Below are 113838 nucleotides of genomic sequence, written 5' to 3' on the forward strand. Positions count from 1 at the left end.
CGCCCGCAAGGGCAAACCTGGGCTGTGCCCACGCAAGTAAATAAAGGCAGCACAAGCTGCGCTGGGACATTGAGCAACACAGAGCCCGGACAGCGAACCCCCGGTCGGAGGCTGGGGCCACACTGAACGTGTGGGTGTACTGCCTACGACCTCCGGTTTATTCAAGGAGTACCGCCACTATGGCTCGTCTCGCTGGCGTAGACATTCCCCGCGAAAAGCGGTTGGAAATTGCGCTTACTTACATCTACGGCGTGGGCAAGACCCGTGCAAAGGAAACCCTGGCTGCCACCGGCATCAGCGCTGACGTTCGCGTCAAGGACCTGACTGACGCCGAGCTGGTTCAGCTGCGTGACTACATCGAGGGCAACTACAAGGTTGAGGGTGACCTTCGCCGCGAGGTAGCCGCCGACATCCGCCGCAAGGTCGAGATCGGCAGCTACGAAGGCCTGCGCCACCGCAAGGGCCTGCCCGTACGCGGTCAGCGTACGAAGACCAACGCTCGTACCCGCAAGGGCCCGAAGCGCACCGTCGCCGGCAAGAAGAAGGCCGGCCGCTAAATAGCGGTTGTCTTCCCCGATAACTTTCTGTAGGAGAAAACATGCCCCCCAAGACTCGTGGAGCGGTACGTAAGCCGCGTCGCAAGGATAAGAAGAATATTGCGCTCGGCCAGGCGCACATCAAGAGCACCTTCAACAACACCATCGTGTCCATCACGGACCCGACCGGTGCTGTGATCTCCTGGGCTTCCGCCGGTGAGGTTGGCTTCAAGGGCTCCCGTAAGTCCACCCCGTTCGCTGCCCAGATGGCTGCCGAAGCCGCTGCAAAGCGCGCCCAGGAGCACGGCCTGCGCAAGGTCGACGTTTTCGTCAAGGGCCCGGGTTCCGGACGCGAGACCGCAATCCGTTCGCTGCAGGCCGCTGGCCTCGAGGTCGGCTCCATCCAGGACGTCACCCCCAGCGCCCACAACGGTTGCCGCCCGCCGAAGCGCCGCCGCGTCTAATTGACTCCGCCGCGGCCGGCCGTGCCGCCGTCGGACAGTGTTCCTGTCCGACGGGCACGGCCGGCAGCTTCGGAAACAAGCCGATTTCCACCACCTGTGTTGCGTCATATAGCGGATGCTCGCCGAAAGGAAACCTAAGTGCTTATTGCACAGCGCCCCACTCTGTCTGAAGAAGTAGTCTCCGAGAACCGCTCGCGTTTCATCATTGAACCGCTGGAACCGGGCTTCGGCTACACCCTCGGCAACTCCCTCCGCCGTACCTTGCTCTCCTCCATCCCCGGTGCCGCTGTTACCAGCATCCGGATCGATGGCGTGCTGCACGAGTTCACGACGGTTCCGGGTGTCAAGGAAGATGTCACCGAGATCATCCTGAACATCAAGAACCTCTCCGTGTCCTCCGAACACGATGAGCCGGTTGTCGCGTACCTGCGCAAGCAGGGTCCCGGAGTCGTCACGGCAGCGGACATCGCTCCGCCGGCCGGCGTCGAATTCCACAACCCGGATCTGCACATCGCCACGCTGAACTCGAAGGGCAAGTTCGAACTCGAACTGACCATCGAACGCGGACGCGGCTACGTTTCGGCAGCTCAGAACAAGTCCGGCGACTCCGAGATCGGCCGCATCCCGGTCGACTCGATCTACTCGCCGGTCCTGAAGGTGACCTTCCGCGTGGAAGCCACCCGTGTTGAGCAGCGCACCGACTTCGACAAGCTGATTGTCGACGTCGAGACCAAGCAGGCCATCGCCCCGCGCGATGCCGTCGCTTCCGCAGGCACCACCCTGGTGGAACTGTTCGGTCTGGCCCGCGAGCTGAACACCGCAGCTGAAGGTATCGAGATCGGCCCGTCGCCCACCGACGCAGCCCTGGCTGCCGACATGGCACTGCCGATCGAGGATCTGGACCTCACGGTCCGTTCCTACAACTGCCTCAAGCGTGAGGGCATCCACACCGTGGGTGAACTCGTTGCCCGCTCCGAGGCTGACCTGATGGACATCCGCAACTTCGGTGCGAAGTCCATCGACGAGGTCAAGGCAAAGCTGGTGGAACTGGGCCTGTCCCTGAAGGACTCGCCTCCCGGTTTCGACCTCGCAGCCCGCGCCGCAGCCATCGAAGAGGACGACGCCGCGTTCAGCGACGACGAGCTCTAACACAGATCTTGGCCATCGGGTCCCGGACGGACCAGTACGGCCTTCATTACAGGAGAAATTACTATGCCTACCCCCACTAAGGGTCCGCGCCTCGGAGGCGGTCCGGCTCACGAGCGCCTGATGCTCGCGAACCTGGCAGCTTCGCTGTTCGAACACAAGCGCATCACCACCACGGTCACCAAGGCCAAGCGCCTGAAGCCGTACGCAGAGCGCCTGGTCACCTTCGCCAAGCGTGGCGACCTCGCTTCCCGCCGTCGCGTTCTCGGCCTGATCAGCAACAAGGGCATTGTCCACGAGCTGTTCACCGACATCGCACAGGCAGTGGAGAACCGCGACGGTGGCTACACCCGCATCACCAAGATCGGCAACCGCAAGGGCGACAACGCTCCCATGGCTGTCATCGAGCTGGTTCTCGAGCCGCTCTCCCCGAAGCAGGCTGTTGTAGCCGAAGCCACCCAGGCCGCTGAAAAGGCTGCTCCGGTTGCTGAGGAAGCTGAGGCTGTTGAGGTCGTCGAGACTGAAGAGGCTCCTGAGGCTGCTGCCGAAGAGGCTCCGGCCGAAGAGGCTGCTGCCGTAGAGGCTCCGGCCGAAGAGGCCGCCAAGGACGAGAAGTAATTCGCTGAATTCTTCCCGATAGACTTGGGTCCATGAACGAACAGGAACCCGCTGCCCCCGTTTCCGGAGGCGGCGGGTTCTTGCGTATCCGGATGGATTTGTCGTACGACGGCGGGCCGTTCAGCGGGTGGGCCGTGCAGCCCGGATTGCGTACCGTCCAGGGCTGCCTGGAGTCCGCGCTGGAGCTGGTGATCCGCCGTGCGGTCCGGGTCACCGTGGCCGGACGCACCGACGCCGGCGTGCACGCCCGGGGCCAGGTGGTCCATGTGGATCTTTCGGAAGAGGAATGGTCCCGGCTCTCGCGCGGGGGACTGTACGAGCCGGCGGCCGCTCTGCAGCGCAAGTTGCGGGGGGCGCTCAGCAGGGTCCTGGAGGGGCACCACGGTGCCATTGAGATCCACGACGCCGGCCTGGCGCCGTCGGGCTTCGACGCCCGGTTTTCGGCGCTCTGGCGCCGTTACAGCTATCGGATTGCCGACGGCCCTTCGCATTGGGACCCGCTTCTGCGGGGACTGACCCTGTGGCACAAGGCGCCGCTCGACGAGGCACTGATGAACCGTGCCGCGGCCGAGCTCCTCGGCTTGCAGGATTTCCGCGCCTACTGCCGGCCCCGGGAGGGAGCGACCACCATCCGGGAACTCCAGGCATTCGAGTTCGAACGCGGTGAGGACGGCGTCATTGTCGCCACTGTCCAAGCCGACGCCTTCTGCCACAACATGGTCCGTGCCCTCGTGGGCGGCGCGCTGCGTGTGGGGGAAGGGCTGGAAACCCCGCAGTGGATGCACGACCGCATGCTTGCCGGGGTCCGCGATGCCAAGTCAGTGCTTGCCGCGCCGCATCCCCTGGTCCTTGAACAGGTGGCCTACCCCGCCGAAGGTGAGTTGCTGGCCCGGGCCGAGCTGACCCGGGCGAAGCGGGAGTAACCCCAAGTAGAGACCCCCTCCCGGCTCTGGGTACCGGAAGGGGGTCGGGGTGACCACTGCGGCTCTGGGTACCGGGTGGTCGGTATGGCGGCACCCCTTCGCAAAGGGTGCCAAATCGGGTACCTCCCTCCAGCAGGCCCAGCCGCTGCCGGAGGTGGCGTCGAGGTACTCCAGTGCCTGCCCAGACAGGCCGGTTGAGGTGGTTGGTGGGTTACGGGAGGCCGAGGGCGGCTTTCAGTCCGTTGGTGAGGTCACCGAAGTAGCCGTTCAGGGCGGTCCCGAACAGCCCGACTCCGAAGACGATGATGAGTGCAACGAAGCCCGTCATCACTGAGTACTCCGTGGCTGTCGCGCCGCCCTCGCTCCCCAGGAACGAGATCAGGCGGTTGAGTCTGCTTTTCATGATGGGTGCCTTTCACTCGGTTCTTCTAGGAAAACGCAGCCATGATGTTCATGGCGGCAGGACCGATCAGGATGATGAACAGCGTCGGGAAGATGCAGAAGATGAGCGGGAAAAGGATCTTCACCGGGATCTTCATGGCGTGTTCTTCCGCTCGTTGCCGGCGTTTCGTGCGCATCTCAAGGGCTTGGGCCTTGAGGACTTTGGCGATCGCGATGCCGTAGGTGTCCGCCTGGACAACAGCCCGGATGAAACTGCGGACATCCGGAACATCGACCCGTTCCGACATTGCCACGTAGGCTTCCTTGCGGCTGCGCCCCACTTGGATGTCCTGCAGGGTCCGGATGAACTCGTCTGCCAGCGGACCCTTGCCGTTCGCTGCCACACGCGCCACCGCGGCCTCGAAGCCGAGTCCGGCCTGAACCGAGATCAACATCTGGTCGAGGGAATTCGGCAGGTCGCGTCTGATGGCATCCCTGCGCTTCTGCGCGTTGGAACGGATCAACAGGTCCGGCACGAAATAGGCGAGCAATACGATCGCGACCGCAAGGACAACACGACCGGCGGAGCGGTCAACCATGAACAGCAGGACCCCCATGACGCCGCCCGCGAGTGCGAGCAATGGCTTGACCATGAGCACGCGTGACAGCGGCCATTCTTTTGGACGACCCGCACCTGCGAGCTGCTTGTCTAGCCACGCGACATAGCCGACCGGGGCAATCCGCCGTGACCATTCGGAAAGCCGCTCACCGGGGTGGGCTTGCTGGGCGGTGCTCGTCGCCCGTACCCCCAAGTTCATCCTGATATTTCTCAGCCCAGCACGGTCTCCGGTAAAGGCGAGCCACACCATCCAGGAGACGGGCGCCACGATGGCCAGCATCGCTGCATATGCGAAAGGTTGCATGACGATCCTCCTCAGTACTTCGGCTTGATGAGGCGGCTGAGCCAGAAAGCACCGAGACTCAGCATCACGGCCGCGGCTGCGATCATCAGGTATCCGGGCACCGTGGACGTAAAGGTGTGCGCGTACCGTGGATTGATGAAAAGCAGGGCAACGAACATCACGATCGGAAGGGAGATGAGGACGATCGCCGACACCCGGCCTTCTGCGCTCAGGGCCCGCACCTGACGACGGATCCGGTTGCGGTCCCGGATGGTTTCGCCGACGTGGTCCAGCACCTCGGCCAGGTCCCCGCCCACCTCTCGGTGGATCTCAATGGCCTGGGAAATCCAGCCGAAGTCCTCGTTGCGGGTCCGGACGACTACTTCGTTCATTGAGTCGCGGAGATCCCTGCCGATCCGGGTCTCATTGACGATCCGGCTTAGTTCCTCGGACATGGGTTGCTCGCTTTCCTTGGCCGCCGCATCGATGGCGCGGAGCAGGCTGTGCCCGGCGCGCATGCCGCCCGTCAGCATCTGGAGGGTGTCGGGAACCTGCTCGTCAAACTTCGCTTCCCGCCTGGACCTGAGCACGTTGAGCAGGGCAATCAAGCCCACCACCGCGAGGACAGCCAGCAGGAGCGCAAAGAACGGACCTGCGAGCGCAAAGCCGGCGACGGCGGCGAGCGCTACAATCACGCCTGCCAGGAGCACATAGTCGGCAGGCTGCTTCTTAAGCCCGGCTGCGTCGAGCCTCTCCCGTGAAAGGTAGCCTCCCGAGCGCGGCTGGATCCGACTCTCGATCGCTCCCAGTGCCGAGTTGGTCACCGTCGTCAAGATGGAATCCCTGTGGGGCATGTCCGGACGGCGGCGTTGGACGTCGATGGTCCGCCGGGACTTCAGGACGACCCAAAAGACCAAGAACAGAGCAAGGTACATCAGGGCCAGCCCTGCCGGCAGGAGGAACGCGGGAACTGATGAGGCGTTCATCGCCGCATTCCTTGTCCGAGGGCCCCGAACACCGCCGGCGAGATCGGGATGCCGAGTTCCGCAAAGCGGTCGGTGAAGCGGGGACGCACACCGGTCGGCATCGGCCTGCCGAGGAACCTGCCGTTGGCATCGACACCTGCAGAGTAGTCGAACACGAAGGCGTCCTGGAGGGTAACGATGTCCCCTTCCATGCCTTGGACTTCCGTCAGGTGCGTGATGCGTCGGGTGCCGTCACGGAGGCGGGTGATGTGCACGATCAGGTTCACCGCGGAAGCGACCTGCTCCCGGATGGCCCGCAGTGGCAGGTCCATGCCGGCCATCAAGACCAAGGTCTCCAAACGTGCGATGGCATCGCGCGGCGAGTTGGCGTGGACAGTGGAAATCGATCCGTCATGGCCGGTGTTCATGGCCTGCAGCATGTCCAGGGACTCCCCGCCACGGACTTCGCCGACCACAATGCGGTCGGGCCGCATTCGCAGGGAGTTCCGTACGAGATCGCGGATGGTAACTTCGCCGCGCCCCTCGATGTTCGCAGGCCGGCTCTCCAGCCGGACCACATGTTCCTGCTGGAGTTGGAGTTCCACCGCGTCCTCGATGGTGACGATCCTGTCCTCGGCCGGGATGAACGAAGAGAGCACGTTCAGCAAGGTGGTCTTGCCGGTACCCGTACCGCCGGAAACGATGATGTTCAACCGGGCCAGCACGCATGCCCGGAGGAGTTCTGCCATTTCCGGGGTCAGGCTGCCGAACTCGATCAGCTTGTGGACCGTCAGAGCCTCCCTGCCGAACTTACGGATGGTGAGTGAAGGGCCGTTCACCGCCAACGGTGGAATGATGGCGTTCACACGGGAACCATCCGCGAGGCGGGCATCCACCAAGGGCGAGGACTCGTCGATGCGGCGACCGACCCTGGAGACGATCCGTTCGATGACCTTGCGGAGGGCCTCGTCCGAGGTGAACCTTGCCTCCGTCTTGAAGATCCGGCCGTACCGTTCGACGTAGATGCTGTCGAAGCGGTTGACCATCACTTCGGTGATTTCGGGATCGTCGAGGAAACGTTGGATCGGCCCATGGCCCAGGACGTCATCGATGATTTCGGAAATCAGGCGATGACGTTCGGCGGACGTGAGGGGTACCTGCTCGGCGTCGACGACGATTTTCAACTCATCGCGGACGTATTGGTGCAGTTCCCCCTCGTCCAGGCTGGAGTCTGTCAGCCGCGAGCCCATGCGTTCGTACAGGGCGGCACTGGCGCGTTCCTTAAGGCTTCCCAATGCCCCGCTGGCGAGGACTGTTGATTGCATACCCTCGTCGCCCTGTGAGCTCGCCAGGCTTTCCGAGGCACGGACTTCCTGGATGCGGCTCAGCGTGGGTGCTTCGGCATCCGGTTCCGGAGATGTCGGAACCGGAGCTGCGCCGCCTGAGGGTTCTTCTCCATAAAGGCTTTCGAGCCTGCGTGAGAGGTTCACCGGACTACCGCCCTTCTGTGAAGTTGCTTGTGGGTTCGTTCGTCCCAATTGGGCTTGAAGCGCTCCACGAGGGAACGCAATCCTTTGGTTGCGGGATCCCGCCTGTTGTCCTGCAGCAGGGGAACGCCCTTGTTCGTGGAGAATGGCAAGGTCTTCGAGCGCGGAATGGCGACATCCACCGGAACTCCGATGGTCGCCTCCACGTCCGTCAGGCCCAGGCCGCTCCGCGGATCTGCCATGTTCAGGACCACGTGCCGGTGTTGCGGCAGGAGGCGCAGCTCGTCCAGGATGTGCAATCCGGTCCGCAAACCGCGGATGCTCGGAATGTCCATGCCGCAGACCCATACTGCGTCCGTTGCATTCTCCAAGGCTGCCAGGACGTGTTCGCCAAGCCCCGGAGCCGTGTCGATCACGACGTACTGGAACTCGTGCCGCAGCTGCCCCAAGAGGTGGCTGACATGCTCGGCCTTGATGCGGTCCATCTCCACCGGGTTGCGGGGAGCACAGAGCGCATAGATGCTCGCCGGATGGACGCTCAGGTAGGTCTTGAGCACCATCGAGTCTTGGCTCGCCGGCCCGAGGACGGCGTCCGTGATGGTGTGGTCCGGCTCCAGGAGCAGGCCGCTTGCGACGTCGCCGAACTGCAGGTCCAAGTCGACAATGACAACGCCCATGGGGGCGAGGGCACCGAGTCCTACTGCAAGGTTCGTGGCCACCGTGGTCTTGCCGACGCCGCCCTTGGGCGACATGACAGCGATGATCCGCCCGCCGGATGCTTGGTCCGGGGACTCGACGGCACTCGGCGCAAGCCCGCGACGGCGTCCCGCCGCAGCGAGGCTGGCTCGTTCGACCATGACGCGGATTCCGTCGGCCTCGGCCGAAGGAGACAGGATGTCCCTCACACCGGCCCGCATGGCAGCCAGGACCAGTTCAGGGGTCTGCTCCGCCGCGAGCACCACGCTGATCTCCGGGAACTGCAAGTCGAGGAGGGAAGCGTGCTTGAGGGAATCGGTGACGTCCAAGCCGGGGCCCAGGATCAGTACTTCGGGAGGTTCACCCAGGAGCTGGTTGAGGATGTCCTGCGGCCCCTCGGGAAGGTAGTCCGCTTGGAACCACTGCAGGCTGCCGCTCATACCCGCCGTGGCGGAGCGGACCCTGCGTTCGAAGTCGGTGTCCGGTGTGATCAGAATGAAGCGGCTCATCGGAATACCTTGCCGAGAGTCATCACTCCGGAGTTGCCTTGGGTGGCGTCGCCCGGTTCTTTGGTGAGGTAAACGGCCCCGAACTCCACCGCGAAGACGATCTTCTCGACGTCGCTCGCAGGGCGGGCGAGGGTCACCAAATAGGTGCCCTGCGTTGAGGAGTTCTTGTTGGCGTTGAGGGCGCCCCCGCCGGTCGTCTGCTCCGTCTGGTTGGCCGGATCTGCGATGCTACCGGAGCCATCCTGGACGGCCGTGACGAGTACCTTGTGGAGCGACAGTTGGGTCATGTACGGGAGCGACTCGTCTTTTGGCTTGAAAGACAGCAGCACGCCCACCGTGTCACCGGCCTGGAGATTACCGCCGACAACGCGCTCGATGTCGAGTTTGACGGTGACTTCCTGGAGGCCGGTGGGGACTTCCACCCGGCCGCGGCCGACTTGTGATCCGGGGTCCACCATGCGGGAGGCGAGCACTTGTTCGCCCGGCATGAATTCGATGGATGAGACTTTGTTTCCCAGATCGCTAAGGCTCTTGACACTGTCCGCCGCAATGGCTGACCGCGGAATGGCCTTCTTGACGACACTGTCGCCGAACTTGTCGACGCCGGTGCCGGCGGGTATCTCCTTCTGCACAATGTAGACGTCTTCGGTCTCCGTGTTGGCCAGGGCGCGCTTGTCCGCACCTTGGACGTAGAACACGAGCATCACTGTCCCAATGATGGCTACGACAAGCGCAGCGATGCCTCCCAGTAGGCGTGTTTTCACTTTCTTTCTCCTGTCGATGCGCGGAGGGGTGGTACCGGTCCGCTATTTGATGAGTTTCACGATGACGGTGCCGAGGTTTTGCCCAGACCCGGCGCCACCGCCTGTGGCGGCATCGATGGTGGTGTACTTGACGAACTGGCCGATGATGCAGCGATCGTTGCCTCCGGAACAGGCCAGGTTGGAGTTGCCGGTGGCTGCTGTGGTGTTGCGGTACTCGTAGGGACTGCCGTTGCCGAACTTCCACCCGAGGATCTCGAAGGTGGCGTAGCCGATGATGTGGTAGAGGGCTCCATTGCCGGTGCCCGTTGTGGTGTCGTAGACCGGAAAGGTCACATCGACCTTCTTGCCTGCAGAGAGGTCGTTGAGCCAGCCCTGCAGGATGGTGGCGCACTGTGTCGGCTTGTTGTTGCCGGGGTCCGAGCCGACCACGTCGCCCGTTGTAGTGACGGCGTAGCAGTCGGCATCGGGGTCATCCAGCCAGCCCCAGCCACCCGGAACAACGTGTCCGGAGGGATTGGTGCAGGTGACGCCAGGCTTCCAGGAGATCTTCTGCTTGGTGCCGGTAGCCACGCCTCCGCTCAGGTCCCAGCACTTGTTGGAGAACGCGAGCGGGAACGCTCCGCCTCCACCGGGGAAGGTCAGGCCTGCGACGGCCGTGGCACCCACGGTTGCGGGAGCGACATTCAGGGCGCTGGCAAACATTTTGTGCAGGAAGCCGGCCCCGCTCGTGCCGTCAAGAGTTGAAGTCTTGACCGTGACCTGGTTGGCCACACTAAGGTCCACTGATTTGACGGTGGAGGCGTTGTCCCGTGCATTCGAGTTGGCCAAGGAAGCGGCCGCGGCGTTGGCCTGCGCCTGCGTACACCCGCCAGCGGAGGCGCAAAGCTGCGCGACGGCGATCGCCCCCGCGTCTGCGCCGTTCTGCAGTTCGGCCCGTTCGGCGTAAATTTCGCCGACATCCACGGCCATCGCACCCGCGCCGACAAGGACCAGCACCATGACGGCGACCATGACCCCGGCGGCACCGCGTTCATTGCTTGTCTTCCTGGTTCCATGCCTTAGCCACCGCATCGCATGGCCCCCTTTCCGGACACGTTCAGCGATGGGACGAAGAAACCCGTCAGCGTCGGCGTGCTGTACGTGACCGTCGCTGTGACTGTGGCTCCTGCACTGCAGGCACCCGAGAGGCTGACGTTCCCGGGGGCCAGGTTGATGCTCGGAGCTCCCGCGACGCCGGCCGCTTGTGCTTTGCCGGAGTCGTTGGTCACGGCCATGGTCCGCGCAGCTTCGCGTGCAGCCTGGGTCACGGAAATTTGGAGATTGAAGAAATAGGCGAATTCCACGATGGCGACAATAAGGAGCAGAAGAATTGGGGCGACAAGCGCTAATTCAACTGCAACGGCCCCACGTTCTCCATTTTGCCTGGTTTTGCTGCGAGTCATTTTATCCCCCAGTGGATTAGGCAGCTTCAAGGGTAAATGCGCACTTGTTTGAGAAATGGCTGTGCCGCGTCCGCGTAGGCGGACGCGGCACTTGCCTTGGCGCTTTGGATTGCTTGGGTGCTTACCAGCCCTGAACGACGCCGGCCAGGTTCTGGAAGAACTGGTCGAGAGCCGTACCGAACATGCCGACGCCGAACACGATGACCAGTGCGATCAGGCCGACCAGCAGGCCGTATTCAGTCGCTGTCGCGCCCTTTTCGGAGGTGAGGCGGTCCTTGAGGCCGGCGATGTAGGAGACAACGGAGAGCATGAGAGATGACATTGGAAAATCCTTCCCAGATAAGTGATTTGGTTTGAAACGAATTCCAAGCCGCCCCCATATCCAGCGGTTCGGATTTCGATAGCAAAAGAATTCACCCGGGGGTGGGAAGGTGGCAAGACGTGGCTGTACTCGACTTTTTCCGGGTCACATTGACGGTTTTTGCGTGAGTACTCAGTTTCTATTCCGGGTACTACTTGGAAGCGGCGCGGGGCCGTTCGTCAAGTACGCGGGCCTGCCGGCGGGGAACTAGGGCAGGAGCAGCAGCACGCCGATGGCCGCAGCGAACATCGGGGGGCCGTGAGGCGTCTCTTTCGGCGTATTTCCGCGCCCCAGCCGCAACATCAGCACCGTGAACACGCCGCCTACCACGAAGCCCAGCAGTCCCCCATAGAACACCTGTTGCCAACCTAAGTAGCCCAAGTACACGCCAAGGGGTGCGGCGAGCTTCACATCGCCCATTCCGAGGCTCCGCGGAGAAATTAATCCCAGAATCAGGTACCCGGCGAAGAGGACGGCGCCGCCGGCAGCTGCCCGAAGCAGTCCTGCCCAGTCCGAAGCGAGTGCCGCGGAGGCCGCGAAGAGGGCCAATCCTGCCACGAGGAGGCCCAGAACCAGGGGATTTGGAAGCAAATGCAGGGCGATATCAATGCGTGAGAGCTGGACGGCAAGCAGCGCCAGGACAAGAAAAGCCGGCAATTCGGGGGAAACTCCGAAACGCCACGCAAACAGCACAAACAAAAGTCCGGTGATTGCCGCCGTCGTAAGCCTGGCCCAAAGGGGCGGCACGCCACCAAGCCGCGGCAGCCAGAGCTTGATCGCAAGGTCCGCCAGGAGGCTCACGCCGGCGCCGGCGACTCCCGCGAGGACAAGCACGGCAGGGGCGGCGGTCATCGGCACCTCCTCGGACGGCGGCTGGGCAGTTTCCCTCATTCTGCCGCCCGAAGTCCCTCGAAGCCGTCATTTTGACCCTGCAAGTCCCTTGGGGCTATTCTTGATAGTCGTTGTGCGTGTCCTTTCTCGATGACACATGCCCGCTTGGGGATCCAGTTGCAGGATCACATACCCGGGAGGCATTTCGAGGCTTTGGGATGACTGGTTACATAGAGCCCTCACCTCTGTTCCGGTAGCGCATACCTAGTAGGTCCGCGCATGCGCGTGTGGCCTAAAACATGAACGCCAGAACAAGAACGAGGCAAAACCGTGCGTACGTACACCCCGAAGCCCGGCGATATCAACCGCCAGTGGCACGTCATTGACGCCACCGATGTTGTCCTTGGTCGTCTTGCCAGCCAGACCGCAACACTGCTGCGCGGAAAGCACAAGCCGACCTTTGCGTCCCACATGGACATGGGCGACTTCGTCATCATCATCAACGCCGAGAAGGTCGCACTGACCGGCGCCAAGCTGGAGCAGAAGCGCGCTTACCGCCACTCCGGCTACCCGGGCGGCCTGACCTCCGTCAACTACGCGGAACTGCTCGAGTCCAACCCGGTCCGCGCCGTGGAAAAGGCTGTCAAGGGCATGCTCCCCAAGAACTCGCTCGCCGCTCAGCAGCTGAGCAAGCTCAAGGTCTACCGTGGCGCTGAGCACCCGCACGCTGCCCAGCAGCCGAAGACTTTCGAAATCACCCAGGTCGCCCAGTAGTCCTGGCCACCAACCAACTTTTTATACAAGGAGAATCGTGGCTCAGAACGAAGAACTGACCAACGAAGCCGTTGAGGCTGAGGAACTGACCAGCTACACCTCTGAAAGCGCACCGGCTGACGCTGCGCCGAAGAAGGAGCGCCCCGCGCTGACCGTTTCCGGTGCAGCAGTTGGCCGCCGCAAGGAAGCCGTTGCACGCGTTCGCGTTGTGCCGGGCTCCGGCAAGTGGACCATCAACGGCCGCGAGCTGGCCAACTACTTCCCGAACAAGCTGCACCAGCAGGAAGTCAACGAGCCCTTCAAGATCCTCGAACTTGAAGGCGCCTACGACGTCATCGCCCGCATCCACGGCGGTGGCCCCTCCGGCCAGGCCGGTGCCCTGCGCCTCGGTGTTGCCCGTTCGCTGAACGAAATCGACGTCGAGAACAACCGCCCGACCCTGAAGAAGGCCGGCTTCCTGACTCGTGACGCCCGCGTCATCGAGCGTAAGAAGGCCGGTCTCAAAAAGGCACGCCGCGCCCCGCAGTACTCCAAGCGCTAAATTGCGCCTTCCAAAAGAGCGGCTCGCGAAGCGAGTCGCTCTTTTGGTTCCTCCGCGCAATTCAGCGCTCGGCTCCACAAGCGCTCGTCCGCTTGTCCGGCCTTGGCCGGAAGCCTGGAAGCCCGTTCCGCCGTTTTGGCGGGGCGGGCTTCCGTCGTTAACGCCCATGACGGCGGCAGCGGACCATGAGCGGGTCGGGGAGGGGAGGGAGCCGCCCTTCGATTAGACTGGGCAGCGATGTCTAGATTATTTGGAACAGATGGCGTGCGCGGTCTCGCGAACGGAACCCTCACCGCAGAGCTGGCTTTGCAGCTGGCCCAGGCCGCCGCCGTCGTACTTGGCCATGACCGCACCCCCGACGGAAAGCGGCCGCGCGCCGTCGTCGCCCGTGACCCGCGGGCGAGCGGCGAGTTCATCGCAGCGTCCGTCGAAGCTGGCCTCGCCAGCTCCGGAATCGACGTGTTCGACGCCGGCGTGCTGCCCACCCCGGCAGCCGCCTACCTGGTGGCGGACCTCGACGCCGATTTCGGCGTCATGATTTCGGCCTCCCACAACCCGGCTCCGGACAACGGGATCAAGTTCTTTGCCCGCGGCGGGCAGAAGCTGCCCGACGACGTCGAGAACGCGATCGAGGCACAGCTCGGCAAGGAGCCCTCCCGCCCGCTGGGCGGCGACGTCGGACGCATCCAGCGCTTCTCCGACGCCGAGGACCGCTACATCGTCCACCTGCTCACCACCCTGCCGCACCGGCTCGACGGGCTCCGTGTGGTCCTCGACTGCGCCCACGGCGCCGCGAGCGGCTGCTCGCCGCAGGTGTTCAAGGACGCCGGCGCCGACGTGATTGTCATCGGCGCCGAACCGGACGGCCTGAACATCAACGACGGTGTCGGCTCCACACACCTCGGTCCGCTGAAGGAAGCCGTCCTGAAGTACGGCGCCGACCTCGGTATCGCCCACGACGGCGACGCCGACCGCTGCCTCGCCGTGGACCACGAGGGCAACGAGGTGGACGGCGACCAGATCATGGCCATCCTCGCGCTGGCCCTGAAGGAATCCGGAAGGCTCAAGGACGACGTCCTCGTGGCGACCGTCATGAGCAACCTTGGCCTCAAGATCGCCCTCCGCAAGGCGGGCATCTCCATCCGCGAAACCGCTGTCGGTGACCGCTACGTGCTCGAGGAAATGCGCGCGGGCGGCTACAGCCTGGGCGGCGAGCAGTCCGGCCACGTGATCTTCTCGGATTACGCCACCACCGGCGATGGCGTTCTCACCGGACTCCAACTGGCAGCCCAGGTGGCGCGCACCGGACGTTCCCTGAAGGAACTCGCCACGAGCATGACCAAGCTCCCGCAGCTGATGATCAACGTGAAGGGCGTGGACAAGTCCCGCGCCGCCACGGATGAGGGCGTGGCTGCCGCGGTTGCCGCGGCGGAACTGGAACTCGGCGAATCCGGCCGCGTCCTGTTGCGCCCCTCCGGCACCGAAGCGCTGGTCCGTGTCATGGTCGAGGCCGCCGACATGGAAACGGCCAAGCGGATCTGCACCGAGCTTGCCGGCGTCGTGGAAGACCGCCTCGGAATTCCCCGCGAGCTTCCGGTCTGAGCTTAAACAAGTACGGCTGTGGCCCGTCTCCCCAGGAGGCGGGCCACAGCCGTTTTTCGCTGCTTGCCGGGTTGGAGGGGCTACTTGCGGGCGGCCAGGCTGTCCCGGATTTCGGTGAGCAGCACGATGTGCGGATCGACTTCCGCTTCCGGTTCCTTGATGCCGAGTTTTGCGTTGCGACGCTCGATCAGGTGGTTCATGGGCACAACCACGACGAAGTAGATCGCGCCCGCTACGAGCACGAAATTGATGATGGCAGCAAGGACGCTGCCGTAGGCAAAACCTTCCCAGGTCATGCCGGCAAGGTCCTTGGCGTTGAAAATACGGGCAATCAGTGGGGCCAGGAGACCCTTGACGATCGAATCGACCACCGCGTTGAAGGCGGTACCGATGACGACAGCCACGGCAAGGTCGATGACGTTGCCCTGCATGAGAAACTTCTTGAATCCGCTCAACATGGCTCCAAAATAGCGCAGGACCTGCGAAGGATCCGGGAACTCAGCGATAGCCGGGTGCCGCTTCAAGCCCGAAGTACTCCTCCAGGGTGGTGATTCCGCGCTTGGCCATGTCCCCGGCCGCCTCGGGCCCGATGTACCGCAGGTGCCAGGGTTCGTAGTAGTAGCCGGTGGTTTCGTGGAGCATCCACGGGTAGCGGACCACGAAACCGTACGTGAACGCGTTGGCCTTCACCCACACCGCTGCCGGTTGTTCCGCGAAGCAAGGCTGGAAGCTGCAGGCCCCGCCGCCGTCGCCGATGTCGAAGGCCCAGCCGGTCTGGTGTTCCGAGAAGCCCGGGCGCGCCGAGGCGGTGTCCGCCGATGCCCGGCCGCGGGTGTTGACGTAGCCGTTGTACGTGGCCGTCTGGGTCTGGAAGGAACGGTAGCCGGACGCCAGGGTCAGGGTGACGCCCACAGCCGCGGCCGCCGCGAAGAGTTTCCCGGCCGCTGCCGCCGTCGTGCTGTTGAGCAGCGCCGACTCGCCGCTGGTGGCGAGTTGCACGGCCGGCTGCACCAGGTCCGGCGGGGCGAACTGCAGCGGCGTGAGCGGGCGGTGCTTGTTGACCACCACCCAGGGGCTGCGCGGATCAGTGAGCGAATGCTGTTTCGCGAGGGACGCCGACGGCGGCAGCGCGCCTTTCCCGGGCGCAGCAGCGGGCTGCCTGGCCGTCGCGGTCGGGCTGCTTGATACGGCCGGGCTGCTTGATACGGCCGGGCCGCCAGCCGCCGTCGGGCTGGCTGTTCCGCTGCCGCCTGCGGCGCCCGTTCCCTTGGAATCCTCCGGCGTGCAGGCCGTGAGCACGGTCAGGCCCAAGCCCGCGGCGAGCAGCGCCGTGACCGTCCTGCGGTCCGGCGCGGTGTTGTGGCACATGCGTGCTAGACCTTTCGGAGGAGCATCCTGCGGATGGTGTGGTCGGCGTCCTTGGTGAGCACCAGTTGCGCGCGGCCGCGGGTAGGCAGGACGTTCTCTTCCAGGTTTGGTTCGTTGATGCGCTTCCAGATGCCGCGCGCCGTCGCTTCGGCTTCGGCGTCGGACAGCGTGGCATAGCGGTGGAAGTAGGATTCCGGCTGCGCGAAGGCGGTGCCGCGGAGCTTCCGGAACCGGTCCACGTACCACTCTTCGATATAGGAGGTCTTGGCGTCCACGTAGATGGAGAAGTCGAAGAAGTCGCTCAGGGCCAGGCCTTGCCGGCCGTCCTGGCGCGGACGCGCAGGGGCCAGGACGTTCAGGCCTTCGACGATGAGCACGTCCGGGCGGCGGACCACCACTTCCTTGTCCGGCACGATGTCGTAGGTGACGTGCGAGTACCAGGGGGCCCGGACTTCCTCGGCGCCGCCTTTGATCTCGCTGACGAAGCGGAGGAGCGCCCGGCGGTCGTAGGACTCGGGGAAGCCCTTGCGTTCGAGCAGGTGCCGGCGCTTCAGCTCGGCGAGCGGGTAGAGGAAACCGTCGGTGGTGATGAGCTCGACGTTAGGGGTACCCGGCCAGCGGCGCAGCATTTCGCGCAGCACGCGGGCGATGGTGGACTTCCCGACGGCGACCGAGCCCGCCACGCCGATCACGAACGGCGTGCGCTGGGTCTGTTCGCCGAGGAAGGTGGTGGTGGCTGCGTGCAGCTGGTGCGATGCCTCCACGTAGAGGTGCAGGAGCCGCGACAACGGCAGATAGACCTCGCGCACTTCGTTCATATCAAGAGGATCGCCAAGACCGCGCAGCCTGATGATGTCCTCTTCATTGAGAGGCTGCTCCATCTGCGCTGCCAGTCGGGACCAGGTCTGCCTGTCCAGCTCCACGAAAGGCGAGGAAGTGTCGCCGTTCGCCTCGTTGCGTTGCAATGTCACCTAAGTGATTCTGCCCCTCCCGGACTCCAACGCGAAATGCGGGTAGTCCGATTCCGGGTCGGACCAGGCACGTTCGCGGCGCAAATGCCAGTGGCCCGCCCCTGTGCGGAGCGGGCCACCGGCAGCTGCACCCCTACTCGGCGTCGTGGTCGGTTTCGAGGACCTGGACCAGGCAGTCGAGGGCCTGCTCCGCGCCCTCACCCTCGGCCCTCAGCACCACCACGTCGCCCTGGGCGGCGCCGAGGGTCATGAGCGACAGGATGCTGGCGGCATCGAGCGCGTCATCGGCAGGATCGCCCTGCATGGCGATGGTGACCTCCACTGACTGCTCGCCCGCGGCCTCGGCGAACAGGGCGGCGGGGCGGGCGTGCAGGCCGGAGCGGCTGGCGATGGTGGCGGTGCGTTCGGGCATGGGTTCTCCTTGGGGGTAGCTGGTTGAAGGACTTAGAGCCCGAGCTCTTCGAGCACGGGAAGTTTGGCGCGGACCCACTCGCGGGCTTCGGCGGCACCGGGTGCCGAAAGCGCGAGCCTGGCCAGTTCCTGTGCCTGCTCCAGGGTGACGGTCTTCAGGACCGTGCCCACGGCGGCCAGTGAGCGGGCGGTCATGGACAGCGTGGACACCCCCAGGCCGGCGAGGACGACGGCGAGGGCCGGGTCCGCGGCCGCCTCGCCGCACACGCCGATCGGCTTGTTGTTGCCCTCCAGTGCCGAGCCTTCAACAGTGAGCTGGACCAGCCGGAGCACGGCGGGCTGCCACGGTGTGTTGAGCTCGGCAAGGGGCCCGAGCTGCCGGTCCGCCGCCATGGCGTATTGGGTGAGGTCGTTAGTGCCAAGGGAGGCGAAACCCACCTCGCGCAGCACCGCGGCTGCCGTCAGCGCCGCGGAGGGGACCTCCACCATGACGCCCGGAGTCTTCAACCCCGCCGCCGCACACAGGGAAGCGAAGCGTGCGGCTTCGGCGGCCGTGGAAATCATGGGCGCCATGACCCACACATCGGCTTCGGATTCGGACGCGGCCCGCGCGATCGCCGACAGTTGGCGTTCCAGGACACCCGGAGTGGTGAAGTCCGTGCGGTAGCCGCGGACGCCGAGGGCGGGGTTGGGCTCGGTGGCGTCCGTAAGGAATGGCAGGGGCTTGTCCGCGCCGGCGTCGAGGGTGCGCAGGACTACTTTCTTGCCGGGGAAGGCATCGAACACGGCCTTGTACGCGGCCGCCTGCTCGTCCACGGACGGTTCGGTGTCGCGTTCCAGGAAGCAGAACTCGGTGCGGAAAAGGCCCACGCCCTGGGCGCCGAGCCCGGCGGCTGCCACGGCGTCCTTGGCTCCGCCCACGTTGGCCAGGAGCGGCACCAGATGGCCGTCCGCCGTCGTGCCGTTACCGTCGAAGCCGGCCAGCGTGGCCGAGGTTTCAGCCCAGGCTGCGGCCGCCGCGCGCTGCTCCTCGGAGGGAGCGACCGCCACGAAACCCGCCGCGCCGTCGACGTACACCTCGGAGCCGTCCGGCACTTCGTCCACGCCGTGCGCGGCAACCACAGCGGGCAGCCCAAGGGAGCGGGCAATGATGGCGGTGTGCGACTGCGGCCCGCCGCCGGAGGTCACCAGCGCCAGGACCTTGGCTGGGTCCAGGGTGGCGGTGTCGGCCGGGGCGAGGTCCTCGGCCACGAGGATGAAGGGGGACTCCGAGGAGGGGATACCTGGAGCGGGGACGCCGCGCAGTTCTGCGACGATACGGGAACGGACATCCAAGACGTCGGTGGCGCGTTCGGCCATGTACCCGCCGAGATTGTGCAGCATCTCGGCCACGGACGCGCCGGCTTCCCAGATGGCACGTTCGGCCGAGGTGCCGGCGTTGATGAGCTTGGCGGCCTGCTTCAGCAGCATGGTGTCCCTGGCCATGAGCGCGGTGGCCTCCAGGACGGCTTTTCCGTCGCCGGCGGCGGTGTCTGCGCGGGCCTTGAGGCCGTCGTGCACAGACTGCGCTGCGGACTTCAGGCCTGCGACGGCGGCCTCCGCGCTGATGCCCGGATCCAGGCGTTCGCCCGATGGCGGTTCGGTCACCGCCTTCGGCATCCGGCGGACTGGGCCGACGATGCGGCCCGGGCTGACTCCTACCCCGTGGAAATTCTGCACTGAATCCTCTGCTTCTCTTCGTTGCCGGTCCCGGCGGCGACGGCGCCGCGGATCTGCGAAAAATTGTTTGTGAGCCACTTCATATAGCGGCGCTATAGATGCTAGGGTAGCGGCTATGAGTTTCGATGACCAGCTTCCGCCCAAAGTCCGGCTGCTCCGCGCGGCGGCCGAACTGCTGGCGAATTCGGAAGGGTCAGCGGTCTCAACGCGCCAGATCACCAAGCTGGCGGGGGTCACGGCACCGACGCTCTACCACCACTTCGGCGACAAAGAAGGCTTGTTCGATGCTGTTGTGTCGGCCGGCTTTGAAGAGTACGTGGCGGGGGAGCGGGACTTCGCCCCCTCCGGGGAGCCCCTGGAGGACATCCGGCGGATGTGGGACAACCACGTGGCGTTCGGACTGGCCCAACCCCACCTGTACCTGGTGATGTTCGGCAACATCAGGCCCGAAAGCCGCCCGGCAGTCGTCGCTGACGCCGAGGGGCTCCTCGAAGAAATGCTGAACAAGGCCGCGATCGCCGGCCAGATCAACGTGCCGCCCCGCGAAGCGGCACGAAGCATCCTCGCAGCCAACGTGGGTGTCACTCTCATGCTCATCTCCGAACCGGCCGAAGACCGGAACCTCGAGCTCTCAACGATGACCCGGGATTCCATGATCTTCGCCGTCTCCACGGAAACCGCCCGTGGCGCCGCAACGGAGGACTCCGGTAAATCCTCCGTGGTTGTTGCGGCAATCGCCCTGAATGCGGCACTGCAGGCCTCGCATTCGGATCAACTGTCCAGTTCTGAACTGAAGCTCTTCCTTGAATGGCTTCACCGCATTTCGAGCAGCTCCTAAGGGCTGCCCCTGCCTCGACTAGCCCGCGCCGTCGCGGGATACCGTTAGGAATTCACATGGCAACAGAGACCGTTGCAAAGCCCCGGACCAGCCTGCGCGTTGGCGTCCAAAAGTTCGGAACATTCCTGTCCGGCATGATCATGCCCAATATCGGTGCCTTTATCGCCTGGGGCATCATCACCGCCCTGTTCATCGAAAAAGGCTGGATTCCCGTGCCCGCGCTCGGCGGCTTCGGCACCAACGCCGCGGGAGTCGCCAACGTGGGCCTGGTCGGCCCCATGATCACCTACCTGCTTCCCCTGCTGATCGGCTACACCGGCGGCAAGATCGTCTACGATGTCCGCGGTGGCGTCGTGGGCGCCATCGGTACCATGGGCGTCATCGTCGGCGCCGGCATCCCGATGTTCATCGGCGCCATGATCATGGGCCCGCTCGGTGGCTGGACCATCAAGCAGCTCGACCGCCTCTGGGACGGCAAGATCCGTCCCGGCTTCGAAATGCTGGTGAACAACTTCTCCGCAGGCATCTGGGGAGCGATCCTGGCCGGCCTTGGCTTCTACGGCATTTCGCCGCTGGTCACGTGGTTCAGCCAGGGCGCCGGAAACGTGGTCCAATTCCTGGTCCACAACAACGTGCTGCCGTTGACCAGCATCTTCATCGAGCCGGCCAAGGTCCTCTTCCTGAACAACGCCATCAACCACGGCGTGCTCACCCCGCTGGGCATCCAGCAGTCCCTGGAGCAGGGCAAGTCCATCCTGTTCCTGCTCGAAGCAAACCCCGGCCCGGGCCTGGGCGTGCTGCTGGCCTACATGTTCTTCGGCCGCGGCGCTGCCCGCGCGTCGGCTCCGGGTGCTGCGATCATCCACTTCCTCGGCGGTATCCACGAGATCTACTTCCCGTACGTGCTGATGAAGCCGATCCTGATCCTCGCCACCATCGGCGGCGGCATGACCGGCATCGCAACGCTTGCCATCACGAACTCCGGCCTGGTGGCACCGTCCGCCCCGGGCTCGATCTTCGCGGTCCTCTTCCAGACCTCCCGCGACAGCTACGTCGGCGTGATCCTCGCCGTGGTGCTCGCCGCAACGGTGTCGTTCCTGATCGCCTCCCTGATCCTGAGGACGTCGAAGGACAAGGGCGAGGACGACCTCGCCGCAGCCACGTCCCGCATGGAAGCCATGAAGGGCAAGAAGAGCTCCGTGTCCTCCGCGCTGATGGGCGGCCGAAGCGACGTCGCGGTCCTGGCCCGCCCCGTGCAGAGCATTGTGTTCGCCTGCGACGCCGGCATGGGCTCCAGTGCGATGGGTGCTACGGTCCTGCGCAACAAGATCAAGGCGGCCGGCTTCCCGGATGTCAAGGTCACCAACTCGGCCATCGCCAACCTGAGTGACACCTACGACGTGGTGGTCACACACCAGGACCTGACGGAGCGGGCCCAGCCGAAGACCTCGAGCGCCGTGCACTATTCGGTGGACAACTTCATGAACAGCCCCAAGTACGACGAAATCGTGGAGCTCGTGAAGACCAGCAACACCGAAGGTCCTGCTGCCGCCCACCCGGACAGCGCGATCGAAGCCGAAGCAGCCCCCGCCCAGGGTGCGCATGTCGCGGAGCCGGTTGCCGCCGTCGGGAGCAAGGACGTGCTGCTTCCCGAAAGCGTGATCCTGGACGGCACCGCGCGTGACCGCGACACTGCGATCGACGAGGCCGGGAAGCTCCTGCTGGACCGCGGGGCCGTGGACACCACCTACGTCCAGGCCATGCACGAACGCGAGGAGTCCGTGTCCACCTACATGGGCAGCTTCCTGGCGATCCCGCACGGAACCAATGACGCCAAGGAGCACATCAAGCACTCGGCAGTGTCAATCGTCCGCTACCCCGAGGGCATCGACTGGGGCGGCAAGCAAGTGAAGTTCGTCGTCGGCGTGGCCGGCCTCAACAATGAACACCTCCACATCCTCGCCTCCATCGCGAAGATCTTCACCAACAAGGCACAGGTAGCCCAGTTGGAGGAAGCAAGCACCGTTGAGCAAATCCTGGAGCTGTTCGGAAAGGTCAACGCATAGTGAAGGCAGTCCATTTCGGGGCAGGCAACATCGGGCGCGGATTCGTGGGGCTGCTGCTGCACGAGGCCGGTTATGAGGTGGTGTTCGCGGACGTCGCGGACGCGCTGATCAGCCAGCTCGCAGCCGCGGACAGCTACGCGGTGCACGAGGTCGGCGAGAACCCGGCGGCCAAGACCGTCGAGGGGTTCCGGGCACTGAACTCGGGTACCCAGGAAGCCGCCGTCGTCGAGGAAATCTCGACGGCGGACGTGGTCACCACAGCGGTCGGGCCGCACATCCTGAAGTTCGTGGCTCCGGTAATCGCACGGGGGCTTGCCGCCCGGAACGCGTCGCTGCCGCCGTTGCAGGTGATGGCCTGCGAGAACGCCATCAACGCCACGGACCTCCTCCGCGAGGAGGTCCGGGCGGCCTGGGACGATTCCGCAGGCGATCTGGACGCCGTCGCGGTTTTCGCCAATACCGCAGTGGACCGCATCGTTCCCAACCAGGCGCCGGGCCAGGGCCTGGACGTCACGGTGGAGACGTTCCATGAGTGGGTCATCGACCGCACGCCGTTCGGCGGCAACGCGCCGGTGATCCCGGGAGCGACGTTCGTGGACGAGCTGGGACCGTACATCGAGCGCAAGCTGTTCACGGTGAACACCGGGCACGCCTCGGCCGCCTACTTCGGTTACCAGGCAGGGCTGGAGAAGATCTCCGATGCCATGGCGGATCCGGCCGTGGCGGCGAAGGTCCGGGCCGTGCTCGACGAAACCAAGGAACTGCTGGTGGCCAAGCACGGGTTCGCCGAGGCCGAGCAGGAAGCCTATGTGCAGAAGATCCTGTCACGCTTCACCAACCCGCACTTGCCGGACACGGTGGTCCGCGTGGGCCGCGCACCCCTGCGTAAGCTCAGCCGGCACGAGCGGTTCGTCGGACCCGCTGCGGAACTCGCCGAGCGCGGGGTGACGCCGGCAGCCCTGCTGGACGCCATCTCCGCAGCCCTTCGTTTTGACGACGGCTCGGACGCCGAGGCCAAGGAACTGGCTGAGACCTTGGCCACGCTGGACGCCGCCGAGGCCACCCGGAAGATCACCGGCATCGGCGCCGGGCACCCGCTGTTCGGCGAGCTGCTTCGCCTTGTCAGCGAACGCAAGGCAGAGCTCTAGGCGGGCATATTTCCCTTGCCGGCGACGACGCGGCCTTCCCCGGAAACGGACGGGGAGGGCCGCATGGTTGCGCGACCATTATGGGGCGGATGCGTCACATTCGCCTGACATCCCACCTCCGTTGTCGCCGAGAACAGTTAGGCTTGTGTCCATGTGTGGAATCGTTGGTTATGTTGGTAATTCGTCCCGTCCGGCAGGCGCCGGGCACGGAGCCCTGGACGTCGTCCTCGAAGGCCTGCGCCGCCTGGAGTACCGGGGCTACGACTCGGCAGGCGTGGCGGTCGTCGCCGACGGCGCCATTTCTTCCCGTAAGAAGGCGGGAAAGCTCGGCAACCTCCTTGGCGAACTCGAAGCCAAGCCGCTCCCTGAATCCCTGACCGGCATCGGACACACGCGCTGGGCAACCCACGGCGGTCCGACCGATGGAAACGCCCACCCGCACCTGGCCGACGGCGGACGCCTGGCTGTGATCCACAACGGCATCATCGAAAACTTTGCGGAACTGAAGCAGGGGCTCCTGGCCAAGGGCGTCGAGTTCAGCTCCGAAACCGACACCGAGGTCGCCGCAGCCCTGCTGGGCGACATCTTCCGCAACCAGCTCGGCGGCGACTCCTCCAAGGGATCCCTGACCGAAGCCATGCAGCTTGCCTGCCAGCGCCTCGAGGGCGCCTTCACCCTGCTGGCCGTGCACGCCGACCAGCCCGGCGTCGTCGTCGCAGCCCGCCGCAACTCCCCGCTCGTGGTGGGCCTCGGCGAGGGTGAAAACTTCCTCGGCTCCGACGTCTCCGGCTTCATCGACTACACCCGCCGCGCCGTCGAACTGGGCCAGGACCAGATCGTCACCATCACCGCCGACTCCGTGGAGATCACCGACTTCTTCGGTGCCCCGGCCGAAGGCAAGGAATACAACGTCGACTGGGACCCGGCCTCTGCCGAAAAGGGCGGCTTCAACTCCTTCATGGAGAAGGAAATCCACGACCAGCCCGACGCCGTCGCGCAGACCCTGCTGGGCCGCTCGGACCTCAACGGCAAGCTGACCCTGGACGAGCTCCGCATCGACCCCGAGCTCCTCAAGCAGGTCGACAAGATCATCGTCCTCGCCTGCGGCACGGCCGCCTACGCCGGCCTCGTGGCCAAGTACGCCATCGAGAACTGGTGCCGCATTCCCACCGAGGTGGAACTGGCCCACGAGTTCCGCTACCGTGACCCGATCGTGGACGCCAACACCCTGGTGGTCTCCATCAGCCAGTCCGGCGAAACGATGGACACCCTGATGGCCGTCCGCTACGCCCGGGAACAAGGCGCCAAGACCATCTCCATCTGCAACACCAACGGCTCCACGATTCCGCGTGAATCCGATGCCGTCCTCTACACCCACGCCGGCCCGGAAATCGCCGTGGCTTCCACGAAGGCCTTCCTGGCGCAGATCACCGCGGCCTACCTGCTCGGCCTGTACCTCGCCCAGCTGCGCGGCAACATCTTCACCGGCCAGATCAAGGACGTCCTCGCGGACCTGTCCAAGATCCCGGCCAAGATCCAGAAGATCCTGGACGCCTCGGGCCCGCTGCGCGAACTTGCCCGCAGCATGAAGGACGAGAAGTCCGTGCTGTTCCTGGGCCGCCACGTCGGCTTCCCGGTGGCCCTCGAGGGCGCGCTGAAGCTCAAGGAAATCGCCTACATCCACGCTGAAGGTTTCGCCGCGGGCGAGCTCAAGCACGGCCCGATCGCCCTGATCGACGAAGGCCAGCCGGTCTTCGTGGTGGTTCCGTCCCCCCGCGGCCGCGACTCCCTGCACTCCAAGGTGGTCAGCAACATCCAGGAAGTCCGCGCCCGTGGCGCCCGGACCCTGGTGATTGCCGAAGAGGGCGACGAAGCTGTGCGCGACTACGCCGAGCACGTCTTCTACGTTCCGGAGACTCCCACGCTGCTCATGCCGCTGCTGACCACGGTCCCGCTGCAGATCTTCGCAGCGGAACTCGCAGGAGCCAAGGGCTACGACGTGGACCAGCCCCGCAATCTCGCCAAGAGCGTGACCGTAGAATAACGCCATGATTGTTGGCATCGGAGTAGACGTCGTAGACATCGAACGGTTCGAACGGCAGCTCGAACGGACCCCCGGACTGCGGGACCGGCTGTTCGTGCCCGCCGAGCGGGAACTCCACGTGCGCTCCCTGGCCGCGCGGTTTGCGGCCAAGGAAGCCGTGGCGAAGGTCCTCGGGGCCCCGGCCGGCATGAACTGGCAGGACTGCTGGATCGGCCTGGACGAGAACGGGCCCACCATCAAGGTCCAGGGAACGGTCCTTGCCGTGGCGAATGCGAAGGGCGTCAAAACGTGGCACCTGTCCATGAGCCACGACGGCGGGATCGCCACGGCCATGGTCGTCGCCGAACGCTGACAACAAACATTCGATGATCAGCGCCTTCACCGGGACACAAGTCAGGGAAGCGGAACAACCGCTCCTGGACTCCGGTGAGGGCGCTGTTCTCATGCAGCGGGCAGCGTACGGCTTGGCGGCCGCCGTCGTGCGTGAACTGCACAGCCGCGGCCGCCGGATCTACGGCTCGCGGGTGACCGTCCTCGCGGGCAAGGGCAACAACGGCGGGGACGGACTGTTCGCCGCGGCCAGGCTCGCCGCCCGCGGAATGCGCACGACGGCGGTGCTCACCGCCGATTCCGCCCACCCTGAGGCGCTGGCCGCGTTCCTCGCCGGCGGCGGCCGGGCATACCGGCTCGCGGCGGACAACGTGGAGGATCTGGCCGTGCTGGCGGCGGGCGACGACGTCATCATAGATGCCGTGCTCGGCACCGGCGCCCGCGGCGGCCTGCGTGGAACCGCCGCCGAACTCGTATCCCTGCTCGAAGAACTCAAGCCGGCGCTGGTAGTGGCCTGCGACATCCCGAGCGGCGTGGACGCCGACAGCGGCGAAGTGCACTGGCCCGTGCTGCGCGCGCACGTGACGGTCAGCTTCGGCGGGATCAAGGCGGGACTGCTGGCCGAACCTGGCGAGGGCCGGGCCGGGCGGGCCGAACTGGTGCGGATCGGGATCGAGGACCGGCTGCCGGACGCTTCGCTCCGCCGCCTGGGTGCCGCCGATCTCGCCGCGGTCCTGCCGGCGCCCGGCCGCCGTGACCACAAGTACAGCAGGGGAGTGCTCGGCGTGGTGGCCGGCTCGGAACGCTACCCCGGGGCTGCGATGCTGGCCGTGGAAAGCGCGGCCGTGTCCGGGGCCGGCATGGTCCGGTACCTCGGCCCTGATAACGTGGCCAGGCAGGTGCTGGCGCGCACGCCCGAAGCGATCGTGGAGCCGGGCAGCCCGGGCCGCGTCCAGGCCTGGCTGCTGGGTCCCGGACTCGCCGAAGATTCGGCGTCGGACGCCGACGGCCGCCAGCTCCAGCGGGCCCGCGACACGCTCAAGGCCGCCTTCACCGCGGGCCAGCCTGCCGTCGTCGACGCCGGAGCGCTCGGCCTGCTGCCGGACCGCTGCCCGGCCCACTGGATCCTCACCCCGCACGCGGGCGAACTGGCCGCCTTCCTGTCCCGGAACGAATCCGCCCGCGGGGAAACCGCCGTGACAAGGGACGACGTCGAATCCCGGCCTCTGCACTTTGCCCGCCTTGCCGCCGCGGACAGTGGCGCCACGGTGCTCCTCAAGGGCGCCACGACACTGGTGGCATCGCCGTCGGGCACGGTGTTCAGCCAATCGGAAGGCACGCCGTGGCTGGCCACGGCCGGCAGCGGCGACGTGCTGGCCGGGCTGCTCGGTTCGCTGGCAGCGCAATACGCGCAGAGCGCCATGGACGACGACGGGCCCTTCGCTGCCCTCGGCATCCCCCCGGAGGACCGCTGGGCTGCTGCTGCGGCCGTCGCCGCGAGCCTGCACGGGCGCGCGGGAAGCGGGGCATCGGACGGCGGGCCCTTGACGGCCCGGGCCGTCCTGCGGGAGTTGCCAAGGGTGCTGGGCAGCCTGCGAAACGGAAGCCCAGGATGAGGCGCTTGGGTTACGCAGGGCGTGCATGACCGTAATCTGGGCGTGGTAGCTTGGCACATCGCCGCAGCGGCCCGTCCGCGGGAGGCGGAGGCTTTGTCCCCTAGGCAAGGAGAACCTGTGGAAGTATGGCCCGGAACGGCTTATCCCTTGGGCGCGAGCTTTGACGGGAGCGGCACCAACTTTGCTCTCTTCAGCGAAAACGCGGAGAAGGTGGAGCTGTGCCTGATCGGTGACGACGGCACGGAAGAGCGCGTCGAACTGAGGGAAGTGGACGGCTACGTCTGGCATTGCTACCTGCCGGCGGTGCAGCCGGGCCAGAAATACGGGTACCGCGTCCACGGGCCTTACGACCCTCCGGCCGGGCACCGCTTCAATCCCAACAAGCTCCTCCTGGACCCCTACGCCAAGGCGGTCCATCGGCAGATCGACTGGGACCCGGCACTGTTCTCCTACAACATGGGCGATCCCGACTCCCGGAACGACGCCGATTCGGCGCCGCACATGATGCTGGGCGTCGTCATCAACCCCTTCTTCGACTGGGCCGGCGACCAACTGCTGCGGATCCCGTATCACAAGTCCGTCATCTACGAAGCACACGTCAAAGGGCTGACCCAGCTCCACCCGGAGGTTCCCGAGGAGCAGCGCGGCACCTATGCCGGCGTCGCGCATCCGGCAGTGATCTCCCACCTGAAGAAACTCGGCGTCACCGCGATCGAACTCATGCCCGTCCACCAGTTCACCAACGACGGCATCCTGCAGGACCGGGGACTGAACAACTACTGGGGCTACAACACCATCGGCTTCTTCGCCCCGCACAACGGCTACAGCTCCAAGGGTGACACCGGCCAGCAGGTCCAGGACTTCAAAGCCATGGTGCGTTCCCTGCACGACGCCGGCATCGAAGTGATCCTGGACGTGGTCTACAACCACACCGCGGAGGGCAACCACCTCGGCCCCACCCTTTCCTTCAAGGGCATCGACAACTCCGCCTACTACCGCTTGGTTGAAGGCGACTTGAAGCACTACATGGACTACACCGGCACGGGGAACTCCCTGAACGTGCGCAGCCCGCATTCGCTGCAGCTGCTGATGGACTCGCTGCGCTACTGGGTGACTGAAATGCATGTGGACGGGTTCCGCTTCGACCTCGCCTCGACCCTGGCGCGCGAGTTCTACGACGTGGACAAGCTGTCCTCCTTCTTCGAACTCATCCAGCAGGACCCCGTGGTGTCGCAGGTCAAGCTGATCGCCGAGCCCTGGGATGTGGGGCCCGGCGGCTACCAGGTGGGCAATTTCCCGCCGCAGTGGACCGAATGGAATGGCAAGTACCGCGACACCGTGCGGGACTTCTGGCGCGGCGAACCTTCAACCCTTGGTGAGTTCGCGTCGCGGCTCACGGGTTCGGCCGACCTCTACGAGCACTCCGGCCGCCGGCCGGTCGCTTCCATCAACTTCGTGACCGCCCACGACGGCTTCACCCTGGCTGACCTGGTCTCGTACAACGAGAAGCACAACGAGGCCAACGGGGAAAACAACAACGACGGCGAATCCCACAACCGCTCCTGGAACTGCGGCGCGGAAGGCCCCACGGAGGACCCGAAGGTGCTGGCGCTCCGGGCCCGGCAGCAGCGCAACTTCATCGCCTCCCTGCTGCTGTCCCAGGGCGTGCCCATGCTGGCGCACGGCGACGAGCTCGGCCGCACCCAGCAGGGCAACAACAACGCCTACTGCCAGGACTCCGAACTGACCTGGATCAACTGGGACAGCGTGGACCAACCGCTTGTGGAGTTCACCGCCGCGGTCAGCGCCTTGCGCGCCAAGCACCCCACCTTCCGCCGCAGCCGTTTCTTCGACGGCCGCCCGGCGCTGCGCGGGGAGGGCGAACGCCTGCCGGACATCGTCTGGCTCGACGTCGACGGAAGCACCATGACGCCGTCGGACTGGGACAGCGGCTTCGGCCGTTCGGTGGGCGTGTTTCTCAACGGGGACGGCATCCGGGGCCGGGACAACCAAGGCCGCCGGATCACCGACGTGAACTTCCTCCTGTACTTCAACGCCCACGACGACGAGGTGGGTTTCCGGGTCCCCTCTGACGAGTACGCGCCCAAGTGGGACGTGATCATCGATACGGCCGGCGGCCACGCCGACGAACCCGTCGAAGCGGAATCGCTGCTCCCTGTGGGCGCAAAGGCCCTGGTGGTCCTGCGGGCCCACACCACACCGGAAAGCGAGCCCGACCATTCCGTGGCCGCGTCCCTTGCAGCCCTCTCGCAGACGGCCACTCCGGAGACGGCCGCCCTGACGGCGCCGGCAACGCCGCCACCGTCCGTCGCGGAAGAAAGCGCAGGAAAAGCACCCGCGCCGGAACGCAAGCCCGCACCGGAACGCAAGCCCGCACCGATTGTCTCCGCACCGGAAAGCAAGCCCCCGAGGAAGAACTCCACGAAAGGGTAACCATGAAGACACCCGTTTCCACGTACAGGCTCCAGATCCGCCCCGGCTTCACGCTCGGGGACGCAGCGGAGCTTACCGGCTATCTCAGATCGCTCGGCGTGGACTGGGTGTATTTGTCGCCCATCCTGACGGCGGAGGAAGGGTCCCAGCACGGCTACGACGTCACGGATCCTTCCTCTGTTGACCTTGCCCGCGGGGGAGCGGAGGGGCTGGCGGTGCTGGCTGCCGCGGCCCGGGAGTCCGGCCTGGGCGTGCTCGTGGACATCGTTCCCAACCACATGGGCGTGGCCTCGCCGCCGCAGAACGCCTGGTGGTGGTCGCTGCTGAAGGAGGGCCGCTCCTCGCGGTACGCGGAAGCCTTCGATGTCGATTGGGAGGCTGCGGGCGGCAAGCTGCGGATTCCGGTCCTGGGCAGCGACGACGACGTGGACGCGCTGGAAATCACCGGCGGGGAACTGCGCTACTATGAGCACCGCTTCCCGCTTGCCGAGGGCAGCCATACACGGGGGGACAGCCCGCGGGAGGTCCACGCGCGCCAGCACTATGAGCTGGTCGGCTGGCGCCGGGCCGACGCCGAGCTGAACTACCGCCGCTTCTTCGCCGTCAGCACCCTCGCCGGCGTCCGGGTTGAGGTCCCCTGGGTTTTCGAGGAGTCGCACGCCGAGATCACCCGCTGGTTCCGCGACGGCCTCGCAGACGGGCTGCGGGTGGACCACCCGGATGGTCTTGCCGACCCCGCCGGCTACCTGGCCCGGCTCAAGCAGGCGACCGGCGGCGCCTACGTGCTGGTGGAGAAGATCCTGGAGCCAGGGGAGGAACTGCCGGAAACCTTCGACTGCGAGGGGACCACCGGGTACGACGCGCTCGCCGACGTCGACCGGCTTTTCGTCGATCCCGACGCCGGCCCGCGCCTCGATGCCTTGGACGCCCGCCTGCGTGGCGCCACGACCCCGCCCGACTACCAGGAGATGATCCACGGCACCAAGCGGCGCATCACCGACGGCATCCTCCGTTCGGAGATCCTGCGGCTGGCCCGGCTTGTCCCGGAAACCCGGGAATTCCCGCGGCCGGTTGTCGCGGATGCCCTGGCCGAAACCATCGCCGCGTTCCCCGTGTACCGGACCTACCTTCCGCATGGCAAGGACATCCTGGTGGATGCGGTGGAGCACGCCGGGCGGGCCAGGCCCGAGCTGGGGCCCGCCTTGCAGCGCTTGCTTCCCCTGCTCCTGGACACGGACGGGGAGCTTGGCCGCCGCTTCCAGCAGACCTCCGGAATGGTCATGGCCAAGGGCGTGGAGGACACGGCCTTCTTCCGGTACACGAGGCTCGGCACCCTCACCGAAGTGGGCGGCGATCCCACGGAGCTGGCCGTCGCGCCCGAGGAATTCCACCGGCGCATGGCCGGCCGGCAGTCCAAGCTGCCGCTGTCCATGACAAACCTGACCACGCATGACACCAAGCGCAGCGAGGATACCCGGGCGCGGATCTCCGTCATCTCCGAGGCCGTTTCCGAATGGGAAGCCTTCCTGGACCGGGTGCAGGAGCTGGCGCCGATTCCGGACGGCCCCCTCGCGGCGCTCGTCTGGCAGGCCGTTGCGGGGGCCTGGCCGGCCAGCCGCGAACGGCTCCAGGCCTTTGCGCTCAAGGCCGCCCGGGAAGCCGGCAACTCGACCAACTGGACAGACCCGGATGCCGCCTTTGAAACGGCCCTTGCCGCCACCGTCGACGCCGTATTCGATGTGCCGGAGGTGGCTGCCGCCCTGGCTGGCTTCGTCGCGGACCTGGAACCGTACGGCTGGTCCAACTCCCTCTCGGCCAAGCTCGTGCAGCTGACCATGCCCGGCGTGCCGGACGTCTACCAGGGCACGGAGTTCCGGGACGGATCGCTCACCGATCCGGACAACCGCCGCCCGGTCGACTTCCCGGCCCGGATCGCCGCCCTGGAACGGCTCGACGGCGGGGCGCGCCCGGCGTTCACTGACGAGGACGCGAAGCTGCTGGTCGTCTCCCGGGCCCTGCGGCTGCGGCGCGGCCGGCCCGGGCTGTTCGGCGGCTACCGCCCGCTGGCTGTGTCCGGCGTGGCGGCAAGCCATGTCATAGCCTTCGACCGCGGCGCCGACGGCGGCGGTGCCGTGACGATCGCGACCCGCCTGCCGAAGCGCTTGGAGCGCGACGGGGGCTGGCGGGACACCGCCGTCGGACTGCCGGCCGACTGCACCGACGAACTTACCGGGCGGACCTTCGCTGCCGGGCCCGCCGCCGTCGCGCAGCTGCTCGCGGACTATCCGGTGGCCCTGCTGGTGCCCGCAGTCTGAGCTTTCCAACCAAACCCACTACAGGACATTCATCACAGGGGGAGAACCATGCCGCACCACGCCACCACGCCCGGCCCCTACGACGTCTGGGCGCCCGCCGCGGGCTCCGTGGGCCTCGTGTCCGGGGGCCGGGAGTACAGCATGGAGAGACTTTCGGGTCCCTCCGCCGGCTGGTGGCACGCGCCGGAGTTCACCGGCGGGGACGGCGTGGGCTACGCCTACTTGGTGGATGGGGAAGGACCGTTCCCGGATCCACGCTCGCGCCGGCAACCGGAGGGCGTCCACGGACCCTCCGCAGGGTTCGACGCAGGTGCGCACGAGTGGCGGGACGCCGGCTGGACCGGCCGCGGACTGCGCGGCTCTCTCATCTACGAACTGCACCTCGGCACCTTCACCCCCGAGGGCACGCTCGACGCGGCCGCCGGGAAGCTGGACTACCTGGTGGAACTCGGCGTCGACTTCGTGGAGCTGCTGCCCGTCAACGCCTTCAACGGCACCCACAACTGGGGCTACGACGGCGTGCTCTGGTACGCCGTCCACGAGCAGTACGGCGGGCCAGCCGCGTACCAGCGCTTCGTGGACGCCGCCCACGCGGCGGGGCTGGGCGTCATCCAGGACGTGGTCTACAACCACCTGGGCCCCAGCGGGAACTACCTGCCCAAGTTCGGGCCCTACCTGAAGTCCGGGCCCGGCAACACCTGGGGGGACTCGGTCAATCTGGACGGGCCGGACTCCGACGAGGTGCGCCGCTACATCCTTGACAACGCCGCCATGTGGCTGCGTGAGTACCACGTGGACGGTCTTCGGCTCGACGCCGTGCACGCCCTGCGCGACGAACGGGCCGTGCATATCCTCGAAGACCTGGCCATCGTGGCGGACGGCATCGAAGCCGACACCGGGGTGCCCCGGACGCTGATCGCCGAGTCCGACCTGAACAACCCGCGCCTCATCTACCCGCGGCAGGACAACGGCTACGGGCTGGCGGGACAGTGGAGCGACGACTTCCACCACGTAGTCCACGTGAACCTCACAGGCGAGACGGTGGGCTACTACGCCGATTTCGAGTCCCTGGCCGCCCTGGCCAAAGTCCTGCGGCACGGTTTCTTCCACGACGGCAGCTATTCCAGCTTCCGCGCCCGGCACCATGGGCGGCCCATCCGCCAGGACCTGGCCCACCCGTCCGCTCTGGTGGTCTGCAACCAGAACCACGACCAGATCGGCAACCGGGCCGCGGGCGACCGGCTCAGCGCCAGCCTTTCCTACGGTCGCCTCGCCCTGGCTGCGGTGCTGACCATGACCTCCCCGTTCACGCCGATGCTGTTCATGGGCGAGGAGTTCGGTGCTTCGACCCCTTGGCAGTTCTTCACCTCCCACCCCGAGGAGTGGCTGGGCAAGGCCACGGCGGAGGGCCGGCTCAAGGAATTCGAGCGCATGGGCTGGGACCCGGCATTGGTGCCGAACCCGCAGGATCCGGAAACCTTCCTGCGTTCAAAGCTCAAGTGGGAGGAAGCGGGCGAGGGGGACCACGCGCGGCTGCTCGCCCTGTACCGCGCCCTGGCAGTACTGCGGCGCACGACGCCGGAACTCACCGACGGCGGTTTCGACGCCACCGAGGTGGACTTCAACGAGGACGAACGCTGGCTAGAACTGGTGCGCGGCGGCGTGCGTGTGGTGTGCAACTTCGGCTCCGATGAGCTGTCCACCGACGTCGACGGCGTGCTGCTGCTCGCCACTGACCCAGCGGTTTCGCTTCAGGACAGGACGTTGAACCTCCCTGGGGAAGCGGCCGCCGTCGTACGGACCGCCTGAGGCGGTTCTTTGGCGATGTTGGTGCGGGTGGCTTGCCCCCATTTATCCAAGCCACCCACACCGGTCTGTGTTGCCGCTACTGCGCTGCTGCTATTTCTTCAGCAGCGCTGCCGCCCGCGTCTCGGCCGCGGCCCGGATGTCGGCAACCTCATCCAGCTTGCGTTGCTGCTGCGCGACGACGGTGGTCAGGTACGGAGCGGCGACCTCCTGGAGCCGCTTCTCGAGCTGCGTTTGTTCCCGGCACGTTGCGTCCGCGACGGCCATCTTCCGGGCGGCCTGGCCACCCTGCTGTGCAGCCAAGAGCGAACCCTTTCCTGGATCCTTAAGGTCTTCGTACCCCGCCTCCGTCATGCACACGGACCAATCGCCCAGGGCCGTGCTGGCTGCCGGGGCGTGGCGTGCAGTTTCAACGGCGGGAAAAACGAGGGAATAGGCGTCCGCGGCCTGGGCGTAGTCCTGGCCTGTGCCGTACGTCGCTTCGATGCCTTCGAGCTTGCACCCTCCGACCACGAAGCCCTTGGCCCCCACTCTGACAACCTTCTGGCTTTCCGCGGACCCGTTGAAAGCTTCAATCATGGGCTCGGGCATGTAGATTTCCCTCCCCTTCAGGTGCGGATATCCGCTCTTACGCGCCGTTGCGACGTCCATCGGGGCGAAGCCGTAGATGAAACTGTTCAAGTTAGGCTCCCTGTGGCTGAGTTCCGTCTTCTTGAAGTCCGGGAAACCGGCCTTCGCCATGCATCCGGCCGTGACCACCATCCGGGCGGCGAACGCTGCCTCAGACTCGTCCACGTAACTCCGCGCCTTGTCCAGGATGCCGGGCTCCGGCTGCGCGGCCGGTTCGACTGCAGCGTAATCGGGTGCCATCGACGGCAAATCGGAAGGGTCCGGCGTCGCCGGCGGGATGGTTGCCGCTACGAGGGCGGCAACAGCTCCCGCACCGAGGATTCCGAATCCCCACATTCTTTTCCTCATGATGATGATCTCCTCAATTTCCTGTGTTTGCTTGCAGCAAGCCGTGCTCATAAGCGAAGGACACGAGCTGGATGCGGCTCTTCAGCGAGAGCTTCCCCAGGACGTTGGCCACATGCGTTTTCACCGTGGCCTCGCCGAGGAACAACTCCGCTGCGATCTCCCCGTTGGCACGCCCGGAGGCGGCCAGCAGGAAGACTTCTTTTTCCCGCGCGGTCAAACCCTCCAGCACGGACTCATTGCCGGCTCGGGGAGTGGTGTAGTCGCGCAGAAGTTCGTTGGCTGCGGAAGGAGCCATGACAGCATGCCCTGAATGGACGGTCCTGATCGTGGCGAGCAGGAACTCCGGTGTAGCGTCCTTTGTCAGGAATCCCGAGGCACCGGCCTGGATGGCACGGACCACCGCTTCATCATGCTGGATGGTGGTCAGCACGATGATCCGCACGCCTTGGGTTTCGCCGGCCAGGATTCTTCGGGTGGCCGTGATGCCGTCCATGCGGGGCATCCGGATATCCATCAGGATGACGTCCGGCGCCGTCTCCGTCGCCAGCAGGCATGCGTCTTCACCGTTCCCGGCTTCACCCACGAATTCCAGGTCCGGTTGGCTGCGAAGGATCATCTTGAGCCCTGCGCTGAAGAGCGGCTGGTCATCCACCAACATGACCCGGATGCGTTCGCCGCTCATGGCAGCACCGCCGTCACAGTGAAGTGGCCCGCCGCGGCAACGGCCGAAACAGAGCCACCCACCGCCGTCGCGCGTTCCTTCATGCCGCGGATGCCGCGGCCCTCACGGGAGGGCATTGCCGGTCTGTCCGCCAAGGCCGAGACAACCTGGAGCTCGACGCCGGCCTGACCAGAGGAAAGACTAATCTTCGCCCCGGACTCGCGGCGGCCGTGCTTGAACGCATTCGTCAGGCTTTCCTGCGCCAGCCGATAGAGCGTGAGCTGCTGGGACGGCGACAATGCGAGATCCTGCCCGCCCTCGACTGTAACGGGCATTCCACTTGCTCGGAACTGTCGTGCCAACTCTGGCAGGTCACCGAGGGTTGGCGCCGGGTTCTGCCCGCCGGGAGAGCGGCTCAGCATGTGCCGGGTATCGCGGAGCGCTGTCCGGGCTGCTGCGGCGATGACACCGGCGGCTTCCTCGACGGCGTCCGGCTCGCTGCGGTGGATGAACCGGATGCCCTCTGCCTGAGCGGCGATGACCGTCAATGAATGCGCCAGGACGTCGTGCAGTTCGCGGGCAATGCGGTTCCGTTCCTGTTCCACGGCCAGTTCAACGTGGGTCAGCTGCAGCGAAGCTTCGGCGCGCAATTGCGCTGCGCGGCTGTTCGCGGCACTGACAACAGCATGTGCTGCTGCCCAAGCGGAGATACACAAGGCCGTGCTCGCGCCAAGGACCAAGCCACCGTAGACCAGGCTGCGCATCAGTCCTTCGCCCAACGCGTTCCCGAAGACGAAGTTCAGCCACACACTGTCACCCAGCCAGTTGGCGGTGACGAGCAGCGAGAGCAGCACGCTCAGCACCGGAAGGAGCCATGGAAGCCCGCGGTGGCCGAGAGAGGCAAAGAACACCGCCACCGGGATGGCGACGTAGCAGAGCACCCCGGACATCATGACGCCGGGGAAGAGGCCGCCCAATTGGGCCAGGAGGACCATCCCGGCGAAGGCCAGGCTGCTTCGCGGCACCAGGCGTGCGGCCGCCGCGGCGGAACACAATCCGACGGCGGCAGCGGCGGAACGGTCGAATCCGCGTCCGTCCACGAGCAAGAATGCGCTAAGCAAAGCGGCGGCGGTTGCCGGTGCAGCGAAAGGGGTGCAGCGGCGGAGAGCGTTGAGCATGTCCTTCAGCGTAGGGGAGCCCGAAGCTGGTTTTTGCTGGAATTGAACAGCTTCCACCTAAAGGAGGAGAAGCTTCATCCTCGGAGCTCCGCCACCCCGTCTTTCTGACCACATGCCGGACAGCCCGGGGCGGCCCCAGACACCGGTGGCAGGATGGGACGTATGACTTATGTGGCCGCGGACACCCGCTACGACACCATGCCCTACCGCCGCGTCGGACGCAGCGGTCTGAAACTTCCCGCCATCTCCCTTGGCCTGTGGCACAACTTCGGCGACGACAAGCGCTTCGAGGAGCAGCGCGCCATCCTCCGCCGTGCCTTCGACCTGGGCGTGAACCACTTCGACCTCGCCAACAACTACGGTCCGCCGGACGGCTCCGCCGAGACCAACTTCGGCCGCCACCTGAAGGACGACTTCAAGCCGTACCGCGATGAACTGGTCATCTCCACGAAGGCCGGCTACTACATGTGGCCCGGCCCGTACGGCGAATGGGGCTCCCGCAAGTACCTGCTCTCCAGCCTCGACCAGTCACTGCAGCGCATGGGCCTGGACTACGTGGACATCTTCTACAGCCACCGGCCCGACCCCGAGACCCCGCTCGAGGAAACCATGGGTGCGCTGGACCACGCCGTGCGCTCGGGTAAGGCCCTCTACGCCGGCATCTCCTCCTACACCCCGGAACAGACCCTTGAGGCGGCCCGCATCCTGAAGGAGATGGGAACGCCACTGCTCATCCACCAGCCCAGCTACTCCATGCTGAACCGGTGGACCGAGAACGGCTCGCCGAACCTGTACGAGGCCCTGGACCAGGTGGGCGCCGGATCCATCGCGTTCTCGCCGCTGGCCCAAGGTCTGCTCACCAACCGCTACCTGCACGGAGTGCCTGCCGATTCCCGCGCCGCCAAGGAGCGCTTCCTGTCCGGGAAGTCCCTCACCGAGGAAAGGCTCAACCGGGTCCGCGGCCTCAACGCGATCGCCGAAGGCCGCGGCCAGACCCTGGCCCAGATGGCCATCGCCTGGATCCTGCGGGACCAGCCCAAGGGTTCGCCGGTGACCTCCGCACTGGTCGGGGCTTCCAGCGTCGCGCAACTGGAAGACACCCTCACGGCCATCGACAACCTCGCGTTCACGCAAGAGGAACTGACGGCCATCGACGAGTTCGCCGTCGAATCCGATATCAACCGCTGGGCACAGAAGTAGCGCTGCAACAAAAAAGGCAGGGCCGGCCGGAACAAAACCGGCCCTACCGGTGTTGCGTATAATGCAAATTGCGCCGAATGGCGCCGTGCCGAGGCCGCCGTCGCACTTCATGCCGGCCGGGCCTGGCACCTGAGCTTAGTTCTCGAAGGAGTTCCGTGTCTTCACATCCGATTCGCGTTGCCATCGTCGGTGTCGGCAACTGCGCCGCCTCCCTGGTCCAGGGTGTCCACTATTACCGCGACGCCGACCCGCAGGCCACGATCCCCGGCCTGATGCACGTTGAGTTCGGTCCGTACCACGTGGGCGACGTCCAGTTCGTCGCAGCCTTCGACGTCGATGGCAAGAAGGTCGGCCTTGACCTCGCCGATGCCATCGGTGCCAGCGAAAACAACACCATCAAGATCGCTGACGTGCCGGAAACCGGTGTGATCGTCCAGCGTGGCCACACCCTGGACGGCCTGGGCCGCTACTACCGCGAAACCATCGTCGAGTCCCCGGCCGAGCCCGTGGACATCGTGGCCGCCCTGCGCGAGGCCAAGGCCGACGTCATGGTCTGCTACCTGCCCGTGGGTTCCGAAGACGCTGCCATGTTCTACGCCCAGGCGGCGATCGACGCCGGCGTGGCCTTCGTCAACGCCCTGCCGGTCTTCATCGCCGGCACGAAGGAATGGGCCGACAAGTTCACCGCAGCCGGTGTTCCGATCGTGGGCGATGACATCAAGAGCCAGATCGGCGCCACCATCACGCACCGCGTCATGGCCAAGCTCTTCGAGGACCGCGGCGTCACGCTGGACCGCACGTACCAGCTGAACGTCGGCGGCAACATGGACTTCAAGAACATGCTCGAGCGCGACCGCCTGGAGTCCAAGAAGATCTCCAAGACCCAGGCCGTGACCTCCAATGTCCAGGCGGAGCTGCACGCCGACGACGTCCACATCGGACCGTCCGACTACGTGGCCTGGCTCGATGACCGCAAGTGGGCCTTCGTCCGCCTCGAGGGCCGCAACTTTGGCGACGCCCCGGTTTCCCTCGAGTACAAGCTCGAAGTCTGGGACTCCCCGAACTCCGCCGGCGTCATCATCGACGCCATCCGCGCCGCCAAGATCGGCCTGGACCGCGGCATCGGCGGCCCGCTGCTCTCCGCTTCCAGTTACTTCATGAAGTCTCCGCCGGAGCAGTTCAATGACGACCTCGCCCGCGAGAAGGTCGAAGCCTTCATCCGCGGCGATATCGAACGCTAAGGCTTCCGCGCAAGGCGCTCTCCCGTATACGGGGGAGCGCCTCTTGCGTTAAGCCCGCCCTTCGAAGCGCCAGATGGCATGGCTGGCCTGGGCGAGGGCCAGCAGCTTGAGCAGCAACTGGGAATGCATGTGCATCCCGACGGCGGCCGTCTGGATGGCCTGGTCAAGGCTGGCGGCCGCGGCGGTGAGCTGCAGGTCCAAGCCGGCGATGGTGTCCATGGCGCCGCTGTAGGCGTCCAGGATCTCCGTGGACAGCGGGATGCCAAGCCGTTCCATGAGCGCCAGCTGGGCGTCGAGGGCGTTCCTGGCATCGCTTTCCTCGTCCGGCCAGCCGCGCAGCTGCACGACGGCGTCGCCCGGCCGTGCGTGTCCGGCGCCGTGGGTATCGCGGCTGCCACCTCCATGGTTCGTTCCCTCGCCGTGCGGCCCGAGCCGCAGCACCACGCGCTGCACGGTCGCCAGTACCTCAAGCCGCGGCGCACCGCCGTCGGCCACTGACACGATGGCGCGGATCTGTTCGATGCCCAGCCCCACGATCTGCCGCAGTGACTGGATCAGTTCCAGGCGCCGCAGGTGGCCGGCGTCGTAGCGGGCCCGGGTGGCGGTGACCGCCTCGCCGGGCTGCAGGAGCCCTTCGCGCAGGTAGTACTTGATGCTCGCGGCGCTGACTCCGCTGCGGGCGCTCAGTTCGTTCAGCTGCATTGCTTTCCGCCTCCATGGAACGTCCCCCGCCAGGTCATTGGATAGCGGATCCGGCCCGGACTATCTTGATGTACAAGGATAGGATAGTGCTCCTATCCTAAAGGCATGGAGCACTGGAACGTCCTTCTTGTCAGTCATGTGGTGGCCGCGTTGTTCGTCCTGGTGATCGGCCCCGCGCAGATCCTGCGCCGCCGTCGGGACCGGATCCACCGGAGCATGGGCTATCTGTGGGTCGCGGCGATGTACTACGTCTGCCTGAGCAGCTTCTGGATTGTCTCCGGTGGCCATTTCTCGTGGCTGCACGGTCTGTCGGCCTTCACCCTGGTGACGGTCACGCTCGGCCTGGTCAGCGCGATCCGCCGCAACATTCCCGCGCATCGGGGCAACATGGTGGGCAGCTACATCGGAACCGCCGTCGCCTTCGGCTTCGCGGTTGCCGCGCCGGGACGGGCGATTCCCCGGCTGTTGGCCACGGACCCCGGAAGCGCCGTCTTCGTGGCCGTGCTGGTGGCGGGTACCGTCGCCGCGGTCTATGTGTCCCTGTTCCGGGGCCAGTCCAACAGAAACGGCCAGCCCAACGGAAACGGCCAGCCCAACGGAAACGGCCGACGGCGGCCCCTTGCCGCCGTCGACCGTTCACCTGCCGACCGATCGCCTGCCAGCCGGGTCTGACTCGTCCGAAGGGGCTTAGCGGCGTCCGGCCTGCAGGCCCGCGCGCGCCATGGCGTCCGCGTAGGAGCGGCCCATCTCGATCAGCCATTCGGTCTGGCGTTCCTTGGATCCGGCGAAGGCGCGGCCGTGCAGCGAACGGGCCTTGTAGACCTTCAGGCCGCGGCGCCAGATCAGCTGGTTGTCCGTCTTGAGGAGCATCTGCGCCAGGCGGTTCGCCTCGGTGCCGTGCGCGACGATCGCCGAGGCACGCGGAACGAGTTTCAGGAAGGTGATCAGCGGCTTCAGGCCGGCGCTGACCTGCTCCGGCGTGAGCTTGCCGTTGGCCTCGCCCGGGGTGAACCACGGGTGGGTGTTCCACGGCATCATCCATTCCGGACGCAGGCCGAGCTGGAACTGCAGGCCCAGGAGACGGGTGGCGGCGGTGTCGTCGCCGGCCCAGACCACGCCGCGCGGGGAGGCTTCGCTGGTGTTGGAGAACAGGGTGACGATGCGGCAGTCCTCGACCGAGTGCATCGGGTCCACGTAGGGCACCTCGAAGCCGGGACGGAGCTTGCGCAGGAATTCCACGTGCTCGTTGACCGGGGCGATGTGCGGGGCAAAGAACGGGCTGTCCGGGACTGCCGGGGCGTCTTCGACTTCGTCCGCGGTTTCGGGCTCGACGACGGCTTCCGGCTCGACTGCGGTTTCGGGCTCCACGACGGTCAGCGACGCGGTCTTCTCGGCGACGGGAGCCTCTACGACGGGCGCCTCGACGGCGACGGGAGCAAGCCCGACGGCGGGAGTCTCGGCTACGGGAGTCCCGACGACAACTGTCTCAGCCTCCACTGCCGGGGCGACGAGCGGGGCCACCCGGCGGGTGATCACGGGGCCGGCCTTGGGCATGGACTTGGAGGCGGCCTTCTGAGGAGCGCTTTCCTTCGTGGCTGCCGCAGTCTTCGGGGCGGCGGTTTTTGTGGCGGCCGTCTTTGTGGCGGCCGTCTTTGTGGCGGCCGTGGGCGCCGCCTGCTTCACGGGAGCCTTCTTGGCGGGGGCGTCCAAGTCGTCGTCATCGTCGTCGTCGAACAAGCCATCGAAGAGCTTGTCGAGCTCGTCGTAGCCGGAGTCGTAGTCGTCGTCGATATCGGGACCCTGCCCGAAACCCTCTTCATACCGCGAAGCGATGTCGCTGCGGTAGTCCTCGTCGTAGTCCTCGAAATAGTCCGGTTCAGCCAAGGCGGTCATGAGGGCAGGGGTCTCCTCGTGTCGGGCAGGGGCCGGTTCCGGGCGCGTGGGGGCACGTCCGTTCCGGGCCAGTTGATGGGGAGGCTCCCCGGAGTGCCGGTGGAGCTTTTAGATCTTAGCAAGACGAGGGTGGTCTGGTGTTCTTCCGGCGTTCATTTGACCGGGTGTCCGGCGTAGCCTCGGGTCATGGACGGTGAGGATGCGTCGAAAATCACCTTGCGCAGGCTCTCGGAGGGCGACGAGGAACGGCTTGTGGCCGCCTCGCCGTTGTTCGACCGGCCGGTCACCGCGGAACTCGCCCGGCTCTTCCTGAGCAGGCCCGGCCACCACCTGCTGCTGGCCGAAAACGCCGGCGGTGCCGCCGTCGGATTCGTCAGCGGCGTGGAAACAACCCACCCGGACAAGGGCACGGAGATGTTCCTTTATGAACTGGGTGTGGCTGAACCCTGGCGACGCCGGGGAGTGGCATCCCGGCTGATCGGCGCCTTGGCGGAGATTGCCCGGGATCGGGGCTGCTACGGCATGTGGACCGGGACGGAACACGACAACGAGGCCGCGCTGGCCACCTACCGGGCCACCGGGGCGGAGATCGAGCCTGGCACGACGATTGTGGTGTACACCTTCGCGCGCGGCGGGGAGCGGCGGGTACAGGAGCGTTAACGCGAAGGGCGGGTGGAACCGGCACGAACCAGCTCCACCCGCCCTTGCGAGGCGTCAATTGCCCGGCGTCACCTGCTCAGCGTCACCTGCCCGGCGTCAGCTGCTCAGACGTGGATGACGAACTGCGCCAGCGCCGCCGCGGCCACGAAGCTCGCCGAGAACGTCAGCATCGCCACGATCACGGTGCGCCAGTTCAGGGTCTTCAGGGCGTTGACGTCGCGCCCCAGGTTCATGCCGAGCAGGGCGATTGATCCGAGGCCCACATAGAGTGCATCGAGGTTGTGGGTCAGGGCGATGACCGCGTCGCTGAAGGGCATGAACGGCGCGGTGGCCAGGGTGCCCAGTCCGAGCACCCACACGCTGGAGGGCACCGCGGGCACATACTTGGCAAGCACGAACGCCAAGGCCGTCAAGCCGCCCAGCAGGACGACGCCGATCACGTCGTTGACGCTGATGGACCTGGTTCCCAGCGCGTTGAGGACGATGCCCGTGGCGATGCTGGCGCCGAAGGCGATGATCCAGGTCGAAGGCTTCGTGCGGACCTCGGGGTCCTGGATGACGGCGGCCACGTCGACCTTGCTGCGTTCGGGTTTCCGTGCACGGCTGGCGGTGATGACCTTACCGCTGCGGTCCAGGCGACGGCCCTCGTCGTCTCGGCGGAAGATCCGGGACCAGAACTTGTAGAGGCGCAGGGCCATAGGCAGCGAGAGGAATGCTCCGGCGTAGAAGCCGATGAGGTTGGTAACCAGGTTGGACAAGGCGGCAAGGGCCATGATCTCCGGTGCGGCTTGGGGGTAGATGATCGACAGCGCAGCCACGCCGCCGAGCATCATGGAGCCGGAACCGAGGCCGAGGCCAAGGGCGAGGGCACGCGGATCGAAGATGCCGACGCCGCCCAGCAGGCCGGCCAGCAGGGAAATGAAGACGGCGCCGAAGACGCTGCCCAGCAACCAGACGGAGAACACGCCGCGGTAGACGGGGGACTTCACGCCGAAGCGTTGCAGGGCATAGGCGAGGTAGGACTCGCGGTCGATGGCCCAAGTGGCGCCGATCGCCGTGCGTCCCATGCCCAGTGCCACACCCACCGGCAGAGCGAGAATGACGGTGCCGAAGATGTGGCCGACTTCCTGGAGCAGGATGGCCGGGCCGAGGGAGGTCAGCTTGGCCAGGGACGGGCCGACGTGGGTGCCGAGGGCTGCCAGGAACATCACGATGCTGACGTTCAGCAGCACTGAGGCCACCGCACGGCTCTGGCCGGACATGGGACGTACCTTCTGTACGCCGATGATGGCGCCGATCAGTACGGCCCACAACACCGGCATGAGAACGATCGCGGCGTTGCCGAGCGGGATCTTGTGCGTGCCGGCGAGGATCGCCACGGCGCAGACGGCCGTGGAGAGCAAGATCATCGCTGTCCATTGCCGGGCGCTCGGGGTGAAGAGGCTGCTCGCGCGCTCGTCGACCTTGACGATGCGCTCATCCACCTCCGGAGTGGTTGTGGACTGGGTCTTCATGGGGGTGCATCCTTCGTGTGCTGGGGCGATGCGGCGTCGTCGGCCGCTCATTTGGTATACCAAAAATGGTAAGGTGGATCACGAAGCAATGCAAGGCATCTCACAAAGTTCGCTCCCATAGGCGGCAAAAGCGCGCCTTTTGTAGCCTGACTGGCGAGATGCTGGCCCGGACAAGATTTCAATCTGGGATACCGAAGCCTGTTTTTCGACTTGGAGGAATTCATGATCACCCGACTTTCCGCCCGTTACGTCCTGGGATACGACGGCACACGGCACGTGATGTTCCAGGACGGGCACGTCGTGATGAAGGACGGCGAGGTGATCTACGTCGGCACCGGCTACGACGAACCAGTCGATGAGCATCGGGATTTCGGGCAGAGCCTGATCGCTCCTGGCCTGATCGACCTCGATGCCCTGACCGACATCGACCACATGATCTTCGACTCGTGGCCCAGCGCTGAGACCGGCCCGGGCATGCAGTGGTCAGAAGACTATTTCCACAACCGCCGACGCGACGTCTTCACCCCGGAGCAGCGCCAGAAGGTGCGTACGTTCGCGCTCGCCCAGCTGGCCCTGCACGGGGTCACCAGCTATATGCCCATCGCCTCGGAGATCCACAGTTCCTGGGCTGAGACCTTCGAAGAACTCCAGGGCATGGCACAGACCAGCATCGAATTGGGCCTGCGGGGCTTCCTGGGGCCGGCCTACCGTTCAGGCATCAACGTCACCGACGACGGCGGCGAACGCGTGATCCTCTTCGACGAGGAAGAAGGGCGCAAGGGCCTCGCCGACGCCGAACGTTTCCTTGACTACGCCGAGGAACTTAACCATCCGCTGATCACCGGCGTCCTGCTTCCGTGCCGTATCGAGACGCTGACGGATGAGCTGATGCGCAGCACGGCTGCCTTGGCGCGCGAGCGCAACGCCTTGGTCCGCCTGCATTGCCTCCAGCAGCCCACCGAGGACGGATTCCTGCTCAAGCTCACCGGACGGACGGTCCTGGAACAGTTGGTGGACACCGGGCTGCTGGAATCCCGGCTCCTCATTCCGCACGGTGTGGTCATCGACGGCACCGATCCCGCAGCGCACGCCGAAGGCGGCCCGCTGGACCTCCTGGCCCGCAACGACGTCAGCATCATCCACTGCCCGCTGACTTCCTTCCATTACTCGGGGATGCTCAAGTCCTTCGACGCCTTCGCAGCGGCCGGGGTCAACATGTGCCTGGGCACCGATTCCTTCCCGCCGGACCTGATCAAGGGCATCGACGTCGGAACCCACCTCGCGCGCATCGCCGAGGGCCGGCGCGATGCCGGCAAGGTGTCGGACTTCTTCGACGCCGCCACGCTTGGTGGGGCCAAGGCCCTTGGCCGCGAGGACCTCGGACGCCTCTGCCCCGGTGCGCAGGCGGACATCATGGTGGCGTCCCTCGGCGACTTCCGGGACGGCCCGGTAGAGGATCCGCTGCGCACACTCATCCTGAATGGCTCCGCGCGCAACGTCACCGACACTTATGTGGCAGGCCGTCCGGTGGTGGTCGACGGCGCACTCCCGGGCGTCGACCTGGCCGAACTGCGGGCGGAGGGCCAGCGGCTCTTCGACCAGATGGTGGAGGCCTACAGCGAACGCGACTACCGCCGTCGGGATGCCTCGGAGCTCTTCCCGCCGGTCTATGCAGGAGCCGATGCCCTGGCGGGCGCGGCCGGGTAGGGGACAAAGGAAAGCAAGCGGCTAAGGCACGCACGCGACCGAGGATGGAAGCGACGACGGCGCCGCCCCCTCATGCGCGGCCGTCGGCCTCGTGGAGGTTCCTTCGGCCGCGCCGATCGTTTCCCGGGACTCACCTCCCATGGGGCTCAGAACGGTGGCTGGTTGGAGGCAACGTCGGGGGCATCACGGCGTGCCGGTCCTGGGAGGCCGATGGCTGTCTCGATGTGGGTGGCGGGAAGCGGTGGACTGTCTTTGTAGGTCCTGCCGGTGGGGCTGGTCCATTCGAGGTTTCCGGCGCCGGTTTGCCGGATCTTCCATCGTGAGTGGTGTTTGAGCATGTGGTGGCGCCGGCAGAGTCCGGCGAGGTTGCCGGCGTCGGTGGTTCCGCCTTGGGCGGCGTCGTGGGTGTGGTCCAGGTCGAGATCGCGGGCCGGGATGCCGCAGCCGGGGAAGCGGCACCGGGTGTCGCGGGCGGTGAGGAGGCGTTTGAGGTCTTCGCCGGGCCGGTACCGGTCCGCGGCCAGCACGGCCCCGGTGATGGGGTCGGTCAGGACCCTGTTCCACGCGGTGGCCTGCCCGGCGAGGATCCTGGCGGTGCCGGGGTCGATGGGGTGGCGCCCGTCCAGCTCGGCCGGGACCTGGCCTGTAAGGCGTGTGGCTGCGGACCCTGGGGCCGGGTTGCCTGCGTCTCCGGTGGTGTCGCGGTCAATCAGGGTCAGCACCGGCACGGTGACATCCACCCGGGCGGTGATCGCGGCCAGGAGCCCGTCCTCGGTGTCGTGCCCGGCGGGAGCACCGCACAACAACAGTTCGGACAGGAAGTCGGCACGAAGCTGATCGGTGCTGCGTTGGTCAGTGGTGCAGGCAGGCCCGGTGGTGCGCTGGTCGGTGCTGCGTTGGTCGGTGGTGCAGGCGGGCCCGGTGGTCGGGCCCGGTTCCGTTGCGTGGTCCCGCGCCAGGCCGGCGTGTGCCCGGGCCATCCGGGTGAGGCGGTCGTGGATGCCGTAGGCCACGGCCGCGGGGAGGGTGGCGGCGAGTTCGGCCATCCCGTCGGGCAGGGGCGTGACGCGGACGCATCTCTGCGCGCCGGCCCGTTCGTGCCGGGCGGCCAGGGGCTCGGGCTGCGCCTTCTCGGCCTCCCGGACCGCCAGGCGCCGTACCCGCCCCGGTGCCTGGTGTTCGGCGCACGCCACCACCACGGCCTCATACCGGGCCAACGCCGCGGGGTCGTCCAGCACGGTTCCGGCGTCCTGGATCACCCGGGCGTGGGCCAGGCTGATCCGGCCCCGCGCCAGGGCCTGAAACGTCGCAGGGAAACGGTCCAGCAACTCCACGGCCTGGCCCATCTGCCGCTGCACGGTCCGGTCGTTCGCGCGGGTCGCAGTGGCGATCTCAGCGGCCACCGCACGCCGGGCCAGCTCCGCACCGTCCCACCGCAGGCCCCTGAACGCGCCCGGCCCCGCGCCGCCGTCGTTCTTGCCGCCGTCGTTCTTGCCGCCGTCCCGCGTGTCCTCCTCTGCCAGCACGTCCGCGACCCGGGACGCAATGGCGAGGGTGTATTCCCGCAAGGCCTGCAAGCCCGCGATCGCCGACTCCACAGACTGCAACGTCGAGACCAAACCGTCGAGCACCACCAGCGGATCAGACCCCGCGGACCGCGGCGCCATTACCTCCAAACTGCTGGTGATCTCCATCAACCCATCACATCACCGGGCACCGACATTAATGGGCGGTCCTTCAGGCCACCCGGTCCGGGCGGGGCGAGGGCCTTGGCGGCCATGCGCAGCAGTGCCCTTGGATCGCCTGCTGGGTGACCCCCGCCTTGGCAGCGCCGACCGTCCTTTGCAGCCCCACCGCAGCGCCCTACAAACGCCGCCCCGCAGCCTCGAAGCCAAGTGTCAGAACAGCCCGACAGCATTCCCGTCCGCGTCCACGTCCATCCGCATCGCCGCAGGCTCCTTCGGCAAGCCGGGCATCGTCATCACTGCGCCGGTCAGGGCCACGATGAAGCCGGCTCCGGTTTTCGGGATGAGGTCCCGGACCCGGATCGTGAACCCCTTGGGCGCACCGAGTACGCTGGCGTCGTCCGTGAAGGAGTACTGGGTCTTGGCCATGCACACGGGAAACCCCGCCCAGCCGTTCTTCCGGATGTCCGCCAGGCGCTTCTGTGCGGGGACGGAGAACTCGACCCCGTCGGCCCCGTAGATCTCCTGCGCGATCGTCCGGATCTTGTCCTCCACGGACAGCTCCAGCGCGTACAGGTGCCGGAAGGACGACGGCGCTGCGATCGCAGCGGCGACTTTGGCCGCGAGTTCATCACCGCCGTCGCCCCCGCCGCCACGGCCCCACACGTCTGCGACGGCGGCCTGGACGCCTTCGCGTGCACACCAGTCCAGGAGCCACTCAAGTTCCCCGGCGGTGTCGCTGCCGAAGCGGTTGATGGATACCACGGGCGTGATCCCGAACTTTTCCACGTTGTGCAGGTGCCTGCGAAGGTTCTCGACGCCGGCGGCAAGGGCTTCGGGGTTGGCCTCCGTGAGCCGTTCCTTGGGGACGCCGCCGTGCATCTTCAGCGCTCTGATGGTCGCGACCACCACGACGGCGGACGGCGCCACATCGCCGATCCGCGCTTTGATGTCCATGAACTTTTCGGCGCCGAGGTCTGCGCCGAAGCCGGCCTCCGTGACCACGATGTCAGCGAGCTCCCGCGCGGTTTCGGTGGCGATCAGGGAATTGCAGCCATGGGCGATGTTCGCGAACGGCCCGCCGTGCACCAGCGCCGGCGTCCCGGCGATGGTCTGCACCAAGTTCGGCTTGATGGCGTCCTTGAGCAGGAGGGTCAGGGCACCCTGGACGCCCAGGTCCGCCACGGTGACAGGCGTGCGGTCGAAGCGGTAGCCGAAAGTGATCCGGCCCAGCCGTTCGCGCAGGTCGGCCAGGTCCCTGGCGAGGCAGAACACGGCCATGATTTCCGAGGCCACGGTGATGTCGAAACCGTCCTGCCGTGGCACGCCCTGCACCGGGCCGCCAAGCCCGATCACCACCTCGCGCAGGGAACGGTCATTCATGTCCATGACCCGCTTGAAGGTCATCCGCCGCGGGTCGATGCCCAGTTCGTTCCCCTGGAAGATGTGGTTGTCGACCAGCGCCATGAGGGCATTGTTCGCCGAAGTGATGGCATGGAAGTCACCGGTGAAATGCAGGTTGATCTCGTCCATCGGCAGCACCTGCGAATAGCCGCCCCCGGTGGCGCCGCCCTTCATGCCGAGCACCGGGCCCAGGGACGGTTCGCGCAGGGCAATCATCACCTTGTGTCCGGCCCGGGCCAGCGAATCGGCCAGTCCCACGGTAGTGGTGGACTTTCCCTCGCCGGCCGGGGTGGGGGACATCGCCGAAACCAGCACCACTTTCCCCGGGGCCTTGCCAGGCTGCGGGGTGAGCTTCGCGGGATTGATCTTGGCCTTGAAGCGGCCGTAGACGTCCAGGGCTTCGGGCGGAATTCCGGCTTCTGCGGCTATCTCCCCGATCGGCCGGAGCGTCGCCTTGAGGGCAATCTCGAGATCGCTCATGGTTCCAGACATCATTGTCCTTCCAGTCCGCCGGACGGTCTGCCCGGCTTTCAGGTCTGCCCCACATCCGGGCATGCCTGGAATCTACCAGCCACCAGGATCGGGACGGCCCAGGCGCCACGGGACGGCCCAGGCACCAGGATCGGGACGGCCCAGGCGCCCCGGACCCGATTCCGGCAAGCCCGATCACGCCTTCGGCAACACCAGCCCGCCCACGGCTGCCTGGTAGCTGTCCAGGCTGCGCAGCGCCGTCCGCTGCCAGCCGAAGTCTTCGGCGTGGACAGTAGCGGCGCGGCCCATGTCCTGCCGGGTCTGGGGGTCGTCGTACAGGGCCTCGAGCGCGTCGGCCCAGTCGGCTGGATCATGCCCTGGGACCAGCAGGCCTGTCCGCCCGTGCTGCACGGCCCGGCTCAGCCCGCCCACCTGGGTCGCCACCACCGGGGTGCCGCACGCCTGTGCTTCCAAGGCCACCAGGCCGAAGGACTCGCTGTAGGACGGCATCACCACCACGTCCGCCGAACGGAACCAGCCCGCCAGCTCCGGTGCGTCCACCGGCGGGCGGTGCGTGACGACGTCGTCCAGTCCCGCCTCGCTGATGATGGACCGCAGGTTGAAATCCTTCGCCCCGCTCAGGGCGCCCAGGACGGTGAGTTCGAGGTCGATGTCCGGGCGGCGCGCCCGCAGCAGCGCGACGGCGGCCAGGAAGACCTGCGGGCCCTTCAGCCGTTGGATGCGGCCGGCGAACAGCAGGTGGAAGCTGCCCGGCCGCACTCCCAGGTCGCGCCGGGAGCGGCTCCGGAATGCCGGCGTGAAGACGGACAGGTCCACGCCCGGCGGGGCCACATCGATCCGGTCGAAGTCGGCGCCGTAGTGGGACACCAGTTCCTCGGCCTCGGCCGTGGTGTTGGCGACCAGCCGGGCAGCGCCGTCGACGATCCGCTGTTCGCCTTCCTCGCGGCGGCGGGGCTCGGGGCGCTCGCCGGAGTCCAGGACCAGGTTCTTTACCTTCGCCATGGTGTGCATCGTGTGGACCAGCGGAACGCCCCACATGCGGGAGAGCTCCAGCCCCGCCACGCCGGAGACCCAGTAGTGCGAGTGGACGAGGTCGTAGCGTCCGTGCGGTTGCTGCTGCCGGATCCGTTCGATCTGGGCCACCATGTCGTGCAGGAGTTCGGGCAGGTGCTCCTTGGGCAGTTTCCGGGCCGGGCCGGCGATCACGTTGTGCACGCACACGCCCGGCGCCGGGTGCTCGACGGCGGGCTGCCCCTCAATGGTCGACCGGGTGAAGATCTCCACCTCCACGCCTTCGTCCGCGAGGGCCGCGGCCAGGTTCCGGATGTAGACGTTCATGCCGCCGGCGTCGCCGCTTCCGGGCTGTTCCATAGGGGAGGTGTGAAGGGAAAGGAAGGCCACACGGCGGATCAGGGACACGCCACACCTCCTGCACCAACATGTTCTGCCACAGGCGGCGAACCGCGTTCGCCCGACTAAACACCTGCGGAGAAAACACTACTCCTGCCACCCGGGGCGGCGTAGTCTGCCGTGCATGGAGGCACCGGCAGGACACCAGGACCGGGAACACAACAGCCGGGAACGTTTTGATCCGCTCGCCGCCGTGCGGGCCACCAGTCCCGGCGCGCCGGGAGCAGTGGACGACGGCGGCTGCGACCTGCTGCTGAGCGGCACCGTCTTCCAGGACATCATTTTCACCGGGCTGGGACAGCGCCCAGAGCCGGGAACCGAGGTGTGGAGCCAGGGGATGGGCAGTTGCCCGGGCGGGATCGCGAACCAGGCGATCGCCGCGGCGAGGCTCGGGCTGCACACGAGCCTCGCGGCGGCGTTCGGCGACGACGGCTACGGCGAGCTGAACTGGAAGATCCTCGAAAACCAGGAAGAGGTGGACCTTTCGCTGTCCCGGCGCTTCCAGGGCTGGCCTTCGCCGGTCACGGTGTCCCTCTGCGTCGAGCAGGACCGCTCGATGGTCACCCATGGACTGCCGGCGCCGTTGAGCGGCTCCGAACTGATCGGCACCCCGCCCCCGGCGCTTGCCGCCGTCGCCGAGCTGGGAGAGGAAGCCGAACCGTGGGTGCTGGCCGCGCATCGCGCCGGGGTGAAGATCTTCGGCGACGCCGGCTGGGACCCCAGCGGCGCCTGGTCCAGGAGACGGCTGGAGCAGTTGGGCTACTTCCACGCCTTTATGCCCAACCAGCGTGAGGCCATGGCCTTCACCGGAGCTGACAATCCCTGGTCCGCACTGTACATCCTGGCCGAGCGGGTCCCGGTGGCGGTAGTGACCCTGGGCGCCCAGGGTGCCATGGCGGTGGATTCCGAAACCGGCGAGGAGGAGTGGGTGCCGGCGCTGCCGGTGACCGCCCACGATCCCACGGGGGCCGGGGACTGCTTCGGGGCTGCGTTCATCGTAGGCTGCCTGGCAGGCTGGCCGCTGGGGGACCGGCTGCGCTTCGCCAACCTCTGCGCTTCGCTCTCGGTACAGGAACTGGGCGGTTCCTTCTCAGCCCCGGGCTGGGGAGACATCTCCGACTGGTGGCACCGGGCCAACGCCCGGCCCGAGCGCCAGTCCAGCCAGTGGCTCAGGCGCTTCGCCTTCCTCGAAGACATTGTCAGCAGGGTTCCCGAGGGAGCGTTGCGACGGTCCGCGCTGCGCCCGCCGTCAAGTGTGCTCCCGGCCCAGCATTAGAATCGATGGGTGAGCTACGAAGCATTCGGACGCCCCGATTCTCCCACTCCCTCCGTTTCGGAACGATCGGCCGTCATCGATCTTGAGGCCATCAGGCACAACGTCCGGCAGTTCGTTGCCATCGCGTCCCCGGCCAATGTCATGGCCGTCGTCAAGGCCGACGCCTACGGCCACGGCGCGATCCAGGTGGCCCGTGCGGCCCTTGAGGCGGGTGCCCGCTGGCTTGGCGTAGCCCACATCTCCGAGGCCCTCGCGCTGCGTGCCGCCGGCATCGACGCGCCGCTGCTGGCCTGGCTGCACACCCGGGAAAGCAACTTCGCCGCGGCGGTGGCCGCCGGCGTCGACATCGGGGTGTCGGGCTGGGAACTGGACGCCGTAGTGGCCGCAGCCCGGGAGCAGGAGCGCCCGGCCCGGATCCACCTGAAGGTCGACACCGGCCTGGGCCGCAATGGCTGCACCATCGAGGACTGGGACAAGCTGCTCGGCACGGCCATGGAGCACCAGGACAATGGCCTGCTCCGCGTGGTGGGGATCTTCTCGCACCTGGCCGTGGCGGACGAACCGCACCGGCCCGAGACCGACGAGCAGCTTGCCGTGTTCCGCGAGGCGATCGCGATGGCCGAGGATTCCGGCGTGGACCCCGAGGTGCGGCACATCGCCAACACCCCGGCCGCGCTGTCCCGGCCGGACTCGCACTTCGACCTCGTCCGGGTGGGCCTGGGCCTGTACGGGCTCTCGCCGTTCGACGGCCAGCCCTCATCCGAGCTCGGCCTGCGCCCCGCCATGACCGTGCGCACCCTGCTCTCCAACTGCAAGCACGTCCCGGACGGCCAGGGCGTGTCCTACGGCCTGCACTACCGCACCACGGGAAAGAGCACCCTGGGCCTGGTTCCCCTTGGCTACGCCGACGGCGTTCCCCGGGTTGCCACCGGTGGCCCCGTGCGGATCGGCGGCAACAGCTACCCGGTGGTGGGCCGGATCGCGATGGACCAGATGGTGGTGGACTTCGGCGACGTCGACCCGGAGCAGGCCGCCGCGCTGCCCGGCACCGAGGTGGTCATGTTCGGCGACGGCGCCGACGGTGGCCCGACGGCGGACGACTGGGCCGCTGCGGCCGGCACCATCAACTACGAGATCGTCACCCGCATCAGCCCGCGCGTTCCGCGCAGCTATGTCAACGAACTCGCGCCCGTGGAGGAGGGTGCCCAGTGAGCCCCGAAAGCTCGGTCGACCTGGAAGGCGCGCTCTGGGAACGCTCCCTCGGGATCACGACGGCGGACGGCACCCACGCGCTCGGCGCCGCCCTGGGCCGGGTGCTGGAGGCGGGGGACCTGCTGGTTCTCACCGGCGAACTCGGCGCCGGAAAAACCACCTTCACCCAGGGCCTCGCCGAAGGCCTCGGAGTGCGGGCCGGGGTCATCTCGCCCACGTTCGTGCTGGTGCGGATCCATCCGAACCTGCCCGACGGTCCGCGCCCCGGCGGCCCCGACCTGGTGCACGTGGACGCGTACCGCTTGGAGTCGGCGGCCGAAATCGACGACATCGACCTCGAAAACACCATGGACTCGTCCGTGACGGTGGTGGAGTGGGGCCGCGGCCGGGTGGAACACCTCGCCGAGAGCCGTCTCGACGTCGAACTCCACCGCCCTGTCGGCGGGTCGCTCGCAGGCGGAGCCGCCGCTGTTGGCGGCGCTGCCCGTGATGCGGAGCCCGTCCTGGACTTCGACACCGACGAGGACGACGAACCCCGCACCATCGTGGTCCGCGGCTTCGGCCCCCGGTGGGCCGCCGTGCCCGACGTCCTTGCCCCCGCCCTTGGTGAGGTCCCCGCCCTTCCGGAGGAGAAGAACTGATGCTGATCCTGGCCATCGACACCTCGGCCGTGGCAAGCGCCGCCCTCATCTCCGACGACGCCATGGAGGGCGTGGTGGATTCCTTCGCCACGGAGGACACCCGCAGCCACGCCGAAGTCCTGGTTCCGGGCATCGAACAGTTGCTCGCCGGTGCCGGCGTCAGCGGCGCGGACATCGACCTGATCGTCACCGGCGTCGGCCCCGGCCCGTTCACCGGACTGCGCTCCGGCATCGCCACCGCGCGCACCCTCGCCTTCGCCTGGAACAAGCCGTTGCGCGGACTCATGAGCCTGGACGCGATCGCCCTCGAGGTGGCCGAGTCCACCGGCGCCCCCGCGGAATTCCTGGTGGCCACCGACGCCCGCCGCAAGGAGGTCTACTGGGCCCGGTACACCCTCCGCGACGGCCAGCTCCCGGAACTGGCGGACGGCCCGCACGTCGGATTCGCTTCCGAGCTGCCGGAGCTTCCGGTGTACGGAGCCGGCGCCGGAATCTACGCCGACGTGGTCAAGGCCGATGAGGACTTCAAGGACTCCCAGCCCAGCGCCGCGTCCCTCGGCCAGTTCGCCCTCGCCCTGCTGGCCGCGGGCCACGAGCTGCCCGACTCCACCCCGCTCTACCTGCGCGAGTCCGACGCCCAGGTGCCCGGCCCCAGGAAGCGTGCGCTGTGACGGTCCCCGAAGAATCCCTGCACACCGCTGCCATGCCGGACGGCGTGGTCCTGCGGGACATGAACGACGGCGACCTGGCCGCCGTCGAACAACTCGAACGGCGCCTGTTCCCGGTGGACGCCTGGCCCCTGCAGATGTTCATCGACGAGCTCTCCCAGCCGGAAACCCGCCGCTACGTGGTGGCCGAAGCCGAGGGCGGGATCGTGGCCTACGCAGGGCTGATGTGCGTCCAGCCGATCGCCGACATCCAGACCATCGCCGTGGTCCCCGAATTCGAAGGCCGCGGCATCGGTTCCGCCGTGCTCGCCGAACTGATCGCAGAGGCGCGCCGCCGCGGCGCGGACGACGTCCTGCTGGAAGTCCGGGCCGACAACCCCCGCGCCCAGCAGCTCTACCTGCGCTTCGGCTTCGAACAGATCCACGTCCGGGCCCGCTACTACCGCGACGGCACGGATGCCCTCATCATGAGGCTCCCCTTGGCAGAAGGACCCGCCACCGAAGGACCGAATACAGAAGGACCCACCGCGTGAACCCCGCACCCGCCAGCGAACCCCGTCCAGCCGGTCCGCTCGTCCTCGGCATCGAATCCTCCTGCGATGAGACCGGCGTAGGCATCGTCCGCGGCACCACCCTGCTGAGCAACACGGTGTCCTCCTCCATGGACGAGCACGTGCGCTTCGGCGGGGTGATCCCGGAAATCGCCTCCCGTGCCCACCTGGACGCCTTCGTGCCCACCCTGCAGGAATCGCTGCACACTGCCGGCGTCACCTTGGAGGACATCGACGCGATCGCCGTGACCTCCGGCCCCGGACTCGCCGGGGCCCTCATGGTAGGGGTCTGCGCCGCCAAGGCGCTCGCCCTCGCCAGCGGCAAACCGCTGTACGCGATCAACCACCTCGTGGCGCATGTCGGCGTCGGGCTGCTGGACATGTCCGAAAACCGCTTGCCTGAAAACCGTCTTCCTGAAAATCTCGGTGCCTTGCTGGTGTCCGGCGGACACACCGAGATCCTGCGGATCCGCAGCATCACCGACGACGTCGAACTGCTGGGCTCGACGATCGACGACGCCGCCGGGGAAGCCTACGACAAGGTCGCCCGGCTTCTCGGGCTCGGCTACCCGGGCGGCCCCGCCATCGACAAAATGGCCCGGACCGGAAACCCCAAGGCGATCCGCTTCCCGCGCGGGCTCAGCCAACCCAAGTACATGGGCACCGCCGAGGAACCCGGCCCGCACCGCTACGACTGGTCGTTCAGCGGACTCAAGACCGCCGTCGCGCGTTGTGTGGAACAGTTCGAAGCGCGTGGCGAGGAGGTCCCGGTGGCGGACATCGCCGCGGCCTTCCAGGAAGCGGTGGTGGACATCATCACCTCGAAGGCAGTTTTGGCCTGCCGGGAGAACGGCATCACCGAACTGCTGCTGGGCGGGGGAGTGGCGGCCAACTCGCGGCTGCGTGAACTGACAGGGCAGCGCTGCCGCTCCGCCGGCATCATGCTCCACGTCCCGCCGCTGCAGCTGTGCACCGACAACGGAGCGATGGTCGCCGCCCTCGGCGCCCAGCTGGTGATGGCCGGTATCGCACCGAGCGGTGTCGCGTTCGCCCCCGATTCCTCGCTGCCCGTCACCACGGTGTCGGTGTAGGCTCAGCTGATTTTGCGCCGGTACGCGGCCATCGCGAAGGCGTAGGCCACGACCAGGAGGCCCAGGCACCACGCGAGGGCGACCCAGAGCTCGTTGCCCACCGGTTGCTGAGCGAAGAGGGCCCGGATGGAGTTCACGATCGAGGTCACCGGCTGGTTCTCGGCGAACCATGCCACGGGGCCGGGCATCGTGCCGGTCGGTACGAACGCGGAGCTGATGAACGGCAGGAAGATCAGCGGGTAGCTGAACGCGCTCGCGCCGTCGACGGTTTTCGCGGAAAGCCCGGCGATCACAGCCAGCCAGGTCAGGGCGAGCGTGAACAGGACCAGGATGCCGGCGACCGCCAACCAGGCGCCCAGGGATGCCCCGGTGCGGAACCCCATGATGAGCGCGACGCCCACGACCACCGCCACCGAGGTGAGGTTGGCGAGCAGCGAGGTCAGCACGTGGGCCCACAGCACGCTCGAGCGGGCGATCGGCATGGACTGGAAGCGCTCGAAGATGCCGCCCTGCATGTCAAGGAACAGGCGGTACGCCGTGTAGGCGATGCCCGAAGCAATCGTGATCAGCAGGATGCCGGGGAGCATGTAGTTGATGTACGAGCTGTCGGAGCCGGTGTTGATCGCACCGCCCAGCACGTACACAAACAGCAGCATCAGCACCACCGGGGTGACCGCGGTGGTGATGATGGTGTCCGGGCTGCGGAGGATGTGGCGCAGCGAGCGGCCGGTGAGGACACCGGTGTCACCAAGGATGTGCGTGCTCATCGGGATGCCTCCTTCTCTTCCTGTTCTTGAGTTTCTTCAGCCGGTTCCCCGACGAGCGCCAGGAAGACGTCTTCGAGGGAAGGCTGCTTTTCGACATACTCGATTTCGGCAGGCGGCAGCAGCCGCTTGAGCTCCTCGAGAGTGCCGTTCTGGATGATCGTGCCCTTGTGCAGGATCGCGATCCGGTCGGCGAGGTGCTCGGCCTCGTCGAGGTACTGCGTGGTGAGGAGGACCGTTGTACCGTTCCTTGCGAGCTCCTTGACGGTCTGCCACACCTCGATGCGTGCCTGCGGGTCGAGCCCCGTCGTCGGCTCGTCGAGGAAGATGACCGGCGGGTTCCCGATCAGGCTCATTGCGATATCGAGCCGTCGGCGCATGCCGCCCGAGTACCCGGCCGTCTTGCGGCCGCCGGCTTCGGTGAGCGAGAAGCGTGCGAGCAGCCCGTCGGCGACCGCCCCCGGGTCTGCCAGGTGCCGAAGCCTTGCAAGCAGGATGAGGTTCTCGCGGCCCGTGAGCACTTCGTCGACGGCGGCGAACTGCCCGGTCAGGCTGATCGATTCGCGCACCCCGGCGGGATTCGCGGCGACGTCGAAGCCGAGTACCGTCGCGGTTCCCGCGTCGGCCTTCAGCAGCGTCGAGAGGATGCGGACGACCGTGGTCTTGCCTGCGCCGTTTGAGCCAAGCAGGGCGAAGATGCTGCCCCGCTCCACCTCGAAGTCGACGCCGCGCAACACGTGCAGTTCCTTGTACGACTTCTCCAGGCCACGGACCCGGATGGCGGCCTCAGTCATGGCCGGCCTCCTTCCTTCTTGCATCGTCGACCGCCTCGATGAGGCGGGCGCGTTCCTTGTCGATCCAGCGCTTGCCGCCGTACGCCTGGGCGAAGGCCTCGGCGAATTCCACGGGATCCTCGCCCACGATTTCCCCGATGGGCGTGCCGTCGACGGCGGCGCGCTCCCAGAGATCGGCGAAGTCGGCGAACATCTGGACGATGGTGTCGCCGTCGGTGACGCCGCCGTAGTACATGAGGTAGCGGTTGAAGGCGTTCGCGGCGCCGAGGTAGGGCTCCGGCAGCGCATCCAGGCGCGCCTTGGCCTGCTTGTACTGCTTCTTCTGTTCGAGCGGGCCGGTGAGGGCTTCGATCCATTTGGCAGCCATGGCTACTTTTCTCCTTCGATTCGGTCGGTGCTGTGGAGTTGGTCGATACGTTCTGCGAGGAAGCTCCACGTCCTCCAGAACTCTTCGAGTTCCTGCTTGCCTTGGGTGTTGAGCGAGTACACCTTCCGCGGCGGTCCTTTTTCGGACGGGCGCTTCTCGACGTCGACGAGCCCCTTTTGCTCGATCCGCACCAGCAGCGCATACACGGTGCCCTCGGCGATGTCGGTGAAGCCCTGGTCCCGCAGCAGGGTGGTGATCTCGTAGCCGTAGGCCGGTTTCCCGGTCAGCAGGGCGAGGACAATGCCCTCCAGCGTGCCCTTGAGCATCTCCGTCATTTGCTTGCCCATTCGGCCACCTCCTAACTACTCAGTGTTACTGACTACCAGTACATAGTATCGCTGAGTAGTGAAAGCGCAAGAGGGTTAAACGCCGGAGTCGCCGGAGGCCTGCGGGGTCGCCGGAAAATTCCAGCGACCGGGCAGCTCTCCGGCGACTCCGGCGCGAAAGGTGAAAGGGGTGCTAGCCAGCCCGCATCTGCTGCACCAGGTCCAGGACCACGGCCTGCAGGTCGCCGTCGTGCTCTGCCGCGACCCGGCGCTGCCGCTGGTAGCCGGCGCCGCGGGCGATGATCTTCGCGACGTCGGCCAGTTCCTCTTCGCAGCCGAGCTTCTCCGCCACCGGGGCCAGTCGGGCCAGGGTCTCCTTGAGGTGGTCTGTGACCAGTTGCTCGTTGCCTTCGGCGTCGAGGATGATGATGGCTTCCATGCCGTAGCGGGCGGCACGCCATTTGTTCTCCTGGACATGCCAGGGCGGCATGGTGGGGATGGTGCCCCCGTTGTCGAGGATCATGGAGAATTCATGCACCAGGCACTGGGTCAGCGCTGCGATCGCGCCCACTTCCTCCAGGCTGGCCAGGCCGTCGCAGATCCGCATTTCGATGGTGCCGAGGTTCGGCACGGGCCGGATGTCCCAGCGGATTTCAGACAGGGTGTCGATCACGCCGGTGGTGAACATGTCCTGGACGTAGGACTCGTATTCGGTCCAGGACGGGAACTGGAACGGCAGGCCTGCGGTAGGCAGTTGCTGGAACATGAGGGCGCGTTGGGAGGCGTAGCCGGTGTCCTCCCCGCCCCAGAACGGGCTGGAGGCGGACAGCGCCTGGAAATGCGGGAAGTAGTTGACCAGTCCGTCGAGGACCGGAAGGACCTTGTCCCGGCTGTCCAGGCCCACGTGGACGTGGACCCCGTAGATGACCATCTGCCGGCCCCACCACTGGGTACGGTCGATCAGCTTGGCGTAGCGTTCCTTGTCCGTGACGGGCTGGAGCTGCGGCGGGCTGAAGGGGTGGCTGCCTGCGCAGAAGAGTTCCACGCCCATGGGGTCGGTGACCTCCCGGACGGCCTTCAGCGAGCGGGCCAGGTCATCCTTGGCTTCCCGGACGGTGGTGCAGATCCCGGTGACTAGTTCCACGGTGTTCAGCAGCAGTTCGCGCTTGATGTGGGGGTGCTCGTCGTCCTCATTGAGCTCGGGATGCCGGGCGGTAACGCCCCGGAGGACCTCGTTGGCGACGGAGACCAGTTCACCGGTGCGGGCATTGACGAGCGCAAGCTCCCATTCCACTCCCAGGGTCGATTGCCTGGAGGAAGCGAAATCAATGTGCACGGAGGTCCCCTCTTTGTGTGTCCAAGTCCCTGGGCGACGCCCGCCGTGGGGCCCTCAGCGGATGCACCAAGTCTAGTGCAGGGCGGGGGTTCCTCCGCCGTGAGGAGTAATGCTGACACGGCGGCACGCATTGCTAATGAGAATGATTTTCATATAGACTGAGGCAATGCATCTTACCGTTGTCAGTTCCCTGGACAGCCGCTGCCGTGAAGCCGCCGCCGGCCGGCTTGACCAGGGGCATCCAGATTCCGTAACCGTCTTTCACGATCTCCTTGATGGCTCCGTGGTTTTGCGCAGGATCCTCCGTGGCGGCCGCCTGCTGGAGAAGGCGGAAACAGTCCTGGAGCACGGCTGCCTCAGCTGCACTGTCAGGCTGGACGTGGTTCCCACGGTCGAGCGGCTCGCCGGTCTTGGCTACGCGCACGCCGTGCTGGCGCTGCCGCCGGGGGTGTCCGTGGAGATGGCCGTTGCGGAACTCAAGCGCGGGCTCGGTCAGGCCGCCGTGATCGACAATGCCGTGCTGGCGATTGATCCCGCCGACCTTGAAGACCACATCTGGGACAAGCACACCCTCTACGAATCCGGGTTCACGGCCATGCCCGACGACGACCGGACCAGCGGCGAATTCCTGGTCGGGGAACTCGCCCATGCGGACACCGTCCTGGCCCATCCGGGACTTGGCGCGGCACTCGCCGGACAGGACCGGGAGCAGGGCGAGCCCTGGCGGCAGGGCACCGAACTGCTGGCACAACTGGCCCCTCACGCCGCCGTCGTCGGGCCTTCCGGGAGGTTCCGTCCTGGCTGCTACGACGGCAGCGAAGCGGCGGCGCGGACCCGGCGCGGCTCGGTGCGGGTACCGCTGGATAGCGATTCCGGCTGCTTCCTCACGGTCCTCCACAAGGTGGAACGGCCGCTGCATCCGGGCCGCTTCCGGGCAGCATTGCCGCAACTGGCCGCCGGCTCGCACTGGATGCGCGGCCGGCTGTGGATCGCGTCGGCGGCCCGGACCCGGATTGCGGTCCAGGGCGTCGGCCCGCGGGTCTGGCTGGAAAGCACCGGCCATTGGCAGGCGGACCAGGGCGGACAGTCCGCCGGGAACGGCACAGTGTCCGACGTCGACGCCGCCTTGGACTGGCATCCACGCTTCGGCGACCGCGGCACCGTGCTCGCGGTCACCGGACGCGGCGAGGACGTGGACCCCGCGGAAATCCGCGAATTGCTGGATGGCTGCGCCCTCAGCGACGAGGAGATGCAGCGGGATTTCAGGGAGCTCGATGACCCGTTCGAACTCGACGCCACCCTGTAACGGAAGCCACCCTGTAACAACCGCAACATAAGGAGAAACATGAAGGTCAGGAATTCGCTGCGCGCACTCAAGAAGATCCCGGGCGCCCAAGTGGTGCGGCGCCGCGGGAAAACCTTTGTCATCAACAAACTGAACCCGCGCTTCAAGGCCCGCCAGGGCTAGCGTCCGGCGGTATGGGGGCGGCCGGGGCTCCGTTCGCGGAGCGCCGGCCGTGGGGCGCGGCTTACCCTTGGTCTACAGCCCTGCGATCCGAAGGAAGCCCCATGCCGATCCTGAACAAGGACATGACCCTCTGCATCTCGCTCTCGGCCCGGCCGAGCAACAACGGGACGCGGTTCCATAACTTCCTGTACGAGGAACTCGGCCTGAACTGGATCTACAAGGCCTTCGCCCCCACGGACCTCGGCAACGCCATCGCAGGCGTGCGGGGCCTGGGCATCCGCGGCTGCGCAGTGTCCATGCCGTACAAGGAAGACGTCATCGCCCTCGTGGACAAGATGGATGCCTCGGCCTCGGCCATCGACTCCGTCAATACGATCGTGAACGATTCCGGTGTGCTGACCGCCTACAACACCGACTACACCGCCATCGCCCAACTGATCGAACGCAACGCCATCAGCCCGGACTCCTCCGTGCTCCTGCGCGGCGCGGGCGGCATGGCCAAGGCCACCGCGGCGGCCTTCCGCGACGCCGGATTCACCAAGGTCACCATCGTGGCCCGCAGGGAGGAAGCCGGCCGTGCGCTCGCAGAGCTCTACGGTTTTGACTGGCAGGCTGAACCGGGCAACGCGACGGCGGACGTCATCGTCAACATCACGCCGATAGGAATGGCCGGCGGTCCCGAGGCGGACGCTCTGTCCTTCCCGGAAGAAACCATTGCCGCAGCGCGGGTGGTGTTCGACGTCGTCGCGCTTCCCGCAGAAACGCCGCTCATCAAGGCCGGACGCGCGGCCGGCAAGACCGTCATCAGCGGCGCGGAAGTCGCCACCATCCAGGCCCTCGAGCAGTTCGTGCTGTACACCGGGATCACGCCGAGTGCCGAGCAGGTGGCCGCGGCAGAAGCGTTCGTCCGGGAGCAGTAGCGCGGGGACTGGCGCGTCAGACCGGTTCGACGACGACGGCGGTCCGTTCGTCCCCGATCCGCGTCAGGACCAGCGTGGCGGCTTTGCCCACCTTGCCTTTCGCTGCCGACTTGGACTTCGCGGAACCGCCGGGCAGCAGTTGCTTCCGAAGCTCTTCGGGTGTGACGGAGACGCCGCGCTTCTTGATGTCCAGGGTGGTAATGCCCTGCGCCTTGACCCAGGACTTGAGTGCCTTGACGTTCAGCGGCATGGTTTCCAGGACCTTGTACGCGCGGGCAAACGGCGTGTCCACCAGCTCCGGGGCGCAAATGTAGGCAATGTGCTCGTCCAGCAGGTGCCCGCCCAGGCGGAGCGCGACGTCGGCCACCAGCCCCGCGCGGATCACCGCACCGTCCGGTTCATAGAGATAGCCTTCCACGGGTCCGACGGCGGGGACCGGTCCGCCGTCGAAATCCTCGCCGCTGGTGATCTCCGCCGCACCGCGCGGGCCGAGCAGCAGGGCCGCGCGGCGGATACCGGGCCGTGCCACCTTGTTGAACCACAGCGCCACCTCGGTGACGTCGCCGCCCACCGAAACCCACTGCGCCTCGCAAGCTGCCGGGACGGACTCGTGCGGCATCCCGGGGCCCATCTTCACTCCGACGGATTTGCCGGACGCGGCCAGCGACTCCACGAAGGACAGCGGCGGGGAGAATTCCTCCGGGTCCCAGATCCGGGTGGTCCCCGACGTCGAGGTGGTGCGCCGGGCAGGATCCAGCCACACGCCGTCGATCCCGTCCAGCGGCACCGAGGTGGCGTCGGCATGGACAACCGAGGCGTGCGGGAACGGCATGAGGTTGATCGTGGCGCAGGCGGCCGTGGCTTCGTCAAGCTCGACGGCCGTGACCGGGATGTCCAGGGACGCCAGCGCCATGGAATCGGCACCGAGCCCGCAGCCGAGGTCCGCTACGTGGGAGGTTCCCGCTGCGGCGAAGCGCTCGGCGTGGCGGGCGGCCACCGTCAGGCGCGTCGCCTGCTCCAGGCCCGCCTGGGTGAAGAGCATCTGCCGGGCGAACTCCCCGAACTTCGCCTCCGCCCGGGTCCGCAGCCGCGACTGGGTCAGGACGGCGGAGACCAGCTCGGGGGAGTGCCCGGCCTTGCGGAGGCCGGTGTTCAGGGCGAGGGATTCGCTCTCGCGGTACGGGCCCAGCGAGGCCAGCAGCTCCCAGCCTTCCGTGGTCAGCAAGGGGGCAATCTGGTCCTGTGTCCGGTCTTGAGGGGCCGCGGCGTCCGGCGCCTGGGAGCTGTGGGGCATGCCCTCCAGCCTACTTGCCGTGCTGCCATGGAATCCCCTGGGCTTCCCGACGCGCGGGCGGCGGCACGGGTGGACGGCTAGGGTTGATTCCATGGAAGACAGCATCAGCCGCCAGTCCGAAGACCCCACACCGATCCCCAAACCGGGCAGCAGGATTCCCGCCCGGCTTGCCGTCTACGCCCGTCCCGCCCTGATCGCCGGCATCGCCGTGGCCGTTGTCTGCATCGTCCTGCTGATCATTGTCTTCTTCCTTGATTCCTTCAACGCCGCCGCCTATTCGATGACCGGCAAGAGCGTCCAGGACGCCACGCAGGAGGCCAAGGACATCCGCGAAAGCTACACCGGCGTCCGGGTCGGCTCGCTCGTGGTGCTGGTTGTTTCCGCCCTTGCCGCCCTGGCCGGGGGCGTGGTGCTGTACCTGAACCGTGGTGCCGTGCAGGGGGACGACGAGGACAACGGTGAGGATGTGGACTTCGAGGACCTCGCCGGCCAGTGAGCTGTTGCGATTGCCGGTGAACCCTTGCCGCGGCCGGCGCGCCGGGCGCGACACCCCGTTCACCATGGACGAAACGCTGGCACTCACCTTGACCGAGTGCTAACGCTTGCATAGAGTCTGAGTTAGCACTCTCCCATGGAGGGTGCTAATGCCGCAGGCACTTGCCGGCACCGCGACGACGGCAAGCCCGCCAAGGCACCCCTGGTTTGATAGTCCATGTACTACCTCACGTAAAGGAGAGATCCGAGTGTCGGTCTCCATTAAGCCTCTCGAGGATCGCATCGTTGTCCGCCCGCTCGAAGCCGAGCAGACCACCGCTTCCGGCCTGGTCATCCCGGACTCCGCCCAGGAAAAGCCGCAGGAAGGCGAAGTTGTCGCAGTAGGCCCCGGCCGCTTCGATGACAACGGCAACCGCGTGCCGGTCGACGTCGCAGTCGGCGACGTCGTCATCTACTCCAAGTACGGCGGAACCGAAGTCAAGACCGGTGGCTCCGAGTACCTCGTGCTGTCCGCCCGCGACGTCCTCGCGATCGTCGTCAAGTAATTCCCTGGACCCCGCACCGCAGGCCGGACCGGTTTTCCGGCCGCCCGCGGTGCGGGTTTTCCGTCTTGAAAGGACACAACCATGGCAAAGCAGCTTGCGTTCAATGACGCTGCCCGCCGCTCGCTCGAAGCCGGCATCGACAAGCTCGCCAACACTGTCAAGGTGACCCTTGGCCCGCGCGGCCGCAACGTCGTGCTGGACAAGAAGTGGGGCGCCCCCACCATCACCAACGACGGCGTCACGATCGCCCGCGAAGTCGAGCTGGACGACCCCTACGAAAACCTTGGCGCACAGCTGGCCAAGGAGGTCGCCACCAAGACCAACGACGTCGCCGGTGACGGCACCACCACCGCCACGGTGCTCGCACAGGCACTCGTCAAGGAAGGCCTGCGCAACGTTGCCGCCGGCGCCGCTCCGGGCGAGATCAAGCGCGGCATCGAGGTTGCGGTCGAGGCCGTGGCCGCCCGCCTGCTGGCGAACGCCCGCGAAGTCGAAGGCACCCAGGTCGCCAACGTCGCCGCCATCTCCGCCCAGAGCGATGAGGTCGGCGAGCTCCTGGCCGAGGCTTTCGGCAAGGTCGGCAAGGATGGCGTCATCACCATCGAGGAATCCTCCACCACGCAGACCGAACTGGTCCTCACCGAGGGCATGCAGTTCGACAAGGGCTACCTGTCCCCGTACTTCGTCACCGACGCAGAGCGCCAGGAAGCGGTCCTCGAGGACGCCCTCATCCTGATCAACCAGGGCAAGATCTCCTCGCTGCAGGAATTCCTGCCGCTGCTGGAGAAGGCCCTGCAGGCCGCCAAGCCGCTCTTCATCATTGCCGAAGACATCGACGGCGAGGCGCTTTCCACGCTGATCGTGAACCGCATCCGCGGCACCCTGAACGTCGTGGCCGTCAAGGCTCCCGGCTTCGGCGACCGCCGCAAGGCCATGCTGCAGGACATCGCCACCCTGACCGGCGCCCAGGTCGTCTCCCCGGAGCTTGGCCTGAGCCTGGACCAGGTGGGCCTCGAGGTCCTCGGCACCGCCCGCCGCATCACGGTCACCAAGGACAACACCACCATCGTCGACGGCGCCGGCTCTGCCGAAGACGTTGCCGGCCGTGTTGCCCAGCTGCGTGCCGAACTGGCCCGCACCGACTCGGACTGGGACCGCGAGAAGCTGCAGGAACGCCTGGCCAAGCTGGCCGGCGGCATCGGCGTCATCAAGGTCGGCGCAGCCACCGAGGTCGAGCTCAAGGAAAAGAAGCACCGCATCGAGGACGCCGTGTCCTCCACGCGTGCCGCCCTTGAAGAAGGCATCGTGTCCGGCGGCGGTTCGGCCCTCATCCACGCCCTGAAGGCACTGGATGACGACCGCCAGGTCAACAAGCTCGAGGGCGACGCAGCTGCCGCTGTCGGCATCGTCCGCCGCGCCCTGACCCAGCCGCTGCGCTGGATCGCCCAGAACGCCGGCTACGACGGCTATGTCGTCGTCGCCAAGGTGTCCGAGCAGGCCGAGAACCACGGCTTCAACGCGAAGTCCGGTGAGTACGAGGACCTGATCGCTGCCGGTGTGATCGACCCCGTCAAGGTCACCCGTTCCGCACTCCGCAACGCCGCTTCCATCGCCGCCCTGGTTCTCACCACCGAGACCCTGGTTGCCGAGAAGCCGGCCTCGGAAGAGGACGCCCACGCAGGCCACAGCCACTAGCGTTTCCGCGTGAAGGAAGGCCCGGTTCCCCTTGCGGGGAACCGGGCCTTTTGCTGTCCGTGGCGAAGTGCCGATTCTCAGCGGTGCGGCCGCGGGGCTCCGGGCTTCGCCCTGGTGGCCGGAATCTTGCTCAGTACGCGCTTTGCTTCGCCGCGCCCTTCCGCGAACTTGAAGAACAAAAGCACCGCCGCCGCGGCCAGCACAATGCCAAGCAGGTTCAGGACAAGCTGCACTGCCGAGCCGGCAGCCTTTCCTGCCTCGCCCAGGACAAGCGCGACGGCGATGTAGCCGGCGGCCGGGACGGTGGTCACCGAAATGAAGACTCCGATCAGGGCGGACGAGCGTCGGCTGGTCAACGAGAGCATGCCGGCGGCGCCTGCCAGGGCGGCGACGATCAGCGAGTACGGTCCGGGATGGTAGATGAATTCGACGGACTGGCCATGATCAAGGACATCGCGCGGGTAAAGGCCAATCGGGATCGAGATCCACGCCGCCGCAGCCGTGACGAGCATGGCAGCGGGGAAGCCCACGGCCAGCGCAACCGTTGCGGCGCGCACCATGGCCCACTTGCGTTCCACCAATCCGAAGGCGAGGGCTGCCAGCGGACCGAACTCCGGTCCCACCACCATGGCGCCGACTATCGCGATGGCGGAGTTGGTGACGATGCCGATGCCGGCCAACTGGGTTGCGATCACGAGGAAGGCCAGGTAGCTCCAGGTCAGCCTGGAGTCCTCGCCCGTCTGGCGCGAAACTTCATCCCAGATGACGGCGTCGGGACCTTCGCCCGGAACTTCCTGCGATGCCTTGTCCGCACGCTCCGACAGCACGAGTTCGGGTGTGCTGGCTGACACTGAGCCAAGCTCCGGGACCCCTAAGCCGTGGAGTTCCTCCATGAGGCCTTCCACGGACTCCCGGGCCAGCTGAACCGTGATGACGTCGCCGGCCGGGACCACCGAGGAACCCCTGAAGACCGCGATCTCGGCGCTGCCGGCATGCCCCATGCAGAGGTCCACGACGGTGCCGGACAACGTTGCCGGGACGCAAATGCGAAGCTGGACAATCATCCTGGCCCCCTGTCGGTAGGTGCGCGATCCCTGTTCCCAGCCTAGTTACGGATCGGCCCAGCCGGGCATTGCACGTTCCTCAGCTTGCTTGTGATTCGCCCCGGCAGGTAACGGATTGGTAACATGAAGGGTCAGGGTTACGAGCGTTGAGGAATCTGTACAGGTCATGACTATGGGAAACGCGGCGCCGCAGGCTGCCTCGAAACAGGGTGGCACGGGGGCGAAAGGCAACTTCCGCCCTGAGGTCCAAGGGCTGCGCGCCCTGGCGGTCCTCATGGTCGCCAGCTACCACATCTGGCTCGGCAGGGTCTCCGGCGGCGTCGACGTCTTCCTCCTGGTCTCTGCGTTCTTCCTTACCCTGTCCTTCACCAGGAAGGTGGAGGAGGGCCGGGAATTGCGCCTCCTGGGCCACTGGCTCCACGTCTTCAAACGCCTGTTGCCGGCGGTGGTGGTCGTGATCCTCGGCGTCCTTGCCGGAATGTGGGTGCTCGTCCCGCAGACACGATGGGGCGGGTTGCTCGACGAAGCCTGGGCCACGCTGTTCTACCGCCAGAACTGGCAGCTGGCCGATGCCGCCGTCGACTACTATGCACAGAACCATTCCGGGGCGAGCCCACTGCAGCACTTCTGGTCGCTTTCCATCCAGGGCCAGGTCTTCGTCCTGTGGCCCCTTGTTTTCGCCGCTGTGGGCATTGCCGTTCCCTTCCTGCGTAAGGTGCCGTTCCGCGGACCCCTTGCGCCCCTCGGCCTGCTGGGCCACCGCGGCCTGCTGGCCATCGTGTTCGCTGCGGTCTTCGCTGTGTCCCTGGCTTACTCGGTGCAGCAGACGGCCAGCAACCAGGCCTATGCCTACTTCGACACCCGGGCCCGGCTCTGGGAATTCGCCCTGGGTTCCCTGCTGGCCTTGGGGCTGCCCTACGTGAAACCGCGCCGCTGGCTGCGCGTAGTCCTGGGTTGGGCGGGCCTTGCCGCGATGCTGTCCTGCGGCCTGTTGCTCACGGTCGACCGCTCTTTCCCCGGCTTCGTCGCCCTGTGGCCCACGCTGGCCGCGGCCGCCATCATCGTCGCCGGGCAGAGCGGCAGCCGGGCCGGCGCGGACCGTTTCCTTGGTTCCAAGCCCCTGGTCTGGCTGGGCGGCCATTCCTACGCGCTCTACCTCTGGCACTGGCCCGTGCTGGTCTTCACCCTCCTGGCCACCGGCCTGGCCGCGCCGGACCTGTGGCTGGGCCTGGGCATCCTGGCTGCCTCCCTGCTCCTTGCCATCGGAACGAGCCGCTACGTCGAAGCTCCCCTGCGCGAGTGGAAGTGGCCGAAACTGCGCACCTGGCGCACCGCCGTCGTGATCGCCGCGTGCGGCACCATGCTCGCTGTGCCGCTGAGCGCCTGGCAGGGCATGATCGCCGCGGACAACGCGGCCATCGCCGCCCAGCCCAAGGAACTGACGCCCGGCGCAGCTGCCCTGATACCGGAGAACGTCGGCAAGCCCACCCCCGAAGCCCGGATCATCCCGGGACCCTCGGCGATGGACGACGAATGGGCCCATGTGGACGGGCTGTGCACCGGCGCCAACGTGCCCACCGATCCCTTGCTCCAGGGCTGCCTGCAGATCAGCCCCGCCGGCAAGCCGAGCAAGCTCATCGTGGCACTGGGCGATTCGCACGCGCAGCAATACATGGCGGCGCTCGGCCCGATCGCCAAGAAGCACGGCTGGGAAATCGTCACCCTGTTCAAGGGCAACTGCCGCTTCGGCGCCGAGTCCCCGGACCGCCCGCAGGACTGTAACGACTTCAACAGGGCCAGCGCGGCGTACGTGCTGGAGCACAAACCGGATGCCGTGTTCACGGTGGCGTCCCTGACCCATGTCGAAGCGCCCTTCGAGACCGAGGTCCCCGGCTACCTGGAAGGCATCAAGCCCTTCGCCGATGCCGGCATCGACATCGTCGGCATCCGGGACAACCCGCGCTTTGCCATCAACATGCCCGAGTGCGTGCAGAAGAAAGGCCCGGATTCGCCGGACTGCAATACCCCGCTGGAGAAGTCCCTGGCCGCATCCTCCCCGCTGGACGACTACCGCGGCAAGGTGAAAGGGCTCTACCTGATGGACATGAGCGACTTCATCTGCGCCAATGGCGTCTGCCCCGCTGTGGTCGGAAACGTGTACGTCTACAAGGACGAAAACCACCTCACCCGCACCTACGTGGAGACCATGATTCCCATGTTCGAGCGGCGGCTGCTGGCCGCCACCAAATGGAAATAGCCGAGCCGCACAGCCGGATGCCGTCCGACGGCGGCGGGCGGCCGGGTGTGCTTGCTCACATTGCCGCCGTGGAATATGGGGATCGTCCCCGAGGTTCTAATATTTACTCAATACCTGCCCCACCTCCTGCACAGGCCAGTCCCGTAATGACGGGTTGGTCATCTGCTGCAACCCCTACCCTTTAGACCCCACGAAACACGGTAAGAGGCGCACTCATGACCCAGCCCGAACACGATCCCTTTGGCTTCGTAGGCCTGACCTACGACGACGTCCTGCTGCTTCCGGGCCACACGGACGTCATCCCGTCGGACGCAGATACTTCCTCCCGCATCTCCAAGCGGATTGTGGTCCAGACCCCGCTGCTTTCGGCCGCGATGGACACCGTCACCGAGTCCCGCATGGCCATCGCCATGGCCCGCCAGGGCGGCCTGGGCGTGATCCACCGCAACCTCTCCATCGCAGACCAGGCCGACCACGTGGACCGCGTGAAGCGCTCCGAATCCGGGATGATCACCAACCCCCTGGTCATCGGCCCCGAAGCCACCCTGCAGGAACTGGACCAGCTGTGTGCCCGCTACCGGGTGTCCGGCCTCCCGGTCGTCGACGGCGACAACCGCCTGCTGGGCATTATCACCAATCGCGACACCCGCTTCGTCCCGGAGAGCGAATACCCCTCGCGCCTGGTCAGTGAAGTCATGACCAAGATGCCGCTGGTCACCGGCCGCGTGGGCATCAGCCGCGAAGAGGCCTCCGACCTGCTCGCCAAGAACAAGATCGAAAAGCTTCCGCTCGTCGACGAGCTGGGCCGCCTCCAGGGCCTCATCACCACCAAGGACTTCACCAAGGCGGAGCAGTACCCGCTGGCCACCAAGGACGAGGAAGGCCGCCTGCGCGTCGGCGCCGCCATCGGTTTCTTCGGTGACGGCTGGGAGCGCGCCATGACCCTGATCGACGCCGGCGTGGACGCACTCTTCGTGGACACCGCCAACGGCCACTCGCAGGGCGTGCTGGACATGATCGCCCGCCTCAAGGGCGACAAGGCCGCCGCGCACGTGGACATCATCGGCGGCCAGGCCGCCACCCGCGAAGGCGCGCAGGCCCTGATCGACGCCGGTGCGGACGGCATCAAGGTGGGCGTTGGCCCCGGATCCATCTGCACCACCCGCGTGGTTGCCGGCGTCGGCGTCCCGCAGATCACCGCCATCTACGAATCCGCGAAGGCCGCCATTCCGGCAGGTGTCCCGCTGATCGCCGACGGCGGCCTGCAGTACTCGGGCGACATCGGCAAGGCCCTCGTGGCCGGCGCCGACACCGTGATGCTCGGCTCCCTCCTGGCGGGCTGCGACGAGTCCCCGGGCGACCTCATCTTTGTCAACGGCAAGCAGTACAAGAGCTACCGCGGCATGGGCTCGCTCGGTGCCATGCAGTCCCGCGGCAAGAACACCTCGTACTCCAAGGACCGCTACTTCCAGGCCGACGTCTCCGGTGACGACAAGCTCATCCCCGAAGGTATCGAAGGCCGTGTCGCGTACCGCGGCCCGCTGTCCTCTGTGGCCTACCAGCTGGTCGGCGGCCTGCGCCAGACCATGTTCTACACGGGCGCGCCGACCATCCCCGAGCTCAAGGCCCGCGGCAAGTTCGTCCGCATCACGGCCGCCGGCCTGAAGGAATCGCACCCGCACGACATCCAGATGACGGTCGAGGCGCCGAACTACGGTTCCCGCTGACACACGTTGCTGTTCCCCGTGGAGAAATCCGCGGGGAACAGCTGTTTAAGCGAAAGTTGAGCTTGGGCCATGTCTGAAAAGCCCGCGGAACCGCGGCACCCGGCGTCTGTCCGGCTAAGCAAGGACGCGCCCCGAAGGCTCGCACTCCGGCCGTACGCCCGCGCCGTCGGGCAGGTGCTCACGGTGAGCTTCCAGGCCTCGCCCGCCGCGGTCATCATGAAGGTGGCCGGTTCGCTCATTTCAGCCTTGCTGCCGCTGGTCACCACCTACTTCGCCTCGCTCACCACCACGGCGCTGGCCGCCGGTTATGCGGGGGATTCCGACGCCGGCCCCCGGGCTGTCCTGTACGTCATCGTCACCGCGGCGCTGGGATTGTTCTGGGGCGCCTTCAGCAGCCTGGACCGCTACATCCAGCAGTTGATGAGCTTCAAGGTCGGAGCCATCGTGGGAGACCAGATGTACGAGCGCTTCCTGGCCCTCGAATTCTGGCGCTACGACGACAAGGAGACCGTGGACCTCTACGACCGGGCCAAACGCTTCTCCGACTCCTATGCGCGGGTGCTGGACCGGATCGCCGCCATTTTCACGCAGATCGTCTCCGTGGTGCTGGCCGTCGGGGCGTTGCTGCTGGTCAGCTGGTGGATCGCCGCCATCGTGCTGGTGGCGATCGTGCCCAGCGTGTACCTGCAATTCAAGCTGTCCCGCGAACAGATCGCCCACTGGAACACCCAGGTGGATTCCCGCAGGCAGCGGCGGATGATCGAAACCAACCTGATCCGCCCGCAGCACATCGCCGAGATGCGCCTGTACGGGATCGTCGGTTTCCTCATGGAGCTGCGATCGCGCCTGCGCGACGCCGACGAACGGCGGCGCCTGGACTTCCAGAAGCGCTACATTCCCAAGCAACTGGCCGCCGACGCCTTGCAGTACGGCGCGGAAGTCGTGTCCCTGATCTGGGTGGTGGGGCAGATCATTGCCCGGGCCCAGCCGGTGGGCCAGTTCCTCTACGTGCAACAGATTGTCAGCCGGGCACTGTCCACGGCCAACAACCTGGTTTCGGCACTGAGTTCCATTGACGAAGACCTCGCCAACCTGAAGGACTACGAGCTCTTCATGACCCTTCCGGTGCACTCGGGCCAGGCGCCACCCCTGGCCGCCGTGCCGCGGACGGTCGAACTGCGGGACATCCGCTTCAGCTACACCGGAAGCGACATCGAGGTCATCAAGGGCGTTTCCCTCACCATCGGGCAGGGCCAGCACATCGCGCTCGTGGGCGAGAACGGTGCCGGAAAATCCACCCTCATCCGGATCCTGGCGGGACTGTACAGCCCCGGTTCGGGGCAGGTCCTGCTCGACGGCGTCGACCTCGCCACGGTCGACGTCAAGAGCTGGCACCGCCATCTCGCAGTCCTCAGCCAGGAGTTCCTCAAATACGAGTTCGCCACTGCTGCGGACAACATTTACTACGGTGACGTGGACGAACCCCGTGACGACGCCCGGGTCCGCCAGGCCGCGCACGACGCCGAAGCCCTGGACTTTATCAACAAGCTGCCCCACGGCCTGGACAACCACGTGAGCAACTGGATGGAGGATCCCCGGGGACGCAAGGGCAGCGGCTTGTCCGGCGGCCAGTGGCAGCGGCTCGCCATGGCCCGCAACTTCTATCGCCGGGCCGCGTTCATGGTCATGGACGAGCCCACCTCTGCGATCGATGCCTTGGCCGAGCACCGCATCTTCACGCGGCTTTTCGCCGACCGCAGCAGCACGATCATCGCCATCAGCCACCGCCTGGCCACCATTGAAAAGGCCGACATTGTCTACATGCTTGAAGACGGCAGGATTGTGGAGCAGGGGACCCACAAGGAACTCGTGGCCTTGCGCGGGCGGTACTTCCGGATGTTCGAATCCCAGCTCAGCGTTGAGGGGAATGCCCGGAACGAATCCTGAGGCTCAGAGCGGGCCATACCCGGCATTGCCGTAGGGATCGCGCCAAGTGGCGAGGTCCTGTTCCAGAAGCGCCCGGAACTGAGGATCATTCGCGGCTTTCCGACGAAGGGATTCCCGCGCACGACCCATGATGGTGGCCGGGACGATGACCGCGGCGACGAGAAGACTGATGATGAACGCAAGAACCGCGGCCAGCGTCAGCAGAAGCGTGGGATCCTGCCAGGTCGACGGCCCAGCCATGAAGGCGAACAGTCCTACGAAGACAACCAGGATGAACCCCACGAAGGAAAGTGCCCCCCACAAGTTCCCAGGCCCGCGATTGATGAGCGCCCGGCTTGCGCGCGGCAGCCGGTCCCGCACCCGCACATAGAACAGTCCGCAGAGCACCGCGATTGCCACGCCGGGAATGCCGAGGGCGGGAACCGGCACGAACGTGCCGAGCCGAACGGCGAGGAGGACGCCAAAGAGGACGAGGATTGTGCCGATCCCGATTCCTCCAGCCCAGGCGCCCATATAGGCGCCACGCGCGCCGGCGATTTCGCGCAAGCGGGAGCGCGCACCCGCCGGAGTGATGGCGGAGAGCTCGGGGGAAAGCCAGTAGTCCAAAGGGCGGTCAGAGTGGGGGAGTGGAGCAGGTCCTGTCTGGTAGCTCACCCGGAGTGCTGCTCCAGGCCTGCGCGGACGAGGGAGTCGAGTTGCTCTCGCCTGAGGGCTGACGACTTGAGGTTTTCGCCTTCGCCCGTGGCGATCGAAAGGGAACCGTCGGCCTCCGCTTTGACGTGTACTGCGCGGGAGGTTCCGTCGTTGAAATGCCGTCGGGCGGTGGCAGCCGCGGGGAACCCGTCCGGCGCTTGGTTGAGATAGTAGTCGGCCATCTGCACTGCCGTGGCGATCATGCCTTCGGCGCCTGTAAGTGGGTGCAGTTCATGTACGCCGTACTTGCTCAGGTTGAGCAGCAGGGCACCCTGCTCTGTGCCGAACATGAAGGACACGTGCTCTGAGCAAGGGGTCACGAGGGCTGTTTCCAGCCATGACGTGGCGTCCGCCAGAACAGCCGCTACCGTGGCAGCCGGCCCGACCGGCAGGAGGGCGTCGTTTTCGATCTTCATCAGCCCACGCTCCAGCAGCGTGGAGACGCCGGCTTGTTCCAGCGGTGCCCCGGCGGCGTGGTCGAGACGGAACAGGGTCTGGCACTTCATCGCGCCCTCGGTGCCAGCCAGCGCGATGAGAGCGATGAGCTCATGCTCGGTGATGAGCAATGCCTGGATTTCTTCGGTCTGGGTGGTCATCTCTGCCTTTTCTTGAGCGGTGCTGTGTCCAGTTTAGGAAGCGGAGCGATCAAGTGAGCCATCCCCAAACCTTCTTTGCGCCGTCCGCCACTGCATTCACGGTCTGTTTGGCGCCGTCGGCTACTGCTCCGGCAACGTTCTGGGCGCCTTCCCAGACGTGCTTGGCGCCGTCAGCGATCATCGAAGAAGCGGAGTCGTAGCCCAGGTTGGTGGCCAGGAGGCCCAGGCCGCCCCAAGCGATGCCGGCAATGGCGCAGGCCGGCCCGATGACCGGGACGAAGCTACCCACGGCCAAGGCAGCGGAGATGCCGCCGTCCACCGCGACTCCGGGATGTCCAGTCTGGATGCCTTGGTAGACCTGCAACCCACCGGTGACAACACCCAAGGCTCCGGAGAGGCGGCCAAGCATCGAACTGCCGTTGAGCAGCTGGGTTCCCTTGACATACCCGGCCCCTGCGGCCTGACCATACTGGGCGCTTAGCCAGGGCCACTTCGTCAGCTGAGTGAGCAATCCGCCATTGGCCATCTTTGCCAGGAGGGAGTCCGCCACCAGGCCGTTCGCGGTGACGAGGGCGTTTCCGGCCCACCATTCCGGGCTGCCGGTGACGCTGAAGAGTCCTTCCAGGCCGGTGGCTGGAGCATCCTGGCTTCCATTGCCACTGGTACTCCCAGGACCGCCGGGACCGCCGGCCGCGCCTCCCTGGGTGCTTGCCTTGTGCTGTTCGTCGGCCTGGGCACGGAGCATCTTGGACACCTCATCCAGCGACCGGGACGTCCTGTGCAGCAGGGGCCGGAGCGTGCTGCTCCATTCGCGGCGGAAGCGTTCTCCGTCGGTTCCTTTCCACACGACGCTGGAGATCAGGCCATTGACCCGCAGTTCCTGGTTCTGGAGCCGGGCGCCGGCCTGTCCCATTTGTCTGGATAAGGAGCGGAGCTGTTCAATATCGGCACCGTAGAGGCCAGGCGCCATGTTTCCCCCTTGCATGGTGTGGGCGTGTTTTGTCAGGCTATTGGATTTATCCTGCCTGCTGCCATGGGCAGCCTTACCCATGTGGAAAGCTGCCACGCGCGACGGCGGTGTGCCCACCCGGGTGGGAACACCGCCGTCGCGCTTTCATGCGGTGGCCGCGGACTCAACGGTGCGGGTCAGGAGACCGCTACCGAGGTGTCGTCCAGTTGGAACGTGGTGGAGTACGAGTAGTCCTCGGTCCCCAGGAAGCGTACGGTCACGGCCTTGCCCTTGTAAGCGGACAGGTCCAGGTTGCGCTGCACGTAGCTGCTTCCCTTGTCCTTGTTGGAGTAGGTGGCCAGCGTTGTTGTGGTGGCGCCGTCGATGACCTGGACCTTGAGGGTGTCATAGGCGGTGGTGGTGCCTTCATTGCTGAGGATCCGCAGGTAGAAGGACAGGGAGCCGGCGCCGCTGCCGGTGGGCACGGTCACCTTCTGCTCGAGGGTGTAGCTGGTGGACTGGCCCCAGCCGTTCAGGGCCGCGTAGCCGGTGCCTGTGCGGGCGGAAGTGCCGCTCTCGAACGTGTCGGTCTTGTTGGACGTCCACGAGGCCGCGCCGGATTCGAAGCCCGGGTTCAGCAGGACGTTGCCCGACGGCGGCGGCGTCGTGCCGCCGAGGAGCGCAAGGGTGGCTGTGGCGTCGGAGAGCCCGGCGCCGCAGCCGAGGGTGCACCCGGCCGGCATGGGACGGGTGCCCTGCTTCAGGGTCGACTCGACCTGGGCCGGGGTGAGCGAGGGGTCCGCGGCCTTCATCAGGGCCACGAGTCCGGCGACGTGCGGGGTGGCCATGGAGGTGCCTTGGTACCAGGCGTAGCCGGCAGCGGCCGGCGTGGTGGTGCCCGTGTTCAGCGTGGACAGGATGCCGCCGCCGGTCTGGCGCACATCGCCGCCGGGGGCGGTGAGGTCCACCGCGCTGCCGTAATTCGAGTAGTAGGACAGCCCGCCGCTGTTGTTGCTGGCCGCGACGGTGACCACGCTGCCGCAGTTGGCAGGCTGCGACGTGGAGGCATTGGAGGCCTCGTTTCCGGCGGCCACCACCACGGTGGTTCCGCGGTTGACGGCGCTGTTGATGGCGTTCTGGTAGGTGGTGGAGCAGGTGCCCGAACCGCCGAGGCTCATGTTGATCACCTTGGCCGGGTTGGCGTTGGCCGGAACGCCCGTGACGGTTCCCCCGGAAGCCCAGACGATGGCGTCGGCGATGTCCGAGAGCATTCCGCCGCACTTGCCGAGCACGCGGACGGGAACGACCTTCGCGTCGGGAGCGACGCCGGCCACGCCGGTCGCATTGCCGGTGACCGCAGCGATCGTGCCGGCCACGTGGGTGCCGTGCCAGGAGGAATTGGAACTGCTGGAGTCGCCGCATTCCCCGCTGGCGTACCAGTCGCCCTGGTCCTGCGGATTGGAGTCGCGGCCATTGCCGTCGCGGGCTGCGGCGGAGTCGGCGATGAAGTCGTAACCGGGGAGGATGTTGGCGTCCAGGTCGGGGTGGGCGGTGATGCCGGTGTCGATCACGGCCACCACCGATCCGGTACCCGTGGAGGTGGTCCAGGCGCCCGGGATCCGCATGCCGTTGGTGCCCGTGAAGTCCCACTGTTCGCCGTAACGGGGATCGTTCGGGGTCAGGCTGGCGTGCATCCGTGCGTCCGGCTCCACGTACTCCACAGCGCCGGACGCTGCGAGCCCGGCCATGAACTGCTGGGACTGCCGGGCATCCAGCGGCCTGGAGCTTGCCACCAGCGTGGCACCGGTGGCCAGGCCGCGGACCTCATGGGGCGTGATGCCTAGCTCCTTGGCGGCCTTGCCCCAGGCACTGGCCCGGGCCGTCGGCGTGGCGCCCTGTGCGCCGGCCTTGTACTGCACGATGAACTGCGAGTACTGCTCGCCCGGCCGGGCGTTCCCGACGGCGGCCGGTCCCGCTGCGGGGCCGGCGGTGACGGGCGTGGTGGCACCGGCGGGCGCCGAGCCGAAGGACATGAGGCCCGCCAGCACGGCGGCCGATAATGCAAGGCCGCTGTACTTCCGGCGGCTCGAAAAGGTGTTCTCCATGGTGTTCCTGTCTCCGGGCGCGTGTGGTCCCGGGCGATGAAAATAAGGAGGTTGGCGCAGAGGGTTTCCGCAACCGAGAGAAATCTATTGGTCGTGTCAATATTTGTAAATAGTTCTTTCATATTTTGTGAAGCCATTACTTCGTTAGTCGAATCGGTTCCGTGAAGGGGGTCCAGTAAAGTAGGGCGCGTGACTTATGAGATTGAGATTGGCCGTGGCAAGCGTGGGCGTCGTGCCTACTCCCTGGATGACATTGCGATCGTCCCCAACCGTAGGACCCGCGACCCCAAGGACGTCTCCGTCTCCTGGCAGATCGATGCCTACAAGTTCGAAATGCCGGTAATTGCCGCCCCGATGGACTCGGCCATGTCGCCGGAAACCGCCATTGCACTGGGCCGCCTCGGCGGCCTGGGCGTGCTTGACCTCGAAGGTCTGTGGACCCGTTACGAGGACCCGCAGTCCATCCTGGATGAAATCGCCGCGCTCGCCGACGAAACCGCCAGTCCCGCCGTCACCCGGCGCATGCAGGAGCTTTACAAGGCACCTATCCAGCCTGAGCTGATCACCAGCCGGCTTGCCGAGATCCGTGCCTCCGGCGTCACGGTGGCCGGCTCCCTGACCCCGCAGCGCACTCAGGAGCACTACAAGACCGTGGTGGCCGCCGGCGTCGACATCTTCGTCATCCGCGGCACCACTGTGTCCGCAGAACACGTCTCCAAGAACCACGAACCGCTGAACCTCAAGAAGTTCATCTACGAACTCGACGTCCCGGTGATCGTCGGTGGCGCTGCCGGTTACACCCCGGCCCTGCACCTCATGCGCACCGGCGCTGCCGGCGTGCTGGTCGGCTTCGGCGGCGGCGCAACCACCACCACCCGGCGCGCGCTGGGCATCCACTCGCCGCTGGCCTCGGCCATCAGCGACGTCGCCGCGGCCCGCCGCGACTACCTCGACGAGTCCGGCGGCCGCTACGTGCACGTCATCGCCGACGGTGGCATGGGCAGCTCGGGTGACATCGTCAAGGCCATCGCGATGGGCGCCGACGCCGTCATGCTCGGCAGCGCCCTGGCGCGCGCCGAAGAAGCACCCGGAAAGGGCTGGCACTGGGGCCAGGAGGCACACCACCTCGAACTGCCGCGCGGGGACCGCGTCAACGTCGGCACCGTGGGACCCCTTGAGGAAGTGCTCTTCGGCCCGGGCCACCACACCAACGGCACCTCCAACCTCGTCGGCGCGCTGCGCCGCTCGATGGCGACCACCGGCTACTCGGACCTGAAGGAATTCCAGCGGGTCGACGTCGTCGTCTCTCCGTACCTCGGCTAGGCCGCCGGCCTGGCTACAGCCGGAGGACCCCGGGCTGCGGATTGACTCCGCACCCGGGGTCCCTGTTTTGGGTCCCTTTGCCTGCCCAAGCCCGCACGCAGCAAGTAGTCTGGGGGGATCGACGGCTGAACGCGCGATGGGAGGCGTCCAATGGGCAGGGCAGCAGGTGCTTCGCAGGCATCCAACGCACCGGACGGTGCACTGAGTCCGCAGGCGAGGGCCGAATCCATAGAAGTGCTCAAAGGCACCACCGAGGCCGGCCGGGAACTGGACATCCTCATCGTCGGCGGCGGCGTGGTCGGTGCCGGCGCCGCCCTGGACGCCGTGACCCGAGGCCTGTCGGTGGGCATCGTGGAGGCCCGGGACTGGGCCTCCGGTACCTCGTCCCGTTCCTCGAAGCTGATCCACGGCGGCCTGCGCTACCTCGAGATGCTCGACTTCGCGCTGGTGCAGGAAGCCCTTCAGGAACGGGGCCTGCTCATCCAGCAAATCGCCCCGCACCTGGTCCGGCCGGTTCCGTTCCTCTACCCGCTCACGCGGCGCTTCTGGGAACGGCCCTACGTGGGTGCAGGCATCTTCCTGTACGACACCCTGGGCCTGACCTCCGGCCACAGCCGCGGCGTCCCCAGGCACAAGCACTTCTTCCGCCGCGGCACCCTCCGCGCCGCACCGAGCCTGAAGAACGACGCCTTCGTCGGGTCCATCCGGTACTACGACGCCCAGGTGGACGACGCCCGTCTGGTGGTCAACGTCGTCCGGACGGCGGCCCGCTACGGTGCGCACGCAGTGAACCGGATGCGCGTGGTCTCCTTCCTCCGGGAGGGCGAACGGGTGGTCGGGGCGACGGTGGAGAACCAGGAAGACGGCAGCACCTTCGAGATCCGCGCCAAGCAGGTGGTGAACGCCACCGGAGTCTGGACGGACGAAACCCAGGCCATGGTGACCGACCGCGGCCAGCTCAAGGTCCGTGCGTCCAAGGGCATCCACCTGGTGGTTCCCCGGGACCGCTTCCAGTCCACAGTGGGCCTGATCCTGCGGACGGAGAAATCCGTGCTCTTCGTCATCCCCTGGGGCCGGCACTGGATCATCGGCACCACCGATACTGACTGGAAGCTGGACAAGGCGCACCCTGCGGCCTCGTCGAAGGACATCGACTATGTGCTCGAGCATGTCAACAAGGTGCTCAAACGGCCGCTGACCAGGGAAGACGTGGAGGGCGTCTACGCGGGCCTGCGGCCCCTGCTGGCGGGGGAGAGCGACTCCACCGCCAAGCTTTCGCGCGAGCATGTAGTGGCACACCCGGTGCCGGGCCTGGTGGTGGTGGCCGGCGGAAAGTTCACCACCTACCGCGTCATGGCCAAGGACGCCGTGGATGAAGCCACCAGGGCCATGGACGAGCGCGTTCCCGCCAGTTGCACCGAGACCATCCCACTGCTCGGAGCCGAAGGCTTCAAGGCCGCCTGGAACCGCAGGTCCCGGATGGCGGAGGAATCCGGCGTGCACGTGGCACGCGTGGAACACCTGCTTAACCGCTACGGTTCCATGACCACCGACGTCCTGGCGCTGATCACCGAGTCGCTGGAACTCGCTGAGCCCTTGCCGGGCGCCGACGACTACCTGGCCGCCGAGGTTGTCTACGCCGCCACGCACGAAGGTGCCAGGCACGTGCATGACGTCCTGACCCGCCGGACCCGCATTTCCATCGAGGCGTGGGACCGGGGAGTGTCCGCCGTGCCCGTAGTCGCTAAGCTGATGGGAGAAATCCTCGGCTGGAGCGATGCGCAGCGGGAAAGCGAAATCAAGCACTACCTTGCCCGTGTCGAAGCGGAACGGCTCAGCCAGGAGCAGCCCGACGACGAGTCGGCCGACGCTGCCCGCATGGGGGTTGATGACATCGTTCCCTTGCGCTGAGCCCGGCGCGGGGACAGCCACGCCTGGGGGAGACGAACACTGAAGGGAATCACTTTGGCGGAAACACTGGACCCGTATGATGCGGACCTGACCACACCGGACCTGGTCATCCTCGAAATGGAAGCCACGGATAAGAGTGACGCCGCCGCGCAGCTTGCCGAACGTCTCCACGCCCACGGCCGCATCACGGACCTCGAGGGCTTCCTGGGCCAGGTCAACGCCCGCGAGCACCAGATGGCCACCGGGCTGCCAGGGGGCATCGGGCTGCCGCATGCCCGCAGCGAATTCGTCTCCCGGATCTCCATCGCCGTGGGCGTCACCAAGTTCGGGCACGCCCTCGACTTCGGCGCCGCGGACGGGCCGGCCACCCTGGTCCTGCTGATCGCCACGCCGCCCAGTTCCTTCTCCGACCACCTCGAAGTCCTGGCCACCATGGCCCGTTCGCTGTCCAAGGAATCCTTCCGGGAATCCCTGCGGCGCGCCCACGATCCCGAAGTCATCGCCGAGCTGATCAACTCCAGCCTGGTGTTCTTCGACCACTGAGATCGGGGCAGGACTGACTGACCCTTGGAGCGCGTTTAGCCGTTCTACAGCCTGACGAAGTACGGTTAAGGGGTGTTGAAAACCGCTCTGAAACCCCGCTGGATCGCAGGGCTCGTCTTTGCGCTCCTGCTTTCCGGGGTGTTCGTGCTGCTGAGCCAGTGGCAGTTCGGACGATCCACCCAGAGCGAGGTTCCCGTCTCTCCGCAGATCGAGGAAACCAAGGCCCTCACCACCGTCCTGCAGCCCGGCACCTTCTTCCCCGGTGCCGTCGCGGACCAGATGGTCAGCGCCACCGGCAGCTACGATCCCGCCAAGCAGGTCGTCGTCGAGGGCCGCCTGAAGGACGGCAAGAAAGGGTACTGGGTCGTCTCGGCTTTCGCCGTCGACGGCGCACCCGTCCTCCGCGGTGCCGGAGCCTCGGCGAGGACCTGGATTCCGGTGGCCCGCGCCTGGGTGGCTGAGCCCGGCCAGGCCGTCCCGCCGCCGTCGGGCACCATTGAGCTGACCGGACGCCTGCTTCCTTCGGAAGCCCCGCTGCCGAACGTCGACGCCGGTGCGGGACGCGCCTCGGCGGTCTCGGTCGCCGAACTCATCAACCGCTGGGACGTGTCCAGCTACCCGGGGTTCGTTGCGGCCAGCGCCGAAAGCAGCGGCGGCAAGGCAGTGGACCTGCCCGTGGACATGAAGCCTCTCAACATCCCGGCCCAGCCGCCGGCGCAGCAGATCAACTGGCTGAACCTCTTCTACTCCGTGGAGTGGGTGGTCTTCGCCGGCTTCGCTCTTTACATCTGGTGGCGCCTGGTGGCCGACGACTACCGCCGCGACCTTGAAGAGGACGTCCCCGACGATGAGCCCGGGCACGACGAAACACCAACAGCAAGCGATCCAGAACAAAAGGTACAGCCATGATTGAGCCGAAACCGGCAGTCCCCTCCAACGAATCGGACACGTCGAAGCCCGGCGCCTCCCAGTCCGGCGCAACGGGCCGTCCGGCCGCCAAGAAGCGCCGCTTCGGCGGGACCGAAGCGCAGATCCGCTCGGCGCTGAAGTTCTACAAGCTGATGGCCTACCTCACCGGCATCATGCTCCTGCTGCTGTGCATCGAACTGGTCGCCCGCTACCTGTTCAACGTCTCGCTTTACGCGGGCGGCACCGACGCGCTGACCGGCCGCCCCTTTGGCTTCGGCCTGGCGGGTTCGGACCCCAAGGGGGTCATCGGCGGCGTGAACCTGTCGGTGATGGTGCTGATCGTCCACGGCTGGATGTACGTGGTGTACTTGATCTCGGACTTCCGGCTGTGGTCCCTCATGCGCTGGCCGTTCACCAAGTTCATCCTGCTCGCACTGGGGGGCGTGGTGCCGCTGATGTCCTTCATCGTGGAGAAGAAGTTCCACGCCGAGGTCGAGGCTGAACTGGCCGCCAACCCGCAGGCGTCAAAGCGCTACTGAGTCCGACGGGGCGCAGCTGAACTCTTCCGGGTGTGAGATTGGCGACGTACGACCCGTTTTGGGCGGCCGTTGGCGGGGCCCGAGATGCACCGGGGCAGCCGGGCAAAGTAGGCTGTTCTGGTGACTACTCCCACCGCGCCCCAGACTTCCCAGAAGCCGGTGCTGGTTGTTGACTACGGTGCCCAGTACGCGCAGCTGATTGCCCGCCGCGTCCGTGAAGCAAACGTGTATTCGGAAATCGTTCCGCACACCTTCACCACCGAGCAGCTCCTGGCCAAGAACCCGGCAGCGATCATCCTTTCCGGCGGCCCCTCCAGCGTTTACGCCGAGGGTGCTCCGAGCGTTGGAGCCGAGCTGTTCGAAGCCGGCGTCCCGGTCTTCGGCATCTGCTACGGCTTCCAGGCCATGGCCAACGCGCTGGGCGGCAAGGTAGCCCAGACCGGCCTGCGCGAATACGGTGCCACCGAAGCCACCACCGTGGGCGCCGCACGCTCCATCCTCGAGGGGACCCCCGAGTCCCAGAACACCTGGATGAGCCACGGCGACTCCGTGCACGAAGCACCGGCAGGCTTCGAGGTCCTGGCCACCACGGCAGGCGCTCCCGTGGCGGCGTTCGCCAACGAGGAAAAGGGTCTCTACGGCGTGCAGTGGCACCCCGAGGTGAAGCACTCCACCAACGGCCAGCAGGTCCTGGAGAACTTCCTCTTCAAGGGCGCCAAGCTCGAGCCCAACTGGACCACTGGCAACATCGTCGAAGAGCAGGTCGAGCGGATCCGCGAGCAGATCGGCGACTCCAAGGTCATCTGCGGCCTGTCCGGCGGCGTTGACTCCGCCGTCGCCGCTGCCTTGGTGCAGCGCGCCGTCGGCGACCAGCTCACCTGCGTGTTCGTTGACCACGGTCTGCTGCGCGAGGGCGAGGCCGAGCAGGTCGAACGCGACTTTGTCGCCGCCACTGGCGTGAACCTCTACGTGGCCAACGAACAGGAGCGCTTCCTGAACGCCCTGGCCGGCGTGAGCGACCCCGAAACCAAGCGCAAAATCATCGGCCGCGAGTTCATCCGCGCCTTCGAGGAAGCCGAGCGGGCCATCATCGCCCAAGCCGCTTCCGAAGGGGAGAGCATCAAGTTCCTCGTCCAGGGCACCCTGTACCCGGACGTCGTCGAATCCGGCGGCGGCGAGGGTGCAGCGAACATCAAGAGCCACCACAACGTGGGCGGCCTCCCCGAGGACCTGCAGTTCGAACTCGTTGAACCGCTCCGCGCCCTGTTCAAGGACGAGGTCCGCGCCGTGGGCGCCCAGCTCGGCCTGCCCCAGGAAATCGTCGGACGCCAGCCCTTCCCGGGCCCGGGACTCGGCATCCGCATCGTCGGTGAGGTCACAAAGGAACGCCTGGACCTGCTGCGCAAGGCCGACGCCATCGCCCGCGCGGAGCTGACCGCCGCCGGCCTCGACCATGAGGTGTGGCAGATGCCGGTCGTGCTGCTGGCTGATGTCCGCAGTGTCGGCGTCCAGGGTGACGGCCGCACCTACGGCCACCCGATCGTGCTGCGCCCCGTGTCCTCCGAAGATGCCATGACCGCCGACTGGTCGCGCCTTCCCTACGAGCTGCTGGCCCGGATTTCGAACCGGATCACCAATGAGGTCGACGGCGTCAACCGTGTTGTGCTCGATGTGACCAGCAAGCCGCCGGGAACCATCGAGTGGGAATAAGGTCCTGAGTGGCCGGCCTCTTTGTAAGAGGCCGGCCACTTGCTTTTTCCGGCTGAATCACGGGGAATTTGGCCGGCGGCCAGTGTTGCGGTCCCTCGGGCCCAGCCGTTTCCGGCTACCCTCGAAAGTATGCCGATTTGGTCCAAGTCGTCTCAAGCCAGCACAGAAAAGAAGGCAGCGGTGTCTGTAGGTCATAGCCAGGAGGAGAGCTCCGCGGAGCTCAGGAAGTGGCTCTCCGGGCTGAAATCGGTAACTGGTGCAGACACCATGCTGCGCTTCGTGAAAACCCCCGAAGGTTCAATCGACCTCAGCAGCGGCCATCCTTCCGGGCTTGCCCAGCTCCTGGCCGGACGCCGCACCCGGCTCTCCACGCTGATCAGGGACCGCCAGCAGTACATCGTGGCCGCACGGGCGGCACGCAACCTGCGTTCGAAGATCTTCGAACTGTCGAACGACCGCGGCGTGGACGCCGGCTACCTGTCCTGCGGGACCGTCGTCTGGACATCCGCCGTCGGCGGGAAGCCGCAGCGTGTTTCCGCCCCGGTGATGCTTGCCGGCATTTCCCTGACCGCACGCCCCGGCGAGGACGACTACGAGCTCCAGCTCACGGAGCAGGCCACCATCAATCCGGCCCTGGTCCGGCACTTGAAGACAGTCCACGGCATCGTGTTCGACTCCGCAGCGGTCGGCCGCATGGCGTACAACACGGCCCGGCTGGATCCCCTGCCCGTCCTCGACCGGATCGGCACGCTTGTCAAGCCGATCCATGGCGCGGAAGTTACCCCGAACCTCCTCGTGACCACCCTCGCGGATCTCTCCGGCAACCTGGACGATCCGTGGATCAACGAAGGCAACACGGTCGTTGCTTCATTGTCGGAACGTGCCAACGGCGGGGACGTCGTGCCCGCCCCTGTGCAGCAGGGGCGGTTCCCGGGCCTTGACGAACGCGACCCAGCCGACGAGTTGCTGCTTCTCGACGCCGATACCGACCAGCAGTACGTGATCGATGCCGCCCGCGCCGGGGACTCGCTCGTGGTGAGCACGCCTCCCGGCAGCGGGCAGACGCAGACCGCGATCAACACCATCGGCGCCCTGGTCGGCGAAGGCAAGTCCGTCCTGGTGGTGGGGGAGCGGCGCACCAGCCTCAACGCACTCGCCAGCGGCATGGAAGCCCTGGGCCTCGAATCCCTGATCTTCCGGCCCGGGAACGGCGTTCCGGCACAGCAGCTCAAGACGCAGCTGGTGAGCGCCATCATCCGCAACGAAAAATCCCTCGAACCGCAGCTCGCCAATCTGCACAAAACCCTCGTTGAGCACCGGCACGCACTCATGGACCACGTTGCCTCCCTGCACAACGTCCGCGAACGGTGGGGATGCTCCCCGTACCAGGCAATGCAGTCCTTGGCGGAGCTGACCTCAATCCACCCCGCCCCCGCCACCACGGTCCGCCTGAAGCGCAGCGTGCTGGACAGCATCAAGGACCGTGAGGAACTGGCCGGGCGCCTGCGCCGCGCGGCCGAACTGGGCAGCTTCAGCAGCGCCGCCGTCAACAGCCCCTGGTACGGAGCCCGCTTGGTCACCCGCAAGGAGACCGAAGAAGCGCAGCAACTGGCCCGGGCCGCCTACGAGCAGCTGCCGGCCCTTCGGGAACGCCTGGTGGCACTCGCCGAGCACTCCGAGATCAGGCTGGGAGCCACCTTCGCCGAATGGGGAGCCCAGCTGGAACTCTTGATGGCCGTCAGGGAAAGCCTGGACAAGTTCACCCCGGATATCTTCGACCGGCCAGTCCATGACCTTATCTCCGCCACGGCCTCCTCCGCCTGGCGGCGGGAACGCGGCCTGGAAATGCCTTCGATGCAGCGTTCGCGGCTGCGCCGCGTGGCCAAGGAGTACGTCCGGCCCGGCGTGCACATCGCCGATCTGCACAGCTCCCTCGTCCTGGTCCAGGAACAGCGCAGCCTCTGGGCCAACTACGCCACGAGCCAGCGGCACCCGTCGGTTCCGTCCGGGCTCGCCGAGCTCGGACGCGCGTACCGCGACCTTGACGGCGAACTGGTCCGCCTTGCCGCGTGCCTCAACCACACCCGCGACGGCGGCAAGCTCCACGAGACCCCCTACGCGGAGCTCATGGCGCGACTGGAGTCCCTCGTGGCGGACACCGAGACGCTGGAAACACTCCCCGAGCGCACGCTGCTTATCGAGAACATGCGCGAGCACGGCCTCGGCGAACTGCTCGCCGACCTGGCCGCCCGTGAGGTAGGGCCGGAGTCTGTTGCGGCGGAGCTCGACCTGGCCTGGTGGCAGTCCGCGCTCGAGGCCATGATCAGCGGCGACGACTACCTGGCCATGTCCGACGGCGAGTCCCTCCGGAAACTTGAAGCCGAGTATCGCCTGGCGGACCAGGCTCACGTGGCCAGCGGCGCCGCCCGGCTGCGTTGGCAGCTTGCCGAACGCTGGCGTGCGGGCATCGCCGCGCAGCCACGCCAGGCCGAGCTCCTCAGGAACCTCATCAAGGACGGCCGGATAACCCTGCAGGCACTGAGCGCCCAGGCTCCGGAGCTGGTGCCGTTGCTGGTGCCCGTCTGGTCCCTGAGCCCGCACCTGTTGACGGGCCTGCTTCCCGTGGCGCAGTCCTTCGACGCCGTCGTGATCCTGGACGCGGCATCGACCTCGCTGCAGGCCGCGCTCCCCGCGATCGCCCGGGCCAAGCAGGTCATCGCCTTCGGCGACCCGAAGACCTCCGTCGCACGCAGCTTCAGCGTGGCCGTGGAGCCCAGGATTTCCGGCGCAGCCGGCCAGGAAACCGTGGACAGTGCCTTCGGCGCCCTCGCCGGGGTCCTGCCCACGTGGCAGCTGAACTGGATCTACCGTGCGGTGGATGAGGACCTTGTCCTGCAGCTGAGCAAGAACCACTATGACGGAGGCCTGCGCAGGCTGCCCGACGGCCAGTCGGTCACCGGGTTGGACCGTTCCGTGCTGGTGGAATACATCCCCGACGGTACCGGGCTGCCCAGTTCCGACCACGAAGGGGTTGAATCGGTGGCGGCCGAGGTCAACCGGGTGGTCGACCTCGTCTTCGAACACGCCAGCCAGCGGCCCAGGACCTCCCTGGCCGTGGTGACAGCAAGCCTGCGGCACGCCGCCAGGATCGGCGAGGCCATCCGCCTCCAGTTGCCGAACCACCCGCTCCTCGCAGGCTTCTTCAGCGCCGGCCCGGAATCGTTCCGCGTAGTGGATCTCGAACGCGCACAGGGCCTGGTCCGGGACCATATCATCTTCTCCCTCGGCTATGGCCGCACTCCGCATGGACGGGCGCTGCACAGCTTCGGACCGCTGTCCGTGGAGGGCGGTCGGAGCAAGTTCGCCCTTGCCATGACCCGGGCACGACAGTCCCTGCACGTACTGAGCTGCTTCCGTCCGGAAGACCTCGACCTCGACAGGCTCTCCCACGGCGCCGTGGACTTCTACGAGCTGCTGGACCGCGAAGTTTCGGGCAACACCACGCTTGGGACGCCGGCGATCAGGGCCGCCGCCAGCGAGCAGGCCCTTGGCGAGGATCCCCTCGTGGCGGACCTGGGGGAGCGGCTGCGTGCCCGCGGCGCCCGTGTCTGGCACCACTACGACGGCGTCCTGGACATCGCTGCCGCAGCGGACCCGGTGCTCACCATCGGGCGGGATGACAGTGAAATGCCGACTCCCGTGGCCATCGAATCCGACGGTACCGAGCGTTACCGGCTCATGAGCGTCAGGGAGCGCAGCAGGCTCCGCCCGCAACTGCTTGAACGCATGGGCTGGCGTTACATGTCCCTGTGGACCATCGAAGTCTTCACGGACCCGTCTTCCTGCGCCGACAGGATCGCTTCCTACCTCGGACTGGAGACGGCTGGGCGGCCCTACGCAGCGGCGGAACAAGGTTTCCTGGACCTTCAGGATGACGATCCGGACACCGGTGACGGAGCCACGGTTGAGGCCGGCCCGGGCGACCGGAGTGGAGGACAATTGGAACCGGACCACGGCCGGTCCCCGGGGACGGACGCGGAAACGCCGGCAGACCCGGAACAGCAACAAGAAGCGGAGTAGTGCAGCATGGACGCCGAAGCCCGGGACGGGGAAAATGCCGAGGGCAGCCCGGAAGGCGCGCACGCAGGAAAATCCGGTCAGCATCGGAAACCCGCCAAGCGGCGGAAACCCTCGCCCGAAGGCGTCCTGCCGAAAGTCGCGTCTGAAGATGAGCCCCGCAGCTGGGGCGACGACGGCGGTTACGACCACGACGCGTGGCTGAAGGAGCAGCGTCCCCCGCACTGGGGCTGAACGGCCAGGGCCTGCTGTTCACGATCCTGCTGTTCACGATCCTGCCTGGGCTGCCGAACGGTGCGGCGAGGGGACCAGCACGAAGAACAGCTTTCCACGGGTTGAGGCCCCGGCGAGCTTCTCGGCCTGCGCCGGATTGGCTGCGACCACCATGAGGCCATCGGTATCCGGTGTACCCAGCCAGTCCGCTGTCTTGCCGCCCTGGGCGGAGGTCCAAAGTACGGGCACTCCCGCGGCCAGAGTCTCGGGCTTTCCGCCGGCCCCTCCCAGCCCGTCCGAAACAGTGAGCACGATGTTGACCGCCTGCCCGGCTGAGACCAACTGGATCGAGGAAGGATCGGCGAGCCGGACAGGGACGGCGGATGCTCCCGCCCCGGCGCCGGTGAGGAGGCCCGGCCCCAGCAGTTGAGCGTCCGTGGGGATCTGGCCGCTGCTGAGCGGGGCGGCAAGCTGACGACCCTGGACGTCCTGCCAGTCGCTCAAAGCACCAGCGGGGACGGCGTCGGGCGGAACGGCCCGCGGAACCAGGTCTGTTTTCCCGATGGCCAGTCCGGCCGGGAGGTCCCGGGCCGCGACCAGGACCTGGATCTTGTGCTCCGAGGCCGGCGTCAGTTGATGGACCGCCATCCCGGCGGCGAGGCAAAGCAGCAGGGAGACCGCAAGGCGGCGGTTCCGCAGCAGCCATGCTCCCGCCCGTGCGGGAAGCGGCCGCCGGGCAGTGAACGTGCGGGAAGGTGCCGGACGGTGGGCGGCAGGCGAACGGGAAAGCGGATGGCCGGGGCGTCCGCGACGGAACCTGGAGGCTGGTTTGGCTGGCATGAAGCCACGTTAACCAGCGCGCCCGGGCGGAAGAACGGCCAAGTCACGCTATGTGGACAAGACCGCTATGTGGGCAAGCGAGGAGGAACCCGGGGGGAACGGATCGGCTTTAGCTTGCGGCCGCAGCGGCGGCCGGAGCCGGGGCTGACGCGGGTGCGGAAGGTGCCGCGGAAACGGTGCTGCCCTTGGAATCACGGGAGTCGGTGCGGTAGAAACCCGAACCCTTGAAGACCACGCCGACGCTGTTGAACTTCTTGCGCAGGGCACCCTGGCATTCCGGGCACTCGCTCAGCGAGCTGTCCGAGAAAGCCTGGACGATGTCAAAGGCGTGGCCGCAGTCCTTGCAGGCGTAGGCGTAAGTGGGCACTGGTGATCCTCCTCAGGGACAAACAACAGGTCCTGTCCGCGTCCGGAACCTTTATGGTTCCTTAGCAGTCCCAGGGCCTGAGTGCCAATTCTATCATCGAGGGCGGCTGGGCCCGCTAGTACTTGTGGTGCGGACAACAACACCGGCGGGCGCGGACCCTGCTGCAGGATCGCGGCAGGTTCAGGACCCTGCGAAGCGAATCTCGCCGTCGGGCGTCAAGGCGCCGGACACCGGCTTGTCGAAAGGCTCGGCCGGAATGGTCCCGGCGGGCAGGACCTCCCCGGCGTAGACGACGGCAACGGCAGGGGGCCGCTGCCCGGCGGCGTCCAGCCGCCCAAGAAGGCGGTCATAGTAGCCGCCGCCCTGGCCGATGCGGCTGCCGCTGCCATCAACTGCGGTTGCCGGAAGGAAGATTCCGTCAGCTCCCGCAACCGCGGAACTGTCCAGCCGCTCGCCGTCGGGTTCGTCAATCGGAGCGAAACGGGAACGGTGGAAGACCGTCAGCGGGGTCCACTCCACCCAGCTCAGCTGGCGGTCGTCTTCGCACACGGGAAGGAGGACCCGGTGCCCGGCCTCATGGAGCGCTTCCAGCAGCGGCTTGGTGGGCGGCTCCTTGCCCACGCCAAGATAGACGGCGAACGTTTTGGAATCCCCGCCAGGCAAGGCGGCAGCCCAGGCCAGACCATGCCGGGCAATGCCTTGTCCGGCAGCGTCGAGCTGTGCGGCGTCCAAGGCCTTCCGCCGGGCGCGGTGCCCGGCGCGGATCTCGTCTTTCAAAGTCATCGCTGAACCAATCCCTGGTGATGGATTACGGAAGCGAACTACGCCGCCTGCCACCGATTATGGCGCACCGGCCCACCGGACCCGTTGTCCATTGTGCGACGCATTCCGTTAGATTAGAGCGGTGACTTCCAATAACTGCACCGTCCGCAAGGCCGTCATTCCCGTTGCCGGGCTCGGCACCAGGTTCCTGCCCGCCACCAAGGCGATGCCCAAGGAAATGCTGCCGGTTGTCGATAAACCGGCAATCCAGTACGTCGTCGAAGAAGCCGTGAACGTCGGCCTCCACGATGTCCTGATGATCACCGGGCGCAACAAGCGCGCCCTCGAGGACCACTTCGACCGGGTGCCCGCACTGGAAGCCACGCTTGAAGCGAAGGGCGACACCGCCAAGCTGGAATCCATCCAGGTTGCCACCAACCTCGGCGACATCCACTACGTCCGCCAAGGCGACCCCAAGGGCCTTGGCCACGCAGTGCTGCGCGCCAAGCAGCACGTAGGTGACGAACCCTTCGCCGTCCTCCTGGGCGATGACCTCATCAACGCCCAGGACACCCTGCTGAGCGACATGATCGACCTCCAGGCGCGCACCGGTGGATCGGTAGTGGCCCTGATCGAGGTGGAACCCTCGCAGATCAGTTCCTATGGCTGCGCCGACGTCGAGCCCTTCGGCGATGACGGCTTCGTCAAGGTCAAGGGCCTTGTGGAGAAGCCCGCAGCCGCCGATGCCCCCTCCAACCTCGCGGTGATCGGACGCTACGTACTGCACCCCGCGGTCTTCGAAGTCCTGGAAAAGACCGAGCCCGGCCGCGGCGGCGAAATCCAGCTGACCGACGCGCTCCAGGTCCTCGCGGAAGGCGACGGCGAAGGCAGCGGCGTCTACGGCGTCGTGTTCCGCGGCCGCCGCTACGACACCGGCGACAAACTGAGCTACCTCAAGGCCTGCGTCGAGCTGGCCTGCGACAGTGAAGACCTTGGCCCCGGCCTGCGCGAGTGGCTTCCGGGATTCGCCTCCCGGCTCGACAAGTAACCTGCCGTGTGGGGTTCGGCCATCTGGCCGGTGACCTTGGAAAGCGGCGACCTGCTGCTTCGCCCGATCCGTTACCGGGACAAGCAGGAATGGACCGAAGTCCGGTCCCGGAACAGCGAATGGCTGGCACCTTGGGAAGCCTCGAACCCGGCGCCCGGGGGAGCACTTCCGAACTACCGGCAGATGGTGGCGTCCTTGAATGCCCAGGCACGCCAGGCAACGGCGCTGCCCTTCGTGATCGCCGAACGTATCCCGGGCTACCGGGAACCCCGGATCGTGGGACAGCTGACCGTGTCCTCGATCACCTGGGGCTCAGCGATGATGGCCACGCTCGGCTACTGGGTGGACCAGGACCGTGCAGGCAGGGGAATCGCTCCCACCGCCGTCGCGATGGCCACTGACCACTGCTTCAGGCAGTTGGGCCTGCACCGGATGGAGATCAACATCCGGCCGGAAAACCGTCCCAGCCTGCGGGTGGTGGAAAAACTCGGCTTCCGGGATGAGGGCTACCGGCAGCGGTATCTCCACATCAACGGCAGCTGGGCCGACCATCGCAGCTTCGCCCTGACCTCCGAGGAGGTCCCGGAGGGCCTGCTCAGCACTTGGCTGCGGAGCCGCCACGGCTGACGGAGCGCTAGTCCATTCATTTGATGCAAGTGGCGACACACCGCCGCTAATGTGGCGGCGCCACCGTGTTTCCTTCTACGGTTTTGACTGTGGACTTCCCTCTCAGCAGCTCAGTGATCCTTGTTGTCACTGTTGCCCTGTGGATTGTTTGGGTTGCTCCATACGTACTGCGGAACCGCCGCACGCAGCTTGCTACTGCTGCCGTGGTTCCTATGGACGAAGAGGCCGCAGAAACGCCCCGGCTGCAGGCCGTGACGGGCGCGAAAGCGGTCCCCCAGCAGGAGAAAGCGATGGAGACGATGCAGAGCACCGCACCCGGACCGAGCACCGGAACCGGCAGCGCCGGGCACCTGGGCGCTGCCGTACGGGAACCGGCGTTCAAGCTCAGATACGGACGCTGCGCCCTGGCCCTGACCGGCCTGCTTCTCTTGCTGACTGCCGTAGTGTCCGGGATCCTCCGCCTCTTCGCGCTGGCCCCCTCGTGGCTGCCGGTGGTTTCCCTGCTTTCGGTAGCCGGCATTGTCCTGTGGCTGCGCCGCCTGGCCGTCCGGGATCGCCGGGCGAAGATGGAAGCGGCGTTCCGTTCGGCGATGTCCCCGGCGCGGGAAGAGGCCCCGGAGAGCGTCCCGGCGGAGCCGCGCGACACGGCGGTTTTCGACGCCGAAGCCCACTACCGTGAGGCCGCCCGGCTGACCGCCGTCGAACTGCGCCAGGCTGCCCTGAAAGTGGCTGAAGCCGCAGGCGACACCAAGGCACCGGGCACGGCCGCCGACGTCAGCTGGCAGCCGGTCGAGGTTCCCAAGCCCGTATACGTCGACGCGGCGAAAGCCAGCCGTCCGGCACCTGAGCCGCTCGACCTTCCTGCGCAGCCGAAGCCGGTAGGCAGGCCGATCCTGAAGAATGCCGGCTCCGCCCCGGCGCTGCCCGCGGCCCAGACGCCGTTCGGCAAATCCCAGGCCGTCGGGAAAGCCAACGCTCTGGGCAATCTGGACGACGTCCTCCAGCGCCGCCGCGCCTGACACGCGGCCAATGACAAGACTCTGCATTGCGGGCGGCACCGGCCAGATCGGCCGCTTGCTCGCCCGCTTTGCCGTGGAGCAGGGTCATCAGGTCACCGTCTTCAGCCGCAATCCGCCCGTGGGACCGGCCGACGGCGTGCGTTACCTCCGTGCGGACGCCACCACAGGGGAGGGGCTGGCTGAGGCGCTGGGTGGCTCCGACGTCGTCATAGACTGCCTTGAGGGTCGCTCGGGCAAGGCGCTGCAGCAGTATGCCGATGCCGGCGCCCGCCTTCTGGCCGCCGCTGCCACGGCGGGGGTCCAGCGGGCCGTTGCCCTCTCGATCATCAACTGCGACGCGAGCAGGGCGGCCTTCTATGCCTCCAAGGCCGCGAAGGAGAGGGTCTATGCGGCGTCGGGGGTGGAGACCCTGACTGTGCGGGCCAGCCAGTTCCACAGCTTGCTGGCGGCAGTGTTCGCAGCAGGGGCCAAGGTGGGCCTGGTGCCCGTCATCAAGGGCTCGAGGTTCCAGACCATTTCGCCCGTGGAGGTGGCCCGGGCGTTGTTGGCCGAAGCCGTCGCCCCGTTTCCGGAACCGGCTGGGCAGCGGCACCGCATCGTGACCATTGCCGGTCCGGAGATCCGCACCATGCGGGAACTCGCGGAAAACTGGCGGCGGATCACCGGCCGCAAGGGCTTCATAGTCGAGGTCCCGCTGCCGGGAGCGATGGGCGATTACCTGCGGAAGGGCCTCAACCTCGCCCCGGAATCGCGACACGGTACGGAGACGTTCGAGTCCTGGTTGGCAAAAACGCCGGATAGTTTGTAGCGTAGGATGCACTGGCGCGGCCCGGGAACCGGGGCCGCCATCCAGGGGCTATAGCTCAGTTGGTAGAGCGCTTCGTTCGCATCGAAGAGGTCAGGAGTTCGAATCTCCTTAGCTCCACAGTGACAGTCCTTCGACCTGCGGAAACGCTGGGTCGGAGGGCTTTTTTCGTGCCGCCCGGGCACCCGCCGGCTCCGGAGGGGCGGCCGGGGCTGCGTCCTCGTGTGGTCTTCCGTAGTGGCTGGTGCAGCGGGCCTTGGACCCCGCGGCGCCGTAACTTCGGCCAGGCATGCGAAAAAGGCCTCTACGCTGCCATCCTGGCGTCGGGGTCGTGGACCTCCTGCTGGCGGACCAGGTAATTCCGGGAGGACCTCGCGTCGGCGATGCGGGTGCCCTCCGGCACCTTGCTGTCCGCGGGCAGCCGAACTCCATGTCCGATGCGCGCGCCCGCACCGATGTGTGAGTGGCGGGCAATGTGGACCCTGTTGCCCAGAACCGCCCCAGCTCCTACGTAGACGTTGTCTCCGATGAAGACATGGTCACCGACGATGGCCTGATGGTCGATCCAGCCCCCGCGGCCAATCCGGCAGCCGGACCCGACACGGGCACCTGCCTCGACGTAGGTGGTTGCACCGATGAAGGAATCCTCCTCCGCCCGGGCGCCCGGGCCGATCAGGCCGCCGCCGTTGGGATGCCGGTGGTAGGTAGTGGCCACGCCGGCATCGTTCTCGACGGTCTCGGTCTTTCTCGTCATTCCATTCCTTTCTGGCGCTCGCTGGCGCCTACAAGGAAATTAACGCGGCCTGTTCGGGTTTGATTCCAAGGGTCCCGGCAATCCGGGTACGGTACAGGCCGTGTAAGGAAGGATGTGAAGATCAGTGACCGCCATCGTGGGCCACCGGAGCCGGGTATGTGGGGTCTGCCCCGGCGGCGGGGGTTTGCCAATATGGGATCTCGGTGTGTTCGACCGTCACGGTCAACCCGAGCCTCTCGCCGAATGCAATGGCCGGTAGTAGGTGGTTGAGCACTTGTTCCGCGGTGGCCCTGAACACACGCCCGCGGCTGGACACCTTCAGCCAGCCGTTCGCGTCGCGGTAGTAACGTTCGGTTGTCCGCTTGCCCCTGACTGTCACGCAATACGTGTCGTTTGTCATCTTCATGGTCATGCCTCCACTCCGGCGACGCGGTTCCACGGCGGGACATTGCGATTTGTGCATGACGACGGCAGTCCTACAGGCTGCCGTATTGATGCCTCCGGTCCGTCCCTGTCCCGGACTTCCGCAGCGGGCCGGCTTGTGGTTGCGGCGCTTGCGTGCAGACGCCCCTCATCGGCGAATGTCCGCCAGGGATATGGACCTGATTTGCTCGTATCTCCTTGGGGCCACGCCCCGGGCGGCGACATTAAACGCAGAACCTGCAGGTACCTTCGCGATCTCGCTAAGAGAAGGCTCGGACATTCTCATGTCCTGAACAACCCGTCGCTGTCTGATGGTATCTGCAGGCGCTTTAAGCATACGCCCGGACCTGCCGGGCGGGGAAGACGCCCAGTTCTTCAACTTGGATGAACGCCGCTACATGGTCTGCATCACGTAGAAGACTTGATGATTCTTCTGCCGGCACCGAGGGGCTGTCCGTGCCTGTAGTGACTGGCAGGCCAAGCCCTGGTCCGGCCCACGAAAAGGGGCCTCGAAAGCTTCGGGACTCTGAGCCGCGAGGGTTCCTTATGCGGGCGACTCCGCCCCTCTTTGCTCTTCGATGAGGTTGGCGAACAGCCGCAAATGGTCGGCCACCATGCGCTCCGCGCTGAAGTGCTGCTCCACCCGGGCCCGGCACTGCGCACGGCTCAGGTCAGCGGCAGCCGGGATCATGGCTGCGAGCTTATCGGTGGAGGCAAGGTAACCCGTTATTCCATCGCTCACGATTTCCGGCGCGGAACCGAACGGCGTTCCCAACACCGGCGTTCCGGTGGCGAGTGCTTCAATCATGACCAGGCCGAAGGGCTCGGACCACTGGATCGGGTTGAGGAACGCGAGTGCTTCGCCCATGAGGTGATACTTTTCGGCGTTGTCCACTTCGCCCGTGACGTCCTCGTTGGGACCGAGGATCGGTTTGATGACTTCCTCGAAGTACTGGATCTCCTCAGGTTCGCGGATCTTGGTCGCGATCCGGAGCGGCACCCCGGCCTGGCGGGCGATCCTGATGGCTTCCAGGACCCCTTTGTCCGGGCTCATCCGCCCCACGAAGCACACATAGCCGCCCTGGCCGGTGCCCACGGGTACCGAGGAGAGATCGATGCCGTGGTGGATCACGGCGCGGACCGGTAGACCGGGCACCCGGGAAGCCTGGTCGCGGGAGATCGAGATGATGGAGGCGGTTCTTCCGATCGCCCGGTAGACATCTTTGGCTGAGGGCGTGAGCGGCCCGTGGATCGTCGTCACGACCGGCACCCCGGATGGTCCGCAGCGGCACAGTGGGCCGGCCAGCGTGTGGTCGTGGATAATGTCGACATCCCGGAGCCCTTCATAAGCCCGCACCACGTGGCTGAGCTCGGAGAGGGTGAAGCCAAGTTCCCTTGGATCCGAAGTCCTCATGCCTGGCACCAGGCGGACTGGGCACCGGCTGTCCGAGGACGCCGCCAACATCACTTCGTGCCCGGACTCGGCAAATCCCCGAGCCAGAGTGTCCACTACCCTTTCGGTGCCCCCATAAGTAGGAGGGGGAACGGGGATCCACGGTCCTGCAACAAGTCCTATCCGCATTTCCTGCCTTCCAAGAAAAGGATGGGCCGGACTCTCCCTGGATCCTGACACGCACCCAAGACTGTCTAAGGCGTCGGCTTAACCTCTGCACTGACTATTACTCCAGGACCCACATTGGACAAGGCCTACTCAGCCTGGCTTTCCCCGACGTTGCGGTCCTATGCTTACGCCTGCCCCTGGCTGGCGTGACCGGCATGAGCGCCGCGCCCGAGTAGGCCGGAATGGGGGTTGATCGCGGATTTGTGCCTGGGGATCCCGGACCGGAATCCTGGGTGATGGGGGACCGCGTAGGGGCTAATGCCCCTACCCGGTCCCCGGCCTCCGGGGATGAAATGGAGGCATCCCGGCGGCGTGCGGGGGAGGGGCAACCAGGGCCTGGTAACCCCTCCGCGTCAGCCGCTCCTGGAAGGGTTTCCGGCCGGAACGAAAGGACAAGGATCCATTATGACCGCCTCCACTAACGGCCCCCGCTCGGATCACGATCTGCAGCAGGCCGTGCTGAATGAGCTCGACTGGACACCGGAGGTCGATGCGTCCCACATCGGCGTCGCGGCCACGTCGGGAGCCGTGACCCTCACGGGCGAGGTTCCCAGCTACTCGGCCCGGCTGGCGGCCAGGAAGGCCGCCCTGCGGGTCCGCGGAGTCACGGCCCTGGCCGATGAACTGACCGTCCATTACCTTGGCGGCCCGGTCACCGACACCGACATAGCCGAAGCGGCCCTCCATGCTCTCCGGGGAAACGCGGTCGTGCCCGAGGGCGCGGTCACTCTGGAAGTCCGCAACCACGCCATCACCCTGACCGGGAACGTGGATTGGAACTACGAACGCGAAGCGGCAGCCCACGCCGTCGAACATGTCCGGGGCGTCCGGTCGGTGCAGAACCTCATCACCCTCAAGGGCCGTGCTTCCGCGTTCGATACCAAGACGCGGGTCAAGCACGCTATCGCCCGGCAGGCGGCCCTGGACGCTGAAAGGATCGTGGTGGCGGTCGACGGCACCGAGGTGACACTCACCGGCAGGGTCGCGAGCTGGAACGAGAAGAAGGCCGCGGGCAAGGCTGCCTGGTCATCCCCGCACGTGAGCGCAGTCCACAACCTGCTTGAGGTACATCCTTCATAGAAGGCGGGGACAGGTCACGGCCACGAGGCCGGGGGCTACCGCACGCCCCAACGTCTAGCGGCCATACCGGCCTGTTCGCAGCAGCTCGGCAACTTTCCAGGCCGTCTCCTTTGCGGATCCCGGGTTCTGCCCGGTGACCAGGTTTCCATCGGCAACGACGTAGGAAACGAATGGAAGCCTGGCTTTTTCGTAACGCGCACCGCGCTTCTTCATTTCCTCCTCCGCGTTGTACGGAACAAGCTTGTCCACGCGGGCAAGGACCTCCTCCTGCCAGGCGAAGCCGGTGACTTTCCGGCCGGCGACAAGGTAGGAGCCGTCGCTAAGCCTCGTGTTCAGCAGGCCGCAGTATCCGTGGCAGACGGAGGAGACGATGCCGCCTTGTTCGAAAATCCCGCGGGTGATGCGCTGGAGGCTTTCGTTGTCGGGAAAGTCGTACATCACCGCATGCCCGCCGGTGAAGTAGATCGCGTCGTAGTCCGCCGGGTCGAGCTGTTCGGGGCTGAGCGTATTTTCAAGCAGCGCCATCCTGCCTGGATCGGCGCGCCACGCCTTGGCGGTCCTGTCGTAGCTGGGGAACTTCAACGACCGCGGTTCCAGGGGCGAGGGACCGCCCTGCGGGCTCGCGATGGCCTGCTCGAAAGCCTGGCCTTCGAAGACCTGCCAGGCATGAGTGAGCTCGGACAGCCAAAGTCCCGTGGGATGCGAGGGATCGTCGTAGTGGCCGACGTTCGTGACGACGTTCAGGATGCGCTTGGCCATGTCTGACTGCTTTCGTGGGTTGGGCGGACCCGATGGATGAACAGTACTTCATGGCGGCGCATTCCGTTCCGGGCAGGGTTGTTCCCTAGGATCGTCATGAGGCCGAGGTAAACCCAGGTCACAGAAAGCCCGGCCAACGGAACCAGAGGGGAGCAGGCATGGCGGAGGAAATGCATCCGGCACAAGGCGCCGGAACCGGCCCCGTCCCTGCCGGCCCCGTCCTGGCCGGCATTGTGCCGCACCACCGGGCCGCCGTGCTCCAGCACGCCGCCGACCTGGCGCTCCGGACCGGTGCCGCACTCCGGCTTGCCTACGTCGACCCGACCCTCGACGGCACGCGGCAGCCGATCGACCCGGACGGCGTCGATGACGATGCCGCGGACATCGCCGCGGACCTGAGGGACTGGATCGCGGCGCAACTGGAGGGTTCCGGCGTCGACTGGTCCTTCGCGGTCCTGGCCGGAGACCCGGCGCACGAACTCCTCCGCTACGCCGCCGACACCGGGGCCTCCACCATTGTGGTGGGAAGCAAAGAACACGGCTTGGGGCGGTACCTGGAGGCACTGGCCGGAGGTTCGCTGGGAGAACGGCTCGCCCGGCACGCGGGCCCGCCGGTACTCATCGTCCCGCTTGGCCGGGAACCGGAGGACGGTCCCCGGTGAGCCGTCCCTTGCACCTGCATCCGCAATACCTCGCCCTCGTGGCCGGAGGCGGCGTCCTGGGCGCCCTGTCCCGCTACGGGCTCGGACTGTCGATCCCGTCGCCGGGTCAGTGGCCCCTGCCCACACTGCTGATCAACCTTTCCGGGGCGTTCGTGCTTGGCTGGCTGCTTGAATCGCTCGCCTGGAGGGGCCCTGACGAGGGCCGCCGCCGCTTCATCCGGCTCACCGCCGGCACCGGTTTCCTCGGGGCCTTCACCACGTACAGCACCTTCAGTGTGGAAACCGTGCAATTGTTCGACGCCGGCCGCGCCGCCGATGCGTTCGGCTATCTTGCGGCGTCCCTGCTTGGCGGCACCCTTGCGACGTTCGCGGGCATCGCCTTGGGACAGCGTTTGCACAAGGGCCGGACCGGAGTTGCCGGTGGTGCGTCATGACGGTGCTGCTGCTCGCTCTCGCCGGCGGCGCCGGGGCTGTGGCACGGTTCCTGGTGGACGGGCTGGTCCGGGCACGTTTCCGGACGGCACTGCCCTGGGGGACCATCCTGATCAACGTGTCCGGTTCGCTGCTGCTCGGCCTCTTGGCCGGTGCGGTGATGCGCAACCACGCCCTGTCCTCGCTCCAGGCCGTCCTGGGCACGGGGTTCCTGGGCGGCTACACCACCTTCAGCACGGCCAGCGTGGAGACTGTGAGGCTGATCCAATCCGGCCGGACCGGGCTGGCCCTGCTCAATGCCCTGGGCACGATGGCGGCCGCCGTGGGGGCCGCCGCTGCCGGCCTGGCGCTTGCCTCGCTTGGCTGAGCACGGGCCCGGGCCGGCCCACTTCGACCGGCGCCTTCCACGGCTAGTGGGCGCCGGGGCCGCGGGCTAGGATCGGTCCATGGCCAAGACATTCCATGAGCTCCTGTCCGAACAGATCGGCAACGAGTTTGCCGCGTCCCAGCAATACATCGCCGTGGCAGTCTATTTCGCCGGTGAAGACCTGCCGCAGCTCGCGGCCCATTTCTACCGGCAAGCCCTGGAGGAACGGAACCACGCCATGATGATGGTCCAATACATGCTGGACCGGGACCTGCCCGTGTCCGTCCCCGGCATCCCCGAGGTCCGCAACGACTTCGCCGACGTCCGGGAGCCCATCGCCCTGGCCCTGGCCCAGGAGAAGCAGGTGACCGGCGACATCGAGGAACTCTTCCGCGCAGCCCGGGAACAGAACGACCCCCTGGGCGAGCAGTTCATGCTGTGGTTCCTGAAGGAACAGGTGGAGGAAGTCGCCTCCATGACCACCCTGCTGAATATCGCCGAACGCGCGGACAACCTCTTCGACATCGAAAACTACGTGGCCCGCGAACAAGTGGGCGACGGCGGCCGGGACCCCGGTGCGCCGTCCGCCGCCGGCGGGGCGATCTAGCCGGAGCGGACTGTCCCGGCAGGACCTAGGAGCCGCGGGTTTCTTCGGAGCCCGCGGCTTCGCCGTCGGCGCCTGCCTCCACCCGCCCCAGCAGGGAAAGCCGGCTGGCGATCCGTGCCCTGTCCGCGGGCAGTGCTGAGCCGTGCGCACTGCCGGCATCCCAGTCGAGCCCGCCGCGCCCCACCAGGAAGAGGGTGACATCCTCGTCGTAGAGAACGTCCACCGCATTGCTGAAGCGCTGCCACGCGGCCGCGGAACCCTCCGCTGACTCATGTCCAGGGGAGGGCACTCCGTCGACCACCCACACGCGGTACTCCGCCGCCAGCGCCAGGTAGTCCGCCGTCGACATCAGCCCGCCGCACAGTTCCGCGAAAGCCACCCACAGCACATCCCCGGCGGCCTTGACGGGCAGCGGCTGGGTTGTGGGGGTCAACGTCCGCTGTTCGGCGGGCGGCGGCGGGAAGAGGCCGAAGGCGCCGAGCTGCCGGGGCGTTCCCGGGCTGATGACGCGGCCTCGGCGGAATCCATCCTTCGCTCCGCCGTCGGCGCCCGGCACGGCAGGATGGCGCCGGAAACCGGTGCTGCCGTTGACCTCCACGATGTCCATCATCTCCTTGATCACCGCAATGGTGGGCACACGATGATCGTGCCACAAGGGGGCGGCAAGACGCTTGCCGAACCCCACAAGGCCGTGCAAGTGGACTCTCCGGCTTCGATTCCCGCCAGCCGTGCCTCGGCCGGAGCAGGCGTCACAGCCAGCCCTTCCGCTTGAAGATCCCGTACATGAGCAGGGCCGCCCCGACCATCATGAGGATGGCCAAGGGGTAGCCGGCCAGCCAGTGCAGCTCGGGCATGAAGTCGAAGTTCATCCCGTACACGCCGGCCACGAACGACGGCGCGAACAGGATGGCCGCCCATGAGGAGATCTTCTTCACCTGTTCGTTCTGCGCGGCGCTGGCCTCGTTCTGCCGGTTGGCGGTGAGCGTGCCGTCCAGGGTGAGCGCGTTCTGGAGCAGTTCCCGGAAGCCCTGCACTTTGGAGATGAGGTGCTCCACGTGGTCCTCGACGTCGCGCAGGTTGCGCTGCAGCTCGATGTCCACGCCATACTTGGCAAAGCCGCCGCGCAGCAGGGAAATCATGTCCGGCAAGGGGTTGATGGCGCGCTGGAACTGGATGACCTCCCGGGCGAGTTCGTAGATCCTCCGCGAGACCGCGGTGTCGCCGCTGAACAGCTGGTCCTCGATCTCGTCGATGTCGTTCTCGAGCCCTGCGACCACCGGGGCGTAGTCGTCCACCACCTGGTCCAGCAGGCCGTAGAGCACGGCTTCGGGTCCGCAGGCCATGAGTTCGGGCTGGCCTTCCAATCGACGGCGCACCTGCGCCACCCCGGCTGTTTCGGCCTGCCGGATGGTGACCACGAAGTTCTTGCCCGTGAAGACGTGCAACTCGCCGAACTCGACCGTCTCCGATTGGTCCAGGTAGCGGGCCGGCCGGAGCACGGTGAACAGGACGTCGTCGTACCGTTCCAGTTTGGGCCGTTGGTGGGCCTGGATGGCGTCCTCGACCGCGAGCTGGTGGAGCTGGAACTCGTCCGCCACCGCCGCCATTTCCTCCTCCGACGGGCGGTACAAGCCGATCCACACCATGCCGTCGTGCTGCGAGAGGGTTTCGAAGGACTGCTCCAGGCTCGGCGGGGCGGCGCTGCGGACGCCCTTCACATAGATCGCGTTGTCGATGATGGGCACGGGCGTTCCTTCCGCCCTAGGGAAGGGCTCCGATGATGGCTCCGGCAACTGTCAGGGCAAGGATGTCATGACCCGAATCGATCAGCGTCACCGTGGCTGCCCTGCCGGCAAACCCATTGTGGATGACATGTCCGCCAGCACGGAAAACCACGGCCGCCACAAAGGCGAAGAGGCCGGCGGTCAGCGGGGTCTCCAGCCCGAGCGCGCGGGCCAGCACCGCCAGCAGGATGCTGCTCAGCGCCGCGGCCAGCATCATCGGCACCCAGATCGCGGCACCGCCGTCGAGCGCTTTGAGCTCCTTTTCGGTACGCGCGATCGCCTCCATCCATCTCCGTCCGAACACGGCGGGCATGTACCAGAGGAAACCGATCAGCATGCTCGAAGCGAACGCCAGGAGCACGGCGAGCCAGTTGATGTGCAGGATGTGTGACAGCCAGTCCATGGCCGAATCCTAGTCCCCGTGGCTGGCAACCTGCCGGGACGGAGGTGCGGCAGGGGTCCCCGCGAGCCTCTCGATCAGGGGTGCGCTGCGGTACGCGAGGTGGGTGTGGAGGGCCAGGACGGTCTCGCTGCGGATCACCCCCTTGACCTTCAGGATCGCGCGCAACGCCGACTGCAGGCTGTGCGTGTCCGTGGCCACCACCCGGCACAGCAGGTCGCCGCGGCCCGAGATTTCGTGGACCTCCAGGATCTGGGGGATGAGGCGCAGTGCCCTGACCACTCCGTCCAGTTCCCGGTGGGTCACCTCGAGCGTCACGAAGCCGACGACGTCGTACCCCAGCTTTTCGAGGTCCACCTCGCGGCCGCCGTCGTTCAGGACGCCGGAGCGCAGCAGGCGCCGGAGCCGGCTTTGCGCGGTATTGCGGGCGATGCCGAGGGCATCGCTGAGCTCGCTGATCTGGATCCGCGGATCCCGGAGCAGCTCAAGCAGGATCTTCAAGTCGGTGGGGTCCAGCTTGTTCAAATCATCACTCCAGCGCAGCGTGCAGGGAAACTATTGACTGTTTTGCTCAATTCTCCCATCAAAGACTGAGTCTTGTCGCAGTCCTGCGGCATTCTGTTGCCATCCACATCCGGGCGGTGGCGGCAGGGCCCACAAGGCAGCCGGTGAGCGCCCCCAAGGCAAGGGCACTACGATGACTGTGTTCAGCGAACTGCGCATGCGCCCGGCCACGGCTGTCCGCCGCGGCTGGAACGCTTCCACCACCACCCGGCTGGTGCTGGCCGGCGTCGTCATGTTCACCCTGTTGCTCGGTGCGAACCTGGCTACGCCTCTCTACCCCCTGCTGCAGCTGCGGCTCGGGCTTGGCCCGCTGGGCGTGACGGTGGCGTTCGCCAGCTACGTCCTGGCCCTGGTGGCGGTGCTGATGCTGGCCGGGCACTGGTCGGACCATATTGGCCGCAGGGCAGCCTTGGTGCTCGCCGTCGTCCTGGGAGTGGGCGGAAGCCTGGTCTTCGCCGGTGCCGGAAGCCTGTGGATGTTGTGCGCCGGACGGGCGCTGCAGGGCATTGCCGTGGGCCTGGCCACCGGAGCAAGTTCCGCGGCGCTGCGTGAACTCCTGCCGTCGCGGCCCGAGTGGGCGTCCCGGTTCACACTCCTGGCCTCCTCAGGCGGGGTTGCCGCCGGACCCTTCATCGGCGGGCTGCTCTCGCTCCTGCCTGGCCCGGTCAGCACGCCGTTCCTGGCGCACTGCGTGCTCCTGCTGCTCTTGCTGGTCCCCCTGTGGATGCTCGACGCCCGCCCCGCCATCAGGCCCGCCGTAGGCCCGCGGCCCTATGCAGTGCTCGCACCGAGGCGCCCCTCGGTGTCGCGCGAGGCGAAGGGCGCGTTCGCACTCGCGGCCGCAGTGGGGTTCCTCAGCTTCGCCGTCTTCGGCTTCTGCCTTTCCCTCGGCCCGGGCTATTTCGCCGCCGTTATCGGTACTGACGCCCGCCCCGTCACGGGGCTGCTCGCGGGCCTTACGCTGGGCGCTTCGGCCCTGAGCCAGCTCTTCCCGTTGCGCGGCAGGATGCTCCTACCGACCGGCTTGTCCGTGCTGGGTGCCGCCGTCGCGCTCATGGCTGCCGCCGCTGCCTGGCACAACCCGGCGCTGCTGGTCATCGCCGGCCTTGCCGCCGGCGTCGGACAGGGGAGCGCATTCCGCCCCGCCTTCAACGACCTTGCCACCAAGGCGGATCCCGCGCGGCACGCCCAGGTCATCAGCACCGTGTACGTCATCACCTACCTGGGCAGCGCGGTGCCCGTCATCGGCCTGGGCCTGGCATCCTCACTAGTTGGCCTGGGGCCTGCCGTGGGCGGGTTCGCCCTGATCTGCGGGGTGGCCGCACTGGCCTTGGCAGCGGTTTCAGCGCGCGTTTCGGTCCGCCGTTAATGCAAAGAGTCGTTTGCAAAGAACTAGTTGCAAAGAAAGCATTGCAAAGAGTTCTTTGCATGCCTATGCTTGAGCCATGGTCACAGTCCGCGAGCCGGATTTCCCGCTCCGCAAAGTCGATACGGCGTCACTGAAGGCGCTGGCGCACCCCTTGCGCGTCCAGATCCTCGAGATGCTTTCCCGGTACGGCGCGCAGACCGCCTGCGGCCTCGCGGACCTGCTGGGTGAATCGAGCGGTGCCACCAGCTACCACCTGCGCCAGTTGGCGAAGTTTGACTTCGTGCGGGAGGTCGAGGGCAAAGGAACCGCGCGTGAGCGGTGGTGGGAGAGGCCGCCGATCGCCATCCAGATCACCTCGCCGGAACTGGCCACATCCCCGGCCACCCAGGAGGCCTCGAGGCTCGTGAGCCGGGAATTCGAGCGCGGCCGGCAGGCAGTGCTCGCCGACTTCATGGAACACGGCATCGACGTTCTGGACGCCGACTGGTTGCAGGTTTCGACTGTCAGCACAATCAACGCCCGGATGTCGGCGGAGCAGTTGGCCCGTTACGCCCACGCCATGGAAGCGCTGGGCCACAAAATGCTGGAGGAAATCCGCAGCGAACCCGTCCCGGAGGACGCCCGGCCCGTCCAGATCCACTTCAACGCGTTCCCCATCCTCGGCGTTCCGGCCTCGGCCGGCAAAGCCGCAAGCAACGATTCACAAAGCAGTGAAGGGAAGAAGCCATGAGTTCAGTTACCGCATCATGCGGCGTCTACCGTCGGCCGTCCATCATCGAATCCGCGGCGGCCGGGATCGGTACAAGGCTGCTTTCCTGGTCCGAAAACCGGCGCCTCATCCAAGTGGGCGACCCTGTGCTGCGGGCCGCGGCAATTGCCCGCCAGGAGCGGCTCGGCGAGCTGCGCACCGACGCCCTCAGCGCGGCCCATTCGGGACTGGAACCGCGGGCCTGAAGCTTCCCCGCGGCAGCAATCAGGCCGGCAGCGGCCCGTGGTTGCCTTGGATATGCTCGAAGACCAGCGTGGTCTCGGTGTGTCCGACGACGGGATCGGTGGCCAGGTTGTCCAGCACCCAGTCGCGTAGCTCATCGGTGTTGGCGACGGCGATGTGCAGCAGGTAGTCCACGGATCCCGAGGTGTGGAACGTGGAAAGGACCGCCGGCAGGGCGGGAACCCGCGAGGTGAAGCGGTCGATCTGGTCGCGGTCATGGGCGCGCAGCCGGACGGCGATCAGCGCCTGGACCGACCGCCCGATCGCCGGCAGGCTCAGCACCGCCTCGAAGCCTTCGATGATGCCGCGTTCGGAGAGCGCCCGGGTGCGCATCAACGCCGTCGACGGGGCGATCCCGACCAGTTCTGCGAGCTGCTTGTTCGAGATCCGCGCGTCGTCCACCAGGGCGGCCAGGATCCGCTCGTCGATGGCGTCCAACGGTTCGCCGGCGCCAAGGTGCCGAACATTCTTCGGGGCTGTACTCACGGATCCTCCTGGATGTGCAATGAGTTCATCATATCTCGCAAATTTGCGGCAATCCATTCATTTCCACTGTAAAACTCCGAATTATTGCCTAATACTGGCGCCATTCAATGGCGAATAATTCAAGGAGCACAGTGACCACCATCGATACCCTTGCCGTCCATGCCGGCCGGTCCGGACTCACCGAACAAGGCGTGCACGCGGTACCCATCGATCTTTCTACCACCGCACCACTGCCTTCGGTGCATGACGGCGGCCTTGCATACGAACAGATGGCCGGTGGCGGCGCCCTCAGGGAGGGCGACAGCACCGTCTACCAGAGACTGTGGAACCCCACTGTGGCCCGCTTCGAACAGGGAACCGCTGCGCTGGAATCCGCTCCGGAAGCTGTCGCTTTCGCCACCGGGATGGCGGCGCTGAGCGCGGTGCTGCTCGCCGCGGGCAGCGAAGGCAAGAAGCACGTCGTCGCCGTCCGCCCCTTGTACGGCGGCACCGACCATGTGCTGGCGAGCGGGCTGCTCGGAACGGAGACCACCTTCGCCCGGCCGGAGGAAGTCCGCCGCGCCCTCCGCCCGGACACCGCACTCGTGGTGGTCGAAACTCCGGCGAACCCCAGCCTCGAGCTCGTGGACCTGAAGGTGCTCACCGCGGACGCCTCCGGGGTTCCCGTGCTCGTGGACAACACCTTCGCCACCCCGGTGCTCCAGCAGCCGCTCAGGCACGGTGCGGCGATGGTCCTGCACAGCGCCACGAAGTTCCTGGGCGGCCACGGCGACGCCATGGGCGGCGTGGTGGCGACGGATGCGGACTGGGCCGCGCGGCTGCGCAGGGTCCGGGCCGTGACCGGCGGGATCCTCACCCCGTGGCCGGCCTACCTGCTGCACCGCGGCCTGGCAACGTTGCCCGTCCGCGTCCGCGCCCAACAGGATCACGCACACAAGGTGGCCTCCGCGCTCGCCGGCCACGAACTCGTCAGCAAGGTCCACTACCCAGGGCTTCCCGAATGCGATCCGCTCGGAATCGTGGGCAACCAGATGTCGGGGCCCGGTTCGCTGCTTGCCTTCGACGTCGCCTCCGCGGAGCACGCCGAGCGGATCCCGGGTGCGGTCCGGCTGATGACCCACGCTGTGTCGCTGGGAGGTGTCGACACCCTGATCCAGCACCCGGCGGGTCTCACGCACCGCCCGGTGGCGCCCGAGGCGAAGCCGCATGCGCGGATGCTGCGCCTTTCGATCGGCCTTGAAGATCCCACCGACCTGATCGCCGACCTGGTCCAGGCCATCGAATCGACCCGCTGAGGACAGGTCCGGCGCACTGTTCCGGGAGGTGGGGCCGGCTCGGGAGACGGGCCCGCTCAGGAGGCGGGGACGGCGGCGGGTGCCGGCTTTGCCGATGGATGCGCGACGGCGGTGACCACCGCCGTCGCGCATGCCAGGGCGATCACGCCCCAGGCGAGGGCGGTCCAGCCCGCGGACTGGAAGGCGAGCCCGCCAAGCCAGCCGAGGACGCTGGAGCCCAGGTAGTAGAAGAGGTTGTACAGGGAGGCTGACTGGGCCTTGCCGCCGGCGGGGAGCGTTCCGCTCCACGCGGCGCCGATGCTGTGGGCGGCGAAGAACCCGGCCGTGAAGAGCAGCAGGCCGGCGAGCACGGTGGGCAGGAGGTCCCAGAGGGTCAGCGCCATGCCCGCGGCCATGCAAGCGATGCCTGCCAGGAGGACGTTGCGCCGGCCGAAGCGCAGGGACAGGGCTGCGCCCCACCGGGAGCTCACCGTGCCTGAAAGGTAGGCCAGGAAGAGCAGGCTCACCACGGACGCGGGAAGGGTGAATGGGGCGGCGTGCAGCCGGAAACCCAGGTAGTTGTACACGGCCACGAAGCCGCCCATCAGCACGAAGGCCTGCAGGTAGATCGCCAGCAGCCGCGGGTTGCCGAGGTGGCCCAACAGGACCTTCGCGGCACCGCGCATGCCGTGGGCGGGCGCGGGAGCGAAGCGCCGGGGCTTCGGGACGAGGAGCAGGAACAGTCCCGCGGATACCGCCGCCAGCACCGATACGGCCAGGGTTCCCGCGCGCCAGCCCCAGATTTCCCCGAGGGGCCCCGCCACGAGCCGGCCGGCCAGGCCGCCCAGTGTAGTGCCCGCGACGTAGCTGCCCGCCGCCAGGGCAGCATGGGCCTTGCCGATTTCCTCGTTGAGGTAGGCGATGGCCACCGCGGGAATGCCGCCGAGGGCGATGCCCTCCAAGGCACGCAGGCCAAGCACCAGCGGCAGGGCCGGAGCGAATGGAACCACCAGGCCCAGGACAGTCGCGGCGCCGATCGCGATCGCCATGGCACGTACGCGTCCGATGCGGTCGGCCGCGAAGGACCACGGCAGCACTGAGGCGGCGAGGCCGGCCGTGGCAAGGGAAACGCTCAGGGCGGCGTCCGCGGCCGTGATTCCGAGGTCCTTGGATATCAGCGGCAGCACCGCCTGGGTGGAATAGAGCTGGGCGAAGGTTGCGACGCCGGCCATCGCGAGGCCGGCGAGGATCCGCCGGTAGCCGGGGGAACCCTTGGGGTGTCCGTCGGGGGCTTCCGGGATTGCTTGCACGATCACCCTGCCACGTTAGGTCCCCTGGGAGTCATGTATCCAATGCATGAATGAGATAATTTACATAGCAAATCCGCATTGAACGGAGAGGATACTGCATGGATCCCGACCACAAGCAGCTCGTCCAGCTATTGCCCCTTCTGCCGATCCTCTCCGAGCTGGCGCGGACCGAACATGTCACCGCCACCGCAGAACTCCTCGGGGTGCCGCAGTCGACGGTGAGCCGGGCGCTGGCCCGGGCGGGCGCCGTCGTCGGGGCCGATCTGCTGGTCCGGGACGGACGCGGAGTGCGGCTCAGCGCGGCGGCCCGCACGCTGCTCCCGCATGTCGACGCCGCCCTCGCCGAATTCCGGCGCGGGCTGGACCTCGTGCGGCAGGAACAGGACGCGCTGCGCGGCCGGATCTCGGTGAGCTTCCAGCACACCTTCGGCGAGGCCACCCTGCCGGTGCTGATCGGCGCCTTCCGCGCACGCCACCCGCTCACCGCCTTCGAGCTGCGGCAGGGCGCCCGCGCCGCCTGCCTTGACGAGCTCGCAGCGGGCGACGCCGATATCGCCTTGACCTCGCCGGTCGCCCCGCGCGGCAGGGGGCTCGGCTCCGCTGCGCTCTACCGCGAGCCGCTTCGGCTGGTGCTGCACCACCAGCATGCGGCGGCCGGGCGGAAACGGCTCCGCCTCGACGAGCTCGCGCACGAACCCTTCGTGGCGATGGGTCCGGGCTACGGCCTGCGTTCCCTCACGGACGCGATCTTCCGCGACGCCGGCATCCGGCCACGCACTGCCTTCGAAAGCCAGGACACCCACACCGTCCGCGGGCTCGTCTTGGCCGGGCTGGGCTACAGCATCCTCCCGCCGGGTGGACTGGGGCCGGGAATCCACGGCCCCCAGGGGGCGGGGCTGGGGTGGGTGGAGCTCGCCATCGAGTCCCCGCTGGCCTACCGGGAGATCGGCATCGCCTGGCGTGAACGGGACAGCGGCGGACGGGGGAACGAGGCCGGACCCGTCCGGCTGTTCCGGGAGATGGTCCTCGCGGAAGGACCCCAATTGCTTGCAGGATTCATCGAGGGGCGGAGCTAAGGAGCCAGGAGGCCTTCGCGTTAAGCTGTGCACGTGGAAAACCCTGAGAACCCTTCGACACGCCCCGGACCCGCATTCCCGGCCGTCCCCGGTACGGTCATCGGACTGGACATCGGCGGCACCAAGACCCGAGGCGTCCGCTTCGAGGATGGCGAAGTGGTCCGCGACGAATCCGTCGGCAGCGCCAACGTGCAGAACGTCAGCAGGGCGGCCGCGGCCGCCAACCTGGCCGAACTGTTCCGCCTCATCGGCGGCGGCCGGGTGGATACAGTGCTCGCTGGTGCCGGCGGTATCGACACCGACGACGACGCCCGCGCGCTCGCCGCCCTCATCGAACCGCACGTGCCGGGCGCCGCCGTCTCGGTGGTCCATGATTCCCGCCTGCTGTTGGCCGCCGGACGGACGAGCACCGGCGTCGCCGTCATCGCGGGAACCGGCTCCGCGGCCTGGGGCAAGAACTCCGCGGGGGAGGAGGCCCGCGCCGGCGGCTGGGGATACCTGCTGGGCGACGAAGGCAGCGGCTACTGGCTGGGGCGCGAGGCGGTGCGCCACAGCCTGCGCCGGATGAACAAGGGCCTGGAGCCGGACGCATTGACCGCAGCCCTGCTGGAATCCTGCGGGTTGGACGATCCCAACAAGCTCATCGCCCACTTCCACTCGGCAGAAACCGACCGCCGCTACTGGGCCCAGCGGGCTGCCGCCGCCGTGCAAACGGCTGATGCGGGACTGGACGTGAGCCGCCAGCTCCTTGAGCAGGCCGGCCGCGACCTCGCAGAACTCGCCGCGCAGGCCGTGCGTCAGCTCGACCTCCCGGGGCCGGTGATACTCGGCGGCGGGCTGGGCATGAACGTGGCCGCGCTGCAGTCTGCCTTCCGCGCGGGCCTCGCGGCACACGGCATTACCGATGTCCGGGTCCTGGACCAGGACCCGGTGTTCGGCGTGCTGCAGATTCTCGCCGAGCGCGGCTGACTTCCTTTTCGGCCCGGTTTCCGCCTGCCGGCCCGGCTTCGTGTTTATTCCGGTTGGCCGCCGCGGGTACGGGGCTTGAGCCGCACGCCGGGCAACGGCGGGGCCGGGATGCGGCCTGCCTCGGCACCGGCGTCCGGCCCGTGCCCGTCGACGAGGCCGAAGCGGGCCCCGCGCGCATCCTCGTCGGACTGCGCTGCCTGTGCTTCCCAGTCTTCGCGGGCTTCGACAATCTCCTCGTGCGTGCGGCCCACGAAGTTCCACCACATTAGGACGTCCTCCTCGAAGGGTTCGCCACCGAGCACCATGAAGCGGGTATCCGGGGCAGCCTCCACAGCCAGTGAGTCCCGCCCGGAGCCCAGGTAGGCGAGCGGGCCGGGGTTGACGTCCTGGCCGTCCACGGTCAGGCGGCCGTCCAGGACCAGGATGGCGTGCTCGAACGCCGGGTCCACGGGGAAGCCGATGGTTCCGGAACAGCTGACCTCCGCGCCGACGATCGGGCTGAACATCGTGGCGGGGGAGCGCCGGCCGGCGAATTCGCCCACCAGTACCCTGGCCGTGTAGCCGTTCCCGCTGACGAGCGGCAGGTCCACCACCTGCTCGAACGACGGCGCCCGGTGCCGTTCGGCGTCCGGCAGCGCCACCCAGAGCTGCAGCCCGCGGGACAGCGGAACCTCCACCTCGCCGTCGTCGTTTGGCTGCGGGAGCACCGCGAACTCGGAGTGGGAGATGCCACGGCCCGCCGTCATGATGTTCAACTGGCCGGGGCGGACCACCACCTCGCTTCCCACGCTGTCGCGGTGCCGCACTTCGCCTTCCAGCGGCCACGTGACGGTCTGGAGTCCCATGTGCGGATGAGGCAGCACGCTCATGGCCACGCGGTCAGGGCCGAAGCTGTCCAGGAAGCACCACGCGCCAACGGTTGGGAGCCCGCGCTGCGGAAGCGTGCGGGACACATTCATCGCGCGGACTCCGCCCAATGGCACCTCCCGCTCGGGCCACAGCTGGACGCACGGTCCGGTGCCGGGGTGCCCGGCGGGGCACAGTTCTTGGGCCGGGGCCGTTTCCAAGTTGGTCACGAGACAACTCCATGTGCTGATTTGTTAATAAATGTACTATTCTGTTTTTCGTGAACAACGCCGTTTTGAGCTACCGCGACGCCGTCCTTTACCGCTCGGGGGAACGCTACCGCATCCTTGCCGGAGCCATCCACTACTTCCGGGTGCACCCGGATCACTGGCAGGACAGGCTGCGCAGGCTCAAGGCCATGGGCGCCAACACGGTGGACACCTACGTCGCGTGGAACTTCCACCAGCCGCACCGCGGGCAGGCCCCGGACTTCACCGGCTGGCGGGACCTGGGCCGCTTCATCGACCTCGCCGCGGAAGAGGGCCTGGATGTCATTGTCCGGCCCGGGCCGTACATCTGCGCCGAATGGGACAACGGCGGCTTCCCGGCCTGGCTCACCGGAACGCCGGGCATCGGCCTGCGCTGCCTGGATCCGGTCTTCACGTCGGCCATCGAGCAATGGTTCGACCAGCTCCTGCCCATCATCGCAGCCCGGCAGGCCTGCAACGGCGGGCCGGTGGTGGCCGTGCAGATCGAAAACGAGTACGGCAGCTACGGCGACGACCACGACTACATCCGCTGGAACCGGTGTGCCCTGGAAGAGCGCGGCATCAGCGAGCTGCTGTTCACTGCCGACGGCGGCACGGACTACTTCCTCGACGGCGGCGCCGTGGAAGGAACCTGGGCGACAGCGACCCTTGGCAGCCGGGGCGACGAAGCTGTGGCCACGTGGCGGCGCCGCCGGCCCGGAGAGCCGTTCTTCAACGTCGAGTTCTGGGGCGGCTGGTTCGACCACTGGGGCGAGGAACACCACGTCCGCGAGGCGGCCGAGGCGGCCTCGGAGGTCCGTAAGATCCTGGACCTGGACGGTTCGGTGTGCATCTACATGGCCCACGGGGGCAGCAACTTCGGCCTCGGCTCCGGCGCCAACCATGACGGCACCCGTATCCAGCCCACCGTCACAAGCTACGACTCGGACGCGCCCATCGCCGAAAACGGTGCCCTGACCGATAAGTTCCATGCCCTGCGCTCCGAGTTCTTCCGGGCCCAGGGCATCTCCGAAGTTCCCGCCCTGGCCCCCGGCCTGCTGGCCGAAGCCCCCGTGCTCCCGGCAGCCACCCTGCCCCTCGGGCCGGCACCGGAGCTCAGGGAGCTCCTGCGCGGCTCCGCAAGCACCGTGCAGAGCGTCAAGCCGCTGTCCTTCGAGGAACTCGGCCTCGGCTCCGGCCTGGTGCTGTACTCCGCCGAGGCCGTGCTGCCGGGCCGCCCGGACGCGCCCGCGGAATCGAAACTGAAGATCACAGGCCTCCATGACCGCGCCCACGTCTGGGTGGACGGCGTCCTTGCCGGCATCCTCGACGACGTCACCGGTGCCGAAGGCCTCACGCTCACCGGCACCGGGGTCCCCGCGAAACTGGACATCCTCGTGGAGAACCTGGGCCGGATCAACTACGGCCCCCTCACCGGACAGGGGAAGGGGATCCTGGGCGGGGTGCTGGTCAACCAGCGCTACACCTTCCACTGGAGCCAGGTCCCTGTGGCGCTTGCGGAATGGTCCGAGGCGGAACTGGACCGGTTGCCCGGGGCCGACTTCACCACGGCAGAACCAGCTGACACC

110 protein-coding genes and 1 tRNA gene (1 of these 111 cut by a window edge) are annotated in these 113838 nt (G+C 66.8%); 62 read left to right on the forward strand and 49 right to left on the reverse strand.

All coding sequences use genetic code 11. The annotated features are described in order from the left end of the window. The first annotated feature begins 179 nt into the window (after positions 1-179). From rpsM to DWV11_RS18445, 5 genes are all read left to right on the forward strand, one after another. The gene (rpsM, locus tag DWV11_RS18425) at positions 180-557 is read left to right on the forward strand and encodes a 30S ribosomal protein S13 (RefSeq protein ID WP_074587766.1); all 378 of its coding nucleotides are present in this window, start codon (positions 180-182) and stop codon (positions 555-557) included. Between the two features lie 41 nt (positions 558-598). Then, on the forward strand, positions 599-1000 hold the full coding sequence (rpsK, locus tag DWV11_RS18430) for a 30S ribosomal protein S11 (protein WP_021472435.1): 402 nt from the start codon (positions 599-601) through the stop codon (positions 998-1000). Positions 1001-1138: 138 nt separating this feature from the next. Further along, positions 1139-2149: a DNA-directed RNA polymerase subunit alpha gene (locus DWV11_RS18435; RefSeq protein ID WP_011692778.1), complete on the forward strand. Its 1011-nt coding sequence runs from the start codon at positions 1139-1141 to the stop codon at positions 2147-2149. Between the two features lie 63 nt (positions 2150-2212). After that, positions 2213-2764: a 50S ribosomal protein L17 gene (rplQ, locus tag DWV11_RS18440; protein ID WP_115790348.1), complete on the forward strand. Its 552-nt coding sequence runs from the start codon at positions 2213-2215 to the stop codon at positions 2762-2764. A gap of 32 nt (positions 2765-2796) precedes the next feature. Further along, positions 2797-3687: a tRNA pseudouridine synthase A gene (locus tag DWV11_RS18445; RefSeq protein WP_115790349.1), complete on the forward strand. Its 891-nt coding sequence runs from the start codon at positions 2797-2799 to the stop codon at positions 3685-3687. A 211-nt stretch (positions 3688-3898) separates the two neighbouring features. On the opposite strand, the gene DWV11_RS18450 is transcribed toward DWV11_RS18445, so the two are convergent. The 10 genes from DWV11_RS18450 to DWV11_RS18495 all read right to left on the reverse strand — a co-directional run bounded on the left by DWV11_RS18450 (position 3899) and on the right by DWV11_RS18495 (position 12046). Then, positions 3899-4090 (reverse strand): Flp family type IVb pilin, encoded by a 192-nt coding sequence (locus DWV11_RS18450; RefSeq protein ID WP_115790350.1) that lies wholly within the window; start codon positions 4088-4090, stop codon positions 3899-3901. A 25-nt stretch (positions 4091-4115) separates the two neighbouring features. Next, positions 4116-4991, reverse strand: a complete 876-nt coding sequence (locus DWV11_RS18455) for a type II secretion system F family protein (RefSeq protein WP_115790351.1) — start codon at positions 4989-4991, stop codon at positions 4116-4118. An 11-nt stretch (positions 4992-5002) separates the two neighbouring features. After that, on the reverse strand, positions 5003-5956 hold the full coding sequence (locus tag DWV11_RS18460) for a type II secretion system F family protein (protein WP_115790352.1): 954 nt from the start codon (positions 5954-5956) through the stop codon (positions 5003-5005). Continuing rightward, positions 5953-7425, reverse strand: coding sequence for a TadA family conjugal transfer-associated ATPase (locus tag DWV11_RS18465; protein ID WP_210725788.1), 1473 nt, complete (start codon positions 7423-7425; stop codon positions 5953-5955). The genes DWV11_RS18460 and DWV11_RS18465 overlap by 4 nt, the downstream gene beginning before the upstream one ends. Continuing rightward, entirely contained in the window at positions 7422-8627 is a 1206-nt protein-coding gene (locus tag DWV11_RS18470) for a CpaE/TadZ family protein (RefSeq protein ID WP_115790353.1), read from the reverse strand. The genes DWV11_RS18465 and DWV11_RS18470 overlap by 4 nt, the downstream gene beginning before the upstream one ends. Continuing rightward, positions 8624-9391, reverse strand: a complete 768-nt coding sequence (gene cpaB, locus DWV11_RS18475) for a Flp pilus assembly protein CpaB (protein WP_245953779.1) — start codon at positions 9389-9391, stop codon at positions 8624-8626. Before cpaB (DWV11_RS18475) ends, DWV11_RS18470 begins: the two co-directional genes overlap by 4 nt. Positions 9392-9433: 42 nt before the next feature. Then, a complete protein-coding gene (locus tag DWV11_RS18480; RefSeq protein ID WP_115790354.1) occupies positions 9434-10462 on the reverse strand; it encodes a Tad domain-containing protein in 1029 nt (342 codons plus the stop codon). Beyond that, on the reverse strand, positions 10450-10833 hold the full coding sequence (locus DWV11_RS18485) for a TadE/TadG family type IV pilus assembly protein (protein WP_115790355.1): 384 nt from the start codon (positions 10831-10833) through the stop codon (positions 10450-10452). Before DWV11_RS18485 ends, DWV11_RS18480 begins: the two co-directional genes overlap by 13 nt. A 121-nt stretch (positions 10834-10954) precedes the next feature. Continuing rightward, the gene (locus tag DWV11_RS18490; protein ID WP_115790356.1) at positions 10955-11155 is read right to left on the reverse strand and encodes a Flp family type IVb pilin; all 201 of its coding nucleotides are present in this window, start codon (positions 11153-11155) and stop codon (positions 10955-10957) included. 246 nt (positions 11156-11401) lie between these two features. Then, entirely contained in the window at positions 11402-12046 is a 645-nt protein-coding gene (locus DWV11_RS18495) for a prepilin peptidase (protein WP_115790357.1), read from the reverse strand. A gap of 309 nt (positions 12047-12355) precedes the next feature. Here DWV11_RS18495 and rplM point away from each other — a divergent pair, with 309 nt between their 5' ends. From rplM to glmM, 3 genes are all read left to right on the forward strand, one after another. Then, on the forward strand, positions 12356-12799 hold the full coding sequence (gene rplM / locus DWV11_RS18500) for a 50S ribosomal protein L13 (protein WP_074587749.1): 444 nt from the start codon (positions 12356-12358) through the stop codon (positions 12797-12799). 37 nt (positions 12800-12836) lie between these two features. Further along, positions 12837-13340: a 30S ribosomal protein S9 gene (gene rpsI, locus DWV11_RS18505; RefSeq protein WP_070347934.1), complete on the forward strand. Its 504-nt coding sequence runs from the start codon at positions 12837-12839 to the stop codon at positions 13338-13340. Positions 13341-13577: 237 nt separating this feature from the next. Next, positions 13578-14942, forward strand: a complete 1365-nt coding sequence (gene glmM / locus DWV11_RS18510) for a phosphoglucosamine mutase (protein ID WP_115790358.1) — start codon at positions 13578-13580, stop codon at positions 14940-14942. A gap of 80 nt (positions 14943-15022) precedes the next feature. Here the strand turns inward: glmM and mscL are convergent, their stop codons facing one another. The 5 genes from mscL to ptsP all read right to left on the reverse strand — a co-directional run bounded on the left by mscL (position 15023) and on the right by ptsP (position 19411). Further along, positions 15023-15400, reverse strand: coding sequence for a large conductance mechanosensitive channel protein MscL (gene mscL / locus DWV11_RS18515; RefSeq protein ID WP_115790477.1), 378 nt, complete (start codon positions 15398-15400; stop codon positions 15023-15025). A gap of 40 nt (positions 15401-15440) precedes the next feature. Next, entirely contained in the window at positions 15441-16310 is an 870-nt protein-coding gene (locus tag DWV11_RS18520) for a M15 family metallopeptidase (protein WP_115790359.1), read from the reverse strand. A gap of 5 nt (positions 16311-16315) precedes the next feature. Further along, on the reverse strand, positions 16316-17281 hold the full coding sequence (coaA, locus tag DWV11_RS18525) for a type I pantothenate kinase (RefSeq protein ID WP_115790360.1): 966 nt from the start codon (positions 17279-17281) through the stop codon (positions 16316-16318). 133 nt (positions 17282-17414) lie between these two features. Then, on the reverse strand, positions 17415-17693 hold the full coding sequence (locus DWV11_RS18530) for an HPr family phosphocarrier protein (protein ID WP_115790361.1): 279 nt from the start codon (positions 17691-17693) through the stop codon (positions 17415-17417). A 32-nt stretch (positions 17694-17725) separates the two neighbouring features. Continuing rightward, a complete protein-coding gene (ptsP, locus tag DWV11_RS18535; protein ID WP_115790362.1) occupies positions 17726-19411 on the reverse strand; it encodes a phosphoenolpyruvate--protein phosphotransferase in 1686 nt (561 codons plus the stop codon). A 115-nt stretch (positions 19412-19526) separates the two neighbouring features. Here ptsP and DWV11_RS18540 point away from each other — a divergent pair, with 115 nt between their 5' ends. The 9 genes from DWV11_RS18540 (at position 19527) to treZ (ending at position 34031) form a co-directional block, all read left to right on the forward strand. Beyond that, positions 19527-20249, forward strand: coding sequence for a TetR/AcrR family transcriptional regulator (locus DWV11_RS18540; protein WP_115790363.1), 723 nt, complete (start codon positions 19527-19529; stop codon positions 20247-20249). 56 nt (positions 20250-20305) lie between these two features. Next, a complete protein-coding gene (locus DWV11_RS18545) occupies positions 20306-22315 on the forward strand; it encodes a PTS mannitol transporter subunit IICBA (protein WP_115790364.1) in 2010 nt (669 codons plus the stop codon). Further along, positions 22315-23463, forward strand: coding sequence for a mannitol-1-phosphate 5-dehydrogenase (locus DWV11_RS18550; protein WP_115790365.1), 1149 nt, complete (start codon positions 22315-22317; stop codon positions 23461-23463). Before DWV11_RS18545 ends, DWV11_RS18550 begins: the two co-directional genes overlap by 1 nt. A gap of 151 nt (positions 23464-23614) precedes the next feature. Continuing rightward, complete coding sequence (gene glmS / locus DWV11_RS18555; protein WP_115790366.1) at positions 23615-25507, forward strand: glutamine--fructose-6-phosphate transaminase (isomerizing); 1893 nt, start codon at positions 23615-23617, stop codon at positions 25505-25507. Between the two features lie 4 nt (positions 25508-25511). Further along, positions 25512-25859: a holo-ACP synthase gene (locus DWV11_RS18560; RefSeq protein ID WP_115790367.1), complete on the forward strand. Its 348-nt coding sequence runs from the start codon at positions 25512-25514 to the stop codon at positions 25857-25859. A 13-nt stretch (positions 25860-25872) separates the two neighbouring features. Further along, positions 25873-27453, forward strand: coding sequence for an NAD(P)H-hydrate epimerase (locus DWV11_RS18565; RefSeq protein ID WP_210725789.1), 1581 nt, complete (start codon positions 25873-25875; stop codon positions 27451-27453). Between the two features lie 117 nt (positions 27454-27570). Beyond that, on the forward strand, positions 27571-29907 hold the full coding sequence (gene glgX, locus DWV11_RS18570; protein ID WP_115790368.1) for a glycogen debranching protein GlgX: 2337 nt from the start codon (positions 27571-27573) through the stop codon (positions 29905-29907). A 2-nt stretch (positions 29908-29909) separates the two neighbouring features. Continuing rightward, positions 29910-32222, forward strand: coding sequence for a malto-oligosyltrehalose synthase (treY, locus tag DWV11_RS18575; protein ID WP_115790369.1), 2313 nt, complete (start codon positions 29910-29912; stop codon positions 32220-32222). A 48-nt stretch (positions 32223-32270) separates the two neighbouring features. Further along, the gene (gene treZ / locus DWV11_RS18580; protein WP_115790370.1) at positions 32271-34031 is read left to right on the forward strand and encodes a malto-oligosyltrehalose trehalohydrolase; all 1761 of its coding nucleotides are present in this window, start codon (positions 32271-32273) and stop codon (positions 34029-34031) included. 90 nt (positions 34032-34121) lie between these two features. On the opposite strand, the gene DWV11_RS18585 is transcribed toward treZ, so the two are convergent. Genes DWV11_RS18585 through DWV11_RS18595 form a run of 3 tightly spaced genes read right to left on the reverse strand, consistent with a single transcriptional unit; the run spans position 34122 to position 36845 of the window. Beyond that, the gene (locus DWV11_RS18585; protein ID WP_136017939.1) at positions 34122-35006 is read right to left on the reverse strand and encodes a hypothetical protein; all 885 of its coding nucleotides are present in this window, start codon (positions 35004-35006) and stop codon (positions 34122-34124) included. Positions 35007-35019: 13 nt separating this feature from the next. Beyond that, complete coding sequence (locus tag DWV11_RS18590; RefSeq protein WP_115790372.1) at positions 35020-35688, reverse strand: response regulator; 669 nt, start codon at positions 35686-35688, stop codon at positions 35020-35022. Beyond that, complete coding sequence (locus tag DWV11_RS18595) at positions 35685-36845, reverse strand: sensor histidine kinase (RefSeq protein ID WP_115790373.1); 1161 nt, start codon at positions 36843-36845, stop codon at positions 35685-35687. The genes DWV11_RS18590 and DWV11_RS18595 overlap by 4 nt, the downstream gene beginning before the upstream one ends. 162 nt (positions 36846-37007) lie before the next feature. Between DWV11_RS18595 and mgrA the strand changes: the two genes are divergently transcribed. Beyond that, on the forward strand, positions 37008-38045 hold the full coding sequence (gene mgrA, locus DWV11_RS18600) for an L-glyceraldehyde 3-phosphate reductase (protein ID WP_115790374.1): 1038 nt from the start codon (positions 37008-37010) through the stop codon (positions 38043-38045). 155 nt (positions 38046-38200) lie between these two features. After that, complete coding sequence (locus DWV11_RS18605; RefSeq protein WP_115790375.1) at positions 38201-39286, forward strand: inositol-3-phosphate synthase; 1086 nt, start codon at positions 38201-38203, stop codon at positions 39284-39286. A gap of 48 nt (positions 39287-39334) precedes the next feature. Here the strand turns inward: DWV11_RS18605 and DWV11_RS18610 are convergent, their stop codons facing one another. Next, positions 39335-39988 carry a MerR family transcriptional regulator gene (locus DWV11_RS18610; RefSeq protein ID WP_115790376.1) on the reverse strand — a complete coding sequence of 218 codons (654 nt, stop codon included), beginning with the start codon at positions 39986-39988 and terminating at the stop codon, positions 39335-39337. Positions 39989-40093: 105 nt separating this feature from the next. On the opposite strand from DWV11_RS18610, the gene DWV11_RS18615 reads away from it, so the two are divergent. Then, positions 40094-40660: a DUF2306 domain-containing protein gene (locus DWV11_RS18615; RefSeq protein WP_115790377.1), complete on the forward strand. Its 567-nt coding sequence runs from the start codon at positions 40094-40096 to the stop codon at positions 40658-40660. 15 nt (positions 40661-40675) lie between these two features. Here DWV11_RS18615 and DWV11_RS18620 read toward each other — a convergent pair whose 3' ends face one another. Next, positions 40676-41173, reverse strand: a complete 498-nt coding sequence (locus tag DWV11_RS18620) for a uracil-DNA glycosylase family protein (protein WP_115790479.1) — start codon at positions 41171-41173, stop codon at positions 40676-40678. Positions 41174-42067: 894 nt separating this feature from the next. On the opposite strand from DWV11_RS18620, the gene DWV11_RS18625 reads away from it, so the two are divergent. Beyond that, positions 42068-42541, forward strand: a complete 474-nt coding sequence (locus DWV11_RS18625) for a GNAT family N-acetyltransferase (RefSeq protein ID WP_115790378.1) — start codon at positions 42068-42070, stop codon at positions 42539-42541. Positions 42542-42645: 104 nt separating this feature from the next. Here DWV11_RS18625 and DWV11_RS18630 read toward each other — a convergent pair whose 3' ends face one another. Beyond that, the gene (locus DWV11_RS18630; protein ID WP_245953783.1) at positions 42646-44055 is read right to left on the reverse strand and encodes a DUF3100 domain-containing protein; all 1410 of its coding nucleotides are present in this window, start codon (positions 44053-44055) and stop codon (positions 42646-42648) included. Positions 44056-44277: 222 nt separating this feature from the next. On the opposite strand from DWV11_RS18630, the gene DWV11_RS18635 reads away from it, so the two are divergent. Then, positions 44278-45762 (forward strand): chlorohydrolase family protein, encoded by a 1485-nt coding sequence (locus tag DWV11_RS18635; RefSeq protein WP_115790379.1) that lies wholly within the window; start codon positions 44278-44280, stop codon positions 45760-45762. 146 nt (positions 45763-45908) lie between these two features. Here DWV11_RS18635 and DWV11_RS18640 read toward each other — a convergent pair whose 3' ends face one another. From DWV11_RS18640 to mshA, 3 genes are all read right to left on the reverse strand, one after another. Further along, positions 45909-47456 (reverse strand): HNH endonuclease signature motif containing protein, encoded by a 1548-nt coding sequence (locus DWV11_RS18640; protein ID WP_245953785.1) that lies wholly within the window; start codon positions 47454-47456, stop codon positions 45909-45911. 204 nt (positions 47457-47660) lie between these two features. Further along, entirely contained in the window at positions 47661-49343 is a 1683-nt protein-coding gene (locus DWV11_RS18645) for a formate--tetrahydrofolate ligase (protein ID WP_115790481.1), read from the reverse strand. 174 nt (positions 49344-49517) lie between these two features. Then, a complete protein-coding gene (gene mshA / locus DWV11_RS18650; RefSeq protein ID WP_115790381.1) occupies positions 49518-50762 on the reverse strand; it encodes a D-inositol-3-phosphate glycosyltransferase in 1245 nt (414 codons plus the stop codon). A 115-nt stretch (positions 50763-50877) separates the two neighbouring features. On the opposite strand from mshA, the gene DWV11_RS18655 reads away from it, so the two are divergent. From DWV11_RS18655 to tsaD, 6 genes are read left to right on the forward strand one after another with little or no spacing between them, the layout of a single operon-like run. Then, the gene (locus DWV11_RS18655; RefSeq protein ID WP_115790382.1) at positions 50878-52029 is read left to right on the forward strand and encodes a PfkB family carbohydrate kinase; all 1152 of its coding nucleotides are present in this window, start codon (positions 50878-50880) and stop codon (positions 52027-52029) included. Positions 52030-52038: 9 nt separating this feature from the next. Next, the gene (alr, locus tag DWV11_RS18660; RefSeq protein WP_115790383.1) at positions 52039-53241 is read left to right on the forward strand and encodes an alanine racemase; all 1203 of its coding nucleotides are present in this window, start codon (positions 52039-52041) and stop codon (positions 53239-53241) included. A 20-nt stretch (positions 53242-53261) separates the two neighbouring features. Next, positions 53262-53882 carry a tRNA (adenosine(37)-N6)-threonylcarbamoyltransferase complex ATPase subunit type 1 TsaE gene (gene tsaE / locus DWV11_RS18665; RefSeq protein ID WP_115790482.1) on the forward strand — a complete coding sequence of 207 codons (621 nt, stop codon included), beginning with the start codon at positions 53262-53264 and terminating at the stop codon, positions 53880-53882. Further along, positions 53882-54553 (forward strand): tRNA (adenosine(37)-N6)-threonylcarbamoyltransferase complex dimerization subunit type 1 TsaB, encoded by a 672-nt coding sequence (gene tsaB / locus DWV11_RS18670; RefSeq protein WP_115790384.1) that lies wholly within the window; start codon positions 53882-53884, stop codon positions 54551-54553. Before tsaE ends, tsaB begins: the two co-directional genes overlap by 1 nt. 32 nt (positions 54554-54585) lie before the next feature. Then, on the forward strand, positions 54586-55083 hold the full coding sequence (rimI, locus tag DWV11_RS18675; protein WP_115790483.1) for a ribosomal protein S18-alanine N-acetyltransferase: 498 nt from the start codon (positions 54586-54588) through the stop codon (positions 55081-55083). After that, positions 55080-56192: a tRNA (adenosine(37)-N6)-threonylcarbamoyltransferase complex transferase subunit TsaD gene (gene tsaD, locus DWV11_RS18680; RefSeq protein WP_115790385.1), complete on the forward strand. Its 1113-nt coding sequence runs from the start codon at positions 55080-55082 to the stop codon at positions 56190-56192. The genes rimI and tsaD overlap by 4 nt, the downstream gene beginning before the upstream one ends. A gap of 2 nt (positions 56193-56194) precedes the next feature. Here tsaD and DWV11_RS18685 read toward each other — a convergent pair whose 3' ends face one another. From DWV11_RS18685 to DWV11_RS18705, 5 genes are all read right to left on the reverse strand, one after another. Then, on the reverse strand, positions 56195-56959 hold the full coding sequence (locus tag DWV11_RS18685; RefSeq protein ID WP_115790386.1) for an ABC transporter permease: 765 nt from the start codon (positions 56957-56959) through the stop codon (positions 56195-56197). Then, positions 56956-57750 carry an ABC transporter ATP-binding protein gene (locus tag DWV11_RS18690; protein WP_115790387.1) on the reverse strand — a complete coding sequence of 265 codons (795 nt, stop codon included), beginning with the start codon at positions 57748-57750 and terminating at the stop codon, positions 56956-56958. The genes DWV11_RS18685 and DWV11_RS18690 overlap by 4 nt, the downstream gene beginning before the upstream one ends. Continuing rightward, positions 57743-58117, reverse strand: a complete 375-nt coding sequence (locus DWV11_RS18695) for a DUF1048 domain-containing protein (RefSeq protein ID WP_115790388.1) — start codon at positions 58115-58117, stop codon at positions 57743-57745. Before DWV11_RS18695 ends, DWV11_RS18690 begins: the two co-directional genes overlap by 8 nt. Positions 58118-58119: 2 nt before the next feature. After that, positions 58120-58464: a PadR family transcriptional regulator gene (locus tag DWV11_RS18700; RefSeq protein WP_115790389.1), complete on the reverse strand. Its 345-nt coding sequence runs from the start codon at positions 58462-58464 to the stop codon at positions 58120-58122. Positions 58465-58636: 172 nt separating this feature from the next. Beyond that, positions 58637-59779 (reverse strand): glutamate--cysteine ligase, encoded by a 1143-nt coding sequence (locus DWV11_RS18705; RefSeq protein ID WP_115790390.1) that lies wholly within the window; start codon positions 59777-59779, stop codon positions 58637-58639. A gap of 166 nt (positions 59780-59945) precedes the next feature. Between DWV11_RS18705 and DWV11_RS18710 the strand changes: the two genes are divergently transcribed. The 3 genes from DWV11_RS18710 (at position 59946) to DWV11_RS18720 (ending at position 62167) form a co-directional block, all read left to right on the forward strand. Then, positions 59946-61085 (forward strand): GTP-binding protein, encoded by a 1140-nt coding sequence (locus tag DWV11_RS18710; protein WP_115790391.1) that lies wholly within the window; start codon positions 59946-59948, stop codon positions 61083-61085. A gap of 39 nt (positions 61086-61124) precedes the next feature. Beyond that, complete coding sequence (gene ykgO, locus DWV11_RS18715) at positions 61125-61247, forward strand: type B 50S ribosomal protein L36 (RefSeq protein WP_074588393.1); 123 nt, start codon at positions 61125-61127, stop codon at positions 61245-61247. A gap of 101 nt (positions 61248-61348) precedes the next feature. After that, positions 61349-62167, forward strand: a complete 819-nt coding sequence (locus DWV11_RS18720; protein ID WP_210725790.1) for a shikimate 5-dehydrogenase — start codon at positions 61349-61351, stop codon at positions 62165-62167. A gap of 16 nt (positions 62168-62183) precedes the next feature. On the opposite strand, the gene DWV11_RS18725 is transcribed toward DWV11_RS18720, so the two are convergent. Continuing rightward, positions 62184-63461: a THUMP-like domain-containing protein gene (locus tag DWV11_RS18725; protein WP_115790392.1), complete on the reverse strand. Its 1278-nt coding sequence runs from the start codon at positions 63459-63461 to the stop codon at positions 62184-62186. Positions 63462-63552: 91 nt separating this feature from the next. Here DWV11_RS18725 and DWV11_RS18730 point away from each other — a divergent pair, with 91 nt between their 5' ends. From DWV11_RS18730 to groL, 3 genes are all read left to right on the forward strand, one after another. Next, entirely contained in the window at positions 63553-63957 is a 405-nt protein-coding gene (locus DWV11_RS18730; RefSeq protein ID WP_245953787.1) for a hypothetical protein, read from the forward strand. A gap of 247 nt (positions 63958-64204) precedes the next feature. Further along, positions 64205-64501, forward strand: a complete 297-nt coding sequence (gene groES, locus DWV11_RS18735) for a co-chaperone GroES (protein ID WP_070347908.1) — start codon at positions 64205-64207, stop codon at positions 64499-64501. A gap of 81 nt (positions 64502-64582) precedes the next feature. After that, positions 64583-66196, forward strand: a complete 1614-nt coding sequence (groL, locus tag DWV11_RS18740) for a chaperonin GroEL (protein ID WP_115790393.1) — start codon at positions 64583-64585, stop codon at positions 66194-66196. 77 nt (positions 66197-66273) lie between these two features. Here groL and DWV11_RS18745 read toward each other — a convergent pair whose 3' ends face one another. Next, positions 66274-67260, reverse strand: a complete 987-nt coding sequence (locus tag DWV11_RS18745; protein ID WP_115790394.1) for a DUF389 domain-containing protein — start codon at positions 67258-67260, stop codon at positions 66274-66276. A gap of 172 nt (positions 67261-67432) precedes the next feature. On the opposite strand from DWV11_RS18745, the gene DWV11_RS18750 reads away from it, so the two are divergent. From DWV11_RS18750 to DWV11_RS18760, 3 genes are all read left to right on the forward strand, one after another. After that, complete coding sequence (locus DWV11_RS18750) at positions 67433-69517, forward strand: acyltransferase family protein (protein WP_210725795.1); 2085 nt, start codon at positions 67433-67435, stop codon at positions 69515-69517. A gap of 215 nt (positions 69518-69732) precedes the next feature. Next, complete coding sequence (guaB, locus tag DWV11_RS18755; protein ID WP_115790396.1) at positions 69733-71244, forward strand: IMP dehydrogenase; 1512 nt, start codon at positions 69733-69735, stop codon at positions 71242-71244. A 69-nt stretch (positions 71245-71313) separates the two neighbouring features. After that, positions 71314-73191: an ABC transporter ATP-binding protein gene (locus tag DWV11_RS18760; RefSeq protein ID WP_115790397.1), complete on the forward strand. Its 1878-nt coding sequence runs from the start codon at positions 71314-71316 to the stop codon at positions 73189-73191. Between the two features lie 3 nt (positions 73192-73194). Here DWV11_RS18760 and DWV11_RS18765 read toward each other — a convergent pair whose 3' ends face one another. From DWV11_RS18765 to DWV11_RS18780, 4 genes are all read right to left on the reverse strand, one after another. Then, positions 73195-73737 (reverse strand): hypothetical protein, encoded by a 543-nt coding sequence (locus DWV11_RS18765; protein WP_136017940.1) that lies wholly within the window; start codon positions 73735-73737, stop codon positions 73195-73197. 104 nt (positions 73738-73841) lie between these two features. Then, positions 73842-74480, reverse strand: coding sequence for a hypothetical protein (locus tag DWV11_RS18770; protein ID WP_115790399.1), 639 nt, complete (start codon positions 74478-74480; stop codon positions 73842-73844). A gap of 49 nt (positions 74481-74529) precedes the next feature. Then, on the reverse strand, positions 74530-75450 hold the full coding sequence (locus DWV11_RS18775) for a hypothetical protein (RefSeq protein WP_115790486.1): 921 nt from the start codon (positions 75448-75450) through the stop codon (positions 74530-74532). 176 nt (positions 75451-75626) lie between these two features. Then, complete coding sequence (locus DWV11_RS18780) at positions 75627-77534, reverse strand: S8 family serine peptidase (RefSeq protein ID WP_210725791.1); 1908 nt, start codon at positions 77532-77534, stop codon at positions 75627-75629. Between the two features lie 189 nt (positions 77535-77723). Here DWV11_RS18780 and DWV11_RS18785 point away from each other — a divergent pair, with 189 nt between their 5' ends. The 8 genes from DWV11_RS18785 (at position 77724) to DWV11_RS20680 (ending at position 88780) form a co-directional block, all read left to right on the forward strand. Then, complete coding sequence (locus DWV11_RS18785; protein ID WP_115790400.1) at positions 77724-78857, forward strand: GuaB3 family IMP dehydrogenase-related protein; 1134 nt, start codon at positions 77724-77726, stop codon at positions 78855-78857. 150 nt (positions 78858-79007) lie between these two features. Further along, positions 79008-80768: a glycerol-3-phosphate dehydrogenase/oxidase gene (locus DWV11_RS18790; RefSeq protein WP_115790401.1), complete on the forward strand. Its 1761-nt coding sequence runs from the start codon at positions 79008-79010 to the stop codon at positions 80766-80768. A 54-nt stretch (positions 80769-80822) separates the two neighbouring features. Continuing rightward, positions 80823-81311 (forward strand): PTS sugar transporter subunit IIA, encoded by a 489-nt coding sequence (locus DWV11_RS18795; protein ID WP_115790402.1) that lies wholly within the window; start codon positions 80823-80825, stop codon positions 81309-81311. Between the two features lie 72 nt (positions 81312-81383). Next, positions 81384-82220 (forward strand): SURF1 family protein, encoded by an 837-nt coding sequence (locus tag DWV11_RS18800; protein WP_115790403.1) that lies wholly within the window; start codon positions 81384-81386, stop codon positions 82218-82220. Next, positions 82217-82759, forward strand: coding sequence for a DUF3817 domain-containing protein (locus tag DWV11_RS18805; protein WP_115790404.1), 543 nt, complete (start codon positions 82217-82219; stop codon positions 82757-82759). Before DWV11_RS18800 ends, DWV11_RS18805 begins: the two co-directional genes overlap by 4 nt. Positions 82760-82879: 120 nt before the next feature. Continuing rightward, a complete protein-coding gene (gene guaA, locus DWV11_RS18810; RefSeq protein ID WP_115790405.1) occupies positions 82880-84469 on the forward strand; it encodes a glutamine-hydrolyzing GMP synthase in 1590 nt (529 codons plus the stop codon). A gap of 129 nt (positions 84470-84598) precedes the next feature. Then, a complete protein-coding gene (locus DWV11_RS18815) occupies positions 84599-88549 on the forward strand; it encodes a DUF4011 domain-containing protein (protein ID WP_425452083.1) in 3951 nt (1316 codons plus the stop codon). A gap of 6 nt (positions 88550-88555) precedes the next feature. Then, on the forward strand, positions 88556-88780 hold the full coding sequence (locus DWV11_RS20680; protein ID WP_425452084.1) for a hypothetical protein: 225 nt from the start codon (positions 88556-88558) through the stop codon (positions 88778-88780). A gap of 33 nt (positions 88781-88813) precedes the next feature. On the opposite strand, the gene cpaB (DWV11_RS18820) is transcribed toward DWV11_RS20680, so the two are convergent. The 3 genes from cpaB (DWV11_RS18820) to DWV11_RS18830 all read right to left on the reverse strand — a co-directional run bounded on the left by cpaB (DWV11_RS18820) (position 88814) and on the right by DWV11_RS18830 (position 90749). Further along, complete coding sequence (cpaB, locus tag DWV11_RS18820) at positions 88814-89599, reverse strand: Flp pilus assembly protein CpaB (protein WP_115790406.1); 786 nt, start codon at positions 89597-89599, stop codon at positions 88814-88816. A 109-nt stretch (positions 89600-89708) separates the two neighbouring features. Further along, positions 89709-89966, reverse strand: a complete 258-nt coding sequence (locus DWV11_RS18825) for an FmdB family zinc ribbon protein (RefSeq protein ID WP_115790407.1) — start codon at positions 89964-89966, stop codon at positions 89709-89711. Positions 89967-90146: 180 nt separating this feature from the next. Next, positions 90147-90749 carry a 5-formyltetrahydrofolate cyclo-ligase gene (locus tag DWV11_RS18830; RefSeq protein ID WP_115790408.1) on the reverse strand — a complete coding sequence of 201 codons (603 nt, stop codon included), beginning with the start codon at positions 90747-90749 and terminating at the stop codon, positions 90147-90149. A 121-nt stretch (positions 90750-90870) separates the two neighbouring features. Here DWV11_RS18830 and galU point away from each other — a divergent pair, with 121 nt between their 5' ends. From galU to DWV11_RS18855, 5 genes are all read left to right on the forward strand, one after another. Continuing rightward, complete coding sequence (gene galU / locus DWV11_RS18835; protein ID WP_115790409.1) at positions 90871-91776, forward strand: UTP--glucose-1-phosphate uridylyltransferase GalU; 906 nt, start codon at positions 90871-90873, stop codon at positions 91774-91776. 6 nt (positions 91777-91782) lie between these two features. Then, positions 91783-92403, forward strand: coding sequence for a GNAT family N-acetyltransferase (locus DWV11_RS18840; RefSeq protein ID WP_115790410.1), 621 nt, complete (start codon positions 91783-91785; stop codon positions 92401-92403). Between the two features lie 212 nt (positions 92404-92615). Next, a complete protein-coding gene (locus DWV11_RS18845) occupies positions 92616-93422 on the forward strand; it encodes a hypothetical protein (RefSeq protein WP_342767755.1) in 807 nt (268 codons plus the stop codon). 10 nt (positions 93423-93432) lie between these two features. Beyond that, complete coding sequence (locus DWV11_RS18850; RefSeq protein WP_115790412.1) at positions 93433-94230, forward strand: SDR family oxidoreductase; 798 nt, start codon at positions 93433-93435, stop codon at positions 94228-94230. A 44-nt stretch (positions 94231-94274) separates the two neighbouring features. After that, a tRNA-Ala gene (locus DWV11_RS18855) sits at positions 94275-94347 on the forward strand. A 184-nt stretch (positions 94348-94531) separates the two neighbouring features. On the opposite strand, the gene DWV11_RS18860 is transcribed toward DWV11_RS18855, so the two are convergent. The 3 genes from DWV11_RS18860 to DWV11_RS18870 form a co-directional block, all read right to left on the reverse strand. Next, the gene (locus DWV11_RS18860) at positions 94532-94981 is read right to left on the reverse strand and encodes a DapH/DapD/GlmU-related protein (protein ID WP_115790413.1); all 450 of its coding nucleotides are present in this window, start codon (positions 94979-94981) and stop codon (positions 94532-94534) included. Between the two features lie 121 nt (positions 94982-95102). Then, positions 95103-95393: a hypothetical protein gene (locus tag DWV11_RS18865; protein WP_115790414.1), complete on the reverse strand. Its 291-nt coding sequence runs from the start codon at positions 95391-95393 to the stop codon at positions 95103-95105. A gap of 555 nt (positions 95394-95948) precedes the next feature. Continuing rightward, positions 95949-96986, reverse strand: a complete 1038-nt coding sequence (locus DWV11_RS18870) for a glycosyltransferase family 4 protein (protein WP_115790415.1) — start codon at positions 96984-96986, stop codon at positions 95949-95951. Between the two features lie 444 nt (positions 96987-97430). On the opposite strand from DWV11_RS18870, the gene DWV11_RS18875 reads away from it, so the two are divergent. Further along, positions 97431-98105 carry a BON domain-containing protein gene (locus DWV11_RS18875; protein ID WP_115790416.1) on the forward strand — a complete coding sequence of 225 codons (675 nt, stop codon included), beginning with the start codon at positions 97431-97433 and terminating at the stop codon, positions 98103-98105. 54 nt (positions 98106-98159) lie between these two features. Here the strand turns inward: DWV11_RS18875 and DWV11_RS18880 are convergent, their stop codons facing one another. Continuing rightward, positions 98160-98864: a type 1 glutamine amidotransferase domain-containing protein gene (locus tag DWV11_RS18880; RefSeq protein ID WP_115790417.1), complete on the reverse strand. Its 705-nt coding sequence runs from the start codon at positions 98862-98864 to the stop codon at positions 98160-98162. Between the two features lie 158 nt (positions 98865-99022). Between DWV11_RS18880 and DWV11_RS18885 the strand changes: the two genes are divergently transcribed. The 4 genes from DWV11_RS18885 (at position 99023) to DWV11_RS18900 (ending at position 100932) form a co-directional block, all read left to right on the forward strand. After that, on the forward strand, positions 99023-99526 hold the full coding sequence (locus tag DWV11_RS18885) for a universal stress protein (protein ID WP_115790418.1): 504 nt from the start codon (positions 99023-99025) through the stop codon (positions 99524-99526). Further along, positions 99523-99960 carry a fluoride efflux transporter FluC gene (locus DWV11_RS18890; protein ID WP_245953790.1) on the forward strand — a complete coding sequence of 146 codons (438 nt, stop codon included), beginning with the start codon at positions 99523-99525 and terminating at the stop codon, positions 99958-99960. Before DWV11_RS18885 ends, DWV11_RS18890 begins: the two co-directional genes overlap by 4 nt. Next, on the forward strand, positions 99957-100325 hold the full coding sequence (crcB, locus tag DWV11_RS18895; protein ID WP_115790419.1) for a fluoride efflux transporter CrcB: 369 nt from the start codon (positions 99957-99959) through the stop codon (positions 100323-100325). Before DWV11_RS18890 ends, crcB begins: the two co-directional genes overlap by 4 nt. A gap of 79 nt (positions 100326-100404) precedes the next feature. Continuing rightward, a complete protein-coding gene (locus tag DWV11_RS18900; protein ID WP_115790420.1) occupies positions 100405-100932 on the forward strand; it encodes a ferritin in 528 nt (175 codons plus the stop codon). A gap of 25 nt (positions 100933-100957) precedes the next feature. On the opposite strand, the gene zapE is transcribed toward DWV11_RS18900, so the two are convergent. The 4 genes from zapE to DWV11_RS18920 form a co-directional block, all read right to left on the reverse strand. Next, positions 100958-101617 carry an AFG1/ZapE family ATPase gene (gene zapE / locus DWV11_RS18905; protein ID WP_281269639.1) on the reverse strand — a complete coding sequence of 220 codons (660 nt, stop codon included), beginning with the start codon at positions 101615-101617 and terminating at the stop codon, positions 100958-100960. Positions 101618-101681: 64 nt separating this feature from the next. After that, complete coding sequence (corA, locus tag DWV11_RS18910; RefSeq protein ID WP_115790421.1) at positions 101682-102677, reverse strand: magnesium/cobalt transporter CorA; 996 nt, start codon at positions 102675-102677, stop codon at positions 101682-101684. A gap of 16 nt (positions 102678-102693) precedes the next feature. Next, the gene (locus DWV11_RS18915; protein ID WP_115790422.1) at positions 102694-103119 is read right to left on the reverse strand and encodes a DUF1761 domain-containing protein; all 426 of its coding nucleotides are present in this window, start codon (positions 103117-103119) and stop codon (positions 102694-102696) included. A gap of 9 nt (positions 103120-103128) precedes the next feature. Next, on the reverse strand, positions 103129-103641 hold the full coding sequence (locus DWV11_RS18920) for an Lrp/AsnC family transcriptional regulator (RefSeq protein ID WP_115790423.1): 513 nt from the start codon (positions 103639-103641) through the stop codon (positions 103129-103131). A gap of 172 nt (positions 103642-103813) precedes the next feature. On the opposite strand from DWV11_RS18920, the gene DWV11_RS18925 reads away from it, so the two are divergent. The 3 genes from DWV11_RS18925 (at position 103814) to DWV11_RS18935 (ending at position 106003) form a co-directional block, all read left to right on the forward strand. Then, positions 103814-105049: an MFS transporter gene (locus tag DWV11_RS18925; protein WP_115790424.1), complete on the forward strand. Its 1236-nt coding sequence runs from the start codon at positions 103814-103816 to the stop codon at positions 105047-105049. A 76-nt stretch (positions 105050-105125) separates the two neighbouring features. Further along, a complete protein-coding gene (locus DWV11_RS18930; RefSeq protein WP_115790425.1) occupies positions 105126-105779 on the forward strand; it encodes an ArsR family transcriptional regulator in 654 nt (217 codons plus the stop codon). After that, positions 105776-106003 (forward strand): 2-nitropropane dioxygenase, encoded by a 228-nt coding sequence (locus DWV11_RS18935; RefSeq protein WP_115790426.1) that lies wholly within the window; start codon positions 105776-105778, stop codon positions 106001-106003. The genes DWV11_RS18930 and DWV11_RS18935 overlap by 4 nt, the downstream gene beginning before the upstream one ends. A gap of 19 nt (positions 106004-106022) precedes the next feature. Here DWV11_RS18935 and DWV11_RS18940 read toward each other — a convergent pair whose 3' ends face one another. Next, complete coding sequence (locus DWV11_RS18940; protein ID WP_115790427.1) at positions 106023-106526, reverse strand: Lrp/AsnC family transcriptional regulator; 504 nt, start codon at positions 106524-106526, stop codon at positions 106023-106025. Positions 106527-106633: 107 nt separating this feature from the next. Between DWV11_RS18940 and DWV11_RS18945 the strand changes: the two genes are divergently transcribed. Further along, complete coding sequence (locus tag DWV11_RS18945; protein ID WP_115790428.1) at positions 106634-107821, forward strand: trans-sulfuration enzyme family protein; 1188 nt, start codon at positions 106634-106636, stop codon at positions 107819-107821. Between the two features lie 56 nt (positions 107822-107877). Here DWV11_RS18945 and DWV11_RS18950 read toward each other — a convergent pair whose 3' ends face one another. Next, positions 107878-109116, reverse strand: a complete 1239-nt coding sequence (locus tag DWV11_RS18950) for an MFS transporter (RefSeq protein WP_245953795.1) — start codon at positions 109114-109116, stop codon at positions 107878-107880. A 92-nt stretch (positions 109117-109208) separates the two neighbouring features. Here DWV11_RS18950 and DWV11_RS18955 point away from each other — a divergent pair, with 92 nt between their 5' ends. Continuing rightward, positions 109209-110186, forward strand: a complete 978-nt coding sequence (locus DWV11_RS18955; protein WP_115790429.1) for a LysR substrate-binding domain-containing protein — start codon at positions 109209-109211, stop codon at positions 110184-110186. A 33-nt stretch (positions 110187-110219) separates the two neighbouring features. Further along, a complete protein-coding gene (locus DWV11_RS18960; protein WP_115790491.1) occupies positions 110220-111155 on the forward strand; it encodes an N-acetylglucosamine kinase in 936 nt (311 codons plus the stop codon). A 44-nt stretch (positions 111156-111199) separates the two neighbouring features. Here the strand turns inward: DWV11_RS18960 and DWV11_RS18965 are convergent, their stop codons facing one another. Then, positions 111200-112231, reverse strand: coding sequence for a pirin family protein (locus tag DWV11_RS18965; protein ID WP_115790430.1), 1032 nt, complete (start codon positions 112229-112231; stop codon positions 111200-111202). Positions 112232-112281: 50 nt separating this feature from the next. Here DWV11_RS18965 and DWV11_RS18970 point away from each other — a divergent pair, with 50 nt between their 5' ends. Beyond that, positions 112282-113838 carry the 5' portion of a glycoside hydrolase family 35 protein gene (locus DWV11_RS18970; protein WP_115790431.1) on the forward strand. 240 nt of this gene lie beyond the right edge of the window, so only the first 1557 of its 1797 coding nucleotides appear in the window; its start codon is at positions 112282-112284; its stop codon lies off the right edge, out of view.

This window comes from Arthrobacter silvisoli (genome assembly GCF_003369445.1).
Classification (GTDB): Bacteria; Actinomycetota; Actinomycetes; order Actinomycetales; family Micrococcaceae; genus Arthrobacter; species Arthrobacter silvisoli.

Excerpts from the sequence above, each read along its gene's own strand:
- rpsM (WP_074587766.1), top strand. The coding sequence starts at position 180 with ATGGCTCGTCTCGCTGGCGTAGACATTCCCCGCGAAAAGCGGTTGGAA.
- rpsK (WP_021472435.1), top strand. The coding sequence starts at position 599 with ATGCCCCCCAAGACTCGTGGAGCGGTACGTAAGCCGCGTCGCAAGGAT.
- rplQ (WP_115790348.1), top strand. The coding sequence starts at position 2,213 with ATGCCTACCCCCACTAAGGGTCCGCGCCTCGGAGGCGGTCCGGCTCAC.
- DWV11_RS18445 (WP_115790349.1), top strand. The coding sequence starts at position 2,797 with ATGAACGAACAGGAACCCGCTGCCCCCGTTTCCGGAGGCGGCGGGTTC.
- DWV11_RS18450 (WP_115790350.1), bottom strand. The coding sequence starts at position 4,090 with ATGAAAAGCAGACTCAACCGCCTGATCTCGTTCCTGGGGAGCGAGGGC.
- DWV11_RS18455 (WP_115790351.1), bottom strand. The coding sequence starts at position 4,991 with ATGCAACCTTTCGCATATGCAGCGATGCTGGCCATCGTGGCGCCCGTC.
- DWV11_RS18460 (WP_115790352.1), bottom strand. The coding sequence starts at position 5,956 with ATGAACGCCTCATCAGTTCCCGCGTTCCTCCTGCCGGCAGGGCTGGCC.
- DWV11_RS18470 (WP_115790353.1), bottom strand. The coding sequence starts at position 8,627 with ATGAGCCGCTTCATTCTGATCACACCGGACACCGACTTCGAACGCAGG.
- DWV11_RS18480 (WP_115790354.1), bottom strand. The coding sequence starts at position 10,462 with ATGCGGTGGCTAAGGCATGGAACCAGGAAGACAAGCAATGAACGCGGT.
- DWV11_RS18485 (WP_115790355.1), bottom strand. The coding sequence starts at position 10,833 with ATGACTCGCAGCAAAACCAGGCAAAATGGAGAACGTGGGGCCGTTGCA.
- DWV11_RS18490 (WP_115790356.1), bottom strand. The coding sequence starts at position 11,155 with ATGTCATCTCTCATGCTCTCCGTTGTCTCCTACATCGCCGGCCTCAAG.
- DWV11_RS18495 (WP_115790357.1), bottom strand. The coding sequence starts at position 12,046 with ATGACCGCCGCCCCTGCCGTGCTTGTCCTCGCGGGAGTCGCCGGCGCC.
- glmM (WP_115790358.1), top strand. The coding sequence starts at position 13,578 with ATGTCTAGATTATTTGGAACAGATGGCGTGCGCGGTCTCGCGAACGGA.
- mscL (WP_115790477.1), bottom strand. The coding sequence starts at position 15,400 with ATGTTGAGCGGATTCAAGAAGTTTCTCATGCAGGGCAACGTCATCGAC.
- DWV11_RS18520 (WP_115790359.1), bottom strand. The coding sequence starts at position 16,310 with ATGTGCCACAACACCGCGCCGGACCGCAGGACGGTCACGGCGCTGCTC.
- DWV11_RS18530 (WP_115790361.1), bottom strand. The coding sequence starts at position 17,693 with ATGCCCGAACGCACCGCCACCATCGCCAGCCGCTCCGGCCTGCACGCC.
- DWV11_RS18540 (WP_115790363.1), top strand. The coding sequence starts at position 19,527 with ATGAGTTTCGATGACCAGCTTCCGCCCAAAGTCCGGCTGCTCCGCGCG.
- DWV11_RS18545 (WP_115790364.1), top strand. The coding sequence starts at position 20,306 with ATGGCAACAGAGACCGTTGCAAAGCCCCGGACCAGCCTGCGCGTTGGC.
- glmS (WP_115790366.1), top strand. The coding sequence starts at position 23,615 with ATGTGTGGAATCGTTGGTTATGTTGGTAATTCGTCCCGTCCGGCAGGC.
- DWV11_RS18560 (WP_115790367.1), top strand. The coding sequence starts at position 25,512 with ATGATTGTTGGCATCGGAGTAGACGTCGTAGACATCGAACGGTTCGAA.
- DWV11_RS18565 (WP_210725789.1), top strand. The coding sequence starts at position 25,873 with ATGATCAGCGCCTTCACCGGGACACAAGTCAGGGAAGCGGAACAACCG.
- treY (WP_115790369.1), top strand. The coding sequence starts at position 29,910 with ATGAAGACACCCGTTTCCACGTACAGGCTCCAGATCCGCCCCGGCTTC.
- treZ (WP_115790370.1), top strand. The coding sequence starts at position 32,271 with ATGCCGCACCACGCCACCACGCCCGGCCCCTACGACGTCTGGGCGCCC.
- DWV11_RS18585 (WP_136017939.1), bottom strand. The coding sequence starts at position 35,006 with ATGAGGAAAAGAATGTGGGGATTCGGAATCCTCGGTGCGGGAGCTGTT.
- DWV11_RS18590 (WP_115790372.1), bottom strand. The coding sequence starts at position 35,688 with ATGAGCGGCGAACGCATCCGGGTCATGTTGGTGGATGACCAGCCGCTC.
- DWV11_RS18595 (WP_115790373.1), bottom strand. The coding sequence starts at position 36,845 with ATGCTCAACGCTCTCCGCCGCTGCACCCCTTTCGCTGCACCGGCAACC.
- mgrA (WP_115790374.1), top strand. The coding sequence starts at position 37,008 with ATGACTTATGTGGCCGCGGACACCCGCTACGACACCATGCCCTACCGC.
- DWV11_RS18610 (WP_115790376.1), bottom strand. The coding sequence starts at position 39,988 with ATGCAGCTGAACGAACTGAGCGCCCGCAGCGGAGTCAGCGCCGCGAGC.
- DWV11_RS18615 (WP_115790377.1), top strand. The coding sequence starts at position 40,094 with ATGGAGCACTGGAACGTCCTTCTTGTCAGTCATGTGGTGGCCGCGTTG.
- DWV11_RS18620 (WP_115790479.1), bottom strand. The coding sequence starts at position 41,173 with ATGCACTCGGTCGAGGACTGCCGCATCGTCACCCTGTTCTCCAACACC.
- DWV11_RS18625 (WP_115790378.1), top strand. The coding sequence starts at position 42,068 with ATGGACGGTGAGGATGCGTCGAAAATCACCTTGCGCAGGCTCTCGGAG.
- DWV11_RS18630 (WP_245953783.1), bottom strand. The coding sequence starts at position 44,055 with ATGAAGACCCAGTCCACAACCACTCCGGAGGTGGATGAGCGCATCGTC.
- DWV11_RS18635 (WP_115790379.1), top strand. The coding sequence starts at position 44,278 with ATGATCACCCGACTTTCCGCCCGTTACGTCCTGGGATACGACGGCACA.
- DWV11_RS18640 (WP_245953785.1), bottom strand. The coding sequence starts at position 47,456 with ATGGAGATCACCAGCAGTTTGGAGGTAATGGCGCCGCGGTCCGCGGGG.
- DWV11_RS18645 (WP_115790481.1), bottom strand. The coding sequence starts at position 49,343 with ATGTCTGGAACCATGAGCGATCTCGAGATTGCCCTCAAGGCGACGCTC.
- DWV11_RS18655 (WP_115790382.1), top strand. The coding sequence starts at position 50,878 with ATGGAGGCACCGGCAGGACACCAGGACCGGGAACACAACAGCCGGGAA.
- tsaB (WP_115790384.1), top strand. The coding sequence starts at position 53,882 with ATGCTGATCCTGGCCATCGACACCTCGGCCGTGGCAAGCGCCGCCCTC.
- rimI (WP_115790483.1), top strand. The coding sequence starts at position 54,586 with ATGCCGGACGGCGTGGTCCTGCGGGACATGAACGACGGCGACCTGGCC.
- DWV11_RS18685 (WP_115790386.1), bottom strand. The coding sequence starts at position 56,959 with ATGAGCACGCACATCCTTGGTGACACCGGTGTCCTCACCGGCCGCTCG.
- DWV11_RS18690 (WP_115790387.1), bottom strand. The coding sequence starts at position 57,750 with ATGACTGAGGCCGCCATCCGGGTCCGTGGCCTGGAGAAGTCGTACAAG.
- DWV11_RS18695 (WP_115790388.1), bottom strand. The coding sequence starts at position 58,117 with ATGGCTGCCAAATGGATCGAAGCCCTCACCGGCCCGCTCGAACAGAAG.
- DWV11_RS18700 (WP_115790389.1), bottom strand. The coding sequence starts at position 58,464 with ATGGGCAAGCAAATGACGGAGATGCTCAAGGGCACGCTGGAGGGCATT.
- DWV11_RS18710 (WP_115790391.1), top strand. The coding sequence starts at position 59,946 with ATGCATCTTACCGTTGTCAGTTCCCTGGACAGCCGCTGCCGTGAAGCC.
- ykgO (WP_074588393.1), top strand. The coding sequence starts at position 61,125 with ATGAAGGTCAGGAATTCGCTGCGCGCACTCAAGAAGATCCCGGGCGCC.
- DWV11_RS18720 (WP_210725790.1), top strand. The coding sequence starts at position 61,349 with ATGCCGATCCTGAACAAGGACATGACCCTCTGCATCTCGCTCTCGGCC.
- DWV11_RS18725 (WP_115790392.1), bottom strand. The coding sequence starts at position 63,461 with ATGCCCCACAGCTCCCAGGCGCCGGACGCCGCGGCCCCTCAAGACCGG.
- DWV11_RS18730 (WP_245953787.1), top strand. The coding sequence starts at position 63,553 with ATGGAAGACAGCATCAGCCGCCAGTCCGAAGACCCCACACCGATCCCC.
- groL (WP_115790393.1), top strand. The coding sequence starts at position 64,583 with ATGGCAAAGCAGCTTGCGTTCAATGACGCTGCCCGCCGCTCGCTCGAA.
- DWV11_RS18745 (WP_115790394.1), bottom strand. The coding sequence starts at position 67,260 with ATGATTGTCCAGCTTCGCATTTGCGTCCCGGCAACGTTGTCCGGCACC.
- DWV11_RS18750 (WP_210725795.1), top strand. The coding sequence starts at position 67,433 with ATGGGAAACGCGGCGCCGCAGGCTGCCTCGAAACAGGGTGGCACGGGG.
- guaB (WP_115790396.1), top strand. The coding sequence starts at position 69,733 with ATGACCCAGCCCGAACACGATCCCTTTGGCTTCGTAGGCCTGACCTAC.
- DWV11_RS18760 (WP_115790397.1), top strand. The coding sequence starts at position 71,314 with ATGTCTGAAAAGCCCGCGGAACCGCGGCACCCGGCGTCTGTCCGGCTA.
- DWV11_RS18770 (WP_115790399.1), bottom strand. The coding sequence starts at position 74,480 with ATGACCACCCAGACCGAAGAAATCCAGGCATTGCTCATCACCGAGCAT.
- DWV11_RS18775 (WP_115790486.1), bottom strand. The coding sequence starts at position 75,450 with ATGGCGCCTGGCCTCTACGGTGCCGATATTGAACAGCTCCGCTCCTTA.
- DWV11_RS18780 (WP_210725791.1), bottom strand. The coding sequence starts at position 77,534 with ATGGAGAACACCTTTTCGAGCCGCCGGAAGTACAGCGGCCTTGCATTA.
- DWV11_RS18790 (WP_115790401.1), top strand. The coding sequence starts at position 79,008 with ATGGGCAGGGCAGCAGGTGCTTCGCAGGCATCCAACGCACCGGACGGT.
- DWV11_RS18805 (WP_115790404.1), top strand. The coding sequence starts at position 82,217 with ATGATTGAGCCGAAACCGGCAGTCCCCTCCAACGAATCGGACACGTCG.
- DWV11_RS18815 (WP_425452083.1), top strand. The coding sequence starts at position 84,599 with ATGCCGATTTGGTCCAAGTCGTCTCAAGCCAGCACAGAAAAGAAGGCA.
- DWV11_RS20680 (WP_425452084.1), top strand. The coding sequence starts at position 88,556 with ATGGACGCCGAAGCCCGGGACGGGGAAAATGCCGAGGGCAGCCCGGAA.
- cpaB (WP_115790406.1), bottom strand. The coding sequence starts at position 89,599 with ATGCCAGCCAAACCAGCCTCCAGGTTCCGTCGCGGACGCCCCGGCCAT.
- DWV11_RS18830 (WP_115790408.1), bottom strand. The coding sequence starts at position 90,749 with ATGACTTTGAAAGACGAGATCCGCGCCGGGCACCGCGCCCGGCGGAAG.
- DWV11_RS18845 (WP_342767755.1), top strand. The coding sequence starts at position 92,616 with ATGGACGAAGAGGCCGCAGAAACGCCCCGGCTGCAGGCCGTGACGGGC.
- DWV11_RS18850 (WP_115790412.1), top strand. The coding sequence starts at position 93,433 with ATGACAAGACTCTGCATTGCGGGCGGCACCGGCCAGATCGGCCGCTTG.
- DWV11_RS18860 (WP_115790413.1), bottom strand. The coding sequence starts at position 94,981 with ATGACGAGAAAGACCGAGACCGTCGAGAACGATGCCGGCGTGGCCACT.
- DWV11_RS18865 (WP_115790414.1), bottom strand. The coding sequence starts at position 95,393 with ATGACCATGAAGATGACAAACGACACGTATTGCGTGACAGTCAGGGGC.
- DWV11_RS18870 (WP_115790415.1), bottom strand. The coding sequence starts at position 96,986 with ATGCGGATAGGACTTGTTGCAGGACCGTGGATCCCCGTTCCCCCTCCT.
- DWV11_RS18875 (WP_115790416.1), top strand. The coding sequence starts at position 97,431 with ATGACCGCCTCCACTAACGGCCCCCGCTCGGATCACGATCTGCAGCAG.
- DWV11_RS18880 (WP_115790417.1), bottom strand. The coding sequence starts at position 98,864 with ATGGCCAAGCGCATCCTGAACGTCGTCACGAACGTCGGCCACTACGAC.
- DWV11_RS18885 (WP_115790418.1), top strand. The coding sequence starts at position 99,023 with ATGGCGGAGGAAATGCATCCGGCACAAGGCGCCGGAACCGGCCCCGTC.
- crcB (WP_115790419.1), top strand. The coding sequence starts at position 99,957 with ATGACGGTGCTGCTGCTCGCTCTCGCCGGCGGCGCCGGGGCTGTGGCA.
- DWV11_RS18900 (WP_115790420.1), top strand. The coding sequence starts at position 100,405 with ATGGCCAAGACATTCCATGAGCTCCTGTCCGAACAGATCGGCAACGAG.
- DWV11_RS18915 (WP_115790422.1), bottom strand. The coding sequence starts at position 103,119 with ATGGACTGGCTGTCACACATCCTGCACATCAACTGGCTCGCCGTGCTC.
- DWV11_RS18925 (WP_115790424.1), top strand. The coding sequence starts at position 103,814 with ATGACTGTGTTCAGCGAACTGCGCATGCGCCCGGCCACGGCTGTCCGC.
- DWV11_RS18930 (WP_115790425.1), top strand. The coding sequence starts at position 105,126 with ATGGTCACAGTCCGCGAGCCGGATTTCCCGCTCCGCAAAGTCGATACG.
- DWV11_RS18935 (WP_115790426.1), top strand. The coding sequence starts at position 105,776 with ATGAGTTCAGTTACCGCATCATGCGGCGTCTACCGTCGGCCGTCCATC.
- DWV11_RS18945 (WP_115790428.1), top strand. The coding sequence starts at position 106,634 with ATGGCGAATAATTCAAGGAGCACAGTGACCACCATCGATACCCTTGCC.
- DWV11_RS18955 (WP_115790429.1), top strand. The coding sequence starts at position 109,209 with ATGGATCCCGACCACAAGCAGCTCGTCCAGCTATTGCCCCTTCTGCCG.